Genomic DNA, 115,343 nt, shown 5'->3' with positions numbered 1-115,343 from the left:
AGGAATTGGTTGCTGGAATCGTTTCCAGGAGCAAAACGCACCTTCGGAACGGCATTACCACCATTGAGGTTAAAAGCGGTTATGGACTTTCTGTGGAAGAAGAACTGAAAATGCTTCGGGCCATTAAACACGCCAATGAAAAAGTAGCGGCCACCTTGGTGCCCACTTGCTTGGCAGCCCACATGAAACCCAAGGATTGGCATCACCAAACCGAATATCTTGATGAAATAAGTGCAAATCTTTTTCCCATCCTAAAATCAGAAAACCTGGCCCATCGCATCGATGCCTTTGTGGAAGAGAGTGCCTTTTCCCCAGAGGAAATAAAACCCTATTTCCAAAAAGCCAAGGCCATGGGATTTGACATTACCGTGCATGCCGACCAATTTACTACGGGAGGAAGTCAGGTGGCTGTAGATTTTGGAGCCGTGAGTGCCGACCATTTGGAGGCCAGCACTGAAAAGGAAATCCAATTGTTGGCCCAAAGCGACACCATCGCCACGGCATTACCTGGTGCCTCGCTTGGTTTGGGTTGCGCCTACACCCCGGCCAGAAGAATTTTGGATGCCGGCGGGGCATTGTCCATCGCCAGCGACCATAATCCAGGTTCTGCCCCCATGGGCGACCTGTTGACCCAGGCCAGCATTCTAGGTACGTTTGAAAAACTATCCAACACCGAAGTGCTGTCGGGCATCACTTTTAGGGCTGCTGCAACTTTGCGTATGGCCGATAGGGGGAAATTGGAGGCTGGAGCTTGGGCCGATTTTGTGGTTTTCCCGACGGACAACTACCAAGATATCACCTATTATCAAGGGCAAATGAAACCCAGTGAAGTCTGGAAAAAAGGAGAACCCATCCATCAAAACGATTGAGTATGACTGAATTTCAGCAACAAATATTGCAAGGAATCCCAGAAGAGCTTCCCGCCAAAAGGCCCTATCCCAAAAACGGGAATCCGGCACCCAAACGGAAAGATATCCTTTCCAAGGAAGAGAAGAAACTGGCCGTGCAAAACGCGCTTCGCTATTTTCCAAAAGCATGGCATGCGGAACTTGCCCAAGAATTCGCCGATGAGCTAAAAACGTATGGAAGGATATACATGTACCGCTTTAAACCGGAATATGACATGTATGCCCGGCCCATTTCGGAATATCCTGCCAAAACCCATCAGGCAGCAGCCATTATGCTGATGATCCAGAACAATTTGAACCCAGCGGTGGCACAACATCCCGAGGAACTCATCACGTATGGGGGCAACGGGGCCGTTTTTCAGAATTGGGCCCAATACCTGTTGACCATGAAATATTTGGCGACCATGACCGAGGAACAGACCTTACACATGTATTCCGGACATCCGATGGGATTGTTTCCATCTTCCACAGAAGCCCCAAGGGTGGTGGTCACTAATGGGATGATGATCCCCAACTATTCCAAACCAGACGACTGGGAAAAATTCAACGCCTTGGGTGTTACACAATACGGACAGATGACCGCCGGCTCCTACATGTACATTGGTCCGCAAGGCATTGTACATGGAACGGCCATTACTGTGATGAACGCCTTCCGAAAAGTGTTGGACAAGAATGATTCCCCAAAGGGGAAAGTGTTCCTGACCGCTGGTTTGGGTGGTATGAGCGGAGCGCAACCCAAGGCCGGAAACATTGCCGGCTGCATTACTGTTTGTGCCGAAGTGAACCCCGAAGCGGCCAAAAAACGGCACGAACAAGGTTGGGTGGATGAACTTTTGGTAAATCTTCAATTGTTGATGGTTAGAGTAAAGGAGGCCATTGCCAACCAAGAAACTGTTTCCCTGGCATACATTGGCAATGTGGTGGATGTTTGGGAGCATTTTTACGAAGAGAACATTTTTGTGCACCTGGGTTCCGACCAGACTTCCTTGCACAATCCTTGGGCCGGTGGGTATTATCCCGTTGGGCTTTCCTTTGAAGAAGCGAATACCTTGATGGTGGAACATCCAGCCGAATTCAAGGAAAAAGTACAGGAATCTCTCCGCAGACAAATCAATGCGATCAACAAACACACCGCCAAAGGCACCTACTTTTTTGATTACGGGAATGCCTTTTTGTTGGAAGTTTCCCGTGCCGGTGGCGATGTGATGGCGGAGAACAACATCGATTTTAGATACCCTTCCTACGTACAGGATATTTTAGGACCCATGTGTTTTGATTATGGTTTTGGACCTTTTAGATGGGTATGCACTTCGGGCGACCCCAATGACCTTCAAAAAACGGATGCCATTGCGTTGGAGGTCATGAACGAAATCAAGGCCGAGGCTCCGGAGGAAATCCAACAACAGATGCAGGACAACATCAAATGGATATCCGAAGCGGAACAGAACAAATTGGTAGTGGGTTCCCAGGCCCGCATCCTTTACGCCGATGCCGAAGGACGAAGCAAGATTGCCGATGCCTTCAATACGGCCATTGCCAAGGGCGAAATCAGCGCACCCGTGGTTTTGGGACGCGATCATCACGACGTGAGTGGAACGGATTCGCCTTTTAGGGAGACAAGCAATATTTATGACGGCAGCAAGTTCACGGCGGACATGGCCATTCATAATGTGATCGGCGACAGCTTTAGGGGCGCTACCTGGGTCTCCATCCACAATGGTGGTGGTGTAGGTTGGGGCGAGGTCATCAACGGGGGTTTTGGTATGGTGCTGGATGGTTCCGAAGAAGCTTCCAAACGTTTGAAAAAGATGTTGTTCTACGATGTGAACAATGGCATCTCCCGAAGAAGTTGGGCCCGCAACAAAGAAGCATTGTTTGCCATTCAACGAGAAATGGACCGTACTCCAAATTTAAGGGTAACTTTGCCAAATCTGGTGGAACCGAATATATTGGACGACCTTTTTTAATGTGATGAAACACTACGAGCCCCCAAAAAAGAGCCTCTGGACCGGACGTATTTCCAACAAGTGGCTGTACCTCCACGAAAAAGTACATTGTACCCCCTTGACCGAAATTCCAGAAGCCCAGAAAAAATCAATAGCCCTATTGGGCTACGCCTGTGATGCCGGAGTGCACCGCAACCAAGGTAGGGTCGGGGCCGTGGATGGTCCGGATGCCATAAAAAGTAGTTTTGGAAAAATGCCCAATCATTTGGCCAGTCATGTTTTGCTGCACGATGTAGGTTCCATCACCTGCACCAACAGCGATATGGAAGCATCCCAGAACCAACTTGCCGAAGCCGTTGCTTCCCTTTTGGAGAAAAAACAATTCCCAATTGTGTTGGGTGGCGGACACGATATGGCCTACGGCCATTACTATGGCATCAAAAAATATCTGGATGCAAAAAAAGAAGGCCAAACTATCGGCATCATTAATTTTGATGCCCATTTTGACCTTCGGAAAAATACGGAACAGAGCAATTCGGGCACCCCATTTTATCAGATTGCCCAAGATTGCCAAGAAGAAGGCATCGATTTTAATTACCTCTGCCTCGGTATCCGAAAAGATGCCAATGATAGAAACCTTTTCCAAACGGCCAAGGACCTCAATGTCATTTATGTAATGGCCGAAACATTTCAGACAACCTTTTTGCAAGAGATCACCACTTTTATCAATGCCTTTACCAAAAATGTGGACCATGTGTACGTGACCATCGATTTGGATGGGTTTTCCTCGGCATTTGCGCCAGGGGTCAGTGCAGCCTCACCCATGGGTTTTACCCCGCACATTGTTTTGGAATGCCTGAAGACCATTATGTCCACCGGTAAACTGATCAGTTTGGACATTGCCGAGATGAATCCCAAATACGACATTGACGGGCAAACGGCTAAACTGGCCGCTTCCTTGGTACACCATGTAGCGCATACGGTTTCAGGGAGTTGACATTACCTTGAATCGTCATTCTGAGTCTTTCAACTAAGCTCAAGACAGGCTTTGCGAAGAATCTTAGGGTGAACACTGATGACATAAAGGTTTGACACGAATGGCACTAATTTTTCACTAATATACCATCAGGAAGAGGATTCCGCTTTTCAGCAGAATTAGCTTCAACCACTAACAAAAAAAGCCTTCCAAACGGAAAGCCTTTCATTGGCAAGCATCGCTTCGATGCTTCAACCTGATTCCAATCGCTAGGATCGGAATCCAACACAACAGGACAAAGATATGATGATTTTTCCGAAAAAGTGACAGCAAAAGTTGTTTGCTTATATTTTATGGATTATTTCCATTTTATGGGAATATTTCCATAAATTAGCTTTCCTCTTCTGCTAAACATGAAAAAGACAATTTTGCATCTTGACCTGGATACTTTTTACGTGTCGGTGGAGCGCCTAATCAATTCGGAGCTCAAGAACAGACCCCTTTTGGTGGGCGGCACCAGTGACCGCGGTGTGGTAGCGGCCTGCAGTTATGAAACTCGAGGACATGGGATACATTCCGGTATGCCTATGAAAATGGCAAAGGAGCTTTGTCCGGAAGCCGTGGTGATCCGTGGAAACGCAGGAACCTATAGCAAATATTCCGATGTGGTCACAGAAATCATCAAAGAGCATGTACCACTATTCGAAAAATCGAGCATCGACGAATTCTATGCTGATCTATCGGGTATGGACCGCTTTTTCGGGTGCTACAAATACGCTTCCGAAATGAGACAAAAGATCATTCGGGAAACCGGACTTCCCATTTCCTTCGGTCTGTCCGTGAACAAAGTGGTCTCCAAAGTGGCCACCAACGAGGCAAAGCCCAACAACCAACTCAAGATAGATTTTGGTCTGGAAAAACCTTTTTTGGCCCCTCTTTCCATCAAAAAGATACCCATGGTGGGCGACAAGACCTACCAAACCCTCAGGAGCCTGGGAATACGACAGGTAAAGACCATACAGGAGATGCCGATGGACATTATGCAACGGGTATTGGGATCCAACGGATCCGTAATCTGGAAAAGGGCCAACGGGATAGACAATACACCCGTAATCCCCTTTCACGAACGAAAGTCCATTTCTACGGAACGTACTTTTGACCGTGACACCATCGATGTGGTAAAATTAAAGGGAATATTAGTGGCCATGACCGAAAACCTGGCTTTCCAATTGCGACGGGGCGATAAACTCACTGCATGCATTGCCGTAAAGATCCGCTATTCCGATTTCAACACCTATTCCAAACAACTGCACATTCCCTACACCAGTGCCGACCATATATTGATCCCAAAAATTGTGGACCTGTTCAACGGTCTTTACAACAAACGGATGTTGGTACGGCTGATCGGGATCCGGTTCAGCCATTTGGTTTCGGGGAATTATCAGATCAACCTTTTTGAGGATACGGAGGAAGCCCTGAACCTATACCAGGCCATGGATCGTATCCGCAATAGGTTCGGTAGCCGCAGCGTACTAAGAGCCTCTGCCATGGGAGCAAAGACCATTGGGAGCATGCACAATCCTTTTAATGGAGAACCGCCTGTGGTTTTAGCCCATAGAAAACAATGAGCAATTTCCAATAAACAATTGATAACTGAACATTGACAATTGTACCTCAACTGCCACACATATTACAGTCTTCGGTTCGGGACCTTCTCGGAGGTGGAACTCTTGCAATTGGCCCAACAGAACCATGTGACACAATTGGTCCTGACCGACATCAACAACACTTCGGCCGGGCTGAATTTTGTACGAAGGGCACCCGAGTTTGGGGTGAGACCCATTTTGGGCATCGACTTTAGGAACGGGATACAACCTTGTTTCATCGGCATTGCCCAAAACAATGAAGGTTATCTGGAACTCAACGATTTTCTATCGCACCACCTTCATCACCAAATAAAGATTCCCGATAAGGCCCCTTGCTTCACCAATGCCTTTGTGGTCTATCCGTTTGAACAGGTACTGCTCAACGAACAGGAACATTTCATGGATCATGAGTTCATCGGGGTTTCCATCAAAGACCTACGCCGCCTACCCTTTTCCAGATTATCGGAACATAAACATAAGCTGGTAGTGCAGCAACCGGTGACCTTTAGGAACAAACAGGATTTTAACACCCATAGATTGCTCCGTGCCATAGACAAAAACCTGCTTTTGAGCAAGCTCCAAAAGGGCGATGAAGGCGACGAAGAGGAAAAAATGTACCCTGTACAAAACTTGGCCGCCGCATTTTCGGAGTTCCCCTTTATTTTGGAGAATACCGAAAAATTGCTGAACCAATGCAGCATCCACTTTGATTTTTCAAAAGACCGGAAACCCCAAAACCTCAGGACGTATTTGCAAAACGTGGAGGAAGATGAACGCCTCTTGGAGCAATTATGCACCGAGGGGCTTCCCTATCGTTATGAGACCGTGGACGATACTATAAAGGATCGCTTGGAAAAGGAACTGCAACTCATCAAAAAAATGGGATTTGTTTCCTACTTCTTGATCAATTGGGACATTGTTTCCGAGGCCCGTCGAAGGGGGTTTTACTATGTGGGGCGAGGCAGTGGCGCCAACAGTATTGTGGCCTACCTGCTCCGGATCACCGATGTGGACCCCATGGAACTGGATCTGTACTTTGAACGTTTCATCAACCTGTACCGTACCAATCCCCCCGATTTTGATATCGACTTTTCATGGAGGGACCGTCCCACCATGACAGAGTACATTTTTAAGCGATTTGAACATGTTGCCCTACTCGGCACCTACGTCACTTTTAAGGAGCGTGGTGTTATCCGGGAACTGGGAAAGGTATTTGGACTCCCGCCCCATGAAATCGATTTTTTATCCGAAGGAAAATACACTCTGGACCAACTGGACCATGTTTCCAAATTGGTGCTGAAATATGGCAAACTACTGAAGGACAAGCCCAATTACCTCAGCATCCATGCCGGAGGCATTTTGATCAGTGAAAGGCCCCTGCACTGGTTTTCCGCCACCCATCTACCCCCAAAAGGATTCCCGACCACACAGTACGATATGGTCATTGCCGAAGATGTGGGCCTCTACAAATTCGATATTTTGGGACAACGTGGATTGGGCAAGATCAAAGAAGCGTTGGAGATCGTGGCGTACAACCAACCGGAAAAATATGAGGACATCGACATCCATAACGTAAAAGGGTTCAAAAGGGACGGGAACATCAACAATCTTATCAGATCGGCCCAATGCATGGGGTGCTTTTATGTGGAATCGCCTGCCATGCGCATGCTGTTGAAGAAACTACAGGTGGACAATTATTTGGGATTGGTGGCCGCAAGCTCCATCATTCGGCCTGGAGTGGCCAAAAGCGGCATGATGCGGGAATATATCCTGCGCCATCGGAACAAAGGAAGAACCGAGGAAAAAGCCCATCCCGTTTTATTGGACATCATGCCCGACACCTATGGTGTGATGGTCTACCAAGAGGATGTGATCAAGGTGGCACACCATTTTGCCGGTCTGGATCTTGGGGAGGCCGATGTGTTGCGACGGGGCATGAGCGGAAAATTCCGCTCACGGGACGAGTTTCAAAAAGTGCAGGACAAATTCATCGCCAATTGCAGAAAAAAGGGCTACAGTGAATCCCTTATTTCCGATGTATGGAACCAAGTGGCCAGCTTTGCAGGGTATGCCTTTGCCAAGGGGCATTCCGCCTCTTATGCCGTGGAAAGTTACCAAAGTCTTTTTTTAAGGACCTACTTCCCTTTGGAATATATGGTGGCCGTACTGAACAACGGGGGCGGGTTTTACCGATCGGAATTCTACATCCACGATGCCCGTATGTTGGGGGCTACCATACATCCGCCCTGTATCAACAACAGTTCCATTGTCAACCGCATCCATGGGTCGCATATCTATTTGGGCATGATGTACCTACGCGATATAGAAAACAGGGTCATGGAACGTATTGTGAAGGAACGATTATTACATGGACCCTTTGTTTCCATGGAAGATTTTCTGGATCGTGTGCACATCCGTATGGAACAGCTCGCCATCCTTATCCGGATAGATGCCTTCCGTTTTACCGGAATCAACAGACACGAATTGTTGTGGAAAGCCCATATGATGTTGTCCAAAAATGACCGTATGGAACACCCGAAGCTTTTTCCGCCCCGTCATCAAAAATTCCAGATTCCCAAACTGCACACCACCCAGTTGGAAACCGCCTTTGAACAACTGGAACTTTTGGGTTTTTGCCTTTGTAGCCCGTTCGAACTTTTGGCGGAACCTCCTAGAAATGCCCATGGGCAAAGAGACCTTCCTCGATACCTTAACAAACATATCGACATTTATGGCTATCTGGTCACCGTAAAGAATACTTCGACCCACGATGGCAAGCGCATGTATTTTGCGACTTTGGTGGACCAACAGGGAGAAGTGTTCGACACCGTACTTTTTCCCCCGGTTGCCGCTAAGTACTACTTCCGGGGAAAGGGCATTTATCGATTTTATGGCAAAGTGGTGGAAGAATTTGGTTTTTTGAGCATTGAGGTCATCAAAATGCAAAAGGAAAATTACATCCAAGACCCTCGTTATGCCGAAATGAGGACCAGCAAAAAGTTATTTGGTTCGAACAAGTGAACGGAATACCGTAACTTGTGAAGACCAATTGGATGTCCCATGAAAATTCGAATCAAAGGCAATTCGGTGCGTTTTCGATTGACCCAGAGCGAAGTGAAACAGTTATCCGAGACCGGATCGGTACAAGAGGTCACCGAGTTTGGAGGCAGTACTTTCCACTATCGGGTACAGTTGATGAAAGGGATACAAAACCTTGAAGCCACTTATGTCCAAAACGAAATAGTGTTATCCATTCCTGAAACGGACGGCAAGGATTGGTTCCAGAAGGAAATCGTTGGTTATGAATATGAAATGCCACTTCCCGAAGGGAAAAAACTCCATCTTCTCGCGGAAAAAGACTTTGCCTGTTTGGAGAATACTTCCGAAGACCAATCGGACAATTACCCGAACCCAAAATTGCAATGCTAAGCCAAACCCATGGATAAAGACATCAAACGGAACATTTCATTGACCGGCGATATTCAATTCACTGGTCTACGCCTAAAGGAACCCATGCATACCGCCGCTGGACTTTTGGGGGTTACAGAAGCGCTTCGGCATAGTTTCAAGGAGATGGGCATTGCCAAATCCATGAAGGCCCTGCTCGAAATGAACCAAGAGGACGGGTTTCGCTGTCCGAGTTGTGCTTGGCCCGTTCCTGAACACCCTTCCAAAATAGCCGAATATTGTGAAAACGGGGCCAAGGCATTGGCCGATGAGGCTACCAAGGAGCATATCGGCGCGGATTTCTTTGCCCAACATTCCGTAGAGGAACTATCCAAACTCAGCGATTATGAACTGAACAAATTGGGACGGGTCGTGGAACCTTTGGTACTGAAACCGGGCAGTATTCATTACGAACCCATAGCTTGGCAAGAGGCTTTTGAACTGATTTCCGATGAGCTGCACCAACTCAACGATCCCAACGAGGCCATTTTTTATACTTCCGGAAGATCCAGCAACGAGGCAGCCTTTCTTTACGGCATATTCGCGCGGGCTTTTGGCACCAATAATATGCCCGATTGCTCCAATATGTGCCACGAATCATCGGGGGTGGCCCTTTCAGAGACCTTGGGCATTGGTAAAGGTTCAGTCACTTTGGATGACCTGTATGGTGCGGAAGTGATTCTGGTGGTGGGGCAAAATCCTGGCACCAACCACCCCAGAATGTTATCAGCATTGGAAAAATGCAAACGCAACGGAGGGAAAATTGTCAGTATCAACCCCTTGGCCGAAACCGGTTTGGTTCATTTTAAAAATCCACAGAGCGTATCGGATATGTTGGGTAGCGGACAGGCCATGGCCGACATCCATTTGCCCGTTAAGATCAATGAGGATATTGCTTTGGCCAAACTTATCCTTAAAAAATTGGTTGCCTTGGACGCCAAAACCCATAATGTCCTGGACCATGAATTCATCGTGGACCATGTGGATGGATATGATGACCTTCTAAAAGATTTGGCCCGATATGATAATGAAACCTTGCAGCGCAGAACCGGGGTTTCCATGCGGAAAATTGACCATGTGGTGCAATTGTTGGCCGAAAATTCGAAAATTATTGTTTGTTGGGCCATGGGACTCACCCAACACAAAAATGCAGTCCAGTGTATTCAGGAATACGTGAATATACTTTTGTTGAAGGGTGCCATCGGAAAACCGTTTGCCGGCACCTGTCCTGTGCGCGGGCACAGCAATGTACAGGGCGATCGCTCAGTGGGCATTATGCATTACGTGAACAAAACCCTTAACGAAAAAATTCGAGAACACCTCCAATTTGAACCACCGACCGAACCGGGTTACGATACCGTCAATGCCATTCAGGCCATGCACGATGGCAAGGCCAAAGTTTTTGTTTGTTTGGGAGGCAATTTTTTAATGGCCGCCTCGGACACCCAATACACGGCCAAAGCCCTTCAAAATTGTAGCTTAACCGTGCAGATCAGCACCAAACTGAACCGGAGCCATTTGGTCACAGGTAAAACGGCGTTGCTTTTACCCACTTTTGGTCGCTCCGAAAAAGATGAGAAGAACGGCAATCTTCAATTTTTGACCATGGAAAGCAGTACGGGGAAGGTTCGTCAAAGCAAGGGATTGTTGAAACCAGCTTCGGAATACATCAAAAGTGAACCTGAAATCATTGCCTTATTGGCCCATACCTATTTTAGGGGCAATCATTCCGTGGATTGGTTTGCCTTGGGACAGGATTACAACCTCATCCGAAGTTATATCGATAAGGTGGTGAAAGGTTTTGACAATACCAGTGAGCGTTCCAAAGGTTTCGGCTATTACCTCCCCAACAATGTGAGGGAGCGGAATTTCCGTATGTTGCCTAACGGAAAGGCCCAACTCACCTTCAACACCTTACCGAACCATCAGCTTAAAAAAGATGAATTGTTGCTGATGACCATTCGGTCGCATGACCAGTTCAATACCACCATTTATGGATTGAACGATCGCTATCGGGGCATCCACAATGAACGCCGGGTCGTGTTCATGAACGAGGAGGACATGGTAAAACGAAAATTGCAAAAATTGGATGTGGTCAATCTGCACAGCCTTTATGATGGCATCCAACGTACGGCTGAACAATTTTTGGTGATTCCCTATGAGATTCCCAAAGGGAACATGGCTGCTTATTTCCCGGAAACGAACATGTTGGTTCCGTATAACCATTTTGCGGACAAGAGCCACACTCCCATCAGTAAATCCATCAAAGTTACTGTTGAAAAAATTGCCTAAACCGATTACTTAAATGCCGGAATCCCTGTAATATCGGCTCCTGTAATCAATAGGTGGATGTCGTGGGTTCCTTCATAAGTAATCACACTTTCGAGGTTCATCATGTGGCGCATGATGCTGTATTCGCCTGTGATGCCCATACCGCCCAACATCTGTCTTGCCTCACGGGCAATCTTAATGGCCATTTCAACATTGTTACGCTTGGCCATAGAAATTTGGGCCGTAGTTGCCCTTCCTTCATTCTTTAATTGACCTAAACGAAAAGCCAATAACTGCGCTTTGGTGATTTCCGTGATCATTTCGGCCAATTTTTTCTGCTGAAGTTGAAACGCTGCGATGGGCTTCCCAAATTGTAAGCGCTCCTTCGCATAGCGAAGGGCTGTATCATAACAATCCATGGCAGCACCAATAGCACCCCAAGCAATACCATATCGGGCGGAATCCAAACAACCCAGTGGGGCACCCAAGCCACTTTTACCGGGAAGTAAATTTTCTTTGGGTACTTTCACATTATCGAAAATAAGTTCTCCTGTGGCAGATGCACGCAGCGACCATTTGTTGTGCGTTTCCGGGGTGGAGAAGCCTGCCATGCCGCGTTCCACGATCAATCCATGGATCCTACCTTCCTCATTCTTGGCCCAGACCACCGCAACGTCTGCAAAAGGGGAATTGGAGATCCAAAGTTTGGCACCGTTCAAAAGGTAATGATCACCCATATCCTTGAACTTGGTTTCCATTCCACCAGGATTGGAACCATGATTAGGTTCGGTCAACCCGAAACAACCCATCCACTCACCAGAAGCCAATTTGGGCAGATACTTTTGCCTCTGCTCTTCGGAACCATAGGCATAAATGGGATACATAACCAAGGAAGACTGCACCGATGCCGTGGAACGAACCCCGCTATCACCGCGCTCAATTTCCTGCATGATCAAGCCGTAACTGATCTGATCTAAACCAGCGCCTCCGTATTGCTCGGGAATGTATGGACCAAAAGCTCCAATCTCTGCTAATCCACCAATAATTTGTTTTGGGAATTCGGCCTTCTGGGCAAATTCCTCAATGATCGGGGACACATCCCGCTTGACCCACTGGCGTGCCGCGTCACGGACCAGTTTGTGTTCTTCGGAAAAAAGATCATCGAGATTGTAGTAATCCGGGGCTTCAAATAGATCGGGCTTCATTTGTGAAAATTTTATTTGTCATTCCTGCAAAAGCAGGGATCTTAATTTTAGTGTGAGTTCTGTATTACGCTTCGACTCCGCTCAGTATCCTTGCGGAATGTCCGCCAAATATAATGACGAAATATAACATTTCGTTTTACTATTGTTACATTTTTAAATAAAATGGTTCTGTCAGTTTGATGTATGGCTCTGTGTATTCATGGCGCTCCTTTTCAATGATGAGTTCATCAATTCGTACTTCCATTTTCTCAAAACCGAATTCCATTAAACTTCTTTTATATTCCACTTGGGCATTTCCTTTCACCCTTGTAATCCGTTGGGGGTACAATTGATTTTGATTGGCCAATTCCAATATATTCAATTCTTCCTTGTGGGGAACAATGACCGAAAAGCGTCCATTTTCCGAAAGCAATTGGGCAACACCCACCACTAATTCATCAAATGGTAGGGAACTGTTCTGCCTGGCCTGGTCTCTCGACACATCACCACTATCAACTTCTTCTGAGTAAAATGGCGGATTGGAAACGATTAAATCGTATTCATCTTCAATTTCGTCCACAAATTCATCAAAACCGGCATGGTAGCAAAACAATCGGTCCGCCCAAGGCGATCCTTCAAAATTAGAAACACATTGTTCATAGGCAGCCTCATCCAATTCAATGGCATCAATGGTTTCCGCCACCGAACGCTGGGCCAGTTGGAGTGCAATGAGTCCTGTTCCGGCACCAACATCCAAAATGGTTTCCGGTTGATGCTCCAAGGAAGTCCAAGCCCCCAAAAGCACACCATCGGTACCCACCTTCATGGCACATCGGTCTTGATGGACGGTGAATTCTTTAAATTGAAATGGCTTACTCATCCATCCTCCCCGGTTCCCGTGTTTCGGAACCGTTCATATTTTTTAGGGAATCCCCCAATCTGTACCTCATGTCATTGGCCAATTTTTCGATTTCGGCAACCACTTCAGGGTGTTGGGCCGCCACATTGGTAGCCTCACTAATGTCACTTTCCAAATCGTACAGTTCAATTTCTTTTAAATCGACCATACGATACACTCCCGGTTGCCCATCCTTGCCAGGTTCCTGTCCATCCATAGTACGGTATCGATGGGGAAAATACAATTTCCATTTGCCGTAACGCACCCCGAACATTTCGTTCACCCGATAGTAAAAGAAATACGCTTCCTGCACCGGCTCTTCCCGTTCTCCAGTCAAAATTTTCCACACACTTTTACCATCAATGACCTGCTCTGGCAGTGGAGCTTGGGTAAGCTCCGCTAGTGTTGGCAAAAGATCAATCGCCATCATGGGGACATCAATGATCTTGCCCCCTTTTAATTTTTTAGGATATTTGATGATACAGGGTTCCCGTTGACCTCCTTCCCAAGCGGTACCTTTACCTTCCCGAAGAGGCAAGGCACTTCCCGCGTGATTGCCATACGACAACCAAGGCCCATTATCGGAAGTAAAGATGACCAACGTGTTTTCCTCCAATCCGTTATCTTTTAATGCCTTCATGATCTGGCCCACAGACCAATCAATCTCCATGATCACATCGCCATATAGGCCTCTTTCCGATTTTCCCTTGAATTTTTCAGAAACAAAAAGCGGGACATGGGGCTGCGGATGGGGCACATACAAAAAGAAGGGCTTATCCTTATTTCTTTTGATAAAATCCACGCTTCGTTCCGTGATCTGCGTAGTCAACTGGGATTGGTCTTCGAGAATACCGATGACTTTTTCGTTTTCATAAAGTGGAAGATCGGGAAAGTTGAAAATAGTTCCTTGCTGTGGATGCTTCGGCCACATATCATTGGAATAAGGGATACCGAACCATTCGTCGAACCCATGGCGGGTAGGCAAAAATTGTTCATGGTGACCCAAATGCCATTTTCCATAAATCGCCGTGGCATAGCCTTTTTCCTTCAGCATTTCGGCGATGGTGGTTTCCGAAGCATTGATTCCATGTGTATTGTTGGGACCCAAAGCATTGTGGATGCCGATACGATTAGGATAACATCCGGTTAAAATCCCTGCCCTGGAAGCTGAACAGACCGCTTGCGCGGCATAGTAACTGGTCAATTGCAGTCCCTCGGCAGCCATTTGGTCCAGATTCGGCGTCTTGATGTTCGGGGAGCCAAAAACGCCCACATCTTGATACCCTTGGTCATCAGTAAAGATCAATACAATATTGGGAGGGGTTTCTTGCTTTTCAATTTGCGGCTTGTCTTCGCCAACAAGGCCCAAACCAAGCAGCAAGGCCAAAATAATAAATCGATACATGAAAAAGGTTTTGATAAATATAGCTAAAAAGCTTATTTACTCACCCAGGTATAGATCCACCAAACCTTCAGGGGTTTTTACATGGATGGTTCTGTTCTTACGGTCCACTTTGGTGATGATCTCATCGCTGATAGGGATCAAGAGTTCCTTCCCGTCCTTCACCGCCTCGAACAATTCTTGGGAAGCATTGTCATTAATGGATTGGATCACACCGATATTCCCATGCACCTCATCCATCAATGTAAAACCGATGACCTCGTGAAAATAAAACTTGTCGCCAGTCAATGGTGGCAATAGGGAAAGGGGTAAAAATAACTCGCAACCGATGATTTTGTCCGCAGAAGCTTCATCCTTTACTTCTTCAAAGTCGATACGGAGCAAATCGGATTTGTGCAGTCGGCATCGGTCAATAAAAAATGGAACCAGATTGTTTCCCAAGGAAACAAAAACTGATTCCATATTTTCGTAGATATCGGGTTCATCGGTGTCCAATTTGACCAACACCTCTCCCTTAAAGCTATATTTTGAAACGACTTTGCCCAGGTAGAAGCAATCTTCCTTGCGCATCGTTCTTAAGTTCTATTCTTCTTCTTTGGAAGCTTCTTCAGCAGCAGGAGCTTCAGCAGTTTCTTCCACTGGAGTCTCTTCGGTAGCTACCTCAGCAGTTTCCTCGGCAACCTCTTCCACTACTTCTTCAACAGGAGCGGCAGCAGCGATCCTTTTTTCGTTGGCTTCTTTCTCAGCTTCCAAAGCTTTGGCCTTGGCATCAGCGTCAGCTTTGCTCAAACCTTCTTTTTTAGCTTGGATCTTGTTGGCTTTCTCATCCAACCAAGCGTTGAATTTTTCCTCAACCTGTTCTTCGGTCAATGCTCCTTTACGAACACCGCCCAACAAGTGGTGCTTCAACAAAACTCCTTTGTAAGAAAGGATAGCTCTTGCGGTATCAGTAGGCTGTGCACCGTTCTGCAACCATTTTACGGAACCATCTACATCCAAATCGATGGTAGCAGGATTGGTGTTTGGGTTATAAGTTCCCAATTTGGCCAAAAATTTACCGTCTCTTTTTGATCTTGAATCTGCGGCAACCACCCAATAAAATGGTTTACCTTTTTTACCGTGTCTCTGAAGTCTGATTCTAACTGGCATATCACATTAATTTGTAGGGTGCCCGACCCTGGTTATTAATTCTTTTTAATCGCTTGTCTGTTAAGCGGGTGCAAATATACTCCAAATCTTTTAACCTACAACTCCCTACTTGTTTTTTATTGGTTGATAAATCGTAAAAACTCTATTTTACCGAATAGGCCATCTTCCGTATTTTTATCCATTGCTTTTTTGACCCATACCGATAGCCTATGTATTTGATCTTTGATACGGAAACCACCGGTTTGCCCAAACGCTGGGATGCCCCGATTACCGATACCGACAACTGGCCCCGTTGTGTGCAGATTGCTTGGCAATTGCACGACGAGCTTGGTAATTTGGTGGAGCACCAGGATTTCCTGATCAAGCCCGATGGATTCAACATTCCCTACGAATCGGAGCAAATTCACGGCATTTCCACCGCACTGGCAGAGGAACAGGGCGTTCCTTTGGAAGAGGTTTTGGTCAAATTCAATGAGGCATTATCCCGCACCAAATTTGTGGTGGGTCAGAATGTTGATTTCGATGTCAACATTATGGGATGCGAGTTCCACCGATACCAAGTGGACAGCCCTTTGACCACATTACCAGTTCTGGATACCTGTACGGAACATACTGCTGAACTTTGCAAGATTCCAGGTGGTCGTGGTGGAAAGTTCAAGCTGCCCACCTTGACCGAGCTTCATGAATTTCTTTTTGGAGAACCCTTTGCCGAGGCCCACAATGCAACTGCCGACGTGGAGGCCACCACCCGTTGTTTTCTGGAATTGGTCAGAAAAAGACAGTTTTCCGCCAACGAACTGGATGTACAACCCGATTATTTTGAGCGATTCTCCGAGGCCAATCCACAGGAGATCGAACTCATCGGCCTAAAGCACATCAACTTAAAAGCGGCATCCAAAAAAATTGCGGATGCCCTTTGGGCAAAAGACACCGGGGAAATTTCCGCAGAGGAAATCCAGGAGAACATTGAAACGCTGGAAGATGCCCCGTTTGCGCACTTGCACAACCATTCCCAATTTTCGGTGCTCCAGTCCACCATCAATATAAAAGATTTGGTAAAGGCCACTGCCGATAATGGCATGCCTGCTGTTGCCCTTACCGATCATGCCAACATGATGGGTGCCTTTCACTTTGTGAAAGAAATCATGGCCCACAACAAAGGGGTAAAGGACCGCAACAAGGAACGGGAGGAAAAAGGAGAGGCACCCACGGAACAAGAAATTACCCCGATCGTGGGTTGCGAATTTTATGTCTGCGAGGACCACACCAATAAAAATGTGAAGGACTACGGTTACCAGATCGTGTTGTTGGCCAAGAACAAAAAAGGCTATCACAACCTGGCCAAAATGTCGTCCATTGCCTATACCGATGGTTTCTATTACGTGCCCCGTATCGACAAAAAGATTGTGGAACAGTACAAGGAAAACGTAATTGCACTTACCGGCAACCTGTATGGGGAAGTACCCAACAAAATTTTGAACGTGGGCGAAAAACAGGCCGAGGAAGCCCTGTTGTGGTGGAAGGAACAATTTGGGGATGACCTGTATGTGGAACTCATGCGCCACGGACAAGAGGACGAGGACCGTGTGAACCAGGTGTTGGTGCAACTGGCCAAGGACCACAATATTAGATTGGTGGCCACCAACAACACCTACTATTGCGCCAAGGAAGATGCCGAGGCACATGACATCCTACTCTGTGTGAAGGATGGCGAGAAACGCTCCACCCCCATCGGTCGCGGACGTGGTTATCGGTACGGCCTGCCCAACCAAGAATATTATTTCAAGTCTTCGGACGAGATGAAGGAACTCTTCAAGGATATTCCCGAAGCCATTTTGAACATTCACGAGCTAGTGGACAAAGTGGAACCTTATGATCTGGCCAGCGACATCCTGTTGCCCAAATTTGGCATCCCAGAAGAATTCAAGGTACAGGAAGATGAGGAAGACGGTGGCAAACGTGGGGAAAATGCCTATTTGAGACACATTACCTACCAAGGTGCCCATAAAAGATATGGAGAGATTACAACCGAAATCAGTGAGCGCATCGATTTTGAGTTGGAGACCATCAAAAATTCAGGATACCCCGGTTATTTCTTGATCGTGGAGGACTTTATCCGCGAAGCCCGAAATATGGATGTTTCGGTAGGTCCGGGACGGGGTTCCGCTGCGGGATCGGTGGTGGCCTATTGTTTGGGCATCACCAACATTGACCCGTTGAAGTACGACCTCCTTTTTGAGCGCTTCCTGAATCCAGATAGGGTATCCATGCCCGATATCGATATCGATTTTGATGATGAGGGTCGGGGCCGAGTGATGGAATACGTGATCAACAAGTACGGAGCCAATCAGGTGGCACAGATCATTACCTATGGCACCATGGCGGCCAAATCATCCATTCGGGATACGGCAAGGGTGCTGGACTTACCACTGAGTGATGCCGACCGTATCGCCAAGCTCATCCCCAACATGTCCAAACTCAATAAGATCTTTGGAGTTGATGAAGCCGAACTCAAGAAAAGATTCCGTTCAGAGGAATTGGAAAAGGTCAACGAGTTGTTGAACATTTCCGAAAGTGAAGATTTGGAAGGCCAAACGGTGAACATGGCTCGGGTATTGGAAGGTTCTTTGCGAAACACGGGGATCCATGCCTGCGGTGTGATCATCACGCCCGATGATATCACCAACTTCGTACCCGTATCCACTGCGAAGGATTCCGATCTTTATGTGACACAGTTTGATAACTCCGTAGTGGAAAGTGCCGGACTCCTGAAAATGGATTTCTTGGGATTGAAGACCTTAACCTTGATCAAGGATACGGTTAAAATCGTCAAGGCCAGGACCGGAATTGAACTCATTCCCGATGATTTTCCATTGGATGATGAGAAGACCTATGAACTCTTTCAACGAGGTGATACCGTGGGGATATTCCAATACGAATCACCAGGGATGCAGAAACACATGAAAAACCTAAAACCTACGGTTTTTGATGACCTTATCGCCATGAATGCCCTTTACAGACCCGGACCCATGGAATACATCCCCAGTTTCATCGCCCGAAAACATGGTGATGAAGAGATTACCTATGACCTCGCCGACATGGAGGAATATCTCAAAGAAACCTATGGAATTACGGTCTACCAAGAGCAGGTGATGTTGCTCTCCCAAAAGTTGGCCGGTTTCTCCAAAGGTGATGCCGACGTTTTGCGAAAAGCCATGGGGAAAAAGATATTTGCCCTGCTTCAGAAATTAAAGCCTCAATTCTTGGACGGTGGCGAAAAGAATGGTCACCCGAGGGATATTTTGGAGAAAATCTGGAAGGATTGGGAAGCATTTGCCTCCTACGCCTTCAACAAGAGCCACTCCACTTGCTATGCCTATATTGCCTATCAAACGGCTTACCTGAAGGCCCATTACCCTGCCGAATATATGGCCGCGGTGCTGTCCAACAACATGAACGACATTAAACAGGTCACCTTCTTTATGGAGGAATGTAAGCGGATGGGATTACAGGTTTTAGGTCCAGATGTGAACGAATCCTACTATAAGTTCGCCGTGAACAAGGACAACGCCGTTCGCTTTGGTATGGGGGCCATTAAAGGAGTGGGGCGTTCCGCTGTGGAAACGATTGTGGAAAACCGAAAAAAGGACGGACCCTACAAATCCATTTTTGATCTGGCCAAACGGGTAGATCTTCGCTCGGCCAATAAAAAAGCTTTTGAAAACTTGGCATTGGCTGGCGGGTTCGATTCCTTCACCAATACGCACCGAGCCCAGTATTTTCATGATGATGGGGACGGCATCACCTTCTTGGAAAAAGCGGTCAGGTATGGTTCCAAATTCCAAGAAAATGAGAACTCATCTCAAGTAAGCCTGTTTGGCGACGCCAGCGAAGTACAGATACCCGAACCCATTGTTCCACCTTGTGAAGAATGGGGTACCATGGAAAAGTTGCGAAGGGAAAAAGAAGTGGTGGGCATCTACATTTCGGGCCATCCTTTGGATGATTTCAAAAAAGAGATCACCGCCTTTTGCAATGCTGATGTATCCGCTTTTTCCAATTTGGAAGCACACGTGAACAGGGAACTTTCTGTGGCCGGGGTCATTACCGATGTGCAGCACAGGGTATCAAAAAATGGAAAGGGCTGGGGACTTTTCACTTTAGAAGATTACAACGAAAGCTACGAGTTCCGGATTTTTGGGGAGGAGTACCTTAAGTTCCGTCATTTTTTGATGATCAATTCCTTTGTGTACATTAAGGCTTTGGTTCGGGAAGGCTGGGTAAACCGGGATACAGGGAAAAAAGGCGAACCACGGCTTCAGTTCAACGATTTTAAACAATTGCAGGACGTGATGGATGCATTTGCCAAAAAGTTGACCATCAAACTGGACCTGGACCGTCTACAGGAACAACGCATCAAGGCATTGAAGGACACCTTGAAATTATTCAAGGGTGAACATCCCCTCAACTTTGAGATCTACGAGATGGAAGAGGAAATCAAACTCAAACTATCCAGTAGAAAACAAAAGGTAAAGATCAACAGCGAACTGCTTTCTGAATTGGAGGCGCATGAAATTCATTATCAGCTCAATTGACCATAACAAATACAAATAGCACCATAATTAAAACGAATACCCTCACCGTAAGGTACATGCATAATTATTGACTAACTTTGCATAACAAAAAAATAAATAAAATGGCACTAGAAATAACAGATGCAAGTTTTGACGAAGTGGTTTTGAAAAGTGACAAACCTGTTCTTGTCGATTTTTGGGCAGCTTGGTGCGGTCCATGTAGAATGGTAGGCCCGATTATTGAGGAAGTAAGTCAAGAATACGAGGGCAAAGCGGTTGTTGGTAAGGTGGATGTAGATGCACACCAACAGTTTGCTGCCAAATACGGCGTACGTAACATTCCTACCGTTCTTGTATTTAAGGATGGCGAGGTAATCAATCGTCAGGTTGGGGTTTCTCCAAAGAAAGTCTATACAGACGCCATTGACGCGGCATTGTAAAAAAGTGCCCACGATCATATTTTAAAAAAGGTTTGGCATTCGCCAAGCCTTTTTTATTTTATCTTGTCACAACAATCTTGGTATGGACGTACGATCGGAACTTCATAAGGCACAGCTCTTCAACAATCTGGAATTATTGGCCAACCAGATTGTGGAGGGGTTCATTAGTGGCATCCATAAAAGTCCGTTCCATGGTTTTTCTGCCGAGTTTGCGGAGCACAAAATTTACAATTCGGGCGAAAGCACCAAACACATCGACTGGAAACTGTATGCCAAAACTGACCGGTTGTACACCAAACGTTATGAGGACGAGACCAACCTGAGGTGCCACATGATCTTGGACAATTCGGCTTCTATGTATTATCCAGAAGTGAAGCACCTATCCCTGGGCAACCTCAACAAAATTGGTTTTGGCGTATTGTCCATTGCTGCATTGATGCAGTTGTTAAAAAAGCAGCGGGATGCAGTAGGTTTGAGCATCTATTCGGACACTTATGATTTTTATGCTTCTGAAAAGAACAGCGAACGGCATTTTCAGATGTTGTATTCCATGTTGAACGAGGTAGCAGCTACCAAAAGGGACTCGAAATCCACTAAAACGTATACTTTTTTACATCAGATTGCCGAGAAAATCCACAGAAGGAGCATGATCTTCCTTTTTACGGATATGTTCCAAACCGAAACCGAAGAGGAAAAACTGTTTGAGGCCCTACGCCATTTGAAATACAACAAGCATGCCGTGGCCCTGTTCCATTTGATGGACTATGAGCATGAGATGAATTTTGATTTTGGCAACGCACCCAAACGTTTTGTGGATGTGGAGACAGGGCAACATATTGATCTGTATGCCGAAACCATTCAAAAAGCGTACTCAGAAAAAGTATTGCAGTACCAGCAGGAACTGAAGTTGAAATGTGCCCAGTACAAGATCAAATATGTGGAAGTGGACGTTCGGGGCGATTTTTCACAAGTATTGAATTCGTTTATGATCGAAAGACAAAAATTTGTTTGATCACATTTTTAAAAAAATGTTTTGTCGAATCCGAAATGAGAATGTATATTTGCACTCGCTTTAAAAAAGCATTCTGAACAAGATTTGAATCCGACTGTTGTCGGAGTCTTTAGAAGATAAAATCATTGGTCTGGTAGTTCAGTTGGTTAGAATACCTGCCTGTCACGCAGGGGGTCGCGGGTTCGAGTCCCGTCCAGACCGCTTTGATAGCGTTAAAAAATCCACAAAAGCCTGTAAATGAATAATTTACAGGCTTTTTAATTTTATCCATCTCCAAAACTCACCAAATAATATCAAAAAAAAGGTGAGTCTCGCGGTGAGTCTAAATGTCTCTTTGAAAGACTCACCAACATCGCTATAATCGACTGTTAAAGAAATCTTTACGCCGAAATTTTAACATTTGGTTTTTATACCTTCCCCGCCAATCATTCAAAAACCTTGTCAATGTTTGGACCAATGAACATATTGTTCTATCCGAAAAAAATGGATTCGGACACCGATGGAAAAGTGACCATCTATACCCGTATCACCGTTAACGGAAAGCGCAGTGAGTTCAGCCTCCGCAGGAGGGTAGAGGAGCGCAAATGGGACCGAAGAGCGGGAAAACTCAGGGGAACGGCCCCAAAGGTGGCCAATTTTAATAGGTTCCTTGAAAACGTGAAAAACCGGTGTTTTGAGGTGTATGAGAACCTACTGAAGGAAAGGGAGGATATCTCTGCCACGATCATCAGGGACACCTATTTAGGGAAAGGGAAGAACCAGCATATGCTCCTGGAGATCTTCGATGACCATAATCGGGAAGTCGAAAGCTTGATAGGTAGGGGCTTCACCAAAGGGACCTTACAGCGTTACAATGCGGCCAGGAGGCATGTTTCCGATTATATCCAACATGCCCACCAAAGAAAGGACATCCCCGTTAAAAAGGTGGACCACAAGTTCATTACCGGTTTGGAATATTTCCTTAGGTCCAAAAAGAACTGTAACCACAACACCACGGTCAGGTATATTGTGAACTTTAAAAAGATCATCAGGATCGCCTATGCCAACCAATGGATCGAACGGGATCCCTTCTTCCATTGGAAGGCCAGTTGGAAACACAAGGAACGGCAATATCTCACACAGGAGGAACTGACCCGCCTTTTTGAAAAGGAATTCGACATTGTAAGATTACAGACCGTCAAGGATATTTTTCTGTTCTGCTGTTATACAGGTCTGGCTTTTGTGGATGTTGAAAAATTGCACAAAGACCATATCGTCAAGGACATCAAGGGACAAAAATGGATCAAGACCCATCGACAGAAGACCAAGGTGTTGAGCAGCATACCATTGTTGAGCATTCCAGAAGCCATCATTGAAAAGTACAAGGAACATCCCAGAGTGGTGGCAAAAGGGACACTGCTCCCTGTCTATACCAATCAACGGACCAACTTCTATTTGAAGGAAATTGCCGCTGGTTGTAAGATCAACAAGACACTCACCACCCACTTGGCCAGACATACCTTTGCCACAACGGTGACCCTATCGAATGGAGTACCCATAGAATCGGTCAGTAAAATGCTTGGGCATACTTCCTTGAAAACAACCCAGATCTATGCCAAGGTCTTGGACAGTAAAATTTCAGATGATATGGAAAGGCTGAAGAACGACCCTGCACTTTTGGAGTTTGCAAGGTCAATTTGATTTTTTTTAATTAGGTTTTTATTGGTTGTTCTAATTAAGGCTTCTTTGGGCTATATAGATGAAATTTATAGCCCATTTTTCACCCTTTCTTTGGCCATAAATATATTGTTAGGTTAGAGAGTTCATTCATTAAAAATCTATCAGAAAACAATCGCTACTACCGGAACCAGTCCCAATGAATATTGCATGCAACATTTGAAGGAAATATCAAGTTTTACAAAAAAAGCGGTTCTATCTAAGAGAAGTCTACAGTATTTATTGAAACCTTTGGTATACCTGTGAATTTAGTGAAGAAAAATTTCACGGGCTTTTTGTCAGTTTGTTACAAAAGCTAAAAATTTAGCAAAGCATAAATTTCTTAGCACTTGCTCGCCACCTCCCTGATTGTTATTCTCTTTCGAACTTCCCCAACATTATGTCAAATAGAAATATTAGGATGCGAAGAATTTGACATAGAATTCATCATCCGCATTAATACTAAGTCGTTGAAGGTCATTATCTATTCTGGAGATAATGCTTTGGCTTATTTCACTAGATTTGAGTTTTTTCAAAAGCATAATAAACTCTTCTCTACTATTAAACTTAACAACCCCATCTTCATCTATCCCAGAATACTTTAGTATTTTAAAATCAAAGATTCTTGTAAAAGAAGTTGAATCATTTTGTATAATATCAAGGCCTAATTTATTGAGCTCGACGAGCACTTTTTTATACTTATTAAATTCTAAATTGTCCATAATAATAGGGTTTAGTTATCTTTCTTTTTTTTAATAAAAAAAGAAACAAAAAATCAACAAGAAAATATGCTTCCCCGCACCCTTTGTGTCTTATAGCTTTGCTATTTGGGCGTTTACGCCCACAAACAAAGCCCAGGGCAATGGCTCTTTATACCAGCCACAAATTCACTCCAACGCCGGCCCGCATTTTCTTCATCCTTCTCTTTTATAACCTAAACGTGTGACAAGCATTATCCAGTAATCTATTTTAATACTCTATAATATTATGTAAGGCTTCAATATCTTCTCTTTTGGCATCTGTTTCATAATTGGTTGCAATCTCCTTAAAAATTTCAGAGACATTAGGATGAGAAATTTTTGTTTCTTCTGCTAGACCATTAAAGAGTTCAGCTCTAGCTCTTTCTATACTCCCTCCCATATCAGGAAGCCTTGTGGTGGCGCCTTGACGATTAAATACTTGTATGCTAAAACCTAGTTTTAAATCTTTAGTATTTAAATTTTCAATTATATCGTAAATAATTTCAGGAAAGAACAATGGCTTATTTCCATTAGGATACCTTGCCAAAAGCTCTCCTATTTTTTGATCTGTAATCGACAGCCTATTTGATTTAGTGGCTAATTCTCTCAACTTTTCTATCCAACGCTGTAAATCCTGCTTAATAATTGAACCATCTTTTTGTAAGCCTGGTATCAAATTGAAATTGCTTAAAATGCTATAGGCATTCTCAAAGACCAATCTGTGATACTCTTTTGTGGAGTTCTCCTTTGTTTTTCTAACCTTTTCATTCTCACTCTTATAACAACTCTTAATTAACTCCATGTAAACTTCTGGATTTTTAGAAATCGCTAAATACAGAAATCGGGGTTGCACACCATGACCTAATCTATCAAATACGAAAAGAAATTTAAATTCCATCTCAGCCATTTTATCTTCATCTACTCCATCCCTATCATGTAAGTCTTCAAAAAGCTTTCTAATAGAATAATGATCTGCTCTCACCGTATTAGGTTCATTAGACTGTGATAAATCTAATTCATCTAATAATCCGATTACAAATTTGATTGGTAATGGGTCATTTTTATCTGCTTTACCCATCACATTCAGGGCAGAAATTGGCCTTTTGAATTCTGAAAACTTTTTTGCTGCATACATTAAAGTATTTGAGTCATTAGCCATCCAATTGTCTTGATTCAACCAATAAGCTCTTTCTATCTCATCATTTTTTAAGGAATCTAAATATTTAAAAAGCTCAGCATTTGCAACAAGTGATAGAAGGTAATTCGCAACTTCTCGACCACTATATTCATTATTGGATAAAATCCGGCCAAATTTTTTGAGTATAAAGTCTCTGCCCTTATTCCTTTCTTTGGCTGAAATGTAGGCTTTGATAAACCATATCTCTTTTTCATCCTTACTTCTTAACAAATCCAAAATCTTGGATTCTTGTTTTTCTTGAACCTCAATACTAGCTAAGGCGTGCGCATATAAATATGGATTTTCAACACTTTTAGCTAACTCAATTATTTTTTCTACACCATATTCTTTTAGAATTTGAGAAATTAATTTTTTCCTTTTCTCATTCAATTCCTCCTCCCTTTTTCTAAAATCATCTTTAATTTCCTTTCGAACACCGCTTATTGAGATTGGATGATGATCTTCAAACAAATAAGAATTAGCCAAAATGGTATCCGTTGGCTTAAATGTAATAGCTGTTCCTTCCATCTTTGAAAGCAACGATTCAGGTAAAGCCCAATTTGTATCCAAGTAGGTCCTATGATGACCAATTATTTTGCGAAAAGAGTGATATATTAAGGCTTTATTTTCTTCAGATTCACTTGTAAAAGAAGAAACACATTCCAAAACCTGGTCTATTTTAGTCCAATTCATATCTGGAAGTTTCTCAATAAGTATTTTTACTTTGCTAAAACTATCAGTGAGTTCAATCATAGAGTCAATTGCATGATTATGCATGTATTGTACTTCTTGTGTCGTCACAGATACTTCCCTAGTCTCAGAGAATAACCGCCAGCGCATTTTTTGATTCATTGATGCATGGTCATGATGACTATAAACCAAGGAATTGAAAAGACTAAATGCTATATTTGGATTTTCCCTTTTAAGAATGCCCAGTACCTGAACTCTTTCATCAGCATTAGCATTAGTTTGAGGATACCATATACGAAATATGCTAACTAGTGAATTATAAGGAGTATTTAGAGTTGGTAATTCTTTTGGAGAAAGGTTAATAAGTCTAGCAAGAAGTCTGACAACCTTGGTCAAAAATTGAGGCATCCATGCCATAGCTTCCAAAGCCCATAGTAAATATGGCAAATCATTGGTCCTGTTTAAAATAGTCTCCTCTTCTTCAAAAAAGGTCGATGCACTACCTTCATCAATATGCTTTTCCAATTTATTTAGAAAAACATCAGGTGCTGCCTCAGCAAGTAAAGTTAGATTGTTCGCATGGGATCTCAATAGATTTTTATCAGTCAAACTTAATATGTGATCTACAATTTTATTTACATAATGTTCTGGGTTTATTGCTGGACTTAAATCATAATTTTTGGATAAAACAGCAAGAACAATTAAACTCTCACAAATACCTTTTTTTAAATAGCTTGAATACTTTGGCACAGCATTATAGAAAGATGCCATGTACCGTTTTTCTGGGTTTAAATCATATTTCGGATTGGTTTCAGATAGCACCTCTACTGCTATTTCATAAAACTTATTTAAATCTTCTTGAGTAATAAACTTTGAGAGATAAAGCCAACTATCTGAATGCGAAATTAATCTCCACTTTTTACCTACGTTATAAATCGGTGTTTCATCGTAGTGAAGTATTTCATTTAGTTTTTTTTCGTATTCATCAAAGGAGGTCTTAGAAAATTTTTCTATAATTTCTCTGTCGCCTTCAACAGATGAATCAAACCTTGATAGCAGCAGAAAAGGTATCAATATGGTCGGTTTTTGAGTTTCAAGCCAAGATGGCTTTTTGGAAGAAAAATCTAAACTTCTTCTCAATACTGAAATATCCTTCCCAGAATTCTTGGCTAGTAAATCAGCTTGTTCTCTATTTATACCAATCGTTTCGAGATTCTTTCTTAAAACTTCACCTTTTACTACAGGTAAAACAATCAAGTTTTCCCTTCTTGCGGTAAAGCTATTGCTTACCGGTATAATGACTTTATGCTTTTTATTAATAGCAGCATTAATATCAACATCATCAATCCTAAATTTTGGAATTAATATTAATTGTGATTTACTTTCCGAAAGTTGCCTGAAAGTCTCTGGGTTTTCTACAACTAGAGTAACATTTTGTAAGCTATGTCTTAATTCACGTTCTTGACTTTCTATCGAGGCTAAAATGAATGCCAAAGATTCTTCTTTTGTATTTGCTTTTACATATTGTAAAGCCCCAATGTTTTCCTTCAATAAATCAATTAAAGTTGTAGTTTGAGACTCTCTACTCCCGACAATGAGATTATGGGGAAACTTCAAACTTCCTTTTGTTGACCATTGTTGCCAATAGTCTTCACCACATTGGACACCTGATACAGGTTTCTTTAAATGTCTTGCAAGCCATATCTCAACTGAAGGAGCCAGCTCTAACCAATGTTCCATATCAATAGCATCATAAAATCGAACATCTGCCCAAAATTTTTCCAGTTTTTTCTCTTCGGCCCAATTTTTCCTTTTGGTATATTTTTTTAGAGTAACAGAAACATATGTTGTTTCTTTGGGTATCTTGCCTAGTGGATTTTTTTTCCTCTTCTCATAATCATTGTTTGCTTTTTCTTTTTTCCTCTCGGTAACACCAAACTCCCAGACTGAATTTCCAGTTGGGACAAAAAGATTACCTTTTTCGGATTCTAGATCTCCATCATAACCACCTGTGTTTGTATCGTCGCCAAAAGGAAAATCAATTTTACTGATATGCTCAATATCAATGCCTGCAAGAATTAATTTTCTTATTAGTAGGGGCAAGAGACTCTTTGATTCAATTCTATCTGCCCATTGCTTTAAATCTGTTGATGTAACTATTTTCATAATAATTATTCAAGAATTGTTGTTCAATTCTTCTTGTAAGGGACCAAGAAGAATTTCCATATTTTTTAATTAGGATTTCTAATTGAGATATCCCAATATAATCCTAGAGAAACGTAACTCCTTGAAAGAATTACGGTTCACTTCTATCGAAAATGACAAGAAATTGTGACGCTATTTCATCAACCCCTAACTAAAGATTTAGAAGAGAGTTCTTTATTTTAGTAGCTCACTTCATTTAGCAATTCTTCCCTTTCTTCACCAAAAATTTTAATCAAAAAATCTTTGATAGTAGGTGCCAGAACTCTATATAGTTCTAACTTATCTTCAGGGATATCCTCTTCAGAAATCGTCAAGAAAAAAAGAATCGGCTGAGGGACTTCTAGTACTTTGCAAATTTTGTCCAAGGTATCTGGGTTAGGATTATAACTTCCTTTAATTATTTGTGAAAGGGCAGTTGTGCTTTTACCAATTCTCTTGGCAACTTCGACTTGAGTAAGTCCTTTTTTCTTTATTAAAAGATTTATAACCTTGCCTAATTCCATAATGTACGCTTATTACGGGTCTAAAGCACCTACGAAAATTCCAAAAATCTCTAAAAGCTTTAAAACAATTAAAATTATTTCTTCTTTCGTATTCGCATTTTCGAACTCATGCTTTATCTCAATTAAGAGTTCTCTATTAGATTCCGTTGTTTGTTTAGAAGCAATTGCTTCTTCTATTTTTTGTAAAATTTTATTAGTATTCATAATCCTGAATTTATTTTATTAATAAACACCAGGATTCAAGTAGATTTCTTAAATCCTAGCTAACTCAATGCTGTTAACTAGGTTTAAAGAGTGGTAATCGTCTAAATTTTTAAAATGGAAACTATGATTTCTTTTGAAGTGCTCCTTTAAATTCCTTACGAACTTGAGGGATTTATTAAGAATAAATTTTATACATCGATTTATAGATCTTAATCGACTTTTAGAATCTTGAAGATTTTTGAAATCATCAGATATTTTGAGGCAACTGAAGGCATCAATATCATAATTTTCGAATAATTCTTGTAATTCTTCAATTCCTACTTCATTGACATCAAATGTTTTATTCGTTCCAAGAACATCTCTAATTCTATCCGCAAGAGACTTCTTTGCTTTTTCAATCTTTATTTCTTCAATTGATTTTTCGATGAACAAATTGCTGATAGCCATACTGACATCGATATATTCTCCTCGATAATATTTATCACCATCACCTTTTGAAGAAACTTTTTTGCTTAACCCATGCAAATAATGCTCTAAATCATCAATAACGACATAATCATTTATACTTTCATCATAAGAATTGTTGGGAAAACCAAACGCTCTCCTAAATCTTTCTTTCCAAACGGTATGACTCAATAAAATTCCCATCTTAACCAAATTTGATACAAATATAAGTAAAACTTAAATAATAACCAAATTTTTTACAGTTTTAATTGTAACATTTATTATTACATACCATAACAATTTTTATTATAATTGTACTGAAGATAGCTTAATATGACTTTTAAGGTTATTGTTCTAGAGGGTCTCGTAATCCCATTCCACACCCATTCCCCTACCCTTCAGGTAGTGTGAAAAGTGTTCCATTATATTTTAAAAGTAGATTTTACAAAGAAGTTTTCAGGAAGTGCAGTACAAACTTTCGCTTTTACCAAAGCTCAGGTTACATAACGCACGAACATTTAATACAAATGTCGTCATGTTGTATTTTAAGGGTTTTGCCATCTGTAAGCTATAATTCTCCATTATGTAAAATATCCCTCATGTGAGCGTCATGGATTAAAATTTTCAACGGGGTCATGAATATTTTCCAAATCGGCCAGCTACGCTGAATCTTTGGACTTGTACCATAATTTTTTTATGTTTAATAGAACCATAAAATTTGCCGTACTACTGGGCTATTAAAAAAGTAGGATAGGTTGCAAAATTGTTAAACCTCGAACAGTACTTTCAGAAAATCGTTCTATTCATTACGCCTTTTCGAAATGAAATATTTACAATTGTTCAACCTTTGGAATACTATATTTATGAAAGGTAACTCTTTACAGAACGCACTTTTTGTAAAGAATCTGCTAGGAGCTACAAATTTTAGTAACTTCCTTTAAAATTCAAATGAACGATACAGTTCTACTCAAGTCAAAATCTACCCAATATTGAACAAAAAACCTTGACAGGGGCTACGGCTTGGTTACCTTTACGGAATGATTAAGGTAAATCGAATTATTCCCCTTTCCTGAACCAATATTTGAACTGGCCATATATTTCCTTAAAAATCCATTTGATCAATGTGATGGTTTCATTGGCTATTTTCTTCATCAAAAAATGCGTTTAAGGTTTCCAATAGGACAAGGGCCATGGCCGTTATACTTGTCCTTTCACTAAAATACTCCTCCTCTTCCTTATTGGACAGGAACCCAAGTTCGACCAAAACTGAGGGACATACTTGTTCGGTCTCCCGAAGTACCTGAAAATTGGCCGCTTTCACTCCCCTATACCTTAGACCCAAATGTTGGTTCAGATCCTGGCCAATGGCATTGGCCAATTGTAGGGGAGCCTTCATAAACTTTTCCCTGCCCTGGGTAACATACACTTCGATGCCTTGGGCTCCCTTCCTCTGGGCCTGGTTGCAATGGAGGGACACATAGGCATCCGCTTTCAAGGTTTTGGCCAATCCGCTTCTATTGCGGAGGGAAATCAAGGTATCGGTATATCGGGTATGGTAGATTTCCAAGGCACTTCCATGGATTTCCCAGTTCAATCGTACCATTTCTTGGGCCACCTTTAGTACAATGTCCTTTTCCAAGACCCCTTGGGTCCCAATAGCTCCGGAATCAGTGCCCCCATGTCCAGGATCAATCACCACTACGGGTGGATTATGGGTGCTTTGCCCGTAACATAGTGGCTGGTATACTGTGCATAGCAGAAATAGGATCCGTAGTGCGGTTTTCATTGCAATGGGTTTTGGATTTCCATTGCACAATTTTTACCGAATCCTCCATTCTGTTCAATACCTGCCAAATTTTAACGCTCCCAACTGTTAAAATTTATACGGTTTGCAGGGAACCTTCACAAACGCTGGAAATTCCGCAATTGAATTTCTAATCCGCCCCAGAAGGGCCCTAAACACCATTTTTATGAGACCACTTTCAAAAATTTGGGCAACGCTGTTGCTCCTATTGTTTTCCCTGCCCATCTACCCCCAGATCGGGGGCATCGAGGATTCCGTCAACGACATCTCGGATACCATCCGGACCATCTTTCCCATCATCCTTGGGGTCATCTTCCTGATTGGCTTCCTGTTCAATGCGGGGCATTTTTTCGGGGAGAACGCCGACCTCAAAAAAGGGATTACCCGGGTCCTGGTCTTTGTCCTGATCGCCGGGGCGGTCGTGGGCATCTTTACCTATCTAATCGGTATCGTCGTCTAACGCACATCGTGCGCTTTTGTATCCAAGCCTTATGAAACAGTATGAAGTCTATCGCCATATCCGCAGGCGTGCCCTGATTTTCGGGTTACCCGTTTCCTTTTTTGCCCTTCAGATGCTGGCCGTCATCGGCTCCCTGATGGCGGTCATCTTTTCCTTCAACTTGATCCTGCTTATTGGGGCGGTGGCGGCCAATGGAATCCTCTATGGTCTCCTTCTCAAATTGACCCAACAATCTGGACTGCTCCAGATGAGAACAGTTTTTCCGAATATAATCTCCAATAAAAAAATCACCTTAAATGAAAAGTACGATGAACCTTCATGAGAAGTATCCCATCGTGGACGTGGACCAAAACAGGATATTGGCCAACAATGGGAACCTGGCCTATGCCTACCGTTTGGAATTGCCCGAAATCCACTCCTTGTCGGAGGAGGATTTCGAGGAGCTACATGGACTTTGGCTCCAGGCCTTTAAATCCCTGCCTGTGGGCACACTGATCCACAAACAGGACATTTACCGAAAAACAGCCTTTGATGCCAGCAGCTTACCCAACAATACCTTTTTGGCCAAAGCCACTTGTAGACATTTTCAAGATAGAGAACACCTGTCCCACGAATCCTTACTCTTTTTTATATGGCCGAAAAACAAAACGGTCAACAGCTCTAGTTTGGTCAATCCCTTTGCCTATATCCCCAAAAAGCTGACGGAGACCCTTGGGGAAAAGGCGGAACAGTTTGCCAAAGCGGTACGGGATGCTGTGGGTTTTTTGAACAACGGACCCCATCTTTCGGTCATACCATTCAACCAGGCTTCCATCATAGGTTATACGGATGCCTATTTCAATGGGTTCAACGAGGGTTTTGATACCGATATGGTATTGGGAAAAGATAGGGTACAGATCGGTGATTATTGGTTCGGGGCCATGGCCGTTAACAACGAGGGCTGTTTCGGCGATATGGTGAAGACCAGTAGGCCCAATGAAAAATACAACACTGACGGGTTCCTGTTCCACCAAGGCTTTATCGACGGACTTGGGCTGACCTTTCCGGGGAACCATATCGTCAACCAGATTATCCATCTCGATGACAGACATAAGTGGCGGAAACTATTGGAAAAACGTTTGGAGGAACTCTCCAAGAGCAGCAATTTCGGTTCCCAGAACAAGGTGCTATACGATAGGGTCTCGGACACCCTGGCCCAGATCAACAACGATGAATACTCCCGGATCGTCCGGGGCCAATTGAACGTGGTCTTCTGGTCCAAAGAGGAGAAGGGACTGGATTATACCGTTTCGGAACTGATAGCCCGATTCAAAGAACTGGACATACAGGCCTACTATCCCCAAGGGCAGGCCCGCATCCATTACCTACTCAACAACTATCCGCTGTTCTCCTCGAATTTTTCGGATAGCGACCTCTATGTCACCGACCTGAAACATGCCCTATGTCTGATGCTCAACACCACTAACTACCGTTCCGATAATGAAGGTATCCTTTTCAATGACCGTTTGGACAATATCCCAGTGCTCAAGGATGTATGGGACGAGGGAAAAAAGCGCATCAAAGCTCGGAACTTTGCCATTTTTGCACCTACGGGAGAAGGGAAATCCTTTTTGGCCAACAACATCCTGCGACAATATTTTGAACAGGGTGTCCGATTGGTGATCATCGACCTCGGTGGCAGCTATGCCAAGTTCGCCCAGCTCTATCCTGACCAACATATTATCCTCAAATACGAGCAGGGGAAAAACCTCGGCATCAATCCATTTTATATCGCGGATTCCCACAATATCACCCCTGACTGGCTAGAGGACTTAACTGAATTTCTTATTGAGCTCTATGGTTCCCATCAAAAAGTGAACAAGGCCCAGGAAGTGGCATTAAAGAAAATCCTTCACCGCTATTATGGAACCATCCAAGAGGGCCATTGTCTTGATGGACTGTACGCCTTTATTGAAGAGAATCAAGATTCATTATTACAAGAGTTGGGCATCGACCCGAGCTATTTCAACCTGACCCATTTTCTGCATATCCTTTCTGAATATGTAGGCAATGGCCTCTATAGTTTCCTGTTCAAAGTTGGGGAAGACAAATCCCATCGGTTGGAAGACAAACGCCTTATCGTCTTTGAACTGGACGAGGTCAGGGACAACCGAGAGGTGCTCTCTGTGATGCTAAAACTCATCAAATCGGCCATACAGCGGACCATCTGGCGGAACCGCTCGGAACGGGGCATTATCCTCTTCGATGAGTTTGCCAAACAGCTCAAGTTCGACAATGTGCTGGAGAGCGTGGAATTCTATTATCAGGCTATTCGCAAACAGAATGGTGCCATCGGCATCGTGTTACAGTCCATCAACCAATTGCCCGAAAACCATACATCGGCCACCATTCTGGAAAATACCCAGGTCATCTACAGCTTGCGGAACGAAAAGGGATATGAAGCCCTTAAGCAACGGCTCAACCTAAGTGCCCATGACCTTAACCAACTGCGCTCCATCAAAAATGATCTGAAGGGCGAACGCAAGTACACGGAAATCTTTATCAAGATAGGTTCGGAGAGCAACATCTACCGCTTGGAAGTACCCCCGGAAGCCTATGCTGCCTACCTCACTGACGGTACTGAAAATGAGGCTATCATGGCTCTTTATGAAAAAAGCCATGATATGGAGCAGGCTATAAAAGAATTTATCGCTACCACCCAAAAGTCAACAATCCAAAATCACAGACCATGAGGAAAAACAACACAAAAATTTTAGGACTGGCCCTAACATTGGCCCTATTACTATCTCCCCGCATTGTGGGGGCCCAGGGGATGCCGGTGTATGACAACACCAATTTTCTTTCCCTTGGAAAGCAACTGATCGAGTCCGCAAAGCAGACAGCAGAGCTGTTGAAGATGGTTGACGAACTCAATGCCGTCCGGGAAAAAATCGAAAAGGTCAACAATGCCATCAAGCAGTATCAGGCTGTCCGGGACATCACACGCAACAACGAGCAGCTCTTCGAAATGGTCCGCGACGATCTCAGGGAAATCCTAGACTCCCCTTACATCCATGGTGATGAAGTGGAGGCCATAAGCAATGCCTTCAATGGCATTATCGAACATTCTTTGGACCAACTTGATTTTATGGGCCAAGTATTGAGTAGCGACTTTCTGAACATGACCGATGCGGAACGGCTGGCGATATTGGAGGCCCAACGGAAGGAATCCCAAGCGATGGTGGCCGACATCCAAATGAAAAAACGACGGTATGATATGGTCATTTCGTTCCGGGAATTTCAGGACAAGATCAACCAAAGGGAAACCAATTATTGAACCATCATGTTTTTATCCATAGGACTTGAATATGTGGATGCGGTCTTCCAGACCATCAAGGACAGTAGCTTTGCCACCTATACCATCGGCGGGATGAAGGCTTTGGCCGTGCTGTTCTTCTTGGTGAACATCCTCAAAAAATACTATGAGGGCGGAGCGACCCGCACTGGCCTCACTTGGGGGCTGACCACGACCGATCTGATCAAGAACTTTGCCGTGGTTCTGGTGGTGCTCTTCTCCACAGAGGTGCTGGCCACCTTTGACGGTATTTTGGTGGCCATCGAGGGGCAGTACCGGGACACGGCCCCCGACCTGCTCCCCTTGGGCCTACAGGAAGTGGCGGTAGAGGAAGAAACAGGCCTTTTTGATTCGGCCACCAAGGCCATGGCCCTATTGTACGAATGGCTGGCGACCCCATTTTTGGGGCTTCGTACCCTAGCTTGGGGCGGGGCACTTATCCTCTGGGTCTTGGACCTGTTTATCTATCCCCTTTTTCTGGCGGAACGCTATTTTATCCTTGGGGTGATGCAGGCCTTTTTCCCACTGGTCATCAGCATGGCGGTCTTCGAGAAGTTCCGGGAGATGGGTTACCGTTTCTTTCGGCTCTATGCAGCGGTATACATGATCGTACCGGCCTTCTTTTTGGTCAATGTCTTTGTCAATGCTCTTTATCAGGAAGTGACAGAAAACTTTTGGCCCAACCTGTTCGGGACGGATTACGGAAGTGAGCTCTTCGCGCCCTTAATAGAACTGGCTGGTATCGGGTTTATCGTACTGTTGAAGTTCAAACTGTACAAACGGGCGACCTCGTTCACCTTCCGCCTCTTCAGTGGTGCATAATGCACATTAATTATTTAAAAATGATCATCCATGAAATCAACTTATAAGAACATCACCAACATCCTCCGTTTGAACCGTTTTATCGTTCTGGCGGTGGTCGCGCTTTGTCTATTGACAAGTGGGCTTTCTCTGGGACTGCTCTACCACTATCAGGAGAAACTGTTGAACGCTGCCTTTGCCATCCAAAGTGATGGATCGGTACTACCCTTGGAACTGGTGGACCAACGGGAGAACCGGGAAGTGGAGGCCTTGGCCCATATCGACCGCTTCCATCGGCTCTTTTATGGCATCGACGGTACCAATTATCGGGCGCGGTTGGAAAAGACCCTTTGGTTGGGTGATGCCTCGGTGGATGCCATCTACAGGCAAAAACAATCGGACGGGGTCTATAACCGTTTATTACAGTTTTCGCTACGACAGGAAGTGGTCCAAGTGGACATTGAGCTCCATCTTGACCAAGAGCCCTATGGTTTTCGGGCCAGGACGGTATTTGAGGTGAACCGGGGCACGGTCACCGACCGCTACCGATTGGACACTTCTGGGGAACTGGTCACCGTGGACCGTAACTTTCCACACAACCCGCACGGGCTGTTGATCACCAACTTCTTTGAGGACTCCCTTCGCAAACTGGAACCACAACCCTAAAATACCCTATCATGAAACTGGAGAAAAACAAGATCGTATTTATCGGATTCTTATTGGCCATCTTGGTCTTTATTGTCCTCTATGCCATGTCCCTGAATAAGGAAACAGAGGAACCCGAGCTGAAGCAGCCCAAGGTGCCGGAACTGAAGGATATGCCCGAGGAATATGGCTCCAAGCTGGAGGCGGTGGATGCCATCAAGGAACAGCGGGAAGCCCCAAAGCCCAGCCTGTACAGGGAAGGCCATATCGATTCCACGGGGAAATATGACCCCCTATTGGGGGAAAAGAAGCGGCAACGCATCGTGGACAGCATCTATAGGGAAGGACGTATCGATTATGGAGAGAGAACCTATCGAAAACCCAAACAGGTTTCCATGGAAAATGAAAATCCGGCCTCCCCCAAACCCGACCAAGATTCAAAACAGGAAACCGAACCCATCGACCTTTCCCAGGCCCATCGGGACTTCTTTGACCATAACTCAAGTGACTCCGATACCAAACCCCCTATGGCGGTGGCGATGGTCAATGGGGAGCAGACGGTCCGCTCCAAAAATCGTCTGGAACTGCGGCTGAAGGAGGCGGTGGAACTGAACGGGAGGCATTTTGATCGAAATACCCTGCTTTATGGTTTTATCAGTTTTAGTGCCAACCGGGTCTTTGTGGCCATCGACCATATCGGTCCCTATCCTATTTCCCTGAAAGCCTATGACCTTTTGGATGGTGGTGAGGGCATCTATGTGGAGAACAGTTATCGGGAAGAGGCCACGCGTGAGGTACTTGACGATGCTGTACAGGATGTGAACCTGCCCGGTGTACCCCAGGTAAGTGGCATCAAACAGGTTTTCCGCCGTTCCAACCGTACCGTCAAGGTGACCATCCATGACCAATACCAATTAATACTTAAACCTTAACATTCCATCCTATGAGAACTTTCCATCTATTCATTTTTAGCCTTTTGTCGCATTTGATGTTACTGGCGCAATCAGACACCCTGCACGTAAACGACACCCATACCTTGGCCCTGGTATTCCCCGACCCTATTACACGGGCCATAACCGGACACCCCAATTATACGTTTGGATATGATACCGACTCCCCAAGGAGGCTTGGGCTTTTACAGGGACATCCTGGCACGGACAGTAACTTGTTGGTTTTGACCGATGATGGCCTGGCCTATTCATTTTATTTGGTCTATAGTAAAAAATTACAGGAAGGCTATTGGTTTGTGAATGTGAACAAAAGCATTGGAAATGTTGGACCTGATGGACTTTTGGATACTTTGGGAAAGGGGATAGATTATTCAACCCAACCCGCTCTAAAATCGGACAGTATCCAATACCGAAAGGCCAGCACTTATTATTTGGAAAAGAACAATATTGTTTTAAAGTCAAAACGCAGGGATGGAATTATCCTTCGGCTTCGGGATATGGCCTATTACGGCAGGGAAACCTATATCGTTATGGAAATCGAGAACCGATCCACCATCGATTTTGAGGTGGATTTTGTCCAGGTTTTCAAGGCACATGGGAACCCAAGGAAAAAGTCCTCTTACCAAAAACTGGGAATGGAACCCGTTTACAGGTACCGAATGCCCACCACAGTCAAGGTGGGGCAAAAACAACGTTTTGTATTTGTGGTGCCCAAGTTCACCTTGGGTGGTGCTGAAGAATTATTACTTGAATTAAACGAAAGAAATGGTAATAGGAAGATTCACTTAATTTACAATTAGAAGGTTTCGGGGATCTTTTGAATGATCCACTAAAAAGAAGAAAATGGCACATAAAATATGGAACAGGGATATTCCTCCAGTTTATAAGTTATCAATTCCTTTCCTTGTTGGAAGGTCTGATAGTAAGTGTTGTTATATTTTTCTTGGATATCACTACATTCCCCGAAGTTCTAATCTCTCGAAAAAACAAGTATTCCTTTGTCTGGCCAATATAAATTATGCTATCACTTGACCGCAATACTTTATCCTTATAATGTACAGTTGCGGATAAATCTGGCTTTCCATCAATTATGTTCTTGGCTTTGTTTATCGTATTACTTCTATATATCAGAATAAAAAATATTATTAATCCACCGAAGCCCAAGATTCTTGCTTGTTGGGACTCTTTATACCAACTAAATCCTATCGCTGTTACCATAAGAACAATACTCCAGAGTACTAATAGATTTTCTGTTGTCCTGGAAGATATTCCCAACTCATAATGATTTATCAGAAGTACTACTATGGGGGTAAGTACAATAATTACAAAGAATAAATTCTTTAGGACATGGCCAAACTTTGCTAGATTGGCCATCTTGGACCAAGTAATACCATTTTTTTCCTTCTTGGAAGGATTCGTTTCCTTCACAATTTTTCTTGGTAGAAATGGTACTTTGAGCAAATCGGCAACCGAAAACATTAAAGTGAAATATCCTATAAATCCGACAATTAAAATAATACTAAACGACCCAATTGGTAAAAAAAACAACAAATACTCCTCGAAACTCAAGTAGTTTGCTATATCTATATCGAACTTCTCATAGAAAATAGATTTTTCGGCATATCCCAGACATACTAGTACCACATAAACAATCGTTAGATATTGAGCTGAAATTTTTACGGCTGGCATTTTCACCTCAGTCATTCTTTAATTATTTTCCTGTTTTGTTTTTATTCTTCGGTAGCTCATTACTTTCTATGGATTCCATTTCCAAATACTTTATTTCTTCCAGTTTATATATTAAGTTTTTTCCTTTGCTAATATCTCTAATAAATAGATATCGTTCAGTCAATCCAATGAACATTTTTGTGGAATCGGAAGACACTTTTTGCCCATTATAAATGAAATCAACTCCAGTCGTAGGTTGGCAGTTTAAGATATCAAAGGCATGTTTCCTATTCATTGAAACTATGACTCCAATAGAAATTAAAATAAACAAGGAACCCCTTGCCAAAAACTTATAGTTCTGTCTATCCTTAAAAGCACGGATTATAAATGAGTCGAAAAGAAAAATCCAGAACAGACTGATTACCCACAAAGAATTAGCAGTGCTATCTGGAAATTTACTACTCTCCGGGTAAAGGCTGCCTATTAAGTAAGTTGGATAGAGTACAATAAAAAGAAATAAGAATATGCTTACCAAAAATTGAATGCCAAAAATGAGTAAATTAATGTAGGTTAATCCAGATTTCCATTTTTTTAATTTCAGTACTTCACGAATTTGCTTGGGAGCATTCTTTATTCTGAACAAAAAATCATTTGGTTCATCGCCATCATAATTGTCCATGGGATTTTTAACATTGTATGCCAAAGCGGTTATTCCTGCTAACTGGAAAAAACTAAAAAATGCAATTGTTATTAAGATTGGAATCGTCAAAGGCATAAAGGAAAGTAGCAGTTCACCTAGTGTTAAAAAAGGAGCTATTTGAATATCGAAAGTGATGTAAAAACTGTGATAGTTCAGGAATCCAATGAATACTAGAAGTGCATACAATATTGTAGGGTTATACAAAGATTTCATAAAAGAAATTATTTATGGTCAAACCTACTTATTTCTATAAATAGCCTAGTTGATTTCTGAAATTTTTCCAATACAACCCTTTCAAATGGCCTCAGCATACAATTCCACTTCATAGGGAAACGCAAAATCATGGTACTCCTTTCCCGACAGCCATTTGGTCCTGTCGGCCTCCCGTAACAGCACGGGCATCCGCTTTTTGGTATTGTGGATCTTGGCCATCAGTTCATTGGCCTCTGTGGTCACGATACTGAAGGACTGCACATCCTTTCTCGTTTCCGGGTTCTTCCAATATGAATAGATGCCCGCTAAGGCAAATATCTCTTGACCTTCTGGCCGAATCAGATATTTCTGCTTTTGCTTGCCCTTGGAATCTAGCCATTGCCATTCATAATACCCATCGGCAATAACTAAGCAACGTTTGTCAGTGGAATTGCGGTAGGAGGGCTTTTGATCCAGGGTCTCGATTTTGGCATTGAGTGTAAATTTTTTTATGGCATCGTCTTTGGACCAAAAGGGCACGAGTCCCCATTGGGCCATCACGATATGGGTGGCATCCTCATCCGTAATCACTGGATAAGGTTGATAAGCATAGCCATTGATCTCTTCCTGGGGATGATATTGGTCGGGTTCGACAAAGGTGGCCTCAAAGGATTTTTCGATGAGGCCCAGATCTGAGTTCAGTCGGGTCCTGTAGCACATAATAAAGCAAGTTAGTTAGTAACCAACAAGATACAAATTAGCTTTGGATTTGTTTGTGCCCCGCTTTTTTGGCAAAGGGGTTGTGTTGAAATGTAGGTTCCTCAGGACTGCGAGGGTCAGGCTTCAGGGGCATTTTCTTGGACCAAACAATGTCCAGACCATAGTGCCCAAATTCCTCGGACACCTTGCCATAGCAGGCATAGACCCCTCGCCCGTGGATAGGGTACTTGCCCACGACCTTGGGGAAGTGCACCGTATCGAAATAGTTCCCCTCCAGATCCGTAAAGGTGCAGAAGCGCATCTGTTTGCCCTGGGTTGTGGTATGGAACCGGGTGTTAACCAAGATTCCGTATAACAGAATGGTCCTGCCCTTGTTTCTAGACATATCCTTGGCGGTCAAGCTACTCTCCAGTTCCTCGGCAATGAGATCAAAGTAGCCGTATAGGGGAAAGCCCAACAATTCCATTTGGTCATAGGCATCCTCTAGCCAGGAATGCTCCAATCGGGGCAGTATAAATTCCCGGTGTTCTGGTCGGAAAAGTTTGGGATGTCCTGTGCTCCGTTTGGTGGCATTCAACTTGAAAATGGCCTGCCACAGCAGCTCACTCTTCTGCTTTCTAGTAAACCGGAACGCCCCAATCCGAACCAGAATGGTCAACTGCTCCAAGCTGATGGCCACCCTGTCGATGAAGTCATCGAGGGAGCGGTAGTCTCCATGGAGCTGCCGTTCGGTCAACAAGCGTTTGATAACCAGGGACTCCAAATTCTTCAGATAGCCCAGCCCCAGATAAATGTCCTTTCCCTTAATGCAATTGGGATGGTCGCTCTGGTTGATACAAGGTGGATGTACGATTCCTCCGCACATTTTGGTCTCATGAATGTAGTGCTCTGTGCTATAGAACCCGCCCCCGTTGTTGAGCACCGCCACCATAAACTCAAGGGGGTAATAGCATTTAAGGTATAGGCTCTGGTAGCTCTCCACGGCATAGGAAGCCGAATGACCCTTGGCAAAAGCATATCCCGCAAAACTGGCAATCTGTTCCCACACTTCTTGGACCAAGACATTGGGGTAGCCCTTTTCATGGCAATTGGCCCGGAACTTGGCCTCCACCGCAACGAATTCCTCACGGGAGCGGAACTTACCCGACATGCCCCTCCGGAGCACATCCGCCTCCCCTAGGTCCAGTCCAGCAAACTCATGGGCCACCTTGAGAACATCCTCCTGGTAGACCATGATACCATAGGTTTCGGGCATGATTTTGGCCAACACAGGATGGGCTTCTTCACGGCGTTCGGGGTCCCGGTGCCTACGGATAAATTCATCCTTCATCCCAGAGGAGGAAACCCCTGGGCGAATAACGGAACTGGCGGCCACCAGTCCCAGATAGTCGTTGACCCGAAGCTTACACATGAGCCCACGCATGGCCGGAGATTCTACATAGTAGGCTCCGATCGCCTTGCCCTTGCTCAACAGATCGTTGATGTTGGGGTCCCTTTTGAACCTTTCCACTTCCGTAATGTCATAGGGCAGGTTCCCGGGTTGATTTTCATGGATAATATCGATGGCATCCCTAATCTTTGCCAGCCCCCGTTGTCCTAGGATATCGAACTTAAAAATGCCTGTATCCTCTGCAATAATCATATCGAACTGTACCGTAGGGAATCCCTTTGGGGGAAGGTCTGTCGCCGAATACCAATGTATCGGGCGATCCAGGATCAAAATCCCTGCGGAATGCACACTAAGGTGGTTGGGAAATCCCTTGATAAGTTTGCCGTACTTCAGCACTTTTTGGGGTAGGATGTCCAAGATGTCTCGGTCAAACCGGCCATCGCTCAACCGATCTATCTCCTCTTTGGGCAATCCGAACACCTTACCCAATTCCCGGACTACTGCCCTATATTTGAAAGTATTATAGGTAGCCAATAAGGCCACGTTGGGGAACCTTTCAAAGATATATGCGGTCACGTCCTCCCTATCTTTCCAGGAAAAATCGATGTCAAAGTCCGGGGGCGATGCCCGGTAGGGATTGATGAACCGCTCAAAGTACAGGTCCAGTTCTATGGGATCCACATCAGTTATCCCGATGATATAGGCCACAATACTATTGGCCCCACTCCCCCGCCCTACATGGAAATAGCCTTTCCGTTTGGCATAGGACACGATATCGTGGTTGATTAAAAAGTAGGAGACAAAATCCATTTCCCGTATAGTCCCTAATTCCCGCTCCAAACGGGTCTTAATCTTAGGGGTAGAGTTGGGATACCGTTTGTGCAACCCCTCTTTGCAAAGTTCCATAAGGTACTCAAAATCCGCTTCCTTGGAGGTGCCGAAAACCTGTTGGTTCTGTGAGATTCGACTTTTACCAAACCCAAAATCAATGGAACATTGCTCCAACAACCGCTGGGTGTTCTCAATGATATGGGGAAAAACCGCATACCGCTCCAAGAGCTCCTGTTGGGGCATCATACGCTCCATGGGATTGCCCTGATCACTGGGTTGGAGCTTGCTCAGTAGGGTATTGTTGTCAATAGCCCGAAGTAGCCGATGTGCATTGAAGTCCCGTTGGTTGCGGAAGGTCACGGGCTGTTGGATGACCAACCTATCGATACGGTCCTTGTATCTGGAAAAGGGCAGCCGTCTGAGATTCTCCACGGAAATGCCAATAAACTCATGAGGTGCAAATTCGGTCTTCTCCAACGCGAGCACCTGTTCAAAGGGATAGATGACAAAGACGTTCCTAAAGTCAGGGGCCCTATCGGGGATGGGCAGTTTATTGTGGGAATGGTACGAACAGAATCCATTAAGTTCCTTGAATCCTTCATTGTTATGGGCAATCCCCACAAACTGTTGTTGTGCCCCGTTGCGAAAATCGATCCCGATAACAGGACGGATGCCATATTCGGGGGCCTTTCGAACAAAGTTCAGGCAGGCCGAGGTGTTGTTGATGTCGGTCAGAACCAGATCCGTCACGCCGTACCGCTGCGCCATTTCCAAGAGTTCTATCTCCGAAAAGGTGCCGAAGCGGAGCGAATAATAGCTGTGACAGTTCAGGTACATTGTTATTCATTTTGGTCATATAATCTACTGGTTCCTATGTGCCAGAACGATGGGAGGCTCTCCGTTGAAGGGGTTATGTAAGCTGCCGATGGTCTTAGCTCCCATGGAGGTGGCGTACATCACCTTCCGGTCCCCGAAGCGTTTTCGGATATGGTCCATGGCATGGTAGAGGCTGAGCATCTCCTGGGTATCCTCAAACATATTGATCTGGTAATTCCCCGAAACCAAGTCACTGAACCGCACCCCGACCAAGCGGACGAGCATCCGACGTTGGTACAATTTCTCAAAGAGCTCCAATACCTTGGGGATTAGGATATGGTCTGCACTGGTATAGGGAATCTTCATCTGTCTGGTATAGGTCTGGAAATCCGAGTAGCGAATCCGGATAGTCACACAGGAGGTTAGCTTTTCGTTAGTCCTTAGATGGAAGGCCAGGTTCTCCACCATGGCTGTGAGGGTGGTTTTCAATTGCTCCATATTGGTGGTGTCCTTCCCAAAGGTACGCTCAGTCGATATGGACTTGCGTTCATGGAAGGGAACCAAAGGTGGACGGTCGATGCCTTGTGCCCTTTTCCAAATGGTCTGTCCATGCACTCCCAGGGCACTGATCAACATTTCCATTGGCATTTCCTGAAGGGTGTGAATCTTGGTGATGCCCAGTCCACGGAGCGTTTCAAAGGTCCGTTTCCCCACCGAGGGAATCTTCCTGATGGAAAGGGGTGCCAAAAAAGACTTTTCCAGCCCGTGGTCCACCCGCATCTGGTTGTTAGGCTTGGCCTCCCCAGTGGCCATCTTGGAGACTACTTTGTTCGAGGAAAGCCCAAAGGAGATTGGCAGTCCCGTCTCCTTGATGATTAGGTTCCGCAGCTCCGAGGCATATTTATAGCTTCCGAAGAACTTGTCCATCCCGCTCAGATCCGCATAGAATTCATCAATACTGGATTTTTCAAAGACGGGTACCCGTTCCTTTATGATTTCGGTGACCTGCTGGGAAAACTTGGTATAGGTCCCTGCATTGCCCCTGATGATGGTGGCCTCCGGGCACAGTTGCCTGGCCAGCTTCATGGACATCCCGGAATGGATACCGAATCTACGGGTTTCATAGCTACAGGCGGCCACGACCCCACGGTCCCCGGTGCCCCCCACTAGGAGCGGACGCTTCAACAGACGGGAATCCAAGAGTCTTTCGCAGGACACGAAAAAGGTATCCAGATCGAGATGTAGTATTTGAGGTTGCATAGGGAAAACAAAAATAGCTACAATTATTAGCTATTATTGCCTATATTTGTAGCAAAATGGATTTTCTAGCGAAGAATATTAGCCATCTCAGGCACCTTAAGAAGCTCTCTCAGGAAGAATTGGCAGAAGAGCTCGGGGTGACGCGCTCTAACCTCAGTTCGAAGGAGGAGGGGCGTTCCAGGCCCAATTTGGAACTCCTTTTGAAAATTTCTGATTATTTCAGGGTGCCCGTAGATATCCTCTTGCGAAAGGATCTGACCAAGGCCAAGGATTTTTCTTTTATCGAGCTCGGAAACAAACGTATTCTGTTTCCCATCATGGTGGACGAGGACAATGAGGACATGATCGAGGTGGTCCCGGTAAAGACCTCTGCGGGCTACTTGGCCGGTTATGACGACCCCGAATATATCGAGCGGTTGGAAAAGATCAAGCTGCCCTTTCTGCCCACGGGCAAGCACAGGGCCTTTCCCATCAAGGGGGATTCAATGCTGCCGATGAAGGACGGTTCCTTTGTAGTGGGCCGGTATGTGGAGGATAGGAGCGAGATCAAGGATGGCAGGACCTATGTGCTGTTGACCCTGAACGACGGTATGGTCTATAAACGGGTCTATAATCATATCAATGAAAATGGCACTTTGGAACTGGTGTCCGACAATAAAAGCTACCAACCCTACGAGGTGTCCATATCCGAGGTATTGGAACTTTGGGAGTTTACCTGCGCCATACAGACCCAGGAATACAGTCCGGAAGAACTGAAGCTGGAGAGCATCCTACAGATGTTCAACCAATTGGGGGTAGAATTAGAAACGCTAAAAAACCATAAAATTTAAATGTACAGTTCCTTGCCATCATTGATTTCCACAATGGCCAATTCGGCAAAATCCTCACCAGCAGCGGGAATTTCATATCGATAGGAAACTGTGAATTTTTCTCAAAATGGAATTATTGAATTCCTTATGTTGATAACCGTGTTGAGAATAGGGAATGGTAATATTTCCAAATCACCTTAATTGAACATATCTTACTGACTTAAAACTGCTTATAATCATGGAAGAGGGAAATGTGGAATATTTTTACAATAGAATAGTGATAGTTGGGAACGGTCTAGATTTGGCAATGGGTCTCAAAACTAGTTATTCTGATTTTCTTCTGGATTATTTAATTTCAATAATTGAAAAAACCCAATATGAAAGAGGTTACAAAGATACTTTGCTTTCTGTTGGCAATACATCCCAAACATATGGAAAGGATTTTAAGCTGTGTAAAACAATTCAAGAGTTTATAGATCTGACAAAAGAGAATGGTCATTGGCAAGTAAAGTATTTGGGCATCCTATTGAATATAATTGACAACCTTTCAATTGAGAATTGGGTTGATATTGAATCTCTTTACTTTGATACAATGCTACCCATGATTGATAATGTGAAAAAAGGTAGGTTGAACCGAAGAGATTATGCACAAATTCGGATGTTGAATGATTCTTTTAGGGAATTGACAATTAATCTAGATAAGTATATCCATAAGATTGTTGGAACTCAAATAAATAATATTACGTTAAATCAATTCTATGGATTTCTTGAGAAGTGTGTCGAAAAACAGTTAGATAAGCGTATATGTTTAAACCATAAAGTTGATTTTGGCAGATTAAAAAGCCCCGAAAAGGTACTTTTTCTCAATTTCAACTACACAAATTCAATCAACAAAATACTTAATTTTTCTAGATTGAACCCTGAATATTCCATGATTAATATCCATGGGCAAGCAGGCAACCCCACAAACCCGATAATTTTTGGCTATGGGGACGACACACACCCTAGATATGTGGATTTGGAACAAGAGCGTTCAGATGTACCCTTGGAATTCATTAAATCCTTTTATTACAACCGTACAACGGATTATCACAAAATGTTAGGCTTTATGGAATCTGGCTCGTATGAGGTTTATATCGTGGGGCATTCATGCGGTCTGTCCGATAGAACTCTGTTAAAATCGATTTTTGAGCATGAGGATTGTATTTCAATCAAGATTTTTCATAAAGGCAACAAGGACAGGAATATAAATCTCAATGAGCACATCAGAAAGAATATGGCCATTTCCCGTCATTTTGATGACAAACTAAAATTAAGAGAGCGGGTACTTCCCTTTGATGAGTACGCTGGAATACCTCAAGCAAAAGCATGAAACCAAAATGGTATACAATTAAGAAAGTGGAAATCGGATTTGTCAAATTGTGGGTATCTACAGTATGAGTTATTTTGATTTGAAATTAAAAATTATATCCAACTCTAAATCAGTATCTTTTTGGATGTGATTCTTGGCTCTACCTTTACAAAATTGTTTTCTCTGTGAAAAACTCTTTTTTCACAAGTAAATTACTCTCTGTAATTCCAAGTTCATAAATAAACCTTTCAGCAATTGGGTCAGGTGTAGGATTGATAATTGTAATTTTGGGCATCGTGCTTCTCTTGACAAATGCTGATTTAAAAAGTTCAGAACTTCTATAATCGGTATTGGGAAAGGAATATCCAATAATTATTATTTTATCAGCTTCTTGAATTTTCTTTTCTGCTTCGTTCCATAAAGATTCAAACAAACTCCCAAATTGGTCATATTCTTTGTGTTGAACAGGTGGAATGATCAAAGGCATTGAAACTAATCCACTGGATTCAGAAGTTCCTTCCGGGACATTTGGAAATTTAATCCTTGTACTTGAAACCATCATTCCTTTAGGTGCCGATTTTCCGGATAACGGCAAATTTGGTGGATAGTATCCATATGAAAAGTCTTCATACCCATTCATATACCTCCCAGCATGACAATTATATGGCTCTTTATTGTTTTCATAGACAAAAAACTCATCAATGGATACCTCTTGGGTAAGCTCTAATTTTCCATTTTCAGGTGCTGTATGACTTGTCAACCAGTTTGAGGAACCATGTAGTTTTAAAAAAGTTGGAAAAGAATGCTTTTTTGATTTTTGAGGTCGCACCCAACGGTTCCGATAAATTAATTTAGGGCTTCTAAAATATCCGAAATCCGTTGTCCAATCCGTCTCTTGTTTTAAGGCCCTATCCATTAATGTATCCCAATTAAACGTAATGATGGAGTCATCCTGCCCCAATTGTTTGGCAAGATTAATATGCGCATCAGAGATGGGACCATTTTGAATTTCATTGATTACACTGACAAATAAGAAAATCAGTTGATTATATGCCTTCAAATAAATCAAGTCGTCTAAATCATCAAAAAAGTTTTTCCTTTGCCTTAGGGCGTCATATAGTTTGCCCTGAATCTCAGAATGGAGTATTTCGATATCTTCATTGAACTTATCAAAATGTTCGATTTCAATCTTGCGATATCTAACAATATAGTTAATCAGGTCACCGATAAGCACCCAAGGGTTTTCAGATATTTCCAAACCCCTAAAAGTGTCAAAAAAATCTTTGGCCACGGGCATTTTCATTCCTGTTTTGCTCATGGAATAGCTTTTTGACGCTCCGGCACCCAATAAGACCAACTTACTCATACCACTATTTATCTTTTTCTTAAGTTCCGTGGGTTCCAACCAAAACTTCTTTCCCAGTACCCTTTTGTACTATTGCTCCCTATTTCCTCTTGGAAAACCCGTTCCTCTAAAATCTATATTAGTTTAAGTTTCGACAGGTTGGGCGATGTAATACATTGTGATTCCTCCATATAAAGTTGAAATTGATATGTTTGGAATCCCTTTCTACTGAATTGGCACGATTACTCTTTGTCCTAAGGGTTCAATTGTATCATCGAAAGTAAATACAAAATATGCCCTTATCACCTCACCAATCTCATTTCGATAAATGAAGTGTTTGGGAGAAAAATCTGCAAGTTCCTCTGTCCTAAGTGTATCATGCATTTCCCTAAAATTCGGAGCCCTTCTGTAAAGATGCGGTTTTTCAGAGATATGCTCATTCACTTTTTCATTTACGACCGATTGAATCCATAACTTGAATTCATTAGAAATTGATCTATAGCTAGATGGGATGGGAATACATTCTCCATAACATTCCCTGTCTTTTCCCCTTATGCACAAGGCAACATGCTGAACGGGACATTTAGTCCCTCCTTGTTCCGGATTTAGACATTTACATTCGCTAGCACTCATGGTTATTAAACTTTTAGCGTGAAATTCAGTGTCCCTCTCTGCTGAAGAACGGTATAATCAGGAATTTTGTTGATGGTAAGATCTCCTATTTCCTCTAAAAAATCTGTTAGGTTCGTTGCACTTACATTAGAGGCCCTAAGGGGAGTATTGAGCTCACTTTTTGAAAATCCAACATAGTTGATTTTAAATTTTAGTCTTGATGCTGTGGTATCTATTATAAATTTAAAAGATGTTCCTTGCGGGATTCCTATTTGCACTCCCAAAAAGGGCAAGGTAACAATGTTCAATTCTCGGATTATCCTATCAAATAAAGGATTGTTGTTTTTATCCTTGATCAAAACGACAGAAAAATGGTCATCATTGGTTGCTTCTGTCAACTGTGTACGGACATTGGGAGGATAAGCAGACTGTTGGGGAACCACGGTATCATATATTCCATATTGATACACCATTTTCGGTTGTGGAGAAATATTTCCAAACCTCTGGTTTAGCAGTGTGGTAAAAGCCCCCATTGATCTAAGATCGACAACTTGGGGATTTCCTCCAAGAAGTCTTGATCCAATATTCGCGAGCTCTGCCCCGATGTGGGGAACAGAAAGGGACATTACAAAGTAAATCTTGTCTATTACACTTTGATCCAACCAAGTCAAAGTGGATTTTGTAACCAACCCACCCATACTATGTGCTATAAAGGATATAGTCTCATATTTAGTATGTACTCCATTTATTTGGGTTACGAGTGGTCTTGATATGGATTCAATCCCAACATTAAATCTATTGGCATCCTCATGAGGTCTGTTTCGAAAGAAACCTCTGATCAAATTAAGCAATTTTGAGAACCAATTGAGCTTGAAAATATGGGTGCTATATGTGTAAAGAGCCAAATCAAAATAATCCTGTACCAATACCTCTTGGGTCAGATTTTCGACAAACCTTTGATTGTCCCCCCTCCAAGTACTGTCCGAGCCATTTAACCCGTGCACCAAAATAAGCAGGTGTTTGTTTTTCTTTTCATTCAGTATAAACTCCATTCTCTATAGAGATTATGATTTTTCCAAAAATATCAATTGAATGCATTAACCACTTCTCAGGCTAAAATTACCCCAAGAAGGAAGAGGGCCATTTGGGGAACGGATGGATATAAAGGTACTTTTTTTTTAACAATTGACCATCAACACTTTATACCCCTACCGATTTATCTTTTAAGAAAATGCTTTTTTTTAGCTAAAGCCAAAAAAAGGGTGTCCCAGGATTTTTTCCATTGGTTATTTAAAAAGTTTGAGCCTCTGTGTGAATTCTTTAGAAGTTGGCCTCAATTTCTGGGTCTTCTGCCTAAAACTTTGGCTGGGCAAGGTTTTGATCCGTTAGGGGGACCGGAAAGCGAATCCATTGGTTCTTTGGCAGAGTATGTTTATTTGGACGATATTGCATTCGGTTCAACACAGTGGCCCTTCAATCATTCAGGTTGGTTTCCATAACCCTTAAGTGCTACATGAAAATTCTTAATGTTATAATTTTCAGATCTTAGTTCTTTAATTACCTTTTTCTTTTCTAATCCAAAACCACTTGATACATAATGATAGTGTGGTTGCTTTTTTCCAAGCCACTTTTCTTCCCCACGTAAACTTTTATAGTTTGTAAAAAAGCAATGCCAAACATCTCCTCTTTCAAGAAATTTTCCAATCGTGACCCTTCTATGTTGTATCGCTTGTTTTAACTGCCCATCACTTAAATCCGACTTTCCAAATTTCTTGACTGTTCCATCCTCTTGTTCCATAAAGGCTTTTGGCAAATCAGATTCATCTATTCCTTTTTGAGGGATATCAGTTCTATATTGGCTCATTCTATATCCATGCTTTTCAGAAGCTTCAAAAATTAACGCGGCGATCAAGTCAGGTGTTAATTCGACTCCTTTTAATAACTTCTCCTGGTCTGCTTTTTTTGTTGTGGATAAAAGCTTTATTAGATTTTCGGGAATTGGTGTTTTTTTTATTTGGGTATACTGCTTGTTCCAAAGTTGATTTGCCTCAATAAAAATCTCCATGTTTTTGTCGGAAGGCTTTGTTTTTCCGTTTAATTCTTCCTTTGGTATACCTCGCATAATCATTTGCTTGACGATAAAATTGTCTTTATAATATTTGACAGGGTCAACTGGTTTGATAATATCCTCCCCTCTAAAGCTGATTAGTGTTTCACCTGTTTTTTTATTGAAAATGAATGTAGAGACCAATTTTGGCTCGTCCCCTTGAATTTTATTCTCATGTAATTCTTTCTTTCTAGGTCTTTTCTTTCCAAAGGAGCTATTAAAAATTTTTCCTTTTCTAGTTTTCCTATCACCTTTACCCATGTTTCTAAATTTGCAATTTATTTTAACCTAGTATTTAGAATCCTTTTTCAGTTTTTTTGTAGTTCCCAATTATTAAAAACCACGCTATATTATTGCTTACAAGATAGTTATCTTCTTTAAATTGGCTCCCATTAAAACTCCATGTCATATCCTACCACTTTCGGTTTTCAAATAATTCTTGCACCTTTAAATGGATGATTTTGTAGTTGGCCCTGATTTTAGGGTCATCCGACTTAAACTCAGGTGATGGCAATTTTCTAATGATATTCGGTCTGGGAAATTGAACCCGTCGGTCTCTGCCATCCCCAAAAGCGATGAACTCCCCCTGTTTCAACCGGAAGAACAAGTCTGCCCTAAGTTTGCTCACCTCCCTCTCCCCTTTTGTGACCCGAGTATCGAATTTCCAGTTGCTGCTCTTACTCACACTCCGGGTGGGGCGTTTGACAATCTCAAAAAAACGTTCATAGTACTTGGCGGTCTCCGGATCGTTGGCCTTCCCGAAGAACTGGTAGGACAGGTTGCTCAGGATGGCCCTGCTCCCCTTCTCCCCATACATCATATCATTCTGTATCTTGTCTTGTAGGATATAGATGGTGGTAATATCATAGCTCCGTAGGGTGGCCGGGATACGGTGCATGTTCAGTAATCGGATGGTCGGGGCTTCCTCCATCAACAAAAAAGAGGGCGTTCGACCCCGCACACTCATCCGTTTGGTGATGGTATGCAGGATGGTCGCGATCACCGGGGAGTAGGCCGTCTCATATTTGGGATTGTTCACGATGGCAATTACTGCTGGGGTCTTGGGATTGTTGATGTCCAAGGGCACCTCATCGGCAGACAGGGCCATAAAGATCCGTTCGGTACTGATCTTTTTCAGGGCATTGGCCAGGGTGCTCATCACCCCTGCGGTCTGCCGTTCGGAGTCAATTCCGGATAGGAAGGCATCGGCCATGGCCTTGGAAGTAAAATCCGATTCCAGAAAGGCCATCAATTGGTCCCGCTTCAGGTACTGGAAGGAAGCCATCAGATGCGGCAGGGTACACTGTTCAGGAAACTCCGTCTTCAGTTTCCAGATGAGTCCACCCAAAAGCCCTTCCACTGCATCATTGAAGAACTTGGAGGAACCATGTGCCACGGACTCCCGTTGTTCGAGCAGGTTTTCCAGAAGGACCCGTGAGATTTCGTTGACGCTCTCCGCATCGGGCAGGTAACGGGGCGCAATGGGATTGACCCTTTTATGGATGTCGTCAAAGGAAACCACATGGAAAGGAATTTTACTGTTCTTGAACATAGGATAGGCCATTTCGGTGATCTCAAAATGCTTGTAATCATGGATGACCCCTGGGAACTGGTGTTTGTTCAAATGCTTCAGCAAGCCATAGACTACGGATTCGGTCTTCCCACTGCCTGAAGAACCGATAATGGACACGCCCCGCTGAAGGTTTTGGATGGTAAAGCCTCCCAACCGAACCCTATACTGCTTGTGAATTGAATTGGATTGGAACCCGTCCCAAAACAGAAAACACAACAGGTTGACAACCGTTAAGGGCAAAATATGATAGAGCATAACTTGGAGCAAGGTATCCAGCCCAAAGCTTGAATACACCATAACCCCCAGATAGGTCCACAATCCCAAGATCAGTCCAAAGGCATACTTGGAATACCGGTACACTACTAGGATGGTCCCAATGGCCACCACATAAAACAGTACCATTTCAGCCAAGGGTTCCATCAGATTTCGATATTACTGGCAGTGCGGGCCACCCGCATTGCCTTTTTGAATTCCTTGATGGTCTTTAGGGCCAGCTCCACCTTGGACTTGGGAATGCCCAGTTTGGGGATCTGCACCCCGGCCTTGCCCAGGATCTTAAAGGCGGCACTCCGCTCACTGGTCGGCAGCCCCATCAATTTGGCAAAATAGCCGTAGGGATTGGTATTGAACTCCTTTCTGGCCTGGTAGGTCTCCACATAGTTCCGATTGTATTGGAATAGGGCATCAAAGCGTTTTTCCGCTTGGTCGTAGAACTGGTTCCGATTAAAACCCCGTTTGACAAGCTGCCCATTTAGGGATGCTTCGGATTCGATATACCGGCTCCCCGGGGACAGGCTCAGCTTGTTTTCGGCATCCTTGCGGCTGACGATGATATGGATGTGGGTCTGGAGCCCCGGTTTCTGCATTCCCTGTTTGATGGGCACCCCGTCGATCTTGTGTGGCGCATCCCAGATAAGCTGCTTGATCTCGTTTTGGATGGCCTTTGGATTGCCGGTTATCTCCCCCCGTTCCAGTTTCCGGAGGTCGTTCTCCAGTTTGGCAATTCGGGCCCGGTAAGTTTGGTTTTCCTTGACCTGTCGGTCAAAGCCCTTGAAACGGCGCTCATGCTCGATTTTGGCGAAATACTTGATATCGTCCACGGTCACCTCCCGGTCCCGGTGAAAGGCCGCCGCATAATCCTTCATGACTTCCCTGACATACTGCCGAAGCTTATCGGGGTCATTCCCAATATGCCGGAGTTCCCGCTGGCTGGGGTTGATGGTCAGGGCGTAGAACTTGGGCTCCCTTTTTTTGAGCTTGGCCGTATTCTTATCGATTTCCTCGACCACCCGCTCCGGGGAAACCTGATTGTTGTTCTGATCAAAGAACTGTTCCCGGTCCTCTGGGGATTTGTCCTCGTTCTCCTTTTCCAGATAGGCCACATAGTCCCCTGCGCTTTGGGAAAAGTGGTTGCCAAGATGCTGTCGTGTGATGGTGATGTACATGGCTATTCGGTTGTATAGGTTTTCTGGATGCTTTCCAATTCTTCCTTGGACAGGTCCAAAATGATCTTCGGCTTCCCAAGGCCTCGGTTGGAGACCTTGACATTGTTCAGGAGCAGTTCCATATCGTTTTTGATCCGCTCCAGTTCCTGTTGGAGCTGGGTGTTCTCCCGTTCCAGTTCGATACCCCGCTGTGCGGTGGCAAAGAAGTTGTCGTTCCTCCGGGACTGTGACTCCCGATGGGCAGGATGTCTCGGTGTTGGTCTTGGGGCCTGCTCAAAGAGGAGCTGCATCATGGCGGTGGTGGGACCGGTCTGGTGCTTTTCGATGTTCTTGACAATGGCGATCAGGGCATTGATGCGCTTGTTGAGATTCACTTCCAAGCCCTGTAAATCCTTGCCCAAATCCCCAAAGGGATTGATCTTGTATTGGACGAAGAAGTCCATCATAGCTTCCAGGGTCTCGGTATGGGTGTGGTCCAGTTCCTTGGAGAATTTCCGGAACCGGTTGATGGTCTCCACCCTGAATTGGATACGTGCAAAAATGACGGTCATAGCGGTTTTTGGTGTTAAATGGGACAGTGGCTTTCTCTGTTTATGGGGCTTTCGGGAGGCCACTGTCCCAGTGGTTCGACTTTTTGTGTTGGAAGGGAACGGGCCTTGGTTCAGCCAAAGCCTTGAAAAACAAGGAATACCAAAGGGTCTCTGGCCCCACAACGTCGCGAAAGCGCGTTGTCGTCTTGCTCTTCCGATCCCAGCGCCGGGCCAAAAATTTGGTCCGATGCGCCTGGGGTCGTTCCGTTTCCATGTCGAATTTATCCCAGTGTCGGAAAGGCTGGAGGGCGGTGGGATTTTTTAAGATTTGGGCTGGGATATTTTTGGGAATTCTTCAGGGAAAAGAGAAAAATGCTGCTAATCCGCAAACGAAAGAACACTAAAAAACCCCTGATTTCTCAGGGGTTGTAAACATTTCTGGAGGGATTCACAGGATGCCTTCGTCCGCAAAACTATAATGGTTCCCATCGGGCACCAATAGGATATGGTCGAGCAAACGGATGTCCAAAATGGCCCCTGCCTTTCTGATCTTTTCGGTGATCTGTCTATCGGGTTGGCTCGGTTTGAGGGTACCGCTCGGATGGTTGTGCGCTAGGATAATGGCTGTCCCAGCGACCTTTAGCACAATCCCGAAAAGCAGGCGCACATCGACGATGGCGCCTGTCATACCACCATGGGACAGTTCCATAATGGCCTTGACCCGATTGCCGTTGTTCAAGATGATCACTTTAAAGGTTTCGTACAGGGCTATGGTATCGTGGTCCCATGTTTGGTGGAGCAGTGCTGCGGCATCCCGTGAATGCTCGATCTTGGGCCATTGTCTGGCGGGGATGCGCTGTTTGTAGCTTACTTTTATTTCATTAACTTTAGGTATCATTTTTCTACCATTTAAGTGTTTGGAAAAATGGGCATCGGGGATGTATCGGGGTAGCGATGCATCCCCTTGCCTTTTCTAATACTCCGAGGGCAATAACAGGGTATTGTCCACAAAATAGAGTCGTAGTTCATCCAAGGGAAAATCGGTGATTTGGTAGTGCTGTTGGGTCAACTTGTTCCCATTGCCATCGCTGTAAGTGATGGTGGCATCGTACCCGATTTTTTCCCTTTCGGCTGCGGTGGAGCGTTTAAAATCCACCGTGATAAAGTAGCTCTTGTCCATCAGGCTCTTGCCCATGACGGAGGCATCGGTCAACAACCAATAGGCCTTGGCGGTCTGTGCCAGGTATCGGATGCCATCGGTGTACAACGTACCACAGATGGGCAATTGGTATAGGGTTCCCGTGGCCTGAAAATGGCCAAGGGTTTCCGAAAGCTCCCGTGCTGTGGGAGCCTCGGATTCCTTGCGGGATGCATCCTTACTCATCGCTATTGGATTTACCGCCCAACAATAGGATTTCATCAATGACAATATCCGTTACCCTGCGCTCATCACCCTCCTCGGTGGTAAAGGTATTGGTCTTGAGTTTGCCCGATACGGCCACCTGCTTGCCCTTGGTCACGTGTTTTTCGATGATCTCGGCGGTCTTGCCCCACGCCTTGATGTAGTGCCAATCGGTGGACTGCACTTTTTCACCTTGCTTGTTACGATAGTGTTCATTGGTGGCCATGGGAAAACGTGCCACTACCTTGCCATCGTCGAGATGGGTCACTTTGGGGTCATCCCCCACATTCCCGATTAACATTACTTGATTTCTGATCGTACTCATAATTGAAAGGATTTATGGTCTGTCCTGCTTGACAGACGGGTTAAACAATGATTTTTAAAAATTGACTTACTTATTATATCTGGAGCATTTTCCTTTTTTTGATGGCTTTGTGCCTTTGCGATATTTTGTTGTGGATTTGATTTCATGTTGTACTGTTTTCGACTTACTTCCCATAGCGCCATCGCATTCCCTTTTTTTGATGCCCTGGACCTTCAACAGCCAGGCTTGCAGTGGGCGTATAAAAAGCGAAGCGGCTTTATGCCGCCCGCAAGGATGGGTGTTGTTATTTTGCCATCGAAAAAAAGGGAGTGGCACTAGGGTCGTGGGCAAGTCGGGAACGCACTTATGAAGAAGGTCCAAGGACAACGCAAGGGCACAAAATGGAAAGGGAAAGAAGGTGGCGGCACGTAGAATTCTGGAATGATTGACCTGAAGGCTCTAAAGTTTGGCCTCCAACCATAACAAGGGATGCTCACTGGCGGCATGGCCCGCTTTCTGCATGGTTGGATAAACAGGCCATTTTCCTTGGTTTCCCGGCCAGATGCCCTTACGGTGCAGTCCTGCCACAATGGTCCTCTCCCAAAGGGACGGGGAGACCAAAAGGTAGTCCTGTTGTTTGAGGTTGACCCCCTTTCGATACGCGGTCATACTGTGGTAATGGGCATGACCGTCCAGATCGTAGTCGGCCATAAATTCCGGGTGCCTCGATGCAGTATGCAGGTCAGTCTCCCTCAGCAGCGGGGCCAAGGTATCGGCAAAGGACGGGTCATAAAAGGTGCCACAGACCACTATGTCCCGGTGTCCATTCCCCCTTAGGCCCATATACATATCAGCGACAGCGCGAGCCTGATTCCTTCTGTCATCTTCATTGGACTTTGAAAATTGGGCCATAATGGCCACCAACCCCTCCCCGGATGCCGATACGATATGGTATTCCTGACAGTCCAAGGGAAAGAGCAGTCGCCCCTTTGCACCCCTCACATACCTGTGGGTGACAAAGCCCTGTAAATGATACCCGTTGCGCAAAAGGATCCCAAGGTTTCTTCCCTTGGCCTCGTTGCCCTCAAAGACATGGATCTCGGGTTCGGCCAAGGCATCAGCGGATTTGAGGAAAACATCATGGAACTCCACCAAGGAAGCCCCATCCTCCACTTCCTGAAGGAAAAGGATGTCCGCCCCGACTTCAAGAATGGTCTTGGCCTTGTGTTGTTGCGACCTCAAAGGAACAGGAACCGTCTGAAGGGCCAACCAACCGTTCCAGAGGCTACCGGTCCCGGCCTTGGGTTCCCTACCCTGTACGCCCTGTTTGAGATAGAGTTCCCCATTTCGGGAGCGCAAGGTTCCATATTGGTGCATGTCCACTTGGTCAAAGCCCAAAAGGAAGGATAGTTCGCGGACCCTGTCCAGATCGTTTGGGGATTTATCGGCACGCGACATCAGGTCATCCAGTTCGGCCACCCATTGTTTGACATTATGTGAAAGGCTGTGGTCCCGAAACGATTTGTGCCTGTGGAAAAGGTTTTGGATGTTGTACGATGCAATTTTCATAAGGTTGCTATTTTGAGATTACTGGGTATTATTTTCGTTTATCCTTGGTTTGGGCATCAAAGGCAATGAGGTTGAACAGTTGCCGCATACGGCTCCGGACCCGGTTTCCGTAGCGCTCCTCCAGTTCCTGTGCATTCAGATTGGTCGTGGCATGGGTACGTATACCGGTCTCCATGAACAGGTCATAGCGGGACAGTAGGATCTCCCCCATCACATTGCAGTCGGTTCCAAAGTGCCTTCCCCCCGGTTCCACCCCGAGGTCATCGAAACAGTAGAAGCGACCCTTGCCATAATCTTCGATGATCCTGAATCCGATATGGTTGAACCCAAAGGTGATATTGCGGGAAGGAATGATCTCGTAGGGCCGAAAGTGCGGCGTGATGTATCGGATTAGCTTCATAAGACTGGTCTTGCCACAACCCACGGGCCCGGAGAGCAAAATCCCCTTGTCGGGATTAAGGCCCATTTTTCGGCAAGTGCCAAAATCCCGAATGGCATAGTTGCTGAGTTTGTACAGGACTTCCCGATCCTCTTCATAGATCTTGAATTCCCTACCGAAGAGCAATCTTCCTTTGGCTTCCATATAGATCAAGATCTTTTCAAAATCATAGAGGATCTTGTTTCCATGGAGCTTTCCCAACGGATATTGCACAGCTCCTTCGACGATGATATGTGGCGTGGAATTTCTCAAAGCGGTTCGTTATAATCTTTCTCCTTGGTGGTCCTTAAGTTGTCCCGGTATGGGACGGCTCCCACAGGTTTGTCCTGGAACCCGTTACCACGAAAATTTTCATTTCCCCGTTTTACATGGTTTTCCCTGGTTTTTATATGTTTTATTTTAGATACCACTGCTTGTCCATCACCTGTCCCATTTTTGGAACGGTCCGGGTACAGGTCCTGTCCAGAGCTTGTCCCAAAATCGAACATCCTGACCCGGCTTCCCTTAAAGGGGTTATGGGAGGGGATGTACAGGATGTACCCCCAATGGCTGAGTTCCTTGATGCAGCGATGGTAGGTGGACTTTGACCCAATCTTGGAGCATAGCATCACTTCCCCGCGGTCTATGTGAAACTCCTCCCTGAAAAACTGGTTGTTCCACAATTGGAACAGGCCCATGTAGAGACTGATATGGGTGGGGTTCAACCGACCATCCTTTTGGAACAGCTCCAATACGCCATTGAGGTGTTTGATATAATTAATGGATTCCGGTCGGCTCATCGAGAATCCCTGTTGACGGTGTTCTCATCCAAAAGCTCCATGATCTGCACATGGTCATAGTAAAGGAGGCCGCCGATCTTGGAATAGGTCAATGTCCCGTTGAGGCGAAGGTTCTGGAGGGTGCCAGGGGCTATGCCCAGCAATTCCCGGACCTCACCCGATTTGATCCATTTTCGGGATATCGTGTCGTGTCGCTCTTTCAATAATTTTTGGATATCCTCCAACAGTTCCTTTTTGAACTCCTGGAGGTCCTCAGTGGTGATGATGGTTGCCCCCATATGAAATTGGTTTAATGGACAACGGCCCCAAGGGGTTGTACCATGGTATGCCGAATTTGTCCGTTGACATAGGCACAAAACTGAAAAAGCTTTTTGGAAAAAATTCCCAAGTTGGTACCAACTTGGGAACGATTTTTTTGAAATAAATTTTAGGTCGATTTAGGGCCATTTGGATTTTTGAGAGATCCGAAAAAGCTTGAAAATTGGAAAAATCCGGCCCCAAAACCCCTGAAAACCAAAATTCCCAAGTTGGTACCAACTTGGGAAAAAAATAGAACCTACTCTTCGAGGGATTCCATACGTTGGTTGAGCATCTCGATAAGCCTATCCAGAAAGCGGGTCCGGCTACTCTTTCGTGAGCGGATATCAATAAAGGTGTGGTAGTAGTTGCCCAGGTCCACATTGTAAAAATGCTCAAAATGGGCCGCGAGTTCCTTGATGTCGGCGGTCCCACTGTTGATGCATTTACTGGAGTGCAGGGCATACAGTAGTTCGATCAGGTCGGTCTTGGTACCGGTCCAAAATAATTTAGAGGGTTTTTCCATAGTTGTGTTCTTTGTAGGTTCGAGGGTATTGTTGAGATCGTCCACTTCCTTTCTCAGATACACGATGAGCATATCGTATGCCATGATGGTGGCCACGGTCCCGTCCTGACAGGTCGAGAACTTGTCGTCAATCAGAAAATGGAAGGATTCCAGGGGAAGTCTCAGGTCACGATTGCCACGGACAAAGTATTGCTCATCCAAGGACATGGCCCCTCTACGATAATAGTTGTAAAATTCGAGGTTGTCATTGAAAAAGGTCTGTAACTTATCGATCTGGTGTTGGAGGTACTTGATCTGGGCGGCATTGTTGCCCCTTGGTCTTTTACTTTCAATACTGAACAATTTGACATAATAGATCAATTTGCTAAAGATCTGCGGTTTTACATGCTTGAAGAAATAGATTTCGTCCGCTTGGGAGGCAAAGGTCTTGCCCGTAATCTGTTTTTGGAGTTCACGGATGCTCTTTTCCACGAGGACAATTCCCTTTTCCGCTTTGAAAAGGATATCGCCGTTCCCACTTTCCAAGGCATCCAATTGGCCTTCAAATTCCGAAAGTAACTTTTGGTATTTCATATGGTTCTGTCATTCCCTTTTATATAAACGGCATGGGTTTAGGCTATCCCTTTACGGACTCTCAACACTATTTTTCTGGGCCCGCCAGGACAAAAATTCGATCTCAGTACCGTATAATCGCAGCTTAAACTAGTGAAAATGTATAATGCTCTGTCAATCAGAACATAGCCAAACTTAAAATAATCCCTGACAGATACATCATTTTCCATTTTAGAGCCATTTCTGTTAAAAAAGCAGATTTTTCCTATTAAAACTTTTGATCAGATTCCTTAATTTCATCCTTCTTTAGAATGATTATAAATGAAAAAACATGTCGAAAACGATATGGCCTCCATGTGGTTGGAAAATGAGATCCTTTTCTTTTCCTGGAAAAAAGAGGTGGACCTAGACCTTTCCATTGCCCAGAGAATCGTTGGCGACCGGCTACAATTACAACAAGGTAAAGACTACCCCGTGTTGTGCAACTTGAACGGCCTCAGAAGTGTCGAAAAAGATGCCTGGTGCTATTTGGTGGGAGAAGGTTCCGAACTTATCAAGGCGATTGCCTTGGTGTACTCTACCCCTTTGGAATATGCACTATCACAATATTTCAAGAAACGAATGTCATCCATTCCGACCCAAGTATTCGGAGAGCAGTCGGAAGCAAAAGAGTTCCTTTTGCACAGCAACTGAGCCAAAGAAAGATATCATATCCAAAGATTCCCCCGCCGTAAAAGAATCTTGACATGGATAGACCTGAAAACAAGAAAAGGTTAGAAAAGCTATTCGCGCAACTGTTGGAATTGTCGAACGGGAATTTCTCCTACCGGATCGAGCGAACCGAAAAAAAAGATGTTTTGGAAGCTTTGATCTTTTTGGTCAATAGCGCCACGGAGGAGATCAGCGATGCATTCGTGCACCAAGGGTTTGTCAATCGACCTGGATCCCGTACCGCGCTCGTACAACTGTTCTTCGAACTCGATCCAAAGGGTCTTGTGCGGAAAACCAATAAAATGGTGGGCACGCTCTTGCAATATGGGGAGGACGACCTGAGCCATGTTCCCTTTGCCACATTATTATCCCCTGAATCCCATAAAGCTTGGTCCAAAATTATCAAGGCCATGGAAATTACCTCTCCTTGGGAAATTACCTTCCGATTGGTTTTTATCACTAAACAGGGACTGCTTTTCCCTGCCCATTGTCATATTATCCATTTCCCGGACGAGGGAAGGACCGTGGTAACTTCCTTTGATATGATACAGACCAAGGAAATGAGGGAAAAGCAATTACAACGGAAAATTGAAAAGCAACTACGTTCCCATAAACTTTTGCCCCAGGAAACGCTAAGGGATTCCACTGTTCTCCATACTTCGGACATTGAAAAGTTACGGGTTGCCGAGAAATACATCAAGGACCATTTGGCTGAACCATTGCCTGCTTTAAAAGAGATTGCCAAGTTTTGTGGCACAAATGAATATAAGCTCAAAAAGGGTTTTAAGGAACTCTATGGCCTCACGGCCTTCCAATATCAAAAAATGGAACGGCTCCAAAAGGCCCATGTGCTTTTGGAACATACCCACATTAAGGTAATACACATTGCAAAAATGGTAGGGTTCAAAAAAGGGAACCATTTGGCCCGGGAATTCCGAAATCGTTATGGCTATAGCCCCACCGAACTTCGGAAGGTTTCAAAATAATCCTTCTCAGAGCCTAAATAATCCCTTACAGAGCCATCAACCTTCCTAATTTTACCATTGTGAACCAAATGGTTACAAATGAAATGGAACCAAAAACATAGCCATCGTATCGTTGAGACCATCAGCCTCCTGTTTATAGTACTGTTCATCTATGCAGCGACCAGCAAGCTTTGGGATTTCGGGCAGTTCAAAGTACAATTGGGGCAGTCCCCTATTTTGACGGCCTATGCGGATTGGTTAGCCTGGTTGGTCCCGCTAACTGAATATGTCCTGGCCATCCTTCTTTTATGGAAACCCCAACGCCTATCGGCCCTTTATGCAGCATTTGGGCTCATGGTCATGTTCACCACCTATATCATACTGGTACTGAACTTCAGTGACTATATCCCCTGCTCCTGCGGTGGTGTCCTAGAGGACTTGGGATGGACGGAGCATATTGTCTTCAACTTAATTTTCATTGCTCTTGCCTTCATTGGAATTATACTACTGGAAGAACATCCAACCCTAAACACAATTGTATCATGAAAAAAGCTAAAACAGCAATGAAACTTTTGGGGACCACAAGTCTTGGTATGGGACTAGTCATTGTCCTTTTCCTCTCATCTGAGCGGCAGGTGCACCGCAACAATGTTTTTACAAGACGGTATCCCCACCACCCGATCAAAAAACTTTACGACCTTCCCATAGGATTCGATTCCTATTATATAGCTGGGGTCGACAACGACATACTATTCCTTGGCAATACCACAGCACCGTTGCACCTCCTTCGGATAAACATAAAGACTGGGGACACCTCCCACATCAATCTAAATCTCCCCACTAGAAATTTGCCCTTCAAAGCAGTTACAGTTCAGGTATATCCTCCATATTTCTATGTCATGGACGGTACGATACCCTGTATTTTTAAGGGCATCCTTGGAGATTGGAATGCCAAGCTATGGATGAAGGATAAAGCCTATTTCACCAAGGCCTTTCCGTTGGACACCAGCAAAATATACATAAATACCATTAACAGTGACACCCGATTGGCCACTTTGGGCATCCTTGAAAAGCGATGGGATTTTAGGGTTTCCCTTCATCCGGAAATACTGGAAAAACAAATCGATGGGATGTTTGACGTTGATGGAACCATGGTAGTTTCCCAAGATGGGAAGACCTTGGGGTTTGTATACTACTATCGTAACCAATTCATGGTCATGGATTCTATGCTTGGTCTATTGGGAAGACAAGAGACCATAGACACCGTCAAGATTGCCCATATTGAACTATCACGAGCCAACAAAAAAGGACAGGTGAAAATGAAGGCTCCCCCGCTGAAAATCAATCATACGGCAGCCCTCTACAATGATTTGATGCTGATCAACTCTCCCAGGTTGGACAAGTACGAGGACCCCAGAATGTTGGACGAGGCCGCCATTATCGATGTATACAATTGGAAAGAACGAACCTATGACTTCAGTTTCTATCTCTATCGTATCGAGCAAAAAAAGTTGAAGGAGTTTAGGGTCTATGACAAATATCTACTTGCACTCCTTGGGGACATGTTCTCTGTCTACAGTCTGGATGAAGGACAGTTCAATGGAACTGGGCAATCAGCAACGCGAAATGAAAAAAATAATGAAATACCGGCCGGTAGCAGGATGAAGACCGAAAACCTGTAAAAAAGAGTAGGTCATAGTATTAACTTAAATTTTTCGATATGAAAACTTTAAAAAACGGATTCTTAATGCCAGTAGCGGCAATTATTTTTGCCATTGCCGCCAGTGCATTTACGGCCACCTCCAGTACAGAGGAGGTTGATTACACTGGTTACCTGAACACCACATCTCCGTGTTCACAACCGATAGCGTGTGCCCCCTCGGGCATTGACCTTTGTGAACAGGGAGATCAACAGGCTTTTGGAAAGTACGTGCTTTCCCAAACGTCCTGTCCCAGGGTGATGTACAAGCCATAAACTGGCATCTACCACTTTAGGTAGGAAAGAGGCCGCCCATAAAGCGTGGCGGCCTCTTTCTTTGTTAGTATGCCCAACCGTCATTGTTGTACATTGCCCAATTTTGGCGAGCGATGCCCCTATGGGACTGATTCCAGTAACTCCAGGCAGTATTGCATATGTGTCCTTACAATTTCATTTTCCATAGATTTCAGACCCCGCTCCAAATTCAATTTCAAAATTTTCAACTCGGATAGGAACACGCTTTGAATGTAGCTACTATATGGGGATTCGTTGTTACTATTATTCGACTCCAGATTATATTTATGCTGTTCAACACCTTCCAACAATGTAGAAATATAAGCACGTTGTAAATCTAATGTCCTAAAATCCAGGGATTGTATTTTATCAAAATCCTTGAACATCCCCTCCCTTAAGGTTGACACTATGGATTTCAAAAGTCCATTATAGGGTTTCCCTGATCGCTCCATTTGTTCGATTCTTCCCAATCTCAGCAAACTTGACACCCTCTTTAGAAGCTTTATTTGGTATTTCAGTAAGGTTTCATCGCCCGATGAATATCGAATCCGTTGTGAATATTCAGGGTGGGACAACCAACTTGGGGCCTTGAAGGCATTCCTTATCAGAAATTCCAAGGCCTTGATCTGTTGTTTCCTTGGAATGGGATTATATACCGGTCCTTGCTGCCTCCCTGACTTGTATTGGATAGTGTACCCGCCCACCAAGGTCAGGACCTGTTCCATTTCCTGATTCCAAAACCTCAAAGACTTGTCGTATAGCCGTTCTAAAAGGGCATTATCTTTTTCATTTTGGGTAACCATGGGCAATAGTTCAATCACTTTTTTAATATTGCGCAATCCTAGTTCCGCACTGGCCACAGGGTCATCATTGTCCACTACCTCGTTTCCGGATCCGGGGCCCAAAACCTCAAAAAGGTTCAAATTGTATCGATACCATGGTACGGAATCCTGTAATCTTACTAAGTCTTCAAGACTATTTTTTTCCATGTTTCCATAGCCCCATTGGATTTGGTAAATGTCCGTTGGGCCCACTTTTGGGATGAGGAGGTATGGTGGAATACTATCCTCGGGTTGGACAATATTATTTTGCCGGGCATATCCCATGATGCTGGGTGTATGTCCCATGGCCTCCAACCAGTCCTTGTCCCGCATTTTGTCAAAGGGATAGGTATATTCGCCAAAATTGGCATCCTTGATCCCGAGAGCATGGCCGGTTTCATGTGCCACTATGGACTGTATAAGCTCACCCATCAAATCATTGGGAAACGGATATTGCCACGCTCTTGGATCCATTGGTGCACAGCGCACAAAATAATTGTCCATGATATCCTCATATGAAGAGCCTATGAGAATGTCCGCCTTAAGGATTTCACCTGAGCGTAGGTCCGTAACCTTCTTAACGGTGGAGCCGTGGTTGGACGAAAAATGCCTGACATCTTCTTTATAGGGAAAACGAATAAGGGAATAATGGAGACTATGGGCCAACCAACCCCCATCTTCCTCGGCCAGTTCCCTGACCTGTAGGGCATCCAAAAAGCCTGCAGCCTCAAAGGCAGGCGCCCACTCCATAATGCCTGCCCTTATATAAGGTTTCCATTTCTCGGGAACTTCCTTACCAAAATAAAAGGTTATGGGCTGAATCGGTTTGCTGATTACTTTGTTGCTATTCGGTTTTTCCAATCGCCATCGCGCGATACAGGCTTTGGCGTGTCTGGGAAAATGATTGATAAAACTGTTCTCATCCTCGGCAAAGAAACCCATACGATGGTCAAATTCTCTGGAAATCATGGGTTTTGGCAATAAAAACAAGCTGAAATGGACTGTGTCAAAATACTGGGTCTTGCCCTTGGCCAACAGCCGCCTGACCTTGACAATCATTTCATTATCCAAAAATTTGGCATTCTCAACATAGGTCTTGATGACCATTACCGTTGTGCCGATACTGCTGGGACGGGCCAGGGAACTGTTCAGGAACAGTTCGCTGACATCGATATAAACCGTCCGTGATGTGGCGCTGTCCATTACAGGGAACACCCCAAGGATTTCATGGTTGATATCGGGATCTTGGTTTTGTGGGATTATGGTCTTGGACAGTGATTGGACCCTAGGGGCTTCCAAAAGGACTTGGTCCTTGTATCGTTTCCAAACGACATGCTTATATTCCTTGTCATGTACCGTAAACAACATTTGCTTTCCAAAAAGGCAAGCATCCATGCCGAAAATGATTTGGTTGTCCTTTAAATGGACTTCTAGGTTACCTTCGAAGCCAATCTGTCCGATTGGATCAATTTTGTTTCCCTGCCCCCATAAGGGGCAGGTGGCTAACAAAATAATAAATGAAAACAAAAGTCTACGAAACCGCCGTAGTGTCTTTTTGAATATGTATAAAAGCAGTACCATAATCAGTTTCCTTAATATCCCTCATTTTGGGGCAATAGGTTGGGATTGAGCAATATTTCGGATTCCGGTAAGGGCAGCTGCACATCTCTTGCTTCCCAATTGGGCTTTGTATCGGACAGTTCACTATTGGCACGTTCCGTCCGTTTAAGGTCAAAAAAACGATGACCATGTTCCGTGAAAAGTTCCACGCGCCGCTCCTGTTGGATGGCATCCAACAGATCCGATTGTCCCATCATGCCCAAGGGGTCCAACCCTGCCCGTTCACGAATCGGGTTCAGATAGTTCAGGGCTTCGTCCAAATTGCCCAAATGGGCCTGTGCCTCTGACGCAATCAAGTACAGCTCGGCTAACCGGATTACAATGGACTGCTCCTGGGTCGTTCCAGAATTGGTGTTGAGTTTGTACTTATTGGGATGGTACCATGTGTCCGTTCCATCGGTTATTGAAGCTATCCACTGTACTTTCCTGGCGTCCCCTTCCTCAAATGCTCCCATCAAATGGTCTGACAGTGCCGTGGTGGGAGGAGGTCCACTGGTAAAGATAAAGGTGTGCCCTTCATATGTATTGGCTCCAGTACTGCCCACGGAAAACTGCCATAAGGTCTCGGGACTGTCATTCAAAAAGACCTGTTCCAGATTGGTGTTGAGGGAATAGCTTCCATTGGTTATAATATCAAAGGCCTCTGCCCATGCCTGTTCCCATTGTCCATTATATAGGTGCACCCTTGCCAATATAGCTGATGCCGTCCATCGGTCGGGACGTACCTTTTCCGAACCCGCATTCATCGGTAAAAGTGTTTTGGCCCGTTCCAGATCGGCAATTACTTTCGAAAAGACAGAATGAACCTCTTCCTTTTCCGCCTCACTGTTCGCAACATAATCGGTGGTCTCCAAATAGGGTAATTCTCCAAATAATCCTGTCAAATGCAAGTGGGTAAATGCGCGCAAAAAATGGGCCTCTCCCAAGAAATGGTCCCGATCATCCTGCGGCAAAGCTGTGGAACCTTTAAGACCCTCAATAATGGCATTGGTGGCATGGATTAGGTTATAGCCATTGCCCCAAAGGTCCTGTACGCTATTATTGGAGGATAGCAGGGCATTATCGTAAAACTGCCGGGCATCAGGAAGGGTCGTACTGTATAGATCAAGTTCATCTGTATAAAGCCCTAACAGAAAGGAAATCCCCGAAAGCCCACCATTGACCAATGCTTGGTCACGGAGTCCCGTATAAATATGGATCAATGCGGCATTTACCGTTGTGGCATCATCGAATACCACCACTCCCGTGAGCTGGTCGTTTGGTGGGTCGATCTCCACAAAATCGTCACAGGAGGTCATCAGGATCGCAAACAGTCCCATAAGCGACCATCTTTTGGCCGATCCCATCCTGAGCAAATTAAGGCTTGGTTTATTTTTGTTTCTCATCATTTATTTTTAAAAGGTTAAACGGGTTCCCAAGGTGATATAGCGCAAGGGAGGTATGGTACTGCTGGATCGCGTCTCAGGATCTAATCCTGAGTAGTTGGTAATGGTCCAAAGGTTCTGTCCCCTAAGAAAGATCTTGCATTTAAAATCTCTTTCCAAGGGGATTTGATAGGACAATGATAGGGTTCTCAACCTCAGATATGATGCATCCTCGATGGAGGCATCGCTCTCTGTGAAAAAGTTGTGTGCCATTGAGCCTTCGGGGTCCTGTCCACTCGTAAACCGTTGTATGACGGTTTGATCTCCTACCTCCTGCCATCGATTCAATACGTTTTTAGACTGGTTGGACATGCTGCCCACAACACCTCTATTGGCCAGATAGCTCCTTCCCAATTGACGAGTGAATTGGAACAGCGCATCCAAAGTGAAATTCCTATAGCTGAGGTTATTGCTTATGCCACCGAAATATTTTGGGTTCAGGTTTTTGACCACTTGCCGGTCCTCGAGTGTGGAAATAATCCCGTCCCCATTAAAATCCTCAAAACCATAAAGTCCCGTCTGGGGGTCAACCCCCGTGGATTTATAGACCTTTATAATATTGAGGGGCTCGCCTATGACCAACTGGTTAGCATACGTCGAACCCTCCAGGTCGGGAAATTCCAAAAGCTTGCTCTTGGGCAGGGTCAGGTTGATGGATGAGGTCCATGTCAGGTGTTCCGTCCGCAGGTTGATGGTGTGCAGGCCTAGTTCCCATCCCGTATTTTCCACTGTGGCATCCAGATTGGCCGTCAGGGAGCCGAAACCCGTGGTGGCAGGTAGTGGGATGCCCACCAATTGATTTCCAGAACGGTTGCGGTAAAAACTGCCACTTAATGTAATTCGATCGAGCAAAAATCCCAAGTCGATGGCAAACTCCAGTTTTTTGTTCTCTTCCCAACTGAAACCCGGATTGAACAGACGGGTCGGGTAGAGTCCAAAGATGTTCTGGTATTGGGCATTGTCAAAGGAATAAGTGTCCAGGTACTGGTAATCCCCGATTTGGTCATTGCCTGAAGTACCATAACTGCCCCGCAGTTTCCCATAGCTTAGGAACCGTAAGTGGTCTTCGATGAACGATTCACGGGAAAAAATCCAAGCGGCCCCTATAGCGCCAAAATTGGAAAATCTGTTATCGGGACCAAAACGGCTGGACCCATCCCGACGTCCTGTAATGTTGAGGATATACTTTCCTTTATGGTTCAGGTTAAACCTTCCGAACAGGGCGGCGTAACGGTACTGAACTTCACTATTACCAATAATGAACAAGTCAGATGCCGCTCCAATGTTCTCTATCAGTGCATTGTTGGTAAAGCCCATGGCAAATTGGGACAGGCGGTTACTGTTCTGTTCCTGCAAGGTGGCACCGATCAGGATGTCCAATGTGGTGCTCCCCATATCATGGCTCCAGTTCAATTGGGGTTCCACGATCCATGATGTCCTGTCGGAATTGTTATGGATGGCCGAAGACTGGTCACTACCTAGCCCGAAAGCTGGGTCAAATGTAGTGGAGGGAATGGTTCTTAGTTCCTTTAAATGGCTTTGGGTAAAACCCAGATTTGTGGTCAGGTGCAGACCTTTTAACAGACGTAGGTCCACGGACGCATTTCCAATAAGGTTGTTCCCTTTTGCAAGATATTTTCCCTCTAGGTTCCTCAAGGGGTTATTCCAAGTGGAATTCTCCCAATTGAGGCCACCATCCCCATTATAGAGCTTTGGGGCATTTGGTGCCAGTGCCAATGCTTCACGGATCAGGTCCGTGGCCACCAAATTATTATCGCTCGTGGCGTAGTTTACCGAAAACCTAAAGGTAAGCTTGTCCTCCTTGGTTTTATGGTGAAAGTTGGCCAGTACCGAAATGTTGTCATTGTCAAAGTCCCCGGGATACACGGTGGTCTGTCTATTAAAGCTCCCACTGACCAAAAAACGGGTCTGTTCGTTGCCACCTGAAAGGGTTCCCTTTACAGTAGTCAGTTGCGCGGTTTTGCCGAAGAGTTCCTTTTGCCAATCGGTTTCCCTGTTTTGGTCCCAAGTCCCGTTCACGTCATAGGCATTGAAAGGAAGTGGTTCGATACCATCATTGAAATAAGCCTCCTGTCTCATTTTTAAATAGTCTTCGGTACCCAGTAGGTCCATCTTATTGGCCACCCTACCGAAGCCCGTCGATATGTCCAGGGCAACTTCGGTCTTTCCGATACTGCCCGATCTAGTGGTGATCAGTACCACCCCATTGGCCCCACGGGAACCATAAATAGCCGTGGCATCAGCATCCTTTAGGACCTCAATGCTTTCAATGTCGGCAGGATTGATAAGATTCAGAGGGGAGAACCCTTTGCCGCCTGGAAGGATGGAACCAGAGGTCTGCACATCCCCCAAAGGTTCTGACGCATAAGGAACCCCATCCACAATGTAGAGTGGATCATTGCCTCCAGTACGGATACTGCTCTGTCCCCTTATCTTGATATCAAACCCCGCCCCGGGAACACCCGAGGTCTGCATGATCTCCACACCGGCCACCCGTCCTTGAAGGGCTCCAAGGGGGTTGTTGAGGGGCTGTTGCTCGATGTCCTGTTGCGAAACCTTCGCGATATTCCCGGTACGTTCCTTTTCGGAAACGGTATAGTAGCCCGCATTGAGTACCACTTCTCCCAAAACTGTAACATCCTCTTCCAGTGAAACAAAGACCTCTTCCCTACCCCCAATGGACACGGAAAGGGTCTTGAAACCGACCATGGAAAAGATAAGCACATCAGTAGGGCCGGCATTAATGGTAAAGGAACCGTCCAGACCGGACATGGTCCCGATAAGCTTGGATTCCACCACAAGGTTCACCCCGGCCAGGGGATTTCCAGACGTATCGGTCACGGTGCCGGAAACGGTGGCCTGTGGTGGTTCCAAGACAGTGCCCGCCGGCATAGATAAGGCACAAAAGGGCATTAAAAAGACATATAGGAGCACGAACAGGGATGCCCTGCGCATGCATGGTATTACTAGTTGCATAAAATCGAGTTCGTTTGATAACTTTGTTAGTTTCATTGTATTCCCACTGGACAATTACGAAACTGCCCATAGGTTTTTTATCCACACTGCCGAAAAAGTCACTGCAAAACCGTAACTTCCCTAGGGCATTAAGGTTCGGATATAGACCATCCTGTCCAAGTAAATGAATACCCAGAAATAGGATTCCAAAATGGAAAATGACTACGGAAATTTACTAGGGCCGGATACCCCAAAAAAGTATGCATGAGCTAAGGGACAAAAGATATCGTAATCCGGAAAAAATGTAAGGTATTTCCCAAAAACTATAGTCCTAGGGTTAAATAGGATTCTTGGGCTTTTTGGAAAAGAGGATATCAAACAGACTTAGGCCGACCCCAAAACAGGAACCAGCCGAAGAAACATCCTTCACCAAAAAAATAAAACCAAAGTTTCCCATAACCCATAAGGTTGGGCGATGCCCCGAAAGAACCAAAGAAACCAAACGCAAAGAAGAAAGTTGCAATGTACCAATACACCAAAAAAAGGGCGCAGAACTCAACTTACCGCTCTTGGGGTACTGGTATACCTTGCTACGATAAGCGAGCCCACGCCCCGGGTCGTGAGCAAACTTACTTATCATCTCGTAGCAAAAATTACCAGTTTTCAAGAGCGAGACTCTAAGCAATTGCTTCTAATATTCTTATTCAGAAGAATCGCAAAAATAAATAATCAAGTCTAATATATAAAAAATATTTACACAGTCATGTATATGTGATAAATGTTTTTCAAATCGTGTCATTCACATACTTATATATATGCAATATGATAATAGAAATAATAATGTCGCATATTGACTTCCATGTGATTGAAAGCTTAAGAGAACTGAGGGTAAAGTCAAACCCATATATAGATCAAGTAGAATTGGCACAACGCATTGGAGTTTCTGAGGGTTACGTTGGACAAATAGAAAACCCGAAGAGCAGAGCTAAATACAATATGAGAATGATGGCGAGGGCCGCAAAAGCATTAAATTTAAAATCATATCAAGATATTTTTCCCAAGGAGATTTTAAAAGACGATTTGGTAAGAATCAGATTGAAATTGCTAAAACCTGACACCAAAAAACATGAAGTTGATAAAAACGGAAATGTAAAAAAGCGGTTTGAAGTACTTTCAATCAAAACGTTAAACAATGATGAACTTCTTCAATGGGACAACGGCGAATTAGAATATTTGACTATAATTGAAGAATAAACTTAATCCCTTTTCCCCTTTTTAATATTCTTACAGAAATTCACATTTTCCTTTTCTAGAAAATTCTTACATTTAGCGGCATCTCCCCCAGAACTTTATTGAACGAATAGAAAGCTATGCCCTGTATTAAAGGCAAAGCCAACCTTATTAGTCGTATAAACAAGTTGGCATTCATTACAAAAGACTACGATAAATGAGAAATAACAGAAATAGGGTCTTCATTTCTTACAACCACCGTGATAGCCCTATTGCACACAGAATATCTGATTCACTTCAACGTGAAAATATAGATGTTGTGTTTGATTATAAGGACATAAGCATTGGAGAGAATGTTTTTGACCAAATCCGATATATGTATGAGACAAGTGAGACTGTTATAGTATTGTTGTCTCAATCATTGTTTGCTTCTGACTATTTCAGGTTTGAATTCCCAAAGTACTTTTTTGACGAAGCTCGTAAAAGAAAGATTAATATAATCCCTGTTTTAGTTGAAAAATGCCAAATACCAAGTGACTTCTTGGAATATGAAATAATCAATCTCACCAATGACTTTGAAAAGGGGTTACAAAAAATCGTTCAAAAACTGAAAATCATACCTGAAATTTCGTTTGACCAATTCAGCCCTTTAGATTTTGAAGAGTTCACTTATGATTTGTTGAAAGCATACGGCTTTAAGAACATTCAACGAGAGCAACAAGTAAATGATGTCGGAATTGATTTTATAGCAGAATCCTATAACAAAGACGCATTTGGATTTCCAAACAAGGAAGTTTGGATGATAGAAACTAAGTTCTATCGAGAAGAAAGGTTTAGCATTAACTCTTTACACAGAATAATCGAATCGTTCAATTACATAAACCGGATAGATGCCAAAATACTACTTATCACAAACAGTGTTTTAACCTCGGTTGCCGAAGAATATATCGAAGATGCTCAACGAAGTAGAAATATTGAAATAAAGGTTCTTGATGGTGCGAAGCTCAAAAAAGTAGTTTCAAAACGTAAAAGACTATTAAACAAATATTTCCTAAGATGAGCCAAGTAAACGATTTCATACAGAGATTGGATGCTTGTCCTTTAGGCAATGCGGGATGGTCTCAATTTGAGAATTTATGCACCGAAATTCTCACCTTTCTATTTGTTCCACCTTTAAATCCTGCTACAAGACAAGGCAGAACTTATTCAGGTATAAATAGGCGTGATGCAATAATGCCGAACAGAAATATAACACCAAATGACAATGCTAACTCGCAGAATTGGCACCACTTGTATATTGAGCTTGATGCCAGAATGATATTATTTGAATTTAAGAATTATGATGTAACTGAAATTGGACATGAAGAAGTAAACCAAACTAGAAATTATATGACAGCTGCAATGGGTCGCCTATCAATTATGCTATGTAGCAAATCACCCAATGAAGCAGCACATAGACAGCGAAATACAGTATTCAATCAAGACAATAAAGTCATTTTGTTTATTACAAAAGAGCAACTTAAAGAGATGCTTTTAATAAAGGACAGAAATGAAGACCCTTCTGATTTAATTATGGATTTATTAGAACGATTTTACATTCAACACGAATAAAAAAATAAAGAAATGTCAAAACAAATAGATATTGGAGTTGAAATAGACCACATTGATTCTTTGACAAGAGCCAATGGAAAAACTGCTATTTCAGAACTGATATGGAACTCATTAGATGCTGACGCTTCTGTAATCAATATCGAATTTGAAAAAACCAAACTAGGTAGCATAAACTACTTACTTATAAAAGACAATGGTCACGGCTTGAATTATCAAAAAGCCCAAGATGTATTTAGTAAACTTGGGGGTTCAGAAAAAAAATTAAACCGAATAAGTCCAAATGGACGTCATTATCACGGAAAAGAGGGAAAAGGAAGGTATAAATCATTAGCACTCGGAGATTTAGTAGAATTCACAAGTAGATACAAAAACGGTGAATCAAACAAAGAATATACAATAACACTCGACAGAAATCACTTATCATATTCTGACTTTAGTGATTTAAAAACACTACCAAAAGGCAATTATTCAACTGGTTTTCAAGTCAGAATTGAAAATGTAAATCAAGAAAATGCATCTCAAGCTATTGATATAAATTCTAGGAAAGAACTTGAACAAAAGTTTGCTTCTTATTGGATTAACTATCCAGACTTTTCGATTATCATTAATGGACAGAAGCTAGAATTCTCTTCTTTAATAAAACATAGCGAAGAACAAGATATACTAGTAAATGATGGGGGATTTGATTATCGATTCAAAATCAAAATCATAGAATGGAGTTTTGATATTAAAAAGCAAACTTACTTATGCAATACAAAAGGAATTCCTTTTCAAGAAACCAATCTAGGAATTAGGTCAACTCTACCTATTTCTATTTTTATCCAATCGAATTACATAGAAAAATTACATCGAGAAAACAGACTTGCTCTAGACAGCTTGGACGAAATCTTAAATAGTGTAATTAAGGACTCTAAAAAAATTGCTCGAGATTATGTTCGGAGAAGATTGCATCAATATTCTGGCAAATTTATAAATGAACTAAAAGAAAAAGGTTTATATCCTTATAAAGGCAAACCAGACACAATAGTTGAGGAAAGTAAAAGACAAGTTTTTGATATAGTTGCACTACAAGTCAACGAATATCTTCCTGACTTTGAAACACAAGATGATAAAAGTAAAAAGTTAACCTTATCACTTATTAAAGAATCCTTAGAAAATGATACAACATCATTACAAAGAATCTTGACAGAAGTCATCGAATTACCTGAAGAAAAAAGAAATGACCTTTTCGAAATTTTAGATGAAACATCATTATCGAATATCATCGATGCGATGACAGAAATTAAAAATAGATTAAATCTGCTAAATGGAATTGAGCAACTAATCTATGATACGGATTTAAACAAGCAAGTAAAGGAGAGAAAACACCTTCATAAAATCGTAGTCAATGAGACTTGGATTTTCGGAGATAAGTATACATATGGTGCTGACGATGTAACTCTGAAAAATGTTTTAAAGGCTTATTTAAAAGATGCGATTGGACGTGATGATTTTCAAGAAGTAGTCGATTCGGAGGACAATGATGAATTAAGAACTATTCCAGACGTTTGCCTATGGCAACAATTTAGTATGGGAAGTGCTGGTAAAGAAAATCTTATTATCGAACTTAAAAAACCGAATAAAGATGCCGGTTTTATCGAAAAAAGTCAAATAGAATCATATGCAACCAAAGTTTCCAACGACCCAAGATTTCCAAAAGACAAAACGAAATGGAAGTTTTTGTTGGTTACAAAAGATATAAAGCCCGAAATAGAACCATTACTGAATCAGAAAAATAGAAATTATGGACACGTTTCGGAAGGAGACAATTTTGATGTTTATGTACTGCCTTGGGGACATATACTTTCGGAGGCTAGAACACGACACGAATTTATTAGAGATAAACTGAATTTAAACTTAAAAGACAACGAACATGGGCTTGATTATTTAAAAAATAAGTATAAGGAGTATTTACCAGAAGAATTTAAATAAAGGACTACGCTTAACAAAGATGGCCATAAGTAATTGCTTGTTCTAGCCTACTTCCGAAAATCCTTGTGGATTTTCAGTTTGTTGATATGTGCAAAGTCAAATGCTGACCCATACAAATATTTGTATTTTGCATTAACTAAAATTTATAATGAACACTTCCCAACTAAAAATAGCTCGAAATATTGATGAATTCTTAGATATCATCAAAGAAACAAAAAGCAATGGAAGGATTTGGTACAGAGGAATGAGTAAAGCAAACAGATTTCTGTCCCCAGCCTTGTTCAGAGAGAAAAGAAATATAGGTTCAGAGTATAGTGGAGGGAGAGCGAAAAATGGTAGCTTCTTTAGAAAATCAGATGCTATAATGAAATCTGATTTCGGTGTGCTCGGAAAGTTTAAGGAAAAATATGATAAGCTATATCCTGAAAAATCGGAAAAATATAATATAATCGATTACTTGTATATAATGCAACACTATGCCATACCAACCAGACTTCTCGATTTCTCAACTAATGAATTGGTTGCATTATACTTTAGTGTAGCAAAAGACACAAAATCAAATGGAAGTGTGTCCCGCCAAGAAAATGAATTTTTAAACAATTATGGTCTATCAGACAAAGGTTCTTCTGTTCACTGTATTGATCCAATGTTTACAAATGAAAAGTGTTACGGAAAAAGGGAAGTAATTAATATTGACTATGTTAATGATATAGATTCTATATACAATTTAGATTTGCCAATTTGTGTTACAACCGACAATAAGGATCCTAGAATCAAAGCGCAAAATGGAGTTTTTATGTTGTTTGGACGAGAATACACAAGTTATGACTCAAGAGAAATATTCATTCCAAGAATAACCAAAGTATTTATTCCAAATAATTTTAGAGCCGAAATTAAACAACAATTAAAAGATAAATTCAATATTCATCATTCCACGGTATATCCAGGTTTAAAGGGGATTACATTGGAAATAATTGAAGATATAGAGTACAAATATCAAAGGGATTGCATTGAAGTGTTCGGCTATTAAAGCGGATACAATTGCTAACAAAACTCATGGGATAGTTAGGAAAATTAAAATGACGTATGTTTTATTCATACTTCCTGAAAAATGGTAGAACTTATAGGGGGAATGTCAAAAAAACGCCAAATTACAGTAGTACGATTTTGGGATTAACCAAACTTTAAAAAAATCAATAATAGACACGAACTATACATATTACATTAGAGTTTGAAAGTTCCAGTAATTGACATATTTGCAGGGCCTGGTGGGCTTGGGGAAGGCTTTTCATCCATATTGGAGAATGGGCAAAAGGTATTTGATATTAAATTGTCGATTGAAAAGGACGAAAACGCCCACAAAACATTGCTTTTAAGAAGTTTTTTCAGGCAGTTTGCCGAAAGTGACTTACCAAAGGAGTACTATGATGTTTTGAGGGAAGAGAACCTTATCAAAAGAGATGAGAAAATGAATGATTTATTTGATGCTCATCCCAAACAATACAACTTTGCCTCCAGTGAAGCCTGGAGGGCAGAACTAGGTTCAGAAAAATTTCCAGAACGATTAATTGATCAACGAATACAAAATGGCATCGGTAAAACTCGAGATTGGGTTCTCATAGGAGGTCCTCCATGTCAAGCTTATTCGCTAGCAGGCCGTTCCCGTGTAGGAGGTATAGATGAATCCGATCATCGGGTATATCTGTATCGTCAATATTTAAGGATTATAGCAAAATTCCATCCCAAGGTATTTGTGATGGAGAATGTAAAAGGGCTTTTATCTGCAAAAGTTGGCAAGGAAAGTGTTTTTGACTGGATCAAGAGAGATTTGAACAATCCATCAAAGTTATTTCCTGAATTTGACTCTCCGTCCTATAAAGTTTATTCCTTATCGACCGTTCCCGAAACTTTCGACAAAAATGGAAATCCAGTCTATTCAAAAGACTCTGACTATTTAATAAAGTCCGAGGAATTTGGGATTCCTCAGAAGAGACATCGGGTGATTTTATTAGGGGTACGCCAAGATCTAGAAGCAAAACCTAGTGTGTTGTCTAAATCTGAATTCCCAATCGAACTGAAATCCGTGATAGGAGACCTCCCCAAAATCCGTAGCGGTCTGAATCGAAAGTTTGTTCGTTCCTATCCAGCTGGCGGAAAAAAGAAAAGGGTCTACGAAAAAGTGAAGGATGATTTCGAAACATGGAGCGATGTTGTAACAGGATACAAGGATCTTATCCTATCATGGAATGGCTTCAAAAAAACAAACCGAAATCAAGATATAGGTTTCTTGAACATTGGATCTGAATATATCCCCTGTACAACCCCTTCATCCAAAAATCCTCTATATAACTGGTATAGGGATCCAAAGTTACAGGGAACCTGTAATCATATTTCAAGATCTCACCTGACCCAGGATTTGATGAGGTATATGTTCTCAAGTCTATATGCAGCAAAATACAAACGATTTCCACGTCTGTCCGAATACACTATGCACAGTTCGGAATTGATACCTGATCATAAAAGTGCTGTCACTGGGAAGTTCGCAGACCGTTTTAGGGTTCAATTGCCCAATGAACCAGCAACCACAATTACTTCCCATATTTCAAAAGATGGGCATTATTTTATTCATTATGATCCACTTCAGTGTCGAAGTCTTACCGTAAGGGAAGCAGCCCGAATCCAAACCTTTCCTGACAACTATCTTTTTTGCGGTTCTAGGACTGCCCAATACCATCAGGTGGGTAATGCCGTCCCCCCATATCTCGCATACCAAATAGCCCAAATTGTAAAAACCCTGATTTAGTGAAGGAGTACCTCAATGAAGCAAAAGACAGATTTTATTTGAGTTTGGGCGGTCGAGAATTCAGTCCGGTAATCCAGGCATCTACAGCAATTGCCTTGGATTATTCCCAAGAGATTCATCAAAAAGGGAACAGCGCACCGATGGTCATCACATTTCCTTGTAAAGAAAACACGGCATTATGGATGGCCGTTCAATTTTTGATCAATGAGTTCTTCCACGATTATGTACACCAAAGTGAAAATAGAATTAAAGAACTTGGATTAAAAGCAGGAGATAAAATTGATATTTTCTCCACAACGGCCTTATTTCAAAGAATTGACAATGATAAGAACAAGCTGGTCATGAAATTTTCGGATGGTGCTATAGCTTATGCCGACATCCAGAACATCCAGTTTGTCAATCCTGGAAGAAAAAAGATGGTCAACAAATATGTCAATTATCATAAGAACAAGAAAAAATTCCTTGACCAGCGGAAGGCATTGACCCAAATTCTCAGTTTAGATCACAACCCTAATTTTGGTGCACTGTCTTCAAAGGTCGTCCTAATCTCAGGAAGGGGAAAATCAGGATTGTTTCGCCGTCAGTTAAGGGAAACCTTGGTTTATGATGAACCACTATCCGAAACTGTATTGCTGGATAAATGCCTGCTCATATCTCCGGATTTTAGTTGTTTTTCTGGAAGCGTGGACGCTAAATCAGGAAGGAACACCGAATTTTTTGTCAAGGCGGTCAAACAAAGTTTGGACACAAGTGAATATAAAGATTCCAAAATTGAGACCATTGTCAATGACTGTCTTAGATTGATTGAGCAGTCCCTAAAAACGAAAAAGTTTGTCGACAGTTTTCAATCGCTCTACTCTGCTCTATTAAAGCATTCTGATTATCAAATATTAGGAAGCAAGCTTCAAAATCTAATGAAATACCATCCCGGAATTGAGGACGATTTGATCAATGATGTTTCCGCCGTATTTGTAAATGACCTGCACCTCGTTTTGGAGAACCCAAAAACAGTAACATACCTAACCAAACATAAGATTCCTGTATTTATAATAAGTGATAGGGTAATCAGTGATTGGAAGGAACTTGAAATATATAAAACAGTATTTAGCACTGAAGCATTTGTGGATGTATACCGTTTCAATTGGGACAAGAACAAAATTGTTGAATTAGAACTCCAATATGACAATGGTTACAATTTCGTTGACCACTATAACAACAATGCTTTTTGTCGTTTTATATCGCAAAAAATAACGATAGAGCAAGTTGTTCCCAGTGAATTTGATCAAATCTTCAATGCTTTGGAATCAAAAAGTTTCCTATCCTCTCTAGGAGAATATGAGCTTCTGCAAAAAGCATATTATCAGATTTTGAGACCATTACTGTACACACTTAAAAATTCCATAGAACAACCGGACACAATTAAACTTATTGCTCATTTCAACCATTTTACCGAGATATTGGATTCATCAAGTTCAGGCTTGAACGAAGAAATAAAAACCTCCATAAATGAATCATTACATAGCTTAAAATCATATATCCTCTCAGGAGAACAACCAAAGGGTTTTATCGATGACCGCAAATATTTATTTTATCAGGACATTAGTATCGATACAATGAATTTCATGCTTCCCGCTGAATCCGATCTGAAAGTTATGGTACACCATAATGATATATCCCCAACTGCAAAAAGCATCAAATTCATAGGCTATCCATTTCGGGAGTATTCATTCAAGTATATCGATCAGAGTATTTTTAAAAAGGTAATTCCCAATGTGAATTTTGTCCTAAACCCTTGTGAATCTTCCGTGACCATGAATTCCCTTAAAAGAAAAATCGGTTCCGGATACTATGTGGAAAAATTTCCCTCCTGCCTAAACGAACTTGAAAAGTATAGGATCAAGGATGATGTTCAAATAGAGTCTATAATCGATGGCTCCATAAACTTTGAGGAAAGCGGGAATCCCTATCACGAATTCGAAAATGCAACCACCACGGAATATGAGGAGTTCGAACAGATGCTCAATGAACTCCGTTACTCAGGATACAAAGGCTCAAATGATGTTGAAGAAATCAGCGGTCAGTATCTGTTGAATTGTAACGTTTTGCATTTTGAAAATGGGAGCTATGTGTTCTTGCCACAAAATTGGCGAATCCTGACCCTAAAAGAATCCATTACGGGTTCCATTGAATCCTATTCGAGCAAAATCACGGATGTTGCTGTGGGAGATATTGCTGTAATAGTAAATGTGTCCAGAAAGTCGATTACCAAATACTTGGAAGGATCAAAATCCATGCTTACGTATATGGAAACTCTTGAGTCTTGGCGAGAGATTCTTCGGCAGGAAAGGAATAAGCATGAATATGTATACCAATTCGTGGAAAGGCTGGAAAAAGTCAATTGTTCAATGCAAATCGGGGGAAGTCCGGAAAACTATAATGTGCTCCGATGGTTACACGATGAAACAATGCTGGCACCGGCCTATGAAAACCTAAAAATGATTCTTGGCCTGAAATACCCCAAAGAAGAACTCTCGGAAAGGGCCAAAGCCATTCTAGGGGCAAAAACAATAATCCTTAAGGCAAAAAATAAGTTAGATCGTGCCGTGAAAGATAAGCTTGCGGATATGATCGGCAGCTCGCATGACGTTCTTGATGACACCTTTACAATACAAGTACAGGGCATTGAGGTCAAGGGCAAGAAAAACGAGATCGTCGGAATCGAAAAAAGAAACGACCTGAAGATAGAATACCACTCAACCATGAAATTCCTTAAGTAAATGATAGTCCCTGACAATATAGACAGTACCGATTCAAATGGGGAAAAACATGTTTACCGTCATTTTAAGTCGGACATAAATTCAAGGAACTATATTATTCTGCATTCCTTGTTTATCTCAAAGCATTTGACAAGAGTTTCTGGAGAACTCGACTTTTTGGTATTGGCACCGGGACTTGGAATTTTTGCATTGGAAGTCAAACACGGTAGGGTAAGCCGGGATGGTGGAATCTGGAAATTTGAAAATCGTCATGGTAAAGTGAACACCTCTACAATTGGGCCTTTCAGACAAGTAAGTGACACCATGCACTCTTTAAGGTCCCACCTATTGGAATTGGCTCATGGCAATGCAAAACTGAAAGCAAAAATTGACAAACTCCTATTTGGTTGGGGAGTTATGTTCACTGGACTGGAGGAATTTTATGATTATGGCCCCGAGGCAGAATCTTGGCAACTTTTTACAAGATCTGGTTTTAGAATTCCCGCCAGCCACTATATAGAATCGCTTTCCCGTGGTTTTCACACAAAATATTCCGGTAGATCTTGGTACAAGATAAATGAATCTAGGCCCACCATAAAAGATTGCGAGGATATATTCAAACTATTGCGAGGTGATTTTAGTTACAACTATACGCCTTTGAATCAGATATTGGATGAGGAAAACCTTATCGATCATTTTACAGAAGAGCAGTTTGATACACTATCCTTCATGGATTATAATGATAGAGTGTTGATACAAGGAGGGGCGGGAACTGGAAAGACCATCATGGCCACAGAATGGTTTCAAAGAAATGCCAACCAAGGATTGAAAGTCGGGTTAATTTGTTTTAATAAGAAACTGGGTAATAAGTTAAACTCTGAACTTTCAAAAATAATTGACTTTAGTTCGACCAATTCCTATGTAGGGAATCTGCATAGCTTCATGATGTCTTTGACCAAACTGGTTCCTCCCGAGGTAAACCAGAAACTATTCTATGAAATAGACCTACCATTGGAAACCATGTTTGCTCTGGAGGAATTCTCTGAAGATGAAAAATTTGACCTACTCATTATTGACGAGTCCCAAGACCTTATTACTGAATCCTATTTGGATGTTTTTGATTCCATGTTAAAAGGTGGGATCAATAATGGTAAGTGGGTTTTGTTTGGGGATTTTTGCAATCAGTTGATTTATTTGAGCAACCCATCAACCGTACTTGATATTCTAGCATCAAAATCTGCATTTATCAAAGTCCCACCATTAATGACCAATTGCAGAAATAGCAAAAAAATAGTGTTCTTCAACCATACAACCACAGGATGTGAGAAACAATCAAGTCCCGAAGGTATGTTGGAAGGGGAAAAGGTTGAGCATTATTTCCCAATTAAGTCCAAACAGGTTGAAAAGGTGGTAGAGATTATTAAAGATTTAATCGCCGAAGGTATCCCCGAGTCCAAAATCACTTTACTATCGTGCAAAAGCTCAAGTAACAGCTCTATGCTACAATTGAAGGAAATAAAGGATTGGATCAAAAATGGTCTTACCTTTTCAACCATACACGCTTATAAGGGCCTTCAAAATTCCTTTGTGATAGCCACTGAGTTCGAAGAGTTGGAATCTGATTATGCTACCAGCCTCTTGTATGTGTCAATCAGTAGGGCCAAACTAAAATTCTATCTTGTCTTGGATAAGGGACTTGAGAATTCCTATAATCAATTATTATCAATGCGAATAAGTCAAACATCATGATTCGAGACCAAATAATAGATGACATCATTAAGGAAGTCTGTGGGCCCGATCCACATCCCGCATACACTGATGAGGAAACAGGGGAAGAAATTTTATTGGAAAGGGTACATGGTTCACCCAAGCTAAGGTATGGTGCCGGAATGTTATATCCTCAAGCCTCCACCATCACCGAGTTGGATGAGAATTCTGACATTACTGATGAGGTCGAGGATGATAATGGTCAATACAGTGAAGATTCCAAACCAAGCCGAGGTAGTTTAGCAGATGACAGTGATTCCGATGAGTCCATCGGATTAGCCAATGAATTCCTGCCCTCCGCCATGGGCTTTACGTGTAAAATGAAAGCCTATGATGGTAAAATCACTGTGAATATTTGTTCTGCATGGTATGAAAGATCTGATAATTTGATAGCAGAAAAAAGGGTGGTAGATGGAATTTATGAAGATAAACGAAATGAACGCACTGGGGAGTTAATGTTACGGAGAAACTGGATTAGAAGACCATTGGACATAAAGGAAATTATTCTCGATTTGTCCTCTATTGGATCTTCCCGTGGCATAGTATTTGAAAAGGTGGTTGCCGTTACACCATGGAATACGAACCAAAACTGGCTTACTCTAAAAGTTTACAATCGTTCAAGACAAGAGAATATTGACAAGGGTGAATGCATCTTAACATTTACCATCATCAACCAGATGATAGCCAGCACTGATTCGCAAGAAAACGACAGGTCTATCCTTTTCCAAAATAAAATAAGTATAACGGATGAGTCGGGAAATATTATTTTGCCATATGAAGAAAGGAATTCTGCCAACGACACTGTAGAAGAGGAAGAGTTACTTTTATTATATCGAAATAAAAAAACATACGCCATTGGTCATGGGTGTTCCGTCCAATGGGATGAATCAAATGAAAGTGTCAATAGTTTGACAACCTCGGTTGTTCCCGTTTATGAGTTGCCTCAAGTTTCCCCGACCCAACTTGTTACCTTAAGTATGTTAGAGCTATCAGATTACGGTGATTGGGACAATGCAAAATCCAGTTTGAACCAACTCATCAATCAGTATGAAACATGGATCTCAAACTTGGAACTTGCCGTAGGCAAACTAGAAGAGAAATTTCAAAGAGCAGCTTATAGAAATATCTCAAAATGTCGGGCAAATTTGCTACGGATAAAAGAAGGTGTACAGTTACTCATGGATAGTGATATAACCTCCGATCTAGTGAAATGTTTCAGATGGATGAATAGGGCCATGATCTGGCAACAACAACGTTCCAAGACTCCAAGAAGAAGCTGGATCCGTGAAGGCAATGATTCCTTTACTCTCACACCCATAGAAGAAAATGCACATCAACATACATCCCTTGAAGAGTTCCATGAGGGAACATACAATGGCAAATGGCGCCCCTTCCAAATCGCCTTTGTGTTAATGAATTTGGTCTCCATTTGGGATAAAAATTCCGAGCAACGTGAAATTGTGGATTTGATATGGTTTCCAACAGGTGGTGGTAAGACAGAGGCATATTTAGGACTTACTGGATTTTCAATTTTCGCTAGGCGGATTCGAGCTAAAATTGATATGGACTTCGACAGTGTCGCGGGAACCTCTATCTTGATGCGCTACACGCTTAGATTACTGACAACCCAACAATATGAAAGGGCCTCCTCCCTGATCTGTGCTTGTGAACTGATTCGAAAGGATGGGGATAACATGCTGGAATTGGGTCCAGATCCTTTTTCCATTGGGCTATGGGTTGGTAGATCATCGACTCCAAATAAAAGAAAGGACGCCAATACGTTATACAAAGATTTAATTGGAATCAATTCCAATTCTGTTGATTACAACTTCATTGTGATGAAGTGCCCATGCTGTGGTGCCGCAATAGGCAAACTTGATTCTCCGAGCAGACATAAGAAAATATCAGGATTGGTTCAAACAGATGGTTCAAATTCCAACGCTAGGACTTATTTTACCTGTGAAAATGAATATTGTGAGTTTTTTGAATCAGAACTTCCTCTATATGTAGTGGATGAGGACATTTTTGAATTTTGTCCAACATTGGTACTTGGAACTGTTGATAAATTTGCCATGATTCCTTGGCAACCCGGAAGATCTTCGAACGACCTGGACGTAGGCAAACTATTTGGTTTCAGGTTGAACGGCAACAAAAGTCGAATAACTCCACCAGAATTGATCATTCAAGATGAGTTGCACCTGATCTCAGGTCCTCTAGGTACAATTGTGGGCATTTATGAAAACCTTGTCATGACGTTATGTAATGATTATAATAGACCTGAATATCCATTTCATGGTAAGGATTATGTTCCACCAAAAATAGTAGCTTCCTCAGCAACAATAAGCCGGGCATCTGAACAAGTTAAGGCATTGTATGCCACCGAAAATTTAAACATTTTCCCCCCTCAAGGAATTAACTTTGGAGATACTTGGTTTTCAGAAGAACGTAAACCGTCACCTAGCAATCCGGGAAGGAAATATGTTGGGATTTTGGCACCTGGGTATAGATCCGGTCAGACATCTGTCGTAAGGCTATACGCCTCAATTTTGCAATCAACCAAAACTGCAGACTACCCTGCTGAAACGAAGGATTATTATTGGACCTTACTCGGTTTCTTCAATTCGATTCGAGAATTGGGAATGGCCGCATCCTTAGTGTATGCTGATATTCGAGAGTATTTGACCATCCTTCAGAAAAGAAAATTAATACCATATTCACAATGGAGATGGCTGAACCTATTTGAAGAATTGACCAGCAGGATTGCTAGCTCAAAAATCCCAGATTCTTTAAAAAAATTGGAAAAGGTTAATATAGGTGAGACTTCCTCTGCCCTTGATGTATGCCTTGCCACAAATATGATTGCCACTGGAGTTGATGTAACAAGGTTAGGTTTAATGTTCATCCATGGGCAACCAAAGACCACTGCTGAATATATTCAGGCAAGTTCAAGAGTTGGCAGGGATGCGAGAGGCCCTGGGCTCGTAATCATGTTGTATAGTCCATCCAAGCCTCGCGACAAATCACAATATGAACACTTTCAGTCATTCCATAATAAAATATACTCATATGTGGAACCAACTTCTGTCACTCCCTTCTCGGTCAATGCGAGGGAGAGAGCCTTGCACGCTGTTATAATTGGACTTGTTCGGAGCTTTACTGAAGGTCATTTTACACATAGCCCAGATATCAGCAATAACGAGGCGGAGTTTGATTACCTGACAAGCTGGGTGCGAGAGGTAATTAAATCAAGGTGCGAGATTGTGGATCCAAATGAAATGCAGAATACCATGGCATTGTTTGACAAAAGAATCGCGTTTTGGAAAAATGGCTTCCAAGAATACGGAGATGCTGCCAATTACGGGATCCTGAAAAAGGATTGGATTCCTTTGATGTATGCTAGAGGTAATGAAGTTACCGAAGATATTAGAAGTGGCAGCTTGTCGCTTCCATCATTGACATCCATGAGAGGAGTTGATGAGGAGGGCAGAATAGGAATAATGAATTTAGGTTGATATGAATAGAAATATAAGATTAGGGCAATTGTTATCTCCTTTTGGAATTGGACAACTTGTGAATTTTCCAAATGATGAGACACTTATGATTTGTGGACTTGATGCGTGGGATGAAATAATTGAACAGAGAATCCAAAATGCTGGGTTTGATCATATTGAACGGGATGAATTTGTAATCAGAGAACCTCGTCTTGAACAACTCTTAGGTGTTAATCAATTTAGAAAGCCGTTCCCGTTCCGAGAAAATAGCAAGAAAAACAGTCGTCTTACCATTCCCGGGGTACGCTTTCCTCAATGGCACTATTGTATGAAGTGCAGTGTTATGCGTCAAATTGAGCTCAATAGACAGGAAAATCCCAGATGTTCATCAGGGGAATGCAGAGGAAGATTGATTCCTGTAAGATTTGTTGCAGTATGCCCCCAAGGACATATTCAAGATGTCCCTTTTTTGGATTGGGTACACCCGGACGGTTTGGACGACGAAAGACATGTGCTATCGTATTCAGGAGGCAAAGGTTCCGGTGATTTGTCCAGTATCATTATCCAATGTTCATGTGGACAAAGGCGAACGCTGGGTGGGATAATGAATGAAGGGGCTTTGGATGGTATTTCAACCTGTTCAGGGCATAGACCTTGGTTGGGCCCTATAGGGATAAGACAGCCTCAGCCTTGTGAGCATTCGTTAAGGGTTTTAATCAAGGGTAGTTCCAACGTACATTATGCCATGATTAAATCGGCCCTATATCTACCTCAGGTCGGAGATACAACATCAGAATTGGTTCAGCGGATAATCGAAAGAGAGGAAGAGGCCTTATGCTCCTTTTATGAGTTGGACAATGATGGTAGGGTACTTAGGGTTTATCTCCAAACTCTACCTGAGGTAAAATTGGGCCGCATAACAGTTGACGCATTGCTTGAACAAGTGATAGGCTTTATGGAATCGGGAAAAGATAACGTTGATCAAGAAATCAATTCTGATTTTGATATAAGAATTCAGGAGTACCAATATCTTAATGTGGGGCGTGACTCAGAGAATACGGATTTTAAAGCGGTAATTAATCAATTCTCTTCGACTGAGGAGGGAGAGTTTTTATCTGAATACTTTGATCATATAACTCTAATTGAAAAGCTTAGAGAAACAAGGGTTTTTGCAGGATTTTCTAGACTAAGCTCTGAAGATGGAAAGTTGTCCAAGGATAGAATAAAGGACTTGAGTATAGTGGATAAGGATTGGTTACCTGCCCATGTGGTTTACGGAGAAGGTATCTTTATAAAATTCAGCGATGAGAAACTGGATGAGTGGTCATCTCAATCAAACAGCAACCTACATGATTTAATAGGTAGATATCATACCGAGCAAGCTCGAAGAATGAATGATTATCAGAACAGGGATATTACACCATCCTTCATTTTACTTCATACATTTTCACATTTACTTATTAATCGACTTTGTTACAATTGTGGTTATGGCTCATCATCCCTTAGAGAAAGGATATATTTTTCCAGTTCTGCAGACCAAAGAATGAATGGGATATTGATATATACCTCTTCCGGTGATTCCGAAGGATCTATGGGTGGCCTTGTTAGACAGGGAAGAGAATTGAATTTTTATCGATTGGTCAAAGAGATTATAGAAGATGCCAGATGGTGTTCAGCAGATCCTGTATGTATGGATGTAGGAAGTTCAACCGGGCAAGGTCCAGATTCCTTGAATGGAGCTGCTTGTCACAATTGTGCAATAGTTCCCGAAACTAGCTGTGAGGAGTTCAATAAACTATTGGATAGGTCTGCACTTATAGGAACAAATAATGAAAACAATTTAGGTTTTTTTGAATCAGACATGGTATAGGTCAAATTATAGGACGAACTTAAATTGTTATTTTACAACATCTTATCCATAGTAACCGTAATATAGTTTGACAATCAGAATAAATTGGTTTTTTCCGATTTAAATGGATGGGCTTATTTAACTTGCTTGAACATAGGGTTTAATAAATACAAAACATAACTCCCCTTTGCATTTCCCAATTGGTCATGCCTTCTCTGCACATAGTAATGGAATGGTGCCTCATCCAAAAGAGCATCCAACTTTGGGAATGGTATGAACCAGATTCCGGTCATTGGTTTTACTTCAATGGTATTGGAACCCTTAAATTTTATAGCCTGCCAATCTACAGCAAAATAAATCTCAATTTCTGGATATTTTTCCTTGTACCTCCCCCTATCCTTCCCGTTAAAGACGACCGTGTATTGGGGGTCATAGTTGAAACGGGGCTTAGCTTGGAAAAAAGGAGTGTTCTGGGTCTTAAGATCTGCCAGCAGACCATTGGTGGTATTGAGCAGGTCTGGTACAAAGGGGTCATCTTGTTTGGCTGGATTGATTATTAAACCTAAATCCTGACCAAACTTATCGACAAAGACAACTTCCTTTGACGCCCCCTTTCTGCACCAAACCCCTTTATCCTGCAGATTGTGCTGGGTAACGATTTGCCCGTTGATGTCATATAGTTGATAGCCCATAACTTTCTAACAACAAAACTTTCAATTCTAAGTTGAAAACCATTTAAAATTGACGGCATTTAAATTACCCAAAATAAGTGAAGAAACTTTTGGTTTGTTCCAATAATATTCTAATTTCGGTACCTATAAAATTTTCTAAACCGAAAATATGGAAAGTACCCATGTCTCCATTGCAGATGCAGCCCATATATTAAATCTGACACCCCAACAAGTACGAAACCTTTGTCGAAGTAATAAACTTGAGGCTGAAAAAGTAGGATCCTCTTGGATTTTAAGCAAAGAGTTGGTAGAAAATTACAAAACGAAACACAATTGTGGAACGACAGATGACAAGTTCCATCAATCGGAAGCCGATAATGATGAGTCTTTGTTCAAACAGCCAATTGCTCTTTCCTTTTTTTCAGGGGCGATGGGACTAGATCTAGGAATCGAAAAAGCTGGGTTCAAAACACTTCTTGCATGTGAAGTGGACAAGGCATGCAGAAAAACTATAGTTAAGAACAGACCAGATATGGCCTTGATAGGTGATATCTCGGATTACAGTGCAAAGGATATTAGGGAAAAGGCAGGCTTAGACCAGGACGATGAAATCGATTTGGTTGTTGGAGGCCCTCCATGCCAAGCATTCAGTACAGCAGGTAACAGAAAGGGGTTTAGCGATGAAAGAGGGAATGTATTCCTTACCTATATCGATAGGATTCTCGAGTTAAGGCCTCGTTTCGCAGTAATCGAAAATGTACGGGGAATTTTATCCGCACCACTTAAACATCGCCCTATACACAAACGGGGCAAGGATCATCCCCCGTTGGAAATGGATGAGCTTAAGGGAGGAGCACTGTTGTACATTCTCCAAAAGCTCAGGGAAAACGGTTATGGAGTAAGTTTCAATCTGTACAATGCCGCCAATTTTGGCACCCCACAGAAAAGGGAAAGGGTAATCATAATCGCTTCCAGGGATGGCAGAAAGCTTCCTTATTTGACCCCTACCCATTCTGAGAATGGGGAATTTGGACTTCCCAAATGGAGAAGTTTTATGGATGCAGTCGAGAATCTTCCCAAGACGGATTTGAACCATCTGAATTTCCCCGAAAAGCGGCTCAAATACTACAGGATGTTAGGGCCTGGTCAATATTGGAAACACTTGCCCGATGACCTGCAGAGGGAAGCATTGGGAAAAAGTTATTTTTCTGGCGGAGGGAAAACAGGCTTTTTGAGAAGGTTAAGTTGGGACAATCCTTCCCCTACCTTGGTCACACATCCAGCGATGCCTGCCACGGATTTGGCACACCCGGAAGAGAATAGACCTTTAAGCATTGAGGAATACAAAAGGATACAACAATTCCCTGATACTTGGGAACTGTCCGGGAGCTTGATCGAACAATATAAACAGATTGGGAACGCTGTTCCAGTAGGCCTTGGAAAGGCTGTGGGCCTTTTGATAATGAATCAGATACAGGGACAAAAAATTGCTGGTTTCAAAGATTTTAGTTATTCTAGATATCGGAATACAGATGACGTATCATGGGAAAGGGAAGTGAATAAAATGTTGGATAGTTTTAAACTTCAACAAGCAGTCTAAAAATGAACGAACTCAATCTAGATAATGTTAACCAATACGTGGAAGACAATATAGGAACCTTCCATAGCAAAAGGATCGAAAAAGTAAAGTCCCTTAAACTCAAGGATGTTCTCAAAAAAAAGAACCCTTATCTATTTCGGGCAAAAAACGTACTGATCGCGACTGATTTAGTAAAAGGAATTGTGGATGCTTATATGTCCTCCAGTGAGGAAGGCATCTTTGGGGATTGGTTGGAAGGACTTGCCATATTTATAAATGAAAGCGTATACAATGGCAGAAAATCAGGAATACCAGGCGTAGATCTGGAGTTTGATCGTGATGGCATAAGAAATATTGTCTCTATAAAATCTGGACCCAATTGGGGAAATGACAGTCAATATAAAAAAATGATAGACAACTTCAATTCCGCAAGAAGAGTGCTTAGAACATCCGGCTCCATGGTCCAAGTAAAAGCGGTTTGTGGATGTTGCTATGGAAAATCCTCTAAAAGGTTTGAATACAAGGAGAAGGGTGATTATTACAAGCTTTGCGGTCAGTCTTTTTGGCAGTTTATATCTGGTGATTCAGAGCTTTACAAAGAAATAATCATACCCCTTGGATACAAAGCCCAAGAAAAGAATGAGGAGTTCTATGAATCGTACTCTCAAATGATAAACAAGTTCACCACTGAATTTGCAAATGATTTTTGTGATGAAAATAACTCCATTGACTGGAATAAACTGATAGAGTTCAATTCAAAAAAGAACTAAAATATAGGAGAATTTATTCATTTTTCATGTTAGATATGAAATTGGAAGAAATACATAAGGAGCTTATCAGAATTAAAAAATCCTTTTCTTCTCACCCTAACTGGCAAGAGGCAAGAAAAGCTTACCAAATTCTACTTGACAATAGGGATTCATATAGTGAAGAGTATAATGATTTTGCCGGTTATTCAGAAAATCTGATAAGAATAAAAAACAGTATTTTAATGCTTGATCGAACTGCGGCAGAACATCAGTTTTCACTTGGAATTTCCTCAATGTGCGATATAATATCTAGGGAAATTGGCTCAGTGGATGATAACCTCTAAATAATCAATTGAGGAGATTTTTAAATCAACATTTAAGGAACCTAAAGTTTTATTTGCACTAAACATTGACATCCTTTAATCAACTGGAGAGGAATCACTATTGTAAAAACACTAGGTTTCAACAAATACGACCATAACATGACATGTTGAGCAATATACATTATTGGGAAACAACCTGAAATCGGTAAAGTCAATGTAAGCTCTAAGTAACGTACACAGGGGTTTGCCTCCGTTATCTGCTTAAACCTTAACGTCCAATAAAGATTCCTGAGATCTTCTATATTGAAAAAATGCTTATTTTAGAAATTCTCATAAGGGAGCTCCCCAGTTTTTATTAAATAAAGAGCTACTCAATACCAGTTACCTAAATATTTATAGAGGTAAACTTTGAATGCTAGCTTAAAAATCCTCCTAAAAGTATGAAGTGGCAAGAATATCAAGAAGCAGTTGGACAACTGTATGACCAAATGGATGGGTTGGGCACGGTTAGAAAAAACATAACTATCCCAGATAGAGTAACCGGTCAACCTAGGCAAGTTGACGTTTGGTGGGAAATAAAACTTGAAAACCATACTTTCAAAATTCTTATAGACGCTAAAAAAAGGAAGGGCAAAATAGACGTCAAAGATGTTGAAGAAATCATGATGCTTGCTCAATCTGTTAATGCAGATAAAGCAATAATTGTCACAAATAACGAATGGACTATACCAGCTGAAATCCGAGCCAAATTTGATGGATTGGACTTGCGGATTTTAACCATAGATGAGGCAACTGATTTGGTTGTTGAAGACAAGTGGTTAATGTGTAAAATTTGCAGAAAAGATTGTGTCGTCTTGGATCAAAGTGGATTCACAACAAAAAATGGGCTTTTGAATTGGTGGCTTGGCGGAAAATGTAGGAATTGCGACTCTATTTATATAAACTGTCAAGATTGTGGTGGAAAAGGCATTGTGAATGAAGAAACGGAATATATCTGTAATTGTCCAATTTTATGGACTTCCGCAAACGGAGTTCTTATGATTTTGGAGTATGACCCAAATAATCCGCAGGAATATGAGAATCCCAATCAGACGAAAATAGATTATGATAAATAGAAGCATTGATTAGAACAGATTTGGATTTTCCTTCAAATGCCTTTTTTTCTCTTTAAAAGAATGATATAACAATTAGAAATTTGGAAAGTAAATTTTGTGGAATAAAGATGGATACAGGTTACAGGAATACCTTCCAAACTATTTCAGTATATGACATATTTGTTTTAAAATTGAGTTCTATACCATAACATAAGTACCATACATTGAAAAAAGTATTCAAGTTTCGAATTGAATTGGAAGGCACGTCCCCTACAATATGGCGTGAATTTTTGGCCCCATCCGATACCACGTTTTACAGGTTCCACCACATCATCCAGATTGTAATGGGGTGGGAGAACTACCACCTTTATGAATTCACTATGGACAGCTATCGCATTGGCCAACAATTTGAGGAGGAAGGCTTTAATGGCCCCAATGAGATCATCGATTCGAAAACGATAACAATTGGTGAAGTACTACAGGCCAAGGGCCAGAAATTGGAATATCTATATGATTTCGGCGACTACTGGCAACATTCCCTGACCTTGGAGATGATAATAGATGACCTTACAATCCCCTTTCCCATTTGTTGTGCCGGAGCATTGAACTGTCCTCCTGAAGATGTTGGCAGTATACCGGGTTTTTATGATTTTTTAAAGATTATGGAAAACCCCAGACATCCGGAACACAAGGAAACAAAAACATGGGTAAACAGCAAACTTGTCGCTATTGATGGCAGATATGATCCCCAAAAAATCCCACTGGAAAGGGTAAATTATGTCTTGCTCAATCTGGATAACTATATCAAAGATTGGGAGAAGGAGGCCAACCAATAGTCGAGGGTTGAAAAGAGGTCGGTGTTAATACACTAAATGCATTTCATAATGACTAGAAAGTTATCAGTATCACTTATTGTTTTATGCTTTGTTTCCTGCGCAGGGGGAAAATACAATTATCTCTTCGATACAGGTAAGCAGTTGGATTTTAGCCAAGGTAAATGGATACTCAACCGAACGGAGTCCAACTCCCTTATATTTGATAGCGAGCTATATAAGGCGTCCTTTGAAGGTTTTAAAGACATTATTGGTGATTCCTTGTTTGATTTAAATTCTATTAGGGCTCACAAAATGGTTCCACCTAAAATTGCTTTCGAACCTAGCCCCGAAGAGCTTAAGCAAATTGGACAAAGTACGGATTGCGATTATTTAATAAATATTCGTGGGAACATAATAAGCAATGGGGCAGGAATTCTATCCTATGATTCAGGCAATGGTTATTATAGTGCCAGCAACCAATCCTCCATTTCAATTATAATCTATGAACTTACCAATGGAACCATAATCTCTTCTTCCCAAGCTTTGGCTAAGGATACTGCGGAAAACTCCCATTTTGACGAGAACACCAATGTACCCACATTTCATAGCAGTGCGGAAACCATGATGGTGAAAGCAGCGAAAAACCTAATAAAGAAATATGACTCCAATAGACTGGATATATAAAAATCCAAATGAACGATTCCTTAACCGAAAGCTTTACTAATTGAGTCAATTCCAAAAGAAATAGTTCAAAAATGTAAGTTCCAAAACTTGGCTAAAGAAATGAATATATACATCAAAAAATACATAGCACAACCAATATTGGAACCAATGCTTCATTTTGTATCAAAATGATGGAATTTGGAGTTTTGGGAAGCATCCAAAAGTTAAACTTTGTTAAAAGGTGAGCCATACGGTTCCGCTAAAAAAAGGCCCCTTGGCAGGCCTTGTAAACAGGGGGTTCCGGGAAAAGGTTCTAGTTCCGTCCAGACCGCAAAAGCCTCATTTTATGAGGCTTTTTTGTTTTTTAACATTCTGTTTTTCAGGTATTTATAAAAATAATTGTTAAGCAAAAGTTAATTAGCGTGCTGCGTTCGTGCTGCATTTTTGATTCTTTTTTACTTCTTTGCAGCATTTTACAATACTTTTCATTCCGAAAAATTACTCCTTAAAAAGTAGGATAAAATAATCTTGCCATTAAAATGCATTTGCAACAAACTACATTTTTCGCGGTGTTTGGAATCACTTTTTTTCTCCAGAGAGCCGATTAGAAGTGTTATTCGGCTCAAATTATCAAGATTTAGTTGTCAAATGACCCAATGTAATATTTCTTGAACCATCATCTTCCAATTGCAATTGTTTCAACATATCAATTTAAATTTCACCTCCAACTCCTTTAAATTTCTCAACAAAAGATGAGATCTTTTGAAAGACACTTTGTTTTTTTGTAAGGTATTGAGGGTTTAAAGGGCTCATTTTTGGTAATAATGAATTAAGTTCCGTGCCATTTTCACTAGCATATTCCCTTTTTAATGATGCTATCATATAACGCTTCGCTTCTTCTTCATTTAAATTCTCATCTGCAATCAATTCTGAAGCCTCTGCTTTTTGTTTGCCTTGTGCATAAGCAAAGAAAGCATCGATGATTGTAGCCTTTTCTTTTATTTCATCCAAATCTGTTTCATTGATGAAATCGACTACCAAACTTTCTTTTGCCCTGTTACCCACACTAGCACGGATTATGCGTCTTATTTCTTCTACTAATTCTGCTTTGTTTTTTGTTTTCTTATTATGCTCAAAAATCAATTCCAGAATGTAGTCCAGGTTTATTTCTTGAGACTTTAATAAATCGACTTCAAATACTACTTCATCCCAATCAATATCAGATTCTTCTGCTTCCTTTCCTTTTCGTTCTCGTCGCAACCAATCACGAATATCATTATACGTAGAACGATAATCTTGGATGGTTCGCTCTGCCGGCAATTCAATTTGTTTCATTACCTCAATATCTTCATCTGAAACAAAATAGGTTTCCTTGAATGCTTCCACAGCTTCCGAATCATTTATATCAATATCCTGGAACGCTTTAAGATTGGTAAACTCATCGTAATTCTGGAGTATATTTTCTACTCGTAAATATTCACCAAAAAGTTTAGTGAATTCCTTTTTGTCCTTCTCTGTTTCAATAGCATCCGGGTCAGGGAACTTTTCTCTTAGTTCCTTAACCACTTCAATATAACCACGACGTGCATTGCCTGTTGCAATATCTGTAAACCCTTCTAAGTATTCTCTGTAACTCTTCTCCAGTACCACATTTCTTGTACTGCTATCCCCAAAAAGGGTTATGGCATCAATAGTGGCCTGTTCTAAATCTCTAAAGGTTACAATATTTCCAAAGGTTTTTGTGGCATCGTAAATGCGATTGGTACGCGAAAAGGCTTGCATTAAGCCATGATAACGCAGGTTTTTATCAACAAATAAGGTATTGAGCGTTGGTGCATCAAAGCCTGTTAAAAACATCCCTACTACAATGAGCAAGTCTATTTCTTTATTCTTCACCCGTTTTGCAAGGTCTCTATAATAATTTTGGAACTCTTTGCTTTCAACACCATAACTTGTTTTGAACATCCTGTTATAATCGTTGATAGCCTGAGTTAAAAACTCTTTGGCACTTATATCCATTGCCGTTGGTTCAAAGGTCTCGTCAACAATTTCACCAATAGCGTTTTGTTCTTCATTGGCTGCAAAAGAAAATATAGTCGCTGTCCTTAATGGCTTATCATAATCTTGTTGTAGCTTATTTAATTCTTCGTAATAACATTTTGCTGCATCTACACTACTAACGGCGAACATGGCATTAAAACCGCTGTTACCTCCCTTAGTTCTATGCGTTTTTTGTCTGTAATGCTTTAAGATGTATTGTGAAATTTCTTTGATACGCACAGGATGCAGTAAGGCTTTTTTGTTTTCTGCCGCACTTAGTTTAGTTAGATCCTGTTCTGTTTCTATGCCTTTAAACTGTGGACGAACATCGTTATAATCTACTTTAAACTTTAATACCTTTTCGTCTCTAATGGCATCCGTGATGACATAGGAATGTAGTTCACGACCAAACACACTAGCCGTAGTTTCCGAACCTAACGCATTTTCGGGAAAAATTGGTGTTCCTGTAAACCCAAACTGATAATATTTTTTAAACCTCTTTTTCAGGTTATGTTGTGTACCTATGGTTCTACCATCTTTTTTACTACTAAATTGACTTCGATGTGCTTCATCAAAAATAAAAACGACCTGCTTTTGGTAGATATCCAAATCGTTCTCACTTTTCATAAGATTATTCAATTTTTGAATAGTGGTAACAATAATCTTATTGTCTTTTTTCTCAATATTTCGTTTTAAACCTGCCGTACTATCAGAACCATTTACACTATCCGGAGAGAAGCGTTGGTATTCTTTCATGGTCTGAAAGTCCAAGTCTTTACGGTCTACCACAAAGAACACCTTATCAATAAAATCCAATTGCGTTGCTAATCTTGCTGCCTTAAAGCTGGTAAGGGTTTTACCCGACCCTGTAGTATGCCAAATGTACCCACCACTCTCTGCTGTTGACCAATTTTTAGCATTAAAGGAGCTTTCAATTTTCCACAACATCCGCTCTGTAGCTGCGATTTGATAAGGCCTCATGATAAGAAGGGTATCGCTTATATCAAATACAGAATAGTTTAGAAGTACATTCAACAGGGTGCGTTTTTCAAAAAACGTAATGGTAAAGTCCTTTAAATCCTTTATCAATGCATTATCAGCTTTAGCCCAGTTCATGGTAAAATCGAAGCTATTTTTATCACGTTGTACGGTGTTGGCAAAATAGCGACTGTCTGTACCGTTGGAAATTACGAACAGCTGTAAATATTTAAACAGTGAATTGTCTGTATTGAAACTTTCTTTAGTGTAGCGATGTACCTGATTAAAGGCTTCACGAATTGCCACCCCTCGTTTTTTTAGTTCGACTTGCACCAGGGGCAAACCATTAACTAAAATGGTAACATCGTAACGGTTGGCATGCGTACCCTTTTGTTCAAACTGTGAAATCACCTGAACTTTATTACGTGCTATGTTTTTCTTATCTACTATGTAGATGTTTTGAATATGCCCATCATCAAACACAAAATCATAGATGTAATTATCGTGTATCTTTCTTGATTTATCGGTAAGGCTATCACTTGGTCTATCCAAATACTCTACCACAAAACGCTGCCATTCCTGATCAGTGAACTGCATATTGTTAAGTTCCTGCAACTGAACACGCACATTAGCCAACATACGTTCTTGATTGTTAATATGAGCCACAAATTCATAGCCTTGGTGTTGCAAATCCTGGACTAGTTCTCTTTCTAAATCTGCTTCTGTTTGATAACTTAGAGGAGCCTCATTTACTTCTGAGAACTTTTTATAGCTATCTAAAACAATAAAGTTGTTGGATTCTGCTATGGTTTTGTAGTTCATGGTGGTCGGTGGTTAGTTTTAAGCTTTCGGAAAAGTTAACAATTGTTCGCGGTAGTACTCGTATTGTTTTTGTCTTAGCTCTATTTCTTTGGGTAATCCTTCGGAAATAGAAGTAGTCAGCACATCAAACTTATCCAAAATGGCAACAATGCGTTCTTGTTCTTTTAGAGAAGGAACTGGAATTTTGTAAATTTCAAAGTCAGATGCTCTGACATGCGGCACCCCACTTCCCCTTTTCATTGAATGAATTTTCCTTTGATTTTTTTTTAGAAAGTAATAAGCAAATTTTGTGCTTAAAACTGAATTATTTGGATGAATGCTAAATGCATCCGTTAAAAATAACTTTTCATTCCAATAACTTACCAGCCCTGCATTAGCACCAGATCTAGCTATAACAACAAATTCACCATCTCTATTAAATTCATTATGAAAAATTATAGGTGCATCCGCATTTGCTACTACTGGAAATTCCCCCAAAACTGCTTGTTTTTTTGTAAATGCGACTCCTCGTTTGATTTCTCCTAATTCCCCCAAAGTCTTCCATTCCACCTCATTCTCATCAAAACTCAACAATTGCTCACGGAAATAATCATACTGTTGTTTACGTGCTGTAAGCTCTGCTGTAAGCTCTGCTGTAAGCTCTGCTGTAAGCTCTGTAAAAGTGTCGAGAATGTCAACTATTTTTTGTTGGATTTCTAAAGATTTTCTTAGGTTATCGGGGCATGGGATTGGGATTTGGAATTTTTTTACTATCTGTGCATTTATATTTGTTTGTGAACCTGCGCCAAGCGATTTAATATATTCATATTGACTTAACAAAAAATGATACACATAGCGATAATTCGCAATTTCTTCATTAAGATGAATATTAGCACATGCTTGGTTTGTACATAATGGAATTTTATTGATACCCACTTTGCCTACAGTAGCTCCATACATAGCAACTATAACACAGTTCTCAGGAATCATTTTAGCACTTGAATTTTTTAAACCTTCTTCTGTGATTTTAATTCCTGTATCCCAAATATCACCACTACCAACTTCTTGAGTACGTAACCATGGAATATTTCCATCATAGTATGATGAAATACTTGTTTTAGGAGTACCTCCTGAGGAAATTTTCAGAGAAATCTCACCCAAGGCCATCCATTCCACTTCAACTCCCTCCAATAGTTTATCTAAAAATGTCATTTTTTACGGCTTCCTTTTTTAGCTTTCTTTTCTAAGGCAGCAATGGTTTTTAAATAATCTTTTTCCACCGTACTTAGGGTTTTGGCTTTGTATTTTTTATATTCCTGTAGGGCTTTTTCTTTGGCTTTAGCGTTAGAAATTTTTCCTGCATTATCGAGTACTTTACGCCCTGTAGATGTTAGGATGTTATCCAGTTCGGTAACGTAGTCTGCCATACGCATTTCGCGTTCTTCTATGGCATTTAATTCTGCCAAATCAAAATAGGCCGCCACTAAATTGTTAAGCACTTTTAGCTCTTTTTCTTCTAAAAAATTCTTGGCAATCATGGCTTCGGCTTGTGTAGGCTGGTCCCCTTTAAAGTTGGTTAGGCCTGCAAAGGGTTTATCGCTATCTACCCTTAAAAACACGACTTCGCTAGCAGTATTGCCGTGTGCTGCATAGTGCAATTTGTTTTGTACTATTTTAAAGAAGGTAAGGCTTTGCTCGCTTTTAGGGTCGTAATCGGTAGCAGTAGCGTATAAGTCTAATACCTGGCGGTACATGACTTTTTCGCTGGAGCGGATGTCGCGAATACGGTCTAATAGCTCTTTCCAATAGTTGCCGCCTCCTACATTTTTAAGGCGCTCATCGTCCATGGTAAAGCCTTTAACAATGTATTCTTTAAGGCGCAGGGTTGCCCATTGGCGAAAACGAGTACCTTGAATGGACTTAACCCGATAACCAACGGAAATAATTACATCGAGATTGTAATAATCTACTTGATAGGTTTTACCATCGGAAGCAGTTGTTGCATTTTTTGCAACAACTGATTTTGCATCGAGTTCAGCTTCATCAAAAATATTTTTTATGTGTCTAGAAATAGTAGACTTGTCTCTATTAAATAAAGCCGCCATTTGGTCTAAAGATAGCCAAACCGTTTCATCATCAAGTTTAACATTGATTTTAGTTAAACCATCTTCTGTTGTATATAAAATTATTTCGCTCATCCTTCAATTTCTTTAACTATTGCATCAATATCGGCACGTAGCTTGTCTATCCTCTTTACGGTTATAGCCACTTCTTTATTTAGCATTTCAATGTCAATCTTTTCACGGGTGTCTTTGGCTTCTACATAAGAGCTAACAGATAAATTATAATCGTTTTCAGCAATCTTGGCATTATCGATAGATGTAGCTACGTGAGCTACCTCTTCTTTGACATCGAACATGTTCATCACCTTTTCAATGTGGGTATCGGTCATCACATTGTTGTTGGTTTCCTTCTTGAAGTAGTCTTCTCCACTGGCATCAATAAACTGCGTTTTGGTATCGGTTTTATGTTTGGATAACACTAAAATATTTACCGCTATGGATGTACCAAAGAATAGGTTAGGTGCTAAAGAGATAACGGTTTCTACAAAGTTGTTATCTACCAAATACTTTCTAATTTTCTGTTCTGCACCGCCACGGTAAAAAATACCTGGGAAACACACCAAAGCCGCTCTTCCTTTACTCGACAGATAGCTCAATGCATGTAGTACAAATGCAAAGTCTGCTTTGGATTTAGGCGCTAATATTCCTGCAGGCGCAAATCGGTCGTCATTGATTAAGGTTGGATCATCACTACCAATCCATTTTACAGAATACGGCGGATTGGACACAATGGCATCAAACGGTTTTTCATCACCCAATTCTGGATGCCGTAGCGTATCGCCATGTACAATATGAAACTTATCGTAGTTGATGTTGTGCAGAAACATGTTCATACGTGCCAAGTTATAGGTAGTATGGTTAATTTCCTGCCCATAGAAACCTTCCTGAATAATATGGCTGTCAAAATGTTTTTTGGCCTGTAACAGTAAAGAACCAGATCCCGCCGCAGGATCATAAATCTTGTTTACAGTTGTTTGCCCATGCATTGCCAATTGCGCAATGAGTTTGGACACATTTTGAGGGGTGAAGAACTCTCCGCCGGACTTACCTGCATTGGCTGCATAATTGGAGATTAGAAACTCATAGGCATCGCCAAACAGGTCTATTTGATTGTCTTCAAAATTACCAAACCTTAAACCTTCGACACCCTTTAAAACGGCAGCCAAACGACTGTTTTTATTTTCAACTGTATTTCCCAGACGGTTACTCGTGGTATCAAAATCTGCAAACAGGCCTTTGATGTCGTCTTCTGAAGGAAATCCAATAGCTGAACTTTCTATAGCGGAAAATATAGCTGCTAAATCGGTGTTCAAATTTGGATTATTACTTGCGTTTTTAACCACATTTACAAACAGCTGGCTTGGATAAATAAAGTATCCCTTTGTTTTTATGGCATCTTCTTTTATTTCTGAAGTTATAACGTCATCTGACAGGTTGGGGTACTTTACACTATCATCGCCACCCTCAATGTAATTGGTGAAATTTTCACTTATGAAACGGTAGAAGAGTGTCCCTAATACAAATTGTTTAAAATCCCATCCATCTACAGAACCACGCACATCATTGGCTATTTTCCATATTTGATTTTGCAATTCTGCTCTTTGTGCTATGCTTGTCATTTTATGATGATTTCATTTTGGTCATTATATCATTTTTAAGCCGATCAAAAGCGGCTATATGTATTTCCATGATGCATCTTGCCACTCCACTATGTAGGGTCTTGGCATCATATATCGTTATTTAGGGCTAAGTTCACATCAACTTTCCATCTATTATCCACTGCACCCGGTTTAATTTTATCCGATGTATTCAACAGGACAGGGTAAAACCCATACCTTTCCAAATATGCGATAAGTAGATCAGCCAAATCACTCTTTGGGCTTATGAAATCAATCAAAAAACCCAATCGTTGTAAAACACTTTTATTCGGATACCATTGCAGTAAGGAATCCATTTCACTTGGCTCAACTTCTTCTAAAAGCTCCTCGATATTCGCCAACATTCTGTTTATTCCTCCCAGCTTTCTTTGGTGGTATATTAAATCCACAATGGTGAGTAATGGGTCTGAAACATTAAAATATCCAGCATCCGATGTTTTTTGGACAATATTGGCCTGGGGCCAATTAGAGGCAAGAAAAAAGTTTATGGCTATATTCTTTTTATGAATATCCAACATTCTTGTACCCTGTGTGATGATGTATTCAGCCTGTACTTGTTGGTGGGCCGCTCCATGTATTTGTGCTGCTGAGTATAAACCAATGTAATAGAGCTTATCCAAATGTTCAAATAATTTATTGATATAAAGCTCCAATGGCAAAACCCCCAACTTTGAATATCTTGGTGGTATGATAAGGTAGAATCCTTTTCTTAAAGAGAGGATCTCCCCTTTCTCGGATAAATAGGCCAAATCCGTTGCAATAGCATTTGCGTCCTTCCCTGAATAAGCCATGTATTCATCACGGGAGAAGGAATATTCTTCCAATGACAATCTACTTTTGATAAAATCAGTGAGAAGCATTTAGTAAATTTAGAAGAATATTAGTAATTATTGCTATTGTTCTCCTTTTTTTACTAAAATTTAATCAAACTGTTTTGACTTTATTTTACCATAATTTGTTTTACTTCGGAAAGTAACCTTTGTAATTCCACAAGTTGTCCCGTCAATTTTTCGGGTTGGTTCTGCCCTAAATGAATTTTGATGGCCAACTGGTTAATATTGTTGCCTATCCTGCTCAGCTCAACGAAAATTTTTCTTTCATAAGGAGAGACCTTATATCTAGGCAAAGGTTTTCCGGTAATTTTTTTTCGGATATAATCAGCAATTGAAAGCCCGCAAGATTCTGCATTATGAGCTACAATGAGATAATTATCCACTGTAGTTCTAAAACTGATATGAATTGCTTTAAGCTCTCTAATTTCTTTTTTTGGCCGTGCCATAATTTTAGGAATTGAGGAGTATCTTCAACAAGCTTGCGAACAAAGTGAGCAGTTTTTGTATACAAAAACACAACTTGCTTCGTGACCTCCGATTAATAAAATCCATTTTTCATTTTGACTTTGGATCATCAATCTGTTTCTAAGAAGAAATACCCCTTAACCGATTGATAAGCTCGTCGATGTCATTGGGATGAAATAGAACACGTCCGCCAATAGGTATCTTTTTGAGCAACCCTTTTTCCACCCAGGAATAGATGGTCGGCCTGGTCACTTTAAATTTCTTGACCAAATCGGCAATAGTCAACATTTCATTCTCAGTTTGATTTTGATTATCCTTATCCTCCAATTTTGGAGCTAGACTGTTTTTGAGAGATTCTACAGGAACGTACTCCTTTAATCCATCGTCGTCCATGATAAATATGCGCTTCATAGTACTGGTATTTGTTGATTTACTTTATTGAACAAACCTATCAACATTGAACAGCATTTAATCTATTTGCCGTACACCGGTTCGTGTATGGCAAATCAAGAAGCATTCAAAATAAATTTGCAAAGGAATTGAGGTCAAATCCAAAACAGTGATGGCAAGCCTATAGGGGCTTGCCATCACTGTTCGATTCTTTTGAGGGAGTTGCCAAAAACGATGTTTTTGGCAACTCCAGTAGAAATATGGGTAGGGAGAAAAATAATTGAGTTTACGCCAACCCTCGGACAAACCCTGATTTTGGTCTTCTTTCTCCCTTTCCACAAATATTTAAAAGAAATTTCAAGCTATTTCAAATACATGTATGATCCCACAAACGTATATTTCATTAAATATTTATTTGTTTAATGCCTGCAAAGAGTTCTTCTGAAGTGCTAACTAAGTGTTTTTAATAATACCCAACCAGAAAGGACCGTTTTATTGAATTTTCAGACTATGGTTTTTGGATAAACATGAGTGATTACCAAGGAAGTATAGAAGAGCTTGACAAACCATTAAAATATTTGAAGGGACGGTGATACCATTGTGGACTAGAAACTTGATTGGTTGGCAAGGAGCTATCCATTCCACTAATCTTTTGACGAAGTTGAAAGGAAACGGAGTTCGCTTCAGGAGTATCACCAAGCCCTTCATTGACACCACGAAGAAGTCCTCCCATTCTGAGTTCATCATCAAAATATTTGCTGCCTTGGCACAAATGGAAAGGTGCACCATTATTGAACGGACTAAGGCCGATTTAGAATCGACTAGACCAAGGGTAAAGTTTTGGAAGCATCGAAAGGATTAAGTAAGTAAAATAAACAAAAAGCTGTAATTTGTGAGGAGTATTTAAAAAGCAGGGTGTTGACCATAGTTGAAATTTGTAAATGATTGAACATTTCAAGGGCAAACTATTACAAATATTTACAACAAGGGAGGCTTTTCATGAAAGTTGAAATTTTATAAAAGATTATCAAATACATTAATAATATTCCATTTAGGGTAGATCATAGATGTATTTTATGCATATATACAAGCTGAACCAATAAAATCGGAAAAACAAAAAACTGAATGACAAGAAAAATCGGATTATTCTTTCTCTCTCTTTGGTTATTATTTTTATTGATAATAATCATAACAGCAGAAATTCCATTTTGTCTTGGAGAAAAATGTGAATTTGTAGGATGGACTTATTTACTTAAATCAAATACCATTTCTCTGTTTTGTGTCATCGCCCTTGCAATCGGTTTTATTTCATTTTTTGACTTTCGGTTTCAAATGAAAGGAACGCCTGAATTATCGGTTAAAATTACAGAAATCGAAAATATAGATTACGAACACCTGACTTTCCTAACAACTTATATTATACCGCTTGTATGCTTTCAATTTGAAAACTTCAGATATATTCTAACGTTCATAATCATTTTATTCGTTATTGGATTAATATACATAAGAACAGACTTATTTTACGCCAACCCTACTTTGGCAATTTTAGGTTTTAGGATTTATAAAATTTCTGGAGAGTTTAGAAAAGGTGAAATCAGAACTGAAAAAATCTTGATTACTAAGGATACATTACAAATAAATGACAGAATAAAATATTTCAAGTTAGACGAGCGAATTTATTACGCTTCAAAAATAAATACCAATGACTAAACCTGAATTAAACCAATCGCTCGATTTTGTCAATAATCCAGACGGTGAACTTCAAATAATTATTTATGCAAACATTGAAGATGTTGCAGAACCGAGAAAATTGGACATAAAAGGAGATGACTTACCCGAATTGAGACAAATCTTCGTGGATGGAATCAACTCTTTCATAATAGAAAAAGACGAATATTCTATTTTAAAATTATCTGATGCTGACGAGCGGGGAAAATGTTTTTACGAGTATGATTTAGAAGTGCCCGCAGAGTTAGAATTATTAGAAAATGTGGTAGGCAATGATAACCTCCAAAATTTCAACTTTAACGATAGTGATTTAGCATCTATTAAATCCCTTATTATCGTCTTGGCTGACAATGATAATGAAGTGAGTCTGTATAAAAAAATATCCCCTGTAGAAGTTATTGGAAGAGGTGGTCATATCTTAAAAAGAGCCAATCAAAGATTAGAGAGATTTGAGGACCAATTATTAAGAATTACCGCTAAGTTTCAAGTTCTGAGAGTCGATGAAGAAATAATAATAACAGACTTAAATTCAATTGAAAGGAGTTTTGGTTTCCACGATGTTATAACACGAGAAGCTACAGCGAGCTTAGATGTTATTAATCAAATGGCATTAATTCAAAATATCGAAAGCCTTCAGGAATTAGTTACCGATGTGAGCTTTGCAAGAAAGTTAACTAAAGTAGCTAAAAATTCACCTGTTATCAAAATGAATATTCCCAATGAAAGCATTATTCTCTTTTCTAAACAACATCCGCTAACGAAAAAGAAAATGAGATACAGTGAAGATGGAACTCAATTTAATTTAGACACAAGAGTATCCAAGGATTTGTTGATCAAAATATTGAATGACGACTTACTAACTTCCGAACTTACTAAGCTATACTATGATAGTTTAGCAAAAGATGGAATTGAAGTTGAAGCTGAGGAAAATGATGAAGAAAACAATGAAAATGAGTAACAAAGCCTGCAATATAATAATGTATCCTATAAGTAATCGCTTGTTCTCGCCTACTTGTGAAGTTCCCCGCAAAACCAGACAACTACCGTTGTAAACCATAAAAACGAACGAAACTGCAAAAAAATATGTCAGAAATAACATCGAGCAGTGCTCAAAATAGACAATTAGCTGATTGGTACACGAAAATAAAAAATGGCAACATCAAGCTTCCTCGATTTCAGAGAATGGAAGCGTGGGACAGATGGAGAATTCAAAGTTTTTTAGAAACTGTAATCCATAATTTGCCTGTTGGGGTTACACTAATTTTAGATGTTGGAAATGACGAAAAATTCAAATCACGCTACATCAGTACAGCAGAACCCATAACAAAGGATAAAATAACCGAACATCTTTTAGACGGACAGCAACGACTAACTTCCTTTTGGAGAGCGTTACACAACAATTATGACTTTGAGACCTACTTTGTTTATTTTCCCGAATTTCAAAACTATCACGAGCAACCTTGGAGTGATGAAACGACAATTTTTTGCAGAACTCGCTACCTGAAAAACGATCAAAAATATCCGCTTTGGGCAGACCTACCAAAAGACAGTCTAAAAAGAGGTTGCGTGCCTATTCAACTTTTTAGACCCGAAAATATCCAATCTGAAATTGATAATTGGATTGAGTTGGCGACCAAAGACAACAAGCCAAAACCAACTGATGAAAATTTCGCTACACTTATAGAAAAGTATTATAAAGACAAAGAATCCTTGCGAGACAAAATTATTAAACTTCGTGAAACCATTTCACATTTTAACCTTCCATATCTTTCACTTCCAGCAACAACACCAAAAGAAATTGCTTTGCAAGTATTTATAAATATGAATACGAATAGCAAGCCACTTTCTATATACGACATTATTGTAGCTGAAGTTGAAAGTGAAATGAAAAGTTCATTGCACGAATTGCAAAATGACCTAAACAAAAAGCATCCGAAAATTAAACACTACTTTGAACTTGAATTTTTGATTTTGGCTACTTCGTCCCTACTTCAAGACAAATTACCAAACCATAGAGGTATGGCAGAAATGGACAAGTCCATTTTGGTCAAAAATTGGGATATACTTGAAAACTGTCTTGGCAGAATGGCTGTATTCATGGAATCACAAGGCCTTTATGACAAAAACAGGCTTCCCACAAATGCGGTGCTCTCAGTTATTGCAGCCGCATTTTCAAATATTCCAGAAAATGGAGATTTAGCAGGTAAAGGAGAGATTTTGCTCAAAAAATATCTGTGGTCGTCATTCTTCACTTATCGTTATGAAAATTCGGCAGCTTCAAGAGCATACCAAGATTACATAAATCTAAAACGAGTTCTAACTAACGAGCAAAACGAAAGAGGTGATTTCTATACTGAAAATGACATACCTGTATTAAACAGAAAACTTTATCCATTAGCAGACAAAGAAGAGTTGTTAACTGTAGGTTGGCCTAAAAAAGTGAACATAAGAGCAAGAGGGATTCTTGCTATTTCCACTTATTTAGGTGCTTATGATTTTGCAGATGGAAAACAAATTTCAAGGGAGAATATTAAGAAAAGAGAATATCATCATATTTTCCCTGATGCACTTTTACAAGAAGCAAACATTGATAGCTTTTTAGCTTTAAACTGTGCTTTAATTACTGGTAAAACCAACAGAAATATAGGAAGAAAAGACCCGTTAATTTATTTAAAAGAACGCTACAAATGGGCAGATGAAGAAATTGTAAACAGTCGATTAAATAGCCACATAATTCCAATTAAAGAACTTTCAAATGGCGGATACGAAGGAATGGAAAACAAGGGACGAAATGCTAAAATCCAAACTGACTTTGACGCTTTTATAGAAAAAAGAGCTGAATATGTACTAAAAGCCATTCAGCTTTTAACAGCAGGGAAACAAATAACCGTAGAATCAATTTTACAAAATTCAACAGAATTACCACAAGCAATAAAAAATTTGAAATCTGAAATAGAAAATATCGAAATTCAATTGAGGAATTTAATCAACAACAAGTTAAATAGAATAAGTAACAATCCTTTTGAGCAATTTGTTGCTGAAAAAACAAGACAATCGACTGAATTTAAAATAGCTTCCCACCTAAAGAAATTTCCGGGTGAAAATGCTGAAAATTATCAATCATTTAGAAAAAAGCTAAACTTTTTTACTCTCGGAGAATTTAAAGAATTAATCATAAAAAAAGATACTTGGAACGAGTTTGAAGAAATGTTTAAATCAAAACCAAACGTAGAACACAGATTTAATCAACTCTTCACTTTAAGAAACCAAATTGCTCACAATAATGAACTAAATGACATAATGATAAAAGACGGAGAAGCCTCAATAATTTGGTTTAAAAGCGTACTGAAAAATGAACTCGTAGAAAAATAATAATGGCTTACAACAAGATACTATAAACAATTGGGGGCGAAAGTGATAAAACCAAAGTATAAACATAAAATAAAGGTCGATGTTGAACTGGATATTTAGGGCAAAAAACCCCAACTGTTCATAGGAAACCGTTGCCAGCAAGCTTGAAAAGCGTTACTGCAAAAAATGAACGACAGAATCTTGAATGAAAAAATACACTTCAAACTATACATATACAAACCCGAATTTTGTAATTCAGAACCTTGTAACAAATCAGATAAATAATGACTTGTTGCCGATTTTGTTTGTAGTGAAAAACATTTTGCAACGTGGTTTTCCGACAACTCTTTCAAAATATCTGCAATCTCAATTAGGCGAAATTCATAAACTTGACAACTTTGAAGAACGCTTTTTGTTTGCGACAAACCAAACACCTAATTGGAACGACACCATAAAAGGTGACAGAGAACGCAACTACTTTCCTGCAAAAGACTTTTTTGAGCAAATTATACCAAACGAGTTTGGCGAATTTTCATTTATCCAATCATTGCTCATTCCCGAAATTGAAATCAACGATATTACCGGTAAAGATGACAGAAACTTTATCAACCAACAAGTTGATTTTTATTTGCCGCAAGCCAAACTTGTGATTGAAATTGACGGACAACAACACAAGCTTGACGAAGTAACGAGAGTTTCCGACAACACAAGAGATAATTACTTATTAAGCAAGGGAATTACGACTATAAGAATTACAACAAGAGAACTGCAAAACGGCACTTATACTGAAAAAGTTGAAACGATTTTAAGACATCTTGAACGCTACGACAAACTTCTAAAGTTCTACAAAAAGGCTTGTGAGAAAATAGTAGAAAATCAGATGAGTGAAGAAGAAATTAAAACTAAATTATTGCCTACGGCAATAATCCGTTTTCAAGTCTTGCTTATTGAGTTGCTTACTCACAAGTATTTGACATTTGACCAAGATTGGAATTTCAACATTTTATCACACGAAAACTTACCCGATTTCGCAGAATTGGCAATAAAAGATTTGCTTATTTGGTTTGATAAACTTTGGCAACTCAAAAATAAAAACGAGCTCAAAAAGCCAAAATTCAATATTACAATAACGAACGACAAAGCGAAATTTCAGCCAACAACAAAAGCTCTAAATATTGACTTTTCGCTATTCAAACGCTACACGGACGAAAACAAAATCAATGAAGATGTGATTTTTGTCCGCACAGATTATTTTGACATAGTAAAAGACAAAAACTATTTCAAAGTTAGCACAACAGAGCCAATCAATTACAAAGTAACAGATGAAGATAAACCGATTTTAGAGTTTTTTCTTGACAACATTTTTGATAAGCCAAGTTTTCGTGAAGGTCAATTTCCTATCATTTCAAACGCACTTAACAGAAAAGATACAATTGGACTTTTGCCTACAGGTGGAGGAAAATCTTTGTGCTATCAACTTCCTTGTTTATTGCAACCAAGCATAAATTTTGTGGTTTGTCCAATCAAATCGTTGATGTATGACCAAAACGATAATTTGGTAAAAACACTTGTAACAAACGTTAGTTTCATTACTAGCGATTTGGAAGCAGACGAAAGACGAGAAATAGAAACCAACTTTGAGCAAGGACAATATTTATTTGTTTGGATTTCGCCAGAGAAATTTCAGATACCAAGTTTCAGAGAAAAAATAAGGGCTATTGTCGCTAACTTTTCTATTGCTTACGCAGTTGTGGATGAAGTACATTGCCTTTCAGAATGGGGACACGATTTCAGAACTTCATATTTGAATTTGGCAAAAACAATAGATAAGCTAAGTCCAAAAGATGAAAACAAAGAAGGTAAGATCAAATTTATCGGTCTAACAGCAACCGCTTCCGTTAATGTGTTAAAAGACATAAAAATTGAGTTTTCAAGACAGAAACAGCGTTTAGAAGATGAAAACATAAAATCGCTTTTGGACTACAGCCGTAAAGAACTACAATTTGAAGTACTTAACGACAATGGCAATAAAAATGATAAGCTAAAAAAGCTCATCAACGAACTTAAAGACACGGAAAGTTTTATTGAAACTACCGAAAAAGCAGGTTTGATTTTTACGCCAAATGTAAATGGTGCTTATGGATGTTACAACGTAGCAAATACATTAAACACAATTTATCAGAATAAAGTAGGTTGGTTTTCAGGCGATATTCCAAAACGAGATATTTACGATGAAAGAACAGGGAGAAAAATTGGCAAAAAGCCTGTAATGAGCCGAGATGAATTCAACAAATACAAACAAAAAATTCAAAAAGATTTCAAGGAAAACAAGTATCAACTTTTAGTTGCAACCAAAGCCTTTGGAATGGGAATAGATAAGCAAAATATCTTTTACACTTTTCACTATGGTTTGCCAAGTTCGGTAGAAGCACTTTATCAGGAAGCAGGAAGAGCAGGACGTTGGGATAATCGAAAAGAAGAAAACGTTAATAAAGTCGGCAAATGCTACGTTTTACATTCCCCCGAAACACACGACCAAGAACGGGTTGATCGACTTTTTCACAAAGACACATCATTTACGGAAATGAAAACCATCAGCAATGAAGTTGGTTTTGGTGGCAGGGATATATTTAAACAGATTTTTCTTTTTGTTCAAGGCCAAAATGATATTGAAAAGGATTTTGAAATTATTTTAGGTGTAATCAGAAACTTCTTCAAAGAAAAATCGCAGGTTAGAATCTTTTGGAATGATGCGTTTACCAAACTTCATATCAATAGTGATGTTTTACAAAAAGCTATTTATCGTTTAAGTCTGTTAGGAATTGTTACCGATTGGACGACCAACTTTATCAATCATTTTGAAGTTCAGTTTAATACGCTCAATGAAAATCACATCATAAAAAGCGTTTCGGATTACATTACAAAATATGAGCCAAACACAGACATCAAAATGGAGTTGCAAAGAGTTCAGCAAGACACAGTTTTAGAAAAAGCTATTTGGCACTTGCTGAATTGGACTTTTGAAAACATTGCTTATAGTCGAAAACAATCACTTAAAACGCTTTCCGATTGGTGCTCAGAGTTTGAAGATAGTGAAAGCTTTAAGCAACGAATTGACAGTTATTTCATTTTTTCAGAAACAACTTTTGTTCTTCAACACATTGCAGAAAATCCAAAAGATTACGAACAATGGTTTGAAGTTTTGACAACAAACAATCAATTTCCAAACTTAACGGAATTTGAAAAACTGAAAGACAGCATTAGTCGATTTTTGGAAAGTTATCGTAATAGTGTCGGACTAAATTTTTTAAGTGGTTTTGTGCGTTTGGCATTGAACGAATATGAAGATAGTGATGGAAAAGAACGTTTTGAAAGTGCATTATCAAGTATAAAAGAAACTTTTATCCAAGTGCAACAAAAGGACTTTTTAAACCGCCTGAAAGTTTTGGGTAAGAATTTGACCGAAAAACAAAAGATGGAATTGAGCCAATCCATTTCAAAGTATTACCCTGAAATCTTGGAAGAGCTTGCGGAATACTACGATTTGGCTTATTTGCTAAATGACGTTTATTCAGAGAAATTAGCAGAATTGAAAAAACTTAATAGAAAGCTATATGAGCAACTTGCAAAAATTTAATCAAACACTTGAAGATTTCAACCAAGAAGTTGAGCAACTTAAAGATGTTTCGGGAGCATATAAAAAATTACAGCAACTCACCGAAAGTTACAATGCGATAACCACGCAGTTTGAAGAAAACAGTAAAGCACTTGACAAAATAAATGAGCTACAAAAAGCCCAACAGGAAAAAGTTGCCAAAAGTTTAGCGGAAATTGAAAATACCCACAAGCAGAACAAAACCGAACTTGCAAAACTTATTGAAGAAAAAACCGACCAAATACGAAAAGAAAACAAGGACTTTTACAAAGACCTTGAAGGCACAATCAAAATAAAGCTTGAAGATAACAAATCAGAAATAAAGCACCTAATTGAAAGTGAGAGGAACCAAATCAAGCAGATTTTTGAAATCGAGTTTGCGAAGAATACAAAAGAAATAAGACAAGCAATTGAAGCCGAAAACAAGACAATTAAATTATTAATTTGGGTAATTGGCGGACTAACTTTATTATTAAGTGCATTAGCAGTTTTAAAACTTTGGGCGACATAAAAGAAAACGTCAGCTGACAACATTGGAAGCAATTAAAAAATAAACAGTGCCTATCTATTAAAACAATTCAATGACAAACAAAAATCTCGAATTAGACTATCAAAAAGAAATTGCAAAAATTCATTACTACTCACAATATGACACATCCGATTTCAATCTTGTAATAGAAACTTCACTTCAACTTAAAAAACACGGATATGACGATTCACAAATAAATTTTTATGTAGGAAGGGCATATCAGGAATTAAATCAACAAGAACAAGCGATTGAATTTTATCAAAAAAGCATCTCTACCGTTGATGCATATTCAAATTGGACAAAAGAGTTAAGTTCTAATAACTTAGGAAATATTTATTTCGATATTGATTCTTATGACGAATGCATTGAAGTCTGTAAAAGCAATATTGCGAATGCTAATAATGACTTGTATAAAGCAAATGCGCTTTATTTAGTAGCACATAGTTATTATTTAAAAACTTTTAAATTAATGAAGATTTCCCCTACTTATACAAGTCAGTTAATTAAATGTTTACAGAAGGCGGAAGAAAATGTGTTAAAAGCGTTAGAAATGCAGCCCGAAAATGTAGATTACCTTGTTTTGGCTGGTTCAATGTATAAAAAAGGATTGGAACTTGACGCTGGATTTTCTGTTAAGGCCAAACATTATTTAAAAAAAGCTGCCACTTTAGGCGATAATCAAGCAAAACAACTACTAAATCAATTCTAAATTATTAAAATCAATGAAATTAAAATTTGATAGTGCAAATCCAGGAAGCATTTCTAAAAACAATGAAATATTTGAATGGATAAAGTCCTTTGACGAAGCAGATTTATATATTTCTGAAACATCCCTCGAAATAATTCCCAAATTGGAAAAGCCTTTAAAAAGTAACCTAGAAAAAATAGAGGAGGATTTCCTATCCGAAACTTACCAAGGCTATTTTGACGAAGTAAATACTTTTAGAATTATTAGACCGGGGAAAGAATCTCGATATATTATGGATTTAACAGGAGATATAGAAACACTTACAATTGCAGATATGTCAATGTCAGGAAATGGATATGCCGTACATTTTGACGTTGTAAAATAATAATAGCTACTGCCAACCAAAGACCAAGAAATTTGGTCTTTCAATTTATAAAGTTTAAATAATCCCTTTTTAGTGATTCTCAATGACTGTGTCTTTCATTCACCTCTTTTGGGCTATAAAAAATTAATTTATAGCTCATAATTTTACTATTTTTGAGCTATAAAAATTAATTATTTGGCTCATGACAGCTTTTAAATGGAACTGGCAACAAAAGGACTGGCCCAATTTCAGATATGATGAGGCAGCTTTGGAGTATCTGGAATATCAGTTTGTCCAAACTAGTGGAGTAGCTCTAGGTTCAATTAAACATATTGATGAGGAAGACAAAAATGAGCTTTTAATTGAAGTTTTGTCGGATGAAGCTCTTACCACATCGGCAATTGAAGGGGAATATCTTGACCGTGGGAGTATTCAGGAATCAATCAAAAAAAACTTAGGACTTGAAACGGAAAGAAAGAAACTTCCCCAAGCTGAATATGGAATATCTGAAATGATGGTCAATCTATATCGAACATATGCAGTACCATTGACCCATGAACATCTTTTTGAGTGGCATCAGATGCTCGCCAATGGCAGAAGGGATTTAGTGGATATTGGAAGATATCGTACTCATGAAGATCCTATGCAGGTTGTTTCAGGACGCCTCGACAAACCGACGGTACATTATGAGGCACCTCCCTCATCACAAATGACAAATGAAATGGAAGCTTATGTTCGTTGGTTCAACGAAACCCACACGACAAACAAATCCAAAATGCTTCCATTGGCCAAGTCAGGAATGGCACATTATTACTTTTTGGCCATCCACCCGTTTGAAGACGGAAATGGACGTATTGCTAGAGGGATTTCAGAAAAATCGATTTCCATGGATTTGGGCAGACCAGCACTTATATCCCTATCACAGACCATCGAGTCAAACAAAAAAGAATACTATTCTTCCATCGAAGCCCATAATTTTAAACTAGACCTTACTGAATTCCTACTATACTGGATAAGCCGGGTAAACTGACCCACCTTCGCCGGATAAAACTGACCATAGCAAACGAACTGCCCAGATTTGATCTATCCTTGGGTTAAACTTAGTTTTTATTTTTTAATTTTCTTCTCATCGATTC

General features: G+C 41.4%; 93 protein-coding genes and 1 tRNA gene (1 of these 94 running past the window's edge). 53 read left to right on the top strand and 41 right to left on the bottom strand.

Annotated elements, in window-relative coordinates; all coding sequences use genetic code 11:
* The 7 genes from hutI to GTK07_RS07375 all read left to right on the top strand — a co-directional run.
* Window positions 1–869 carry the 3' portion of an imidazolonepropionase gene (gene hutI, locus GTK07_RS07405; RefSeq protein WP_163634639.1) on the top strand. The gene continues 364 nt to the left of window position 1, outside the view, so 869 of the gene's 1,233 nt are visible here — the last part of the coding sequence; its start codon lies beyond the left edge, outside the window; its stop codon occupies window positions 867–869.
* 2 nt (window positions 870–871) lie between these two features.
* Window positions 872–2,875: a urocanate hydratase gene (locus tag GTK07_RS07400; RefSeq protein WP_163634637.1), complete on the top strand. Its 2,004-nt coding sequence runs from the start codon at window positions 872–874 to the stop codon at window positions 2,873–2,875.
* 4 nt (window positions 2,876–2,879) lie between these two features.
* Window positions 2,880–3,851, top strand: a complete 972-nt coding sequence (hutG, locus tag GTK07_RS07395) for a formimidoylglutamase (protein ID WP_163634635.1) — start codon at window positions 2,880–2,882, stop codon at window positions 3,849–3,851.
* A 392-nt stretch (window positions 3,852–4,243) separates the two neighbouring features.
* Window positions 4,244–5,458 carry a DNA polymerase IV gene (dinB, locus tag GTK07_RS07390; RefSeq protein WP_163634634.1) on the top strand — a complete coding sequence of 405 codons (1,215 nt, stop codon included), beginning with the start codon at window positions 4,244–4,246 and terminating at the stop codon, window positions 5,456–5,458.
* Window positions 5,459–5,497: 39 nt separating this feature from the next.
* Window positions 5,498–8,497, top strand: a complete 3,000-nt coding sequence (locus GTK07_RS07385; protein ID WP_163634632.1) for a DNA polymerase III subunit alpha — start codon at window positions 5,498–5,500, stop codon at window positions 8,495–8,497.
* Window positions 8,498–8,536: 39 nt separating this feature from the next.
* Entirely contained in the window at window positions 8,537–8,905 is a 369-nt protein-coding gene (locus GTK07_RS07380; RefSeq protein WP_163634630.1) for a DUF7009 family protein, read from the top strand.
* A 9-nt stretch (window positions 8,906–8,914) separates the two neighbouring features.
* Window positions 8,915–11,215, top strand: coding sequence for an FdhF/YdeP family oxidoreductase (locus GTK07_RS07375; RefSeq protein WP_163634628.1), 2,301 nt, complete (start codon window positions 8,915–8,917; stop codon window positions 11,213–11,215).
* 5 nt (window positions 11,216–11,220) lie between these two features.
* On the opposite strand, the gene GTK07_RS07370 is transcribed toward GTK07_RS07375, so the two are convergent.
* The 5 genes from GTK07_RS07370 to GTK07_RS07350 all read right to left on the bottom strand — a co-directional run bounded on the left by GTK07_RS07370 (window position 11,221) and on the right by GTK07_RS07350 (window position 15,827).
* Window positions 11,221–12,399, bottom strand: a complete 1,179-nt coding sequence (locus GTK07_RS07370) for an acyl-CoA dehydrogenase family protein (protein ID WP_163634626.1) — start codon at window positions 12,397–12,399, stop codon at window positions 11,221–11,223.
* A 145-nt stretch (window positions 12,400–12,544) separates the two neighbouring features.
* The gene (locus tag GTK07_RS07365) at window positions 12,545–13,258 is read right to left on the bottom strand and encodes a tRNA1(Val) (adenine(37)-N6)-methyltransferase (RefSeq protein ID WP_163634624.1); all 714 of its coding nucleotides are present in this window, start codon (window positions 13,256–13,258) and stop codon (window positions 12,545–12,547) included.
* Window positions 13,251–14,681 carry a sulfatase family protein gene (locus GTK07_RS07360; protein WP_163634622.1) on the bottom strand — a complete coding sequence of 477 codons (1,431 nt, stop codon included), beginning with the start codon at window positions 14,679–14,681 and terminating at the stop codon, window positions 13,251–13,253. Before GTK07_RS07360 ends, GTK07_RS07365 begins: the two co-directional genes overlap by 8 nt.
* 36 nt (window positions 14,682–14,717) lie before the next feature.
* Complete coding sequence (gene rimM / locus GTK07_RS07355) at window positions 14,718–15,248, bottom strand: ribosome maturation factor RimM (RefSeq protein WP_163634620.1); 531 nt, start codon at window positions 15,246–15,248, stop codon at window positions 14,718–14,720.
* Window positions 15,249–15,260: 12 nt separating this feature from the next.
* Entirely contained in the window at window positions 15,261–15,827 is a 567-nt protein-coding gene (locus GTK07_RS07350; protein WP_163634618.1) for a 30S ribosomal protein S16, read from the bottom strand.
* Window positions 15,828–16,036: 209 nt separating this feature from the next.
* Between GTK07_RS07350 and dnaE the strand changes: the two genes are divergently transcribed.
* From dnaE to GTK07_RS07325, 5 genes are all read left to right on the top strand, one after another.
* Complete coding sequence (dnaE, locus tag GTK07_RS07345; protein ID WP_163634616.1) at window positions 16,037–20,422, top strand: DNA polymerase III subunit alpha; 4,386 nt, start codon at window positions 16,037–16,039, stop codon at window positions 20,420–20,422.
* 101 nt (window positions 20,423–20,523) lie between these two features.
* Window positions 20,524–20,841: a thioredoxin gene (trxA, locus tag GTK07_RS07340; RefSeq protein ID WP_163634614.1), complete on the top strand. Its 318-nt coding sequence runs from the start codon at window positions 20,524–20,526 to the stop codon at window positions 20,839–20,841.
* Between the two features lie 82 nt (window positions 20,842–20,923).
* Window positions 20,924–21,853, top strand: a complete 930-nt coding sequence (locus tag GTK07_RS07335) for a DUF58 domain-containing protein (RefSeq protein WP_163634612.1) — start codon at window positions 20,924–20,926, stop codon at window positions 21,851–21,853.
* 127 nt (window positions 21,854–21,980) lie between these two features.
* Window positions 21,981–22,054, top strand: a tRNA-Asp gene (locus GTK07_RS07330).
* 255 nt (window positions 22,055–22,309) lie between these two features.
* Window positions 22,310–23,533, top strand: coding sequence for a site-specific integrase (locus GTK07_RS07325; RefSeq protein ID WP_235932688.1), 1,224 nt, complete (start codon window positions 22,310–22,312; stop codon window positions 23,531–23,533).
* Window positions 23,534–23,964: 431 nt separating this feature from the next.
* On the opposite strand, the gene GTK07_RS07320 is transcribed toward GTK07_RS07325, so the two are convergent.
* The 6 genes from GTK07_RS07320 to GTK07_RS07295 all read right to left on the bottom strand — a co-directional run bounded on the left by GTK07_RS07320 (window position 23,965) and on the right by GTK07_RS07295 (window position 31,297).
* Window positions 23,965–24,270, bottom strand: coding sequence for a hypothetical protein (locus GTK07_RS07320; protein WP_163634608.1), 306 nt, complete (start codon window positions 24,268–24,270; stop codon window positions 23,965–23,967).
* Between the two features lie 247 nt (window positions 24,271–24,517).
* Entirely contained in the window at window positions 24,518–28,321 is a 3,804-nt protein-coding gene (locus GTK07_RS07315) for a hypothetical protein (protein ID WP_163634605.1), read from the bottom strand.
* Between the two features lie 218 nt (window positions 28,322–28,539).
* On the bottom strand, window positions 28,540–28,863 hold the full coding sequence (locus GTK07_RS07310; protein ID WP_163634603.1) for a helix-turn-helix domain-containing protein: 324 nt from the start codon (window positions 28,861–28,863) through the stop codon (window positions 28,540–28,542).
* Between the two features lie 12 nt (window positions 28,864–28,875).
* A complete protein-coding gene (locus GTK07_RS07305) occupies window positions 28,876–29,067 on the bottom strand; it encodes a hypothetical protein (protein ID WP_163634601.1) in 192 nt (63 codons plus the stop codon).
* Window positions 29,068–29,115: 48 nt separating this feature from the next.
* Complete coding sequence (locus GTK07_RS07300; protein ID WP_163634599.1) at window positions 29,116–29,715, bottom strand: hypothetical protein; 600 nt, start codon at window positions 29,713–29,715, stop codon at window positions 29,116–29,118.
* Between the two features lie 928 nt (window positions 29,716–30,643).
* Window positions 30,644–31,297 carry an N-acetylmuramoyl-L-alanine amidase family protein gene (locus tag GTK07_RS07295; protein ID WP_163634597.1) on the bottom strand — a complete coding sequence of 218 codons (654 nt, stop codon included), beginning with the start codon at window positions 31,295–31,297 and terminating at the stop codon, window positions 30,644–30,646.
* Window positions 31,298–31,481: 184 nt separating this feature from the next.
* Between GTK07_RS07295 and GTK07_RS07290 the strand changes: the two genes are divergently transcribed.
* The 8 genes from GTK07_RS07290 to GTK07_RS07255 are packed head-to-tail and all read left to right on the top strand — an operon-like array spanning window position 31,482 to window position 38,305.
* Complete coding sequence (locus GTK07_RS07290; protein WP_163634595.1) at window positions 31,482–31,775, top strand: hypothetical protein; 294 nt, start codon at window positions 31,482–31,484, stop codon at window positions 31,773–31,775.
* 31 nt (window positions 31,776–31,806) lie between these two features.
* The gene (locus tag GTK07_RS07285; protein ID WP_163634593.1) at window positions 31,807–32,097 is read left to right on the top strand and encodes a hypothetical protein; all 291 of its coding nucleotides are present in this window, start codon (window positions 31,807–31,809) and stop codon (window positions 32,095–32,097) included.
* The gene (locus GTK07_RS07280; RefSeq protein ID WP_163634591.1) at window positions 32,072–34,507 is read left to right on the top strand and encodes a TraG family conjugative transposon ATPase; all 2,436 of its coding nucleotides are present in this window, start codon (window positions 32,072–32,074) and stop codon (window positions 34,505–34,507) included. Before GTK07_RS07285 ends, GTK07_RS07280 begins: the two co-directional genes overlap by 26 nt.
* Complete coding sequence (locus tag GTK07_RS07275) at window positions 34,504–35,091, top strand: conjugal transfer protein (protein ID WP_163634589.1); 588 nt, start codon at window positions 34,504–34,506, stop codon at window positions 35,089–35,091. The genes GTK07_RS07280 and GTK07_RS07275 overlap by 4 nt, the downstream gene beginning before the upstream one ends.
* A gap of 6 nt (window positions 35,092–35,097) precedes the next feature.
* On the top strand, window positions 35,098–35,931 hold the full coding sequence (locus tag GTK07_RS07270) for a hypothetical protein (protein ID WP_163634587.1): 834 nt from the start codon (window positions 35,098–35,100) through the stop codon (window positions 35,929–35,931).
* 30 nt (window positions 35,932–35,961) lie between these two features.
* Window positions 35,962–36,576 carry a conjugal transfer protein TraK gene (locus tag GTK07_RS07265; RefSeq protein WP_163634585.1) on the top strand — a complete coding sequence of 205 codons (615 nt, stop codon included), beginning with the start codon at window positions 35,962–35,964 and terminating at the stop codon, window positions 36,574–36,576.
* 11 nt (window positions 36,577–36,587) lie between these two features.
* Window positions 36,588–37,487: a conjugative transposon protein TraM gene (gene traM / locus GTK07_RS07260; protein ID WP_163634583.1), complete on the top strand. Its 900-nt coding sequence runs from the start codon at window positions 36,588–36,590 to the stop codon at window positions 37,485–37,487.
* Window positions 37,488–37,498: 11 nt separating this feature from the next.
* Window positions 37,499–38,305 (top strand): DUF4138 domain-containing protein, encoded by an 807-nt coding sequence (locus tag GTK07_RS07255; protein ID WP_163634581.1) that lies wholly within the window; start codon window positions 37,499–37,501, stop codon window positions 38,303–38,305.
* Window positions 38,306–38,396: 91 nt separating this feature from the next.
* Here GTK07_RS07255 and GTK07_RS07250 read toward each other — a convergent pair whose 3' ends face one another.
* The 5 genes from GTK07_RS07250 to dinB (GTK07_RS07230) form a co-directional block, all read right to left on the bottom strand.
* A complete protein-coding gene (locus GTK07_RS07250) occupies window positions 38,397–39,209 on the bottom strand; it encodes a hypothetical protein (RefSeq protein WP_163634579.1) in 813 nt (270 codons plus the stop codon).
* A gap of 7 nt (window positions 39,210–39,216) precedes the next feature.
* Window positions 39,217–40,086 carry a hypothetical protein gene (locus GTK07_RS07245; protein ID WP_163634577.1) on the bottom strand — a complete coding sequence of 290 codons (870 nt, stop codon included), beginning with the start codon at window positions 40,084–40,086 and terminating at the stop codon, window positions 39,217–39,219.
* Window positions 40,087–40,167: 81 nt separating this feature from the next.
* A complete protein-coding gene (locus GTK07_RS07240; protein WP_163634575.1) occupies window positions 40,168–40,785 on the bottom strand; it encodes an SOS response-associated peptidase in 618 nt (205 codons plus the stop codon).
* Window positions 40,786–40,822: 37 nt separating this feature from the next.
* Window positions 40,823–43,843: a DNA polymerase III subunit alpha gene (locus tag GTK07_RS07235; protein WP_163634573.1), complete on the bottom strand. Its 3,021-nt coding sequence runs from the start codon at window positions 43,841–43,843 to the stop codon at window positions 40,823–40,825.
* A 24-nt stretch (window positions 43,844–43,867) separates the two neighbouring features.
* A complete protein-coding gene (gene dinB / locus GTK07_RS07230; RefSeq protein WP_163634571.1) occupies window positions 43,868–45,082 on the bottom strand; it encodes a DNA polymerase IV in 1,215 nt (404 codons plus the stop codon).
* A 56-nt stretch (window positions 45,083–45,138) separates the two neighbouring features.
* On the opposite strand from dinB (GTK07_RS07230), the gene GTK07_RS07225 reads away from it, so the two are divergent.
* Together GTK07_RS07225 and GTK07_RS07220 are read left to right on the top strand one after the other, a co-directional pair.
* On the top strand, window positions 45,139–45,912 hold the full coding sequence (locus tag GTK07_RS07225; protein ID WP_163634569.1) for an XRE family transcriptional regulator: 774 nt from the start codon (window positions 45,139–45,141) through the stop codon (window positions 45,910–45,912).
* A gap of 217 nt (window positions 45,913–46,129) precedes the next feature.
* Window positions 46,130–47,263, top strand: coding sequence for an AbiH family protein (locus GTK07_RS07220; protein WP_163634567.1), 1,134 nt, complete (start codon window positions 46,130–46,132; stop codon window positions 47,261–47,263).
* A 145-nt stretch (window positions 47,264–47,408) separates the two neighbouring features.
* Here the strand turns inward: GTK07_RS07220 and GTK07_RS07215 are convergent, their stop codons facing one another.
* Both GTK07_RS07215 and GTK07_RS07210 read right to left on the bottom strand, forming a co-directional pair.
* Entirely contained in the window at window positions 47,409–48,560 is a 1,152-nt protein-coding gene (locus GTK07_RS07215; protein WP_163634565.1) for an SIR2 family protein, read from the bottom strand.
* A gap of 665 nt (window positions 48,561–49,225) precedes the next feature.
* On the bottom strand, window positions 49,226–50,251 hold the full coding sequence (locus GTK07_RS07210; RefSeq protein ID WP_163634563.1) for an esterase/lipase family protein: 1,026 nt from the start codon (window positions 50,249–50,251) through the stop codon (window positions 49,226–49,228).
* A 36-nt stretch (window positions 50,252–50,287) separates the two neighbouring features.
* On the opposite strand from GTK07_RS07210, the gene GTK07_RS07205 reads away from it, so the two are divergent.
* On the top strand, window positions 50,288–50,698 hold the full coding sequence (locus GTK07_RS07205) for a hypothetical protein (protein ID WP_163634562.1): 411 nt from the start codon (window positions 50,288–50,290) through the stop codon (window positions 50,696–50,698).
* Here the strand turns inward: GTK07_RS07205 and GTK07_RS19400 are convergent.
* The 12 genes from GTK07_RS19400 to GTK07_RS07145 all read right to left on the bottom strand — a co-directional run bounded on the left by GTK07_RS19400 (window position 50,677) and on the right by GTK07_RS07145 (window position 60,743).
* Entirely contained in the window at window positions 50,677–51,567 is an 891-nt protein-coding gene (locus GTK07_RS19400; RefSeq protein ID WP_163634560.1) for a 30S ribosomal protein THX, read from the bottom strand. The two genes, GTK07_RS07205 and GTK07_RS19400, sit on opposite strands and share 22 nt — an antisense overlap.
* 151 nt (window positions 51,568–51,718) lie before the next feature.
* Window positions 51,719–53,299, bottom strand: coding sequence for a type IV secretory system conjugative DNA transfer family protein (locus GTK07_RS07195; RefSeq protein WP_163634558.1), 1,581 nt, complete (start codon window positions 53,297–53,299; stop codon window positions 51,719–51,721).
* On the bottom strand, window positions 53,299–54,324 hold the full coding sequence (gene mobB / locus GTK07_RS07190; protein ID WP_163634556.1) for a MobB family relaxase: 1,026 nt from the start codon (window positions 54,322–54,324) through the stop codon (window positions 53,299–53,301). The genes GTK07_RS07195 and mobB overlap by 1 nt, the downstream gene beginning before the upstream one ends.
* A 2-nt stretch (window positions 54,325–54,326) precedes the next feature.
* Window positions 54,327–54,875, bottom strand: a complete 549-nt coding sequence (locus GTK07_RS07185) for a BfmA/BtgA family mobilization protein (RefSeq protein ID WP_163634554.1) — start codon at window positions 54,873–54,875, stop codon at window positions 54,327–54,329.
* Between the two features lie 427 nt (window positions 54,876–55,302).
* Window positions 55,303–55,752: a JAB domain-containing protein gene (locus GTK07_RS07180; RefSeq protein ID WP_163634552.1), complete on the bottom strand. Its 450-nt coding sequence runs from the start codon at window positions 55,750–55,752 to the stop codon at window positions 55,303–55,305.
* 75 nt (window positions 55,753–55,827) lie between these two features.
* Window positions 55,828–56,238, bottom strand: coding sequence for a DUF6876 family protein (locus tag GTK07_RS07175; RefSeq protein ID WP_163634550.1), 411 nt, complete (start codon window positions 56,236–56,238; stop codon window positions 55,828–55,830).
* On the bottom strand, window positions 56,231–56,581 hold the full coding sequence (locus GTK07_RS07170; RefSeq protein WP_163634548.1) for a single-stranded DNA-binding protein: 351 nt from the start codon (window positions 56,579–56,581) through the stop codon (window positions 56,231–56,233). Before GTK07_RS07170 ends, GTK07_RS07175 begins: the two co-directional genes overlap by 8 nt.
* A 438-nt stretch (window positions 56,582–57,019) precedes the next feature.
* On the bottom strand, window positions 57,020–58,129 hold the full coding sequence (locus GTK07_RS07165; RefSeq protein WP_163634546.1) for an endonuclease/exonuclease/phosphatase family protein: 1,110 nt from the start codon (window positions 58,127–58,129) through the stop codon (window positions 57,020–57,022).
* Window positions 58,130–58,157: 28 nt separating this feature from the next.
* Window positions 58,158–58,820, bottom strand: a complete 663-nt coding sequence (locus tag GTK07_RS07160; RefSeq protein ID WP_163634544.1) for a P-loop NTPase family protein — start codon at window positions 58,818–58,820, stop codon at window positions 58,158–58,160.
* Complete coding sequence (locus GTK07_RS07155) at window positions 58,817–59,347, bottom strand: hypothetical protein (protein WP_163634542.1); 531 nt, start codon at window positions 59,345–59,347, stop codon at window positions 58,817–58,819. Before GTK07_RS07155 ends, GTK07_RS07160 begins: the two co-directional genes overlap by 4 nt.
* On the bottom strand, window positions 59,344–59,625 hold the full coding sequence (locus GTK07_RS07150) for a helix-turn-helix domain-containing protein (protein WP_163634540.1): 282 nt from the start codon (window positions 59,623–59,625) through the stop codon (window positions 59,344–59,346). The genes GTK07_RS07155 and GTK07_RS07150 overlap by 4 nt, the downstream gene beginning before the upstream one ends.
* Before the next feature lie 278 nt (window positions 59,626–59,903).
* Complete coding sequence (locus GTK07_RS07145; RefSeq protein ID WP_163634538.1) at window positions 59,904–60,743, bottom strand: RteC domain-containing protein; 840 nt, start codon at window positions 60,741–60,743, stop codon at window positions 59,904–59,906.
* A 300-nt stretch (window positions 60,744–61,043) separates the two neighbouring features.
* Between GTK07_RS07145 and GTK07_RS07140 the strand changes: the two genes are divergently transcribed.
* From GTK07_RS07140 to GTK07_RS07120, 5 genes are all read left to right on the top strand, one after another.
* A complete protein-coding gene (locus GTK07_RS07140) occupies window positions 61,044–61,415 on the top strand; it encodes a DUF7793 family protein (RefSeq protein WP_163634536.1) in 372 nt (123 codons plus the stop codon).
* Between the two features lie 53 nt (window positions 61,416–61,468).
* Window positions 61,469–62,419, top strand: a complete 951-nt coding sequence (locus GTK07_RS07135) for a helix-turn-helix transcriptional regulator (RefSeq protein WP_163634534.1) — start codon at window positions 61,469–61,471, stop codon at window positions 62,417–62,419.
* 78 nt (window positions 62,420–62,497) lie between these two features.
* Entirely contained in the window at window positions 62,498–62,944 is a 447-nt protein-coding gene (locus GTK07_RS07130) for a MauE/DoxX family redox-associated membrane protein (RefSeq protein ID WP_163634532.1), read from the top strand.
* On the top strand, window positions 62,941–64,080 hold the full coding sequence (locus GTK07_RS07125; RefSeq protein ID WP_163634529.1) for a hypothetical protein: 1,140 nt from the start codon (window positions 62,941–62,943) through the stop codon (window positions 64,078–64,080). The genes GTK07_RS07130 and GTK07_RS07125 overlap by 4 nt, the downstream gene beginning before the upstream one ends.
* A gap of 38 nt (window positions 64,081–64,118) precedes the next feature.
* Complete coding sequence (locus GTK07_RS07120; protein ID WP_163634527.1) at window positions 64,119–64,373, top strand: DUF6520 family protein; 255 nt, start codon at window positions 64,119–64,121, stop codon at window positions 64,371–64,373.
* A gap of 119 nt (window positions 64,374–64,492) precedes the next feature.
* On the opposite strand, the gene GTK07_RS07115 is transcribed toward GTK07_RS07120, so the two are convergent.
* The 3 genes from GTK07_RS07115 to GTK07_RS07105 all read right to left on the bottom strand — a co-directional run bounded on the left by GTK07_RS07115 (window position 64,493) and on the right by GTK07_RS07105 (window position 71,253).
* Window positions 64,493–66,607 carry a zinc-dependent metalloprotease gene (locus GTK07_RS07115; RefSeq protein ID WP_163634525.1) on the bottom strand — a complete coding sequence of 705 codons (2,115 nt, stop codon included), beginning with the start codon at window positions 66,605–66,607 and terminating at the stop codon, window positions 64,493–64,495.
* Between the two features lie 197 nt (window positions 66,608–66,804).
* Window positions 66,805–68,220 (bottom strand): RagB/SusD family nutrient uptake outer membrane protein, encoded by a 1,416-nt coding sequence (locus GTK07_RS07110; RefSeq protein ID WP_163634523.1) that lies wholly within the window; start codon window positions 68,218–68,220, stop codon window positions 66,805–66,807.
* Window positions 68,221–68,226: 6 nt separating this feature from the next.
* The gene (locus GTK07_RS07105; protein ID WP_163634521.1) at window positions 68,227–71,253 is read right to left on the bottom strand and encodes a SusC/RagA family TonB-linked outer membrane protein; all 3,027 of its coding nucleotides are present in this window, start codon (window positions 71,251–71,253) and stop codon (window positions 68,227–68,229) included.
* Between the two features lie 801 nt (window positions 71,254–72,054).
* On the opposite strand from GTK07_RS07105, the gene GTK07_RS07100 reads away from it, so the two are divergent.
* The 10 genes from GTK07_RS07100 (at window position 72,055) to drmB (ending at window position 88,731) form a co-directional block, all read left to right on the top strand.
* Entirely contained in the window at window positions 72,055–72,486 is a 432-nt protein-coding gene (locus tag GTK07_RS07100) for a helix-turn-helix domain-containing protein (RefSeq protein WP_163634519.1), read from the top strand.
* A 193-nt stretch (window positions 72,487–72,679) separates the two neighbouring features.
* A complete protein-coding gene (locus tag GTK07_RS07095; RefSeq protein ID WP_163634517.1) occupies window positions 72,680–73,522 on the top strand; it encodes a TIR domain-containing protein in 843 nt (280 codons plus the stop codon).
* Window positions 73,519–74,073: a hypothetical protein gene (locus GTK07_RS07090; RefSeq protein WP_163634515.1), complete on the top strand. Its 555-nt coding sequence runs from the start codon at window positions 73,519–73,521 to the stop codon at window positions 74,071–74,073. The genes GTK07_RS07095 and GTK07_RS07090 overlap by 4 nt, the downstream gene beginning before the upstream one ends.
* A 12-nt stretch (window positions 74,074–74,085) precedes the next feature.
* On the top strand, window positions 74,086–76,044 hold the full coding sequence (locus tag GTK07_RS07085) for an ATP-binding protein (protein ID WP_163634514.1): 1,959 nt from the start codon (window positions 74,086–74,088) through the stop codon (window positions 76,042–76,044).
* Window positions 76,045–76,192: 148 nt separating this feature from the next.
* The gene (locus GTK07_RS07080) at window positions 76,193–77,074 is read left to right on the top strand and encodes an FRG domain-containing protein (RefSeq protein WP_163634512.1); all 882 of its coding nucleotides are present in this window, start codon (window positions 76,193–76,195) and stop codon (window positions 77,072–77,074) included.
* 201 nt (window positions 77,075–77,275) lie between these two features.
* Entirely contained in the window at window positions 77,276–78,847 is a 1,572-nt protein-coding gene (locus GTK07_RS07075; protein ID WP_163634510.1) for a DNA cytosine methyltransferase, read from the top strand.
* Window positions 78,847–81,624 (top strand): hypothetical protein, encoded by a 2,778-nt coding sequence (locus tag GTK07_RS07070; protein ID WP_163634508.1) that lies wholly within the window; start codon window positions 78,847–78,849, stop codon window positions 81,622–81,624. The genes GTK07_RS07075 and GTK07_RS07070 overlap by 1 nt, the downstream gene beginning before the upstream one ends.
* Entirely contained in the window at window positions 81,625–83,352 is a 1,728-nt protein-coding gene (locus GTK07_RS07065; RefSeq protein ID WP_163634506.1) for a nuclease-related domain-containing DEAD/DEAH box helicase, read from the top strand.
* A complete protein-coding gene (locus GTK07_RS07060; RefSeq protein ID WP_163634504.1) occupies window positions 83,349–86,882 on the top strand; it encodes a helicase-related protein in 3,534 nt (1,177 codons plus the stop codon). The genes GTK07_RS07065 and GTK07_RS07060 overlap by 4 nt, the downstream gene beginning before the upstream one ends.
* Window position 86,883: 1 nt before the next feature.
* Window positions 86,884–88,731: a DUF1998 domain-containing protein gene (gene drmB, locus GTK07_RS07055; protein WP_163634502.1), complete on the top strand. Its 1,848-nt coding sequence runs from the start codon at window positions 86,884–86,886 to the stop codon at window positions 88,729–88,731.
* Between the two features lie 113 nt (window positions 88,732–88,844).
* Here the strand turns inward: drmB and GTK07_RS07050 are convergent, their stop codons facing one another.
* Complete coding sequence (locus tag GTK07_RS07050) at window positions 88,845–89,402, bottom strand: hypothetical protein (protein ID WP_163634500.1); 558 nt, start codon at window positions 89,400–89,402, stop codon at window positions 88,845–88,847.
* 148 nt (window positions 89,403–89,550) lie between these two features.
* Here GTK07_RS07050 and GTK07_RS07045 point away from each other — a divergent pair, with 148 nt between their 5' ends.
* The 6 genes from GTK07_RS07045 to GTK07_RS07020 all read left to right on the top strand — a co-directional run bounded on the left by GTK07_RS07045 (window position 89,551) and on the right by GTK07_RS07020 (window position 94,625).
* On the top strand, window positions 89,551–90,981 hold the full coding sequence (locus tag GTK07_RS07045; protein WP_163634498.1) for a DNA cytosine methyltransferase: 1,431 nt from the start codon (window positions 89,551–89,553) through the stop codon (window positions 90,979–90,981).
* A gap of 2 nt (window positions 90,982–90,983) precedes the next feature.
* A complete protein-coding gene (locus GTK07_RS07040; RefSeq protein ID WP_163634496.1) occupies window positions 90,984–91,730 on the top strand; it encodes a PmeII family type II restriction endonuclease in 747 nt (248 codons plus the stop codon).
* Window positions 91,731–91,765: 35 nt separating this feature from the next.
* On the top strand, window positions 91,766–92,053 hold the full coding sequence (locus tag GTK07_RS07035) for a hypothetical protein (protein WP_163634494.1): 288 nt from the start codon (window positions 91,766–91,768) through the stop codon (window positions 92,051–92,053).
* A gap of 419 nt (window positions 92,054–92,472) precedes the next feature.
* Window positions 92,473–93,147 (top strand): restriction endonuclease, encoded by a 675-nt coding sequence (locus GTK07_RS07030; RefSeq protein WP_163634492.1) that lies wholly within the window; start codon window positions 92,473–92,475, stop codon window positions 93,145–93,147.
* 203 nt (window positions 93,148–93,350) lie between these two features.
* Window positions 93,351–93,962 (top strand): plasmid pRiA4b ORF-3 family protein, encoded by a 612-nt coding sequence (locus GTK07_RS07025; RefSeq protein ID WP_163634490.1) that lies wholly within the window; start codon window positions 93,351–93,353, stop codon window positions 93,960–93,962.
* A gap of 48 nt (window positions 93,963–94,010) precedes the next feature.
* Window positions 94,011–94,625, top strand: coding sequence for a hypothetical protein (locus tag GTK07_RS07020; protein ID WP_163634488.1), 615 nt, complete (start codon window positions 94,011–94,013; stop codon window positions 94,623–94,625).
* 690 nt (window positions 94,626–95,315) lie between these two features.
* Here the strand turns inward: GTK07_RS07020 and GTK07_RS07015 are convergent.
* The 7 genes from GTK07_RS07015 to GTK07_RS06985 form a co-directional block, all read right to left on the bottom strand.
* Window positions 95,316–98,444, bottom strand: coding sequence for a type I restriction endonuclease subunit R (locus GTK07_RS07015; RefSeq protein WP_163634486.1), 3,129 nt, complete (start codon window positions 98,442–98,444; stop codon window positions 95,316–95,318).
* A gap of 18 nt (window positions 98,445–98,462) precedes the next feature.
* A complete protein-coding gene (locus GTK07_RS07010; RefSeq protein WP_163634485.1) occupies window positions 98,463–99,635 on the bottom strand; it encodes a restriction endonuclease subunit S in 1,173 nt (390 codons plus the stop codon).
* Window positions 99,632–100,621, bottom strand: a complete 990-nt coding sequence (locus GTK07_RS07005; RefSeq protein ID WP_163634483.1) for a virulence RhuM family protein — start codon at window positions 100,619–100,621, stop codon at window positions 99,632–99,634. Before GTK07_RS07005 ends, GTK07_RS07010 begins: the two co-directional genes overlap by 4 nt.
* The gene (locus GTK07_RS07000) at window positions 100,618–102,165 is read right to left on the bottom strand and encodes a type I restriction-modification system subunit M (RefSeq protein ID WP_163634481.1); all 1,548 of its coding nucleotides are present in this window, start codon (window positions 102,163–102,165) and stop codon (window positions 100,618–100,620) included. The genes GTK07_RS07005 and GTK07_RS07000 overlap by 4 nt, the downstream gene beginning before the upstream one ends.
* Before the next feature lie 107 nt (window positions 102,166–102,272).
* The gene (locus tag GTK07_RS06995; RefSeq protein ID WP_235932682.1) at window positions 102,273–103,028 is read right to left on the bottom strand and encodes a type IV toxin-antitoxin system AbiEi family antitoxin domain-containing protein; all 756 of its coding nucleotides are present in this window, start codon (window positions 103,026–103,028) and stop codon (window positions 102,273–102,275) included.
* A gap of 116 nt (window positions 103,029–103,144) precedes the next feature.
* Window positions 103,145–103,483, bottom strand: a complete 339-nt coding sequence (locus GTK07_RS06990; protein WP_163634477.1) for a plasmid mobilization protein — start codon at window positions 103,481–103,483, stop codon at window positions 103,145–103,147.
* 139 nt (window positions 103,484–103,622) lie between these two features.
* A complete protein-coding gene (locus GTK07_RS06985; RefSeq protein WP_163634475.1) occupies window positions 103,623–103,913 on the bottom strand; it encodes a helix-turn-helix domain-containing protein in 291 nt (96 codons plus the stop codon).
* Between the two features lie 568 nt (window positions 103,914–104,481).
* Between GTK07_RS06985 and GTK07_RS19475 the strand changes: the two genes are divergently transcribed.
* From GTK07_RS19475 to GTK07_RS06940, 9 genes are all read left to right on the top strand, one after another.
* Window positions 104,482–104,754, top strand: coding sequence for a recombinase family protein (locus tag GTK07_RS19475; protein ID WP_417938980.1), 273 nt, complete (start codon window positions 104,482–104,484; stop codon window positions 104,752–104,754).
* Window positions 104,755–105,017: 263 nt separating this feature from the next.
* A complete protein-coding gene (gene kwaA, locus GTK07_RS06975; protein ID WP_163634471.1) occupies window positions 105,018–105,602 on the top strand; it encodes an anti-phage protein KwaA in 585 nt (194 codons plus the stop codon).
* Window positions 105,595–106,578, top strand: a complete 984-nt coding sequence (gene kwaB, locus GTK07_RS06970; RefSeq protein ID WP_163634469.1) for an anti-phage protein KwaB — start codon at window positions 105,595–105,597, stop codon at window positions 106,576–106,578. The genes kwaA and kwaB overlap by 8 nt, the downstream gene beginning before the upstream one ends.
* 125 nt (window positions 106,579–106,703) lie before the next feature.
* Window positions 106,704–108,992, top strand: coding sequence for a DUF262 domain-containing protein (locus GTK07_RS06965; protein ID WP_163634467.1), 2,289 nt, complete (start codon window positions 106,704–106,706; stop codon window positions 108,990–108,992).
* Window positions 108,993–109,176: 184 nt separating this feature from the next.
* Window positions 109,177–112,608: a DEAD/DEAH box helicase gene (locus GTK07_RS06960; RefSeq protein WP_163634465.1), complete on the top strand. Its 3,432-nt coding sequence runs from the start codon at window positions 109,177–109,179 to the stop codon at window positions 112,606–112,608.
* Window positions 112,586–113,137 (top strand): AAA family ATPase, encoded by a 552-nt coding sequence (locus GTK07_RS06955; protein ID WP_163634463.1) that lies wholly within the window; start codon window positions 112,586–112,588, stop codon window positions 113,135–113,137. The genes GTK07_RS06960 and GTK07_RS06955 overlap by 23 nt, the downstream gene beginning before the upstream one ends.
* A gap of 70 nt (window positions 113,138–113,207) precedes the next feature.
* On the top strand, window positions 113,208–113,864 hold the full coding sequence (locus GTK07_RS06950) for a hypothetical protein (protein ID WP_163634461.1): 657 nt from the start codon (window positions 113,208–113,210) through the stop codon (window positions 113,862–113,864).
* Window positions 113,865–113,877: 13 nt separating this feature from the next.
* Window positions 113,878–114,228: a hypothetical protein gene (locus tag GTK07_RS06945; protein WP_163634459.1), complete on the top strand. Its 351-nt coding sequence runs from the start codon at window positions 113,878–113,880 to the stop codon at window positions 114,226–114,228.
* Between the two features lie 181 nt (window positions 114,229–114,409).
* Window positions 114,410–115,237: a Fic family protein gene (locus GTK07_RS06940; RefSeq protein WP_163634458.1), complete on the top strand. Its 828-nt coding sequence runs from the start codon at window positions 114,410–114,412 to the stop codon at window positions 115,235–115,237.
* The last annotated feature ends 106 nt before the right edge of the window (window positions 115,238–115,343 follow it).

Origin of the sequence: Flagellimonas sediminis, assembly GCF_010500845.1 — a bacterium.
Classification (GTDB): domain Bacteria; phylum Bacteroidota; class Bacteroidia; order Flavobacteriales; family Flavobacteriaceae; genus Flagellimonas; species Flagellimonas sediminis.
The sequence above is the reverse complement of the archived record's forward strand: the minus strand, read 5'-3'. Positions and strand labels throughout refer to the sequence as shown.

Coding starts and splice junctions, on each gene's coding strand:
- GTK07_RS07400 (WP_163634637.1), top strand. CDS start 872: ATGACTGAATTTCAGCAACAAATATTGCAAGGAATCCCAGAAGAGCTT.
- hutG (WP_163634635.1), top strand. CDS start 2,880: ATGAAACACTACGAGCCCCCAAAAAAGAGCCTCTGGACCGGACGTATT.
- dinB (WP_163634634.1), top strand. CDS start 4,244: ATGAAAAAGACAATTTTGCATCTTGACCTGGATACTTTTTACGTGTCG.
- GTK07_RS07380 (WP_163634630.1), top strand. CDS start 8,537: ATGAAAATTCGAATCAAAGGCAATTCGGTGCGTTTTCGATTGACCCAG.
- GTK07_RS07375 (WP_163634628.1), top strand. CDS start 8,915: ATGGATAAAGACATCAAACGGAACATTTCATTGACCGGCGATATTCAA.
- GTK07_RS07370 (WP_163634626.1), bottom strand. CDS start 12,399: ATGAAGCCCGATCTATTTGAAGCCCCGGATTACTACAATCTCGATGAT.
- GTK07_RS07365 (WP_163634624.1), bottom strand. CDS start 13,258: ATGAGTAAGCCATTTCAATTTAAAGAATTCACCGTCCATCAAGACCGA.
- GTK07_RS07360 (WP_163634622.1), bottom strand. CDS start 14,681: ATGTATCGATTTATTATTTTGGCCTTGCTGCTTGGTTTGGGCCTTGTT.
- rimM (WP_163634620.1), bottom strand. CDS start 15,248: ATGCGCAAGGAAGATTGCTTCTACCTGGGCAAAGTCGTTTCAAAATAT.
- GTK07_RS07350 (WP_163634618.1), bottom strand. CDS start 15,827: ATGCCAGTTAGAATCAGACTTCAGAGACACGGTAAAAAAGGTAAACCA.
- dnaE (WP_163634616.1), top strand. CDS start 16,037: ATGTATTTGATCTTTGATACGGAAACCACCGGTTTGCCCAAACGCTGG.
- trxA (WP_163634614.1), top strand. CDS start 20,524: ATGGCACTAGAAATAACAGATGCAAGTTTTGACGAAGTGGTTTTGAAA.
- GTK07_RS07335 (WP_163634612.1), top strand. CDS start 20,924: ATGGACGTACGATCGGAACTTCATAAGGCACAGCTCTTCAACAATCTG.
- GTK07_RS07325 (WP_235932688.1), top strand. CDS start 22,310: ATGAACATATTGTTCTATCCGAAAAAAATGGATTCGGACACCGATGGA.
- GTK07_RS07320 (WP_163634608.1), bottom strand. CDS start 24,270: ATGGACAATTTAGAATTTAATAAGTATAAAAAAGTGCTCGTCGAGCTC.
- GTK07_RS07315 (WP_163634605.1), bottom strand. CDS start 28,321: ATGAAAATAGTTACATCAACAGATTTAAAGCAATGGGCAGATAGAATT.
- GTK07_RS07310 (WP_163634603.1), bottom strand. CDS start 28,863: ATGGAATTAGGCAAGGTTATAAATCTTTTAATAAAGAAAAAAGGACTT.
- GTK07_RS07305 (WP_163634601.1), bottom strand. CDS start 29,067: ATGAATACTAATAAAATTTTACAAAAAATAGAAGAAGCAATTGCTTCT.
- GTK07_RS07300 (WP_163634599.1), bottom strand. CDS start 29,715: ATGGGAATTTTATTGAGTCATACCGTTTGGAAAGAAAGATTTAGGAGA.
- GTK07_RS07295 (WP_163634597.1), bottom strand. CDS start 31,297: ATGAAAACCGCACTACGGATCCTATTTCTGCTATGCACAGTATACCAG.
- GTK07_RS07290 (WP_163634595.1), top strand. CDS start 31,482: ATGAGACCACTTTCAAAAATTTGGGCAACGCTGTTGCTCCTATTGTTT.
- GTK07_RS07285 (WP_163634593.1), top strand. CDS start 31,807: ATGAAACAGTATGAAGTCTATCGCCATATCCGCAGGCGTGCCCTGATT.
- GTK07_RS07280 (WP_163634591.1), top strand. CDS start 32,072: ATGAAAAGTACGATGAACCTTCATGAGAAGTATCCCATCGTGGACGTG.
- GTK07_RS07275 (WP_163634589.1), top strand. CDS start 34,504: ATGAGGAAAAACAACACAAAAATTTTAGGACTGGCCCTAACATTGGCC.
- GTK07_RS07270 (WP_163634587.1), top strand. CDS start 35,098: ATGTTTTTATCCATAGGACTTGAATATGTGGATGCGGTCTTCCAGACC.
- GTK07_RS07265 (WP_163634585.1), top strand. CDS start 35,962: ATGAAATCAACTTATAAGAACATCACCAACATCCTCCGTTTGAACCGT.
- traM (WP_163634583.1), top strand. CDS start 36,588: ATGAAACTGGAGAAAAACAAGATCGTATTTATCGGATTCTTATTGGCC.
- GTK07_RS07255 (WP_163634581.1), top strand. CDS start 37,499: ATGAGAACTTTCCATCTATTCATTTTTAGCCTTTTGTCGCATTTGATG.
- GTK07_RS07250 (WP_163634579.1), bottom strand. CDS start 39,209: ATGACTGAGGTGAAAATGCCAGCCGTAAAAATTTCAGCTCAATATCTA.
- GTK07_RS07245 (WP_163634577.1), bottom strand. CDS start 40,086: ATGAAATCTTTGTATAACCCTACAATATTGTATGCACTTCTAGTATTC.
- GTK07_RS07240 (WP_163634575.1), bottom strand. CDS start 40,785: ATGTGCTACAGGACCCGACTGAACTCAGATCTGGGCCTCATCGAAAAA.
- GTK07_RS07235 (WP_163634573.1), bottom strand. CDS start 43,843: ATGTACCTGAACTGTCACAGCTATTATTCGCTCCGCTTCGGCACCTTT.
- dinB (WP_163634571.1), bottom strand. CDS start 45,082: ATGCAACCTCAAATACTACATCTCGATCTGGATACCTTTTTCGTGTCC.
- GTK07_RS07225 (WP_163634569.1), top strand. CDS start 45,139: ATGGATTTTCTAGCGAAGAATATTAGCCATCTCAGGCACCTTAAGAAG.
- GTK07_RS07220 (WP_163634567.1), top strand. CDS start 46,130: ATGGAAGAGGGAAATGTGGAATATTTTTACAATAGAATAGTGATAGTT.
- GTK07_RS07215 (WP_163634565.1), bottom strand. CDS start 48,560: ATGAGCAAAACAGGAATGAAAATGCCCGTGGCCAAAGATTTTTTTGAC.
- GTK07_RS07210 (WP_163634563.1), bottom strand. CDS start 50,251: ATGGAGTTTATACTGAATGAAAAGAAAAACAAACACCTGCTTATTTTG.
- GTK07_RS19400 (WP_163634560.1), bottom strand. CDS start 51,567: ATGGGTAAAGGTGATAGGAAAACTAGAAAAGGAAAAATTTTTAATAGC.
- GTK07_RS07195 (WP_163634558.1), bottom strand. CDS start 53,299: ATGGAACCCTTGGCTGAAATGGTACTGTTTTATGTGGTGGCCATTGGG.
- mobB (WP_163634556.1), bottom strand. CDS start 54,324: ATGTACATCACCATCACACGACAGCATCTTGGCAACCACTTTTCCCAA.
- GTK07_RS07185 (WP_163634554.1), bottom strand. CDS start 54,875: ATGACCGTCATTTTTGCACGTATCCAATTCAGGGTGGAGACCATCAAC.
- GTK07_RS07180 (WP_163634552.1), bottom strand. CDS start 55,752: ATGATACCTAAAGTTAATGAAATAAAAGTAAGCTACAAACAGCGCATC.
- GTK07_RS07175 (WP_163634550.1), bottom strand. CDS start 56,238: ATGAGTAAGGATGCATCCCGCAAGGAATCCGAGGCTCCCACAGCACGG.
- GTK07_RS07170 (WP_163634548.1), bottom strand. CDS start 56,581: ATGAGTACGATCAGAAATCAAGTAATGTTAATCGGGAATGTGGGGGAT.
- GTK07_RS07165 (WP_163634546.1), bottom strand. CDS start 58,129: ATGAAAATTGCATCGTACAACATCCAAAACCTTTTCCACAGGCACAAA.
- GTK07_RS07155 (WP_163634542.1), bottom strand. CDS start 59,347: ATGAGCCGACCGGAATCCATTAATTATATCAAACACCTCAATGGCGTA.
- GTK07_RS07150 (WP_163634540.1), bottom strand. CDS start 59,625: ATGGGGGCAACCATCATCACCACTGAGGACCTCCAGGAGTTCAAAAAG.
- GTK07_RS07145 (WP_163634538.1), bottom strand. CDS start 60,743: ATGAAATACCAAAAGTTACTTTCGGAATTTGAAGGCCAATTGGATGCC.
- GTK07_RS07140 (WP_163634536.1), top strand. CDS start 61,044: ATGAAAAAACATGTCGAAAACGATATGGCCTCCATGTGGTTGGAAAAT.
- GTK07_RS07135 (WP_163634534.1), top strand. CDS start 61,469: ATGGATAGACCTGAAAACAAGAAAAGGTTAGAAAAGCTATTCGCGCAA.
- GTK07_RS07130 (WP_163634532.1), top strand. CDS start 62,498: ATGAAATGGAACCAAAAACATAGCCATCGTATCGTTGAGACCATCAGC.
- GTK07_RS07125 (WP_163634529.1), top strand. CDS start 62,941: ATGAAAAAAGCTAAAACAGCAATGAAACTTTTGGGGACCACAAGTCTT.
- GTK07_RS07120 (WP_163634527.1), top strand. CDS start 64,119: ATGAAAACTTTAAAAAACGGATTCTTAATGCCAGTAGCGGCAATTATT.
- GTK07_RS07115 (WP_163634525.1), bottom strand. CDS start 66,607: ATGGATGCTTGCCTTTTTGGAAAGCAAATGTTGTTTACGGTACATGAC.
- GTK07_RS07110 (WP_163634523.1), bottom strand. CDS start 68,220: ATGATGAGAAACAAAAATAAACCAAGCCTTAATTTGCTCAGGATGGGA.
- GTK07_RS07105 (WP_163634521.1), bottom strand. CDS start 71,253: ATGCAACTAGTAATACCATGCATGCGCAGGGCATCCCTGTTCGTGCTC.
- GTK07_RS07100 (WP_163634519.1), top strand. CDS start 72,055: ATGATAATAGAAATAATAATGTCGCATATTGACTTCCATGTGATTGAA.
- GTK07_RS07095 (WP_163634517.1), top strand. CDS start 72,680: ATGAGAAATAACAGAAATAGGGTCTTCATTTCTTACAACCACCGTGAT.
- GTK07_RS07090 (WP_163634515.1), top strand. CDS start 73,519: ATGAGCCAAGTAAACGATTTCATACAGAGATTGGATGCTTGTCCTTTA.
- GTK07_RS07085 (WP_163634514.1), top strand. CDS start 74,086: ATGTCAAAACAAATAGATATTGGAGTTGAAATAGACCACATTGATTCT.
- GTK07_RS07080 (WP_163634512.1), top strand. CDS start 76,193: ATGAACACTTCCCAACTAAAAATAGCTCGAAATATTGATGAATTCTTA.
- GTK07_RS07065 (WP_163634506.1), top strand. CDS start 81,625: ATGATAGTCCCTGACAATATAGACAGTACCGATTCAAATGGGGAAAAA.
- GTK07_RS07060 (WP_163634504.1), top strand. CDS start 83,349: ATGATTCGAGACCAAATAATAGATGACATCATTAAGGAAGTCTGTGGG.
- drmB (WP_163634502.1), top strand. CDS start 86,884: ATGAATAGAAATATAAGATTAGGGCAATTGTTATCTCCTTTTGGAATT.
- GTK07_RS07050 (WP_163634500.1), bottom strand. CDS start 89,402: ATGGGCTATCAACTATATGACATCAACGGGCAAATCGTTACCCAGCAC.
- GTK07_RS07045 (WP_163634498.1), top strand. CDS start 89,551: ATGGAAAGTACCCATGTCTCCATTGCAGATGCAGCCCATATATTAAAT.
- GTK07_RS07040 (WP_163634496.1), top strand. CDS start 90,984: ATGAACGAACTCAATCTAGATAATGTTAACCAATACGTGGAAGACAAT.
- GTK07_RS07035 (WP_163634494.1), top strand. CDS start 91,766: ATGAAATTGGAAGAAATACATAAGGAGCTTATCAGAATTAAAAAATCC.
- GTK07_RS07030 (WP_163634492.1), top strand. CDS start 92,473: ATGAAGTGGCAAGAATATCAAGAAGCAGTTGGACAACTGTATGACCAA.
- GTK07_RS07020 (WP_163634488.1), top strand. CDS start 94,011: ATGACTAGAAAGTTATCAGTATCACTTATTGTTTTATGCTTTGTTTCC.
- GTK07_RS07015 (WP_163634486.1), bottom strand. CDS start 98,444: ATGAACTACAAAACCATAGCAGAATCCAACAACTTTATTGTTTTAGAT.
- GTK07_RS07010 (WP_163634485.1), bottom strand. CDS start 99,635: ATGACATTTTTAGATAAACTATTGGAGGGAGTTGAAGTGGAATGGATG.
- GTK07_RS07005 (WP_163634483.1), bottom strand. CDS start 100,621: ATGAGCGAAATAATTTTATATACAACAGAAGATGGTTTAACTAAAATC.
- GTK07_RS07000 (WP_163634481.1), bottom strand. CDS start 102,165: ATGACAAGCATAGCACAAAGAGCAGAATTGCAAAATCAAATATGGAAA.
- GTK07_RS06990 (WP_163634477.1), bottom strand. CDS start 103,483: ATGGCACGGCCAAAAAAAGAAATTAGAGAGCTTAAAGCAATTCATATC.
- GTK07_RS06985 (WP_163634475.1), bottom strand. CDS start 103,913: ATGAAGCGCATATTTATCATGGACGACGATGGATTAAAGGAGTACGTT.
- kwaA (WP_163634471.1), top strand. CDS start 105,018: ATGACAAGAAAAATCGGATTATTCTTTCTCTCTCTTTGGTTATTATTT.
- kwaB (WP_163634469.1), top strand. CDS start 105,595: ATGACTAAACCTGAATTAAACCAATCGCTCGATTTTGTCAATAATCCA.
- GTK07_RS06965 (WP_163634467.1), top strand. CDS start 106,704: ATGTCAGAAATAACATCGAGCAGTGCTCAAAATAGACAATTAGCTGAT.
- GTK07_RS06960 (WP_163634465.1), top strand. CDS start 109,177: ATGAAAAAATACACTTCAAACTATACATATACAAACCCGAATTTTGTA.
- GTK07_RS06955 (WP_163634463.1), top strand. CDS start 112,586: ATGAGCAACTTGCAAAAATTTAATCAAACACTTGAAGATTTCAACCAA.
- GTK07_RS06950 (WP_163634461.1), top strand. CDS start 113,208: ATGACAAACAAAAATCTCGAATTAGACTATCAAAAAGAAATTGCAAAA.
- GTK07_RS06945 (WP_163634459.1), top strand. CDS start 113,878: ATGAAATTAAAATTTGATAGTGCAAATCCAGGAAGCATTTCTAAAAAC.
- GTK07_RS06940 (WP_163634458.1), top strand. CDS start 114,410: ATGACAGCTTTTAAATGGAACTGGCAACAAAAGGACTGGCCCAATTTC.